Below are 86,384 nucleotides of genomic sequence, written 5' to 3'. Positions count from 1 at the left end.
GGCACCGGGCCGCCCTGGCGCCCCGGCTCGGCCCGGTGGTGCAGTCGGCCGTGCACCACGCCCGGTGTCCGGTCGCCGTGATCCCCCACGAATAAGGCGCGTGCACGAAGAGGCCGTGTCACGGACAAGCCGCGTGCAGGGATAACCCGTCCGCTCCTTGTGGCAGGGGCAGCAGGCAGGTCTCGCCCGGGGGCACGGAGGCCGTACGGCCGGCCAGGGCCACATCGATCGGTCCGCGGTCGGAGGCCGGTACGGTGATGCGCAACTGCCCGGCGCTCAGCCGCAGCCGCACTCCCCAGTGGCCCCGGTAGCGGATGGACAGCCCGAACCGGGACAGCTCGGGCAGCGGCGCGGGATCCAGCCGCAGCACCCCGTCCCGGGGCTCGAGTCCGGTCAGGGCGCGCTGTACGAGGTCGAGGGTGCCGGCCATGGCGCCGAGGTGGATGCCCTCCCCGGTGGTGCCGCCCTGCAGATCGGCGATGTCGCTCTGCCACGGGTACATCGCGCCCGCCCGCCCGGCGTCCCGGGCCACGAAACACGCCCGCTCCAGCCGTCGGTGGCGGTAGTCGAGCAGCGCCCGGGAGACCTCGGGGAGGTGCAGGTTCAGATAGGGCAGGACGAACAGCTCGTCCCAGAACACGTGCCCCCGGTACGCCTCGCCGTGCAGTCCGCGCGCGGGCACGCCGACGTCCAGGTCCGCGGTGTGCGGGGAGAGCGTCTGCAGCAGATGGAACAGATGCGGCCGCAGGATCCGCCCCGCTTGGCCGGGTACGTCCATCTCGCCCGCCCGCCACAGCTGCTCCCACGCCGCACGGTGGGCGTCGGCGAGCGCTTCGAAGTCCGGCGCACGGCCCACGCGGTCCACGGTGGCGTGCAGGGGTCGCTGATGGCCGGGTCGCGGGAGGTGTGCAGGGCGACGCATTTGTCGACGGTCACCGTCCGGCCCGGCTCCATGAGCGGCCGCAGCAGGAGGCCGGCGCGTTCCTGCCGGTGGATGGTGGTCGCGTCGGTGTCGCCGTCGGTGGTGGTGCGGGCGGCTATGCCGACGCGGATGTCGGAGGTGGTGGTGCGGCAGCGCAGCCAGACCACATCACGGCTGGGCGCGGTGCCCGTGTGCACATGCGTCAGATGCCGGTTGGCCAGCTGGCGGTACCGGGTGACGCCGGTGTTGGCCACCGCGCCGTCCAGCGCCGACTCCACCTCCAGCCGCCCCGACCAGTCCTCCGCCGTGAACTCGGTCCGCAGCGCCGCCAGATGCGGGTCGCCCATATGGACGAGGCGCAGCTGCCGCACGGCCAGATGCCGACCGGTGTCGTCGACGTATCGCGTGGTGCGTTCCAGGATGCCCGCGCGCAGGTCGAGGGTCAGCCGGTGGTCGAGCGGGGGGTGGGTGTCCGGTGAGAGCCACGGTGTCGGGGAGTTGTCGGCGGTGTCCTCGCCACCGGCCCGGAAACGCAACGGCAGCCAATTGGGCAGGTTGACCAGGTCCTCGTTCTCCACCCGCCGGCCCGCCACCCGTGACTCCAGCCGGTTGTAACACCCGGCCACATAGGTGCCGGGGCTGTGCACCGCATCCGCGCCGCACTCCGGGAGGGCGCCCCGGGTGGCGAAGTAGCCGTTGCCGAGGGCGCACAGGGACTCCCTCAGCCGCTCCTCGGCCGGGTCGTAGCCCTCGTACGCCCAGGTCCACCCGGGCGGTGTCCAGCTCATCCACCGCCCTTCCCGCGTGCTGCCATGTCTCCACCCTGCCCCCGCCTTCGCGCGGTGTCAGCTCGGGACGCGGTGGCGGCGGAGCGGCGGAGCGGTGTGTCCGGTGCGACACTGACCACATGGGACGGCCCCGGGTCACGGAGGGGGTGTCAGGGGAGGAGGCGGCGCGGCGGCTGGGGGAGTACGGGGCCAACGTCGTGGCCCAGGAGCGGCGCACCCCCGTGTGGCGCCGCGTGCTGCAGCAACTGCGCGATCCGCTGATCGTGGTGCTGCTCGTGGCCGCCGTGCTGACCCTCGCCACCGGAGACCTTCCCGACGCCGCGGTGATCCTGCTCGTGATCACGGTGAACACCACGGTCGGCGTCGTCCAAGAGGTACGGGCGGAACGGGCCGTGGCCGCACTCTCCGCGTTGAGCGCTCCCGCCGCCCGCGTGGTACGCGACGGTGAGGAGTGTTCCGTACCGGCCGCCGACGTGGTGCCCGGGGACCTGGTCCTCCTGGGCGAAGGCGACATCGTGCCCGCGGACGGCACGGTGCTCGACGCGGCTCTGCTCCTGGTCGACGAGTCGGCGCTGACCGGCGAGTCCGTCCCGGTGGAGAAGACCGCGGCCGGGGACGGAGCGCTCGGCACCGTGGCGGCGGGCACGGTCGTCGTCCGCGGCCGCGGACGTGTCCAGATCACCGGCACCGGGGCGCACAGCGCGCTCGGCCGGATCGCCGCCCTGATGGGAACCGCGCCCGGCCTGACCCCGCTGCAGCGCCGACTGGCCCGGTTCGGCCGGGTGCTGGCGGCCGTCACCGTCGCGCTGTGCGCGGTGGTGCTCGCGCTGGGGCTGGTCCGCGGACAGCCGGTGGAGCTGATGGTCGTGGCCGCGATCAGCCTCGCCGTCGCGGCCGTACCCGAGTCCCTGCCCGCCGTGATCACCCTGGCCCTCGCGCTGGGGGCCCGGCGGATGGCGGACCGGCACGCCATCGTCCGCCGGCTGCCCGCGGTGGAGACCCTGGGGTCGGTCACGGTGCTCGCCACCGACAAGACCGGTACCCTGACCGAAGGCCGGATGGCCGCCGAAAAACTGTGGACGCCACAGGGCGAGGCCACGGTCACCGGCACCGGCTACGCCCCCAAGGGCCGTGTCACCCGCGACGGCCGGACGGTGACCGCGAGCGACGCCCCCGACCTGGCCGCTCTGCTGCACGCCACGATGCTGTGCAACGACGCCGCGCTCGAACCCCCGCCGGATGACGACACCCCGTGGCGCGCGATGGGCGACCCCACCGAGGCCGCCCTGCTGACGGCCGGAGCGAGACTGGGTCTGGACCGGAGCGCGCTGGAGAGCGAACTGCCACGCGTTTCCGAGATCCCGTTCGACAGCGCGCGCAAGCGCATGACGACCGTGCACCGCACACCGGGCGGCGGGCTGCGCATCGTCTGCAAGGGAGCGCCCGAGGCCGTCCTCCGGCCCACGGTCCTCACCGACACCCCGGACCTGCTCTCCCAGGCCGCCGCCCGGGCCGAGGAACTGGCCCGCGGCGGATACCGGGTCCTCGCCGTCGCCTCACGTGACCGCCAGGGACCACAGCTCCAGGGCCCCGACACCTGGGAGACCGGCCTGTCGCTGCTCGGGCTCGTCGGCATCCTCGACCCGCCCCGCGACACCTCCCGGACGACCGTCGCCGCCTGCGAACGCGCCGGCATCACCCCCGTCCTCATCACCGGCGATCACCCTCTCACCGCACGCGCGGTGGCGGCGCGTTCCGGCATTGTGGCCCGGGCGGACGAAGTCACCACGGGCGAGCGCATCCGCCAGGGCACCGCGGGCGAGCTCACCGCCCTGCGCGTCTACGCCCGGACCACGCCCGAGCAGAAGCTGGACATCGTCCAGGCGTGGCGCACCGCGGGCCAGGTGGTGGCGATGACCGGCGACGGCGTCAACGACGGTCCGGCCCTGCGCCGGGCTGACATCGGCGTGGCCATGGGACAGCGCGGCACCGAAGTGGCCCGCCAGGCGGCCGACCTCGTGCTCGCCGACGACAACCTGGCCACCGTCGTCGCCGCTGTCGAGGAGGGCCGCCGCGTCTACGCCAACGTGCGGCGATTTCTGCTCTACGCCCTCTCCGGAGGCACTGCGGAAATCCTGGTCATGCTCTTCGGCCCCTTCTTCGGTATGCCCCTGCCCCTGCTCCCCGCGCAGATTCTGTGGATCAACCTGCTCACCCACGGTCTCCCCGGAGTGGCCCTCGGAGCCGAACCCGTGGCCCCGGGCGTGATGCGCCACCCGCCGAGACCTCCCGAGGAGAGCGTGCTGGGCGCGGGGCTCTGGCCCCGGATCCTCGCCATGGGGGCCTTCGTCGGCGGCGTCACCCTGGTGACCGGGGTGTGGGCGCTGGAGACCGACCGCCCCTGGCAGTCCCTGATGTTCCTGGTGCTCGGTGCCACCCAACTGGGCGTCGCCCTGGGCTCCCGCGCCCGCCCGGGCAGCCTCGCCAATCCGTTTCTGCTGGTCGCCGTGGTCACGGCGCTGGCCCTCCAGGTGGCGGGCGTCTATCTGCCGCCCCTGCGCGCCCTGTTGGGCACCGAACCGCTGCCACCCGCCGACCTTGTGATCGCCTTCGCGCTCTCGGGCCTGGGACACGTCGTCATGTGGGCACAGCGGCGTCTCACCGACACCTCGAGCTCGGCCGCGGGCCTCACATGTGTACGACGGGTGCCGCGTCGGCGCCCTGGGTGGGTGCGCCGCGTCGGAAGAGGAGGGCGCTGACGACCACACCGGCGGCGAAGAAGACGGCCGACCACCAGTAGGCCGTGGAGTAGCCCTCCAGACCGGCGTGGGCGAGGACAGCGGGGTCCTTGGGGTTCCTGCCGTCCAGGTAGTTGGTGACGGCGCTGGTGGAGAGGGTGTTGAGCAGGGCGGTGCCGAGGGAGCCGCCGACCTGCTGCATGGTGTTGACGGCGGCCGAGGCGACGCCGGAGTCCTCGGCGGCCACCCCGGAGGTGGCCAGGCTCATCGCGGGGGCCATCACCAGGCCGAGGCCGAGGCCGGCCACGATCAGCGGGGGCAGGATGTCGGCCGCGTAGCCGCTGTCCAGGTCGAGGGCGGTCAGCCAGGCCATGCCGGCGGCGGCCAGACCCATGCCGAGGGGCACCACGGGCTTGGGGCCCAGGCGCGGGATGAGCGTGGTGGTGGCGAGGGTGGAGGTGAGCATGAGGGCGGCCACCATGGGCAGGAAGGCCAGGCCGGTCCTGATGGGGGTGTAGCCGAGGCTCTGCTGCAGGTAGTAGGTGAGGAAGAGGAAGACCCCGAACATCCCGGCGCCGCTGATCAGGACGGAGACGAAGGAGGCGCCGCGGTTGCGGTCGAGCAGGATGCGCAGCGGCAGCAGGGGGTGCGGGGAGCGGGTCTGCCACCAGGTGAAGGCGGCGAGCAGAACGGCTCCGGCGGCCAGGAAACCGAAGGTGGCGGGCGAGTCCCAGTCGTGGCTCTCGGCGTTGGAGAAGCCGTAGACCAGGCAGAACAGGCCGCCGCCGACGAGCACGGCGCCGGGGATGTCGATGGTGACGCTGGTGTCGCGGGTGGAGCGCCGCAACAGGACCGCACCGCCGATGACGGCGACGACGGCGAAGGCGAGGTTGACGTAGAGGGTCCAGCGCCAGTCGAGGTGTTCGGTCAGCACACCGCCCAGGAGCAGGCCGATGGCGCCGCCGGAGCCGGCGATGGCGCCGTACACGCCGAAGGCCTTGGCGCGCTCCCTGGCGTCGGTGAAGGTGACGGTGAGCAGGGAGAGGGCCGCCGGGGCGAGCAGCGCGCCGAACACGCCCTGGAGGGCGCGGGCGGCTACGAGCATGTCGAAGCTGGTGGCGGCGCCGCCGAAGGCGGAGGCGCCGGCGAAGCCGACCAGGCCGACGAGGAAGGTCATCTTGCGGCCGAAGAGATCGGCGATACGGCCGCCGAGCAGCAACAGACTGCCGAAGGCGAGGGCGTACGCGGTGACGATCCACTGCCGGTCGCCGTCGGAGAAGCCCAGGTCCTGCTGGGCCGACGGCAGGGCGATGTTCACGATGGTGGCGTCCAGGACGACCATGAGCTGGGCCACGCCGATGACGGCGAGGATCCACCAGCGATGCCGGGGCCGTGCGTCGGCGGACGGAAGGGGTGTGACGGCCGCGCCGGCAGGCGGCGCTTCGGCCGGGGTTCGAGGCATGACGAAACTCCGGAGGAGGGGTGGGACAGGGGGAAGTGAGGGGTGGGACAGGGGGAAGTGAAGGGTGTGCTCGTCGACGTCGACGTCGGGCGTCGGGCGTCGGGGCGACGTCAGCGCTTGACGGCCTTGGCGATCTTGACGCCGACCGGGCTGGAGATCGCGCGGATGGCGGTACGGCGGGCGAGGTGTCCGAACCGGTTGACGGGCATGAACATGTGCTGCATGAACAGCGCCTGCTTCTGGTAGCGGGTGGTCAGCGGGCGCAGCCGCTGCTCCCAGGCGCCGAGGGCGGCGGGGATGGCGGGGATTTCACCGTGTTCGCCCAGCAGCCGGCCCAGCAGCTCGGCGCCTGCGATGCCCATCCCGGAGCCCTGTCCTGAGTAGAGGGTCATGCACCAGGCGGAGTCGCCGAGCAGGACCACCCGGCCCTGGCTCCAGCGGTTGATGTGGATCTGGCTGACCTGGTCGAAGAGCACGGACTCGGAGCGGTCCAGCGCGTCCAGCACGGCCGGCACGATGGCGCCGCCGAAGTCGCCGAACGCCTCGCGCAGCGCCTCGGAGGGATTCCTGCGGACCTCCGCGGCGGGCCAGGGGGTGCGGTAGAGCAGGAAGGCCACCGGGGGATGGTCGACGTAGGTGTTGATCCAGGCCGAGCGGCCGGGGGCGGTGGCGACCAGGGTGTCGCCGTCGCGTACGCCGGGCAGCTCGCCGTCGATGACGCAGGCGGCCACGGCGTGGTCGAAGTCCTTGCGGTAGAGGTCTTCCGGGCCGAAGACCAGGGAGCGGACGGTGGAGTGGATGCCGTCGGCGCCGATGAGCAGGTCCGCGGTCTCCACCGATCGGTCGGTCAGGGTGACGGTCACCTGGTGGCGGTCCTGGGTGATGGCCGCGGGCCCGACCCCGTAGCGGATCTCGACCAGGTTGTGGACCTCGTCGTACAGGACGCGTTCCAGGTCGCTGCGGAGCAGGATCCGCAGCGGGGTGCCGTCGACCTGGCTCGGAAAGGTGATACCGGGGGTGACGCGCCCGCTGCGGGCGATCTCGTACATGCGCCCGTCGGGGAGGGTGCGCTGGGGGAGCGCGTCCAGGATGCCCAGGCGTTCGGCGGCGGCGTAGCCGGGGCCGAAGAAACGGACGAAGTAGCCGCCGGTACGGCGCCGGGGCGCGCGTTCGACGATCAGCGGTTGCCAGCCGGCCCGGTGCAGGGTCAGGGCCGCGGCGAGTCCGGATATGCCGGAGCCGACGATCACGGCACGCCGCGCGGGGCGTGGGGGAAGTGACTGAGTTGCCATGGGGGCCTTTGAGGTCGGTCACGACGATCTCCCTGTGCCGGAGATCCTTCTGACACTTGTCAGGTTATAGAGAATCTGACAGGTGTCAAATAACATGTTCGTGGGCTCTAAAATTGCGGAGCACAGGCCACACAGGCGCCGGCAAACAGCCATGGAGGCCGGCGAGCAGTCATGGAGGTAAAGGTGGGAGCAAGAGCCGAGTCCGCGCGACGGCCGGGGCGCCCCGGCGCGGACACTCCCGCGGTGCCGCAGGAGGAGAGCATTCTGCTGCGCGGTCTCGAAGCCTTCGCGGAGCTGGGTTACGACCGCGCTTCCGCGCGTGAGCTGGCCCGTCGGCTGGGCGTCAGCCATAACTTCATCAACGACCGGTACGGGTCCAAGGCGGCGTTCTGGCGCGCGGTGGTGGACTCGGCCATGGGCGCACAGCTGGCGCGGCTGCCGGAGGTGGACCCCTCGGTCGACGATGCCGAGCGGCTGCGGCGCATCATCGGCGCCTTCTACCGGACGGCGGCGGACACGCCGCTGATGGCGCGGCTCTTCGTCGAGGAACTCAGCCAGGACACGGAGCGGTTGGACTATCTCTACGAGAACTACATCGAGCCGACCCTGCAGACCCTGGTGCCCAGCATCGAGCGGCTGGTGGCCGCCGGGCGGATGGCGCCCCTCCCGATGCATGTGCTGTTCTTCGCCATCATCGGCCCGATCTCCGGAATGGTGGAGGTGCCTTTGGCGCGGCGCCTGGGCAGGCCCGATGCCACCTCGCCGCACCAGCTGGATGCCACGGCGGACATGCTGGCCGGCTTGGTGGTCAACGGACTGCTCGCGACGTCAGGATGAGGCGGGCGTGAGCGCGGCGGCCTGCTCGGGGGTGAGGGGGCGGGTGGCGTGTCCCCGGAGGAGAAGGTGCAGCTTGGCGGTCTGCTCGAGCTCCTCGATCGCGTCGGCGGCCTTCTCCAGGGTGGCTTCGGCGACGACGGGTCCGTGGTTGGCCAGGAGGAGAGCATGGTGGCCGCGGGCCGTCCGCTCGGCGAGCGGTTCCAGGCTGCTGTCGCCGGGGGCGTGGTAGGGCAGCAGCGGCAGGGTGCCCACGCGCATGGCGTAGTACGCGGTCAGCGGGGGCAGGGCGGCGGCGGGGTCGACGCCGGCGAGGCAGGAGACCGCGGTGGCGTGGGTGGAGTGCAGATGAACCACCGCGTGGGCGGCGGGGCGGGCCCGGTAGAAGGCGGCGTGCAGAAAGGCCTCCTTGGTCGGCCGGGGCCCGTCGAGGTGTCGGCCGGTGAGGTCGGTGCGGGACAGCTCGGCCGCTTCGACGGTGCCGAGGCTGGACCCGGTGGGGGTGAGCAGAAGGCTGCCGTCGGCGAGACGGACCGACAGGTTGCCGGTGGAGCCGTGGGTCAGACCGCGGGTGAACAGCGAGCGGGCGGTGCGTACGACCAGCGCGTGGGCGGCCTTCTCATCGGTGTAGGCGGTCATGTCTGCTCCTTGCCAGTGGTGCTGAGGGCGCGGGTGAACAGGTCCGGGGCGCCGAAGTTGCCGGACTTGAGCACGAGGGCGAGCTCACCGGCCTCGGTCTCGGCGTACGTCCACGGCACTCCGGGATCGGCTTCCTCGCCGACCAGCACCGCGCGGATGCCCAGGGCGGTGGTGACGGCGCCGGAGGTCTCCCCGCCCGCGACGAGAAGGCGTCGTACGCCGCGTTCGACGAGGTGGGCGGCGAGCGTGCCGAGCAGTTCCTCGGCCTGGGCGGCGGCTGCGACGACGCCCAACTCGGCCTGGACGGTGGCGAGTTCTTCGGGGGAGGCGGAGGCGTGGATCAGGACGGGCAGCTCGGGGTCCTGGGCGTCGTGCCAGTCGAGGGCTTCGCCCGTGATGTCGCGGCCGGCCGCGGCGGCCAGGACGTCGAGGTGGCGGGAGGGCAGACCGGCGGCGCGGAACCGGGCGATCTGCTCCAGGGTGCGGGCGGAGCAGCTGCCCGCCAGTACCGCGGCGCGGCCCTGGTACGGCGCGGGGGCGCTGGCGGCAGTGCCGGTGGCCGGGTAGGCGCGGCCGAGCCCTTCGGCCAGCCCGGCGGCGCCCGCGACGACGGGGAGTTCGAGGGCGGCGGCGCCGAGGAGGGCGAGGTCGTCGTCGGTGAGGGCGTCGGCGACGATGTGCCGGGCACCGGCCTGCTGATGCGCGGTGAGCGCGTCGCGGACGGCGCCGACCCCGAGGCGTACGGTCGGCCAGTCGATCAGGGCGACGGGGTGCGGGGTCTGCGCGGACAGCAGGCGCACCAGGGCGGAGTCCGTCATGGGGCTGAGGGGGTGGTGGCGCAGGGGCGAGTCGGACAGCAGTTGGTCATGGACGAAGAGGTGGCCCTGGTAGACCGTCCGGCCACCCAGCGGGAAGGCCGGGCAGTGGAGGGTGGCGCCGGCTCCGCCGACGTGCATGAGGGCGTCGGTGACCGGGCCGATGTTGCCCTGGGCGGTGGAGTCGAAGGTGGAGCAGTACTTGAAGTAGATCTGTGCCGCGTCCATGGCCCACAGCCAGCGCTGGGCGGTGATGGAGCCGGCGACAGCCTCGTCGGTGGGGACGGAGCGGGGCTTGAGGGCGACGACGGCGGCGTCGCAGTCGGCGGGCAGCGCGGTGGTGACGCCCGGGACGCCGAAGACGGCGCGGTCCGGGACGCCGCCGCCCTGGCCCGCGTGTCCGTCGGTGTGCAGGCCCTCGGCACCAACCCGCGCAAGAGCGGGAAGGCCGGGCAGGGCGAGGTCGACGTTCCGGTGTCCTTCGGCGGTGTCACCTTCACCACCGGCGACATCCTGCACGCCGACGAGGACGGGGTGGTGCTGCTTCCGGCAACCACGTCGATCGGGTAGCTGTGGATCTACGCCTGCGTGGACGCACCCCGTACCCTCGTGGCGACCGGGATCACCGACTGAAGACGGAGAAGAGTATGATCACGGAGATCGCCCAGATCGAGGTCCGCCCCGGCAGCGAGGAGGAGTTCGAGAAGGCCGTGGCCGAGGCCGTCCCGCTCTTCCTCGCCGCGGACGGCTGCGAGGGAGTCGACCTCACCCGCAGCGTCGAGGAGCCGTCCCGCTACCGGCTCATGGTGCGGTGGGAAACCGTCGAACACCACACCGTGACCTTCCGCCAGTCCGACGCCTTCACCCGGTGGCGGGCCCTCGCCGGCCCGTACTTCGCCGCTGCGCCGCAGGTCGAGCACGTACGCTCCGTCCTTGCCCCATGACCGGCGGCCGGGACCGAACCGGTCCCGGCCACCACCGTCAGCGGGGAGCAGACGGACGTGGCGCGTGGGCATGCTGCTTGACGAGTTCGTACGACCGCAGCCGGGCCGCCAACGCATGGACCGGTGTCACCAGCATCAGTTCGTCCCCGCCGGTCGCGTCCGCCAGTTCCGCCAGTCGCCGCACGACGGTCTCGGGTGTGCCGTACGCCTGCTGGGCCCCGAAGGCCGCCAGCGCCTGCCGCTCCTCCGCGGTGAACGGGTGCGCGGACGCCTCGGCGGGCGTGGGGAACGGTATCTCGCTATGTCCCTTGAGGAGCCCGGCCTTGACGACGTTCATCGGGCCGGCCAGCCGTATCGCCTCCTCCTGAGTCTCGGCGCACACCGTCTCCACGCACACCAGCACGCGGGGGCGTTCACACCACGGGGAGGGGGAGAAGTGCGCGCGGTAATGGTCGAGCGCGGCCAGGGTGTTGTCGGGACGGATGTGATGGGCGAAGGCGATGGGCAGGCCGAGTTCCGCGGCGAGCGCGGCACCGGCGGTACTGGAGGACAGCAGCCACGGCTCCGGAAGCGGGCCGAGCGCGACCTCGTCGACCAGGAACCGCAGTGTCGACGCCACATCGTCCCGGTACTCGTCGTCCGTCATCGGCCCGGCGCCGCGCCGCAGTGCCCGGGCGGTGGACTCGTCGAAGGTGCCGGGACCGCGGCCGATGCCCAGATCGATCCGGTCGGGGTGCAGTGCGGCGAGTGTGCCGAACTGTTCCGCCAGCATGATGGGGGCGTGGTTGGGCGCGAGGACACCTCCCGAGCCCAGGCGGATGGCCGAAGTCGACGCGGCCGCATGGGCGGTGAGCACGACGGGTGGGAACGCGCCGATGGCGGGGGAGTGGTGGTGCTCGGCGTACCAGAGCCGGCGGTAGCCGAGGGCGTCGAGACGCTGGGCGAAGGCCGTGGTGTCGCGCAGCGTGTCCACGGCCCGCGTGCCGGCCTGGACCATGGCGACTTCCAGCGCGGAGAGCGGCAGGTCGATCATGCAGCGAGCATAGGGAGTACCGGCCGCCTCGGGCGGCTGTTCGCCCCAGGACGGTCCCGAAATCGGGCCTGGGACAAGGCGGTTGGTGCGTGTCTCAGGGCGTACCGGAATCCGCTGGCAGCACGAGCCGGAAGACGCTGCCGCGGCCCATGACCGTCTCGAGTTCCAGCCGGCCGCCGTGGCCCTGGGCGATCGCGCTCGCGATGGCCAGGCCGAGGCCGGAGCCGCCGTGGTCGTGGGCGCGGGACGGGTCGACCCGGTAGAAGCGTTCGAAGACCCGCTCGGCGGCTTCCGGGGACAGCCCGGGGCCATGGTCCGCCACCTCCAGCACACAGATCCGCGCCCCTTCCCGTAGCGGTGGCGACGGGCTCGTCCGGCCGGGGCGGTCCGTGCCGCCGGTGGCGGGGCCGGCCCGTCCGGTGCCCACGCGTACGTCCACCCGCGTGCCGGGCGGAGTGTGGGTCAGCGCGTTGGACAGCAGATTGCCCACGACCTGCCGCAGCCGGTGGGGATCGCCGGTCGTCTCGACCAGCTCCAGATCCTCCTCCTCGGAGGCTGCCCCGGTGCCAAGGGCGCCCAGCCTGATCGGGTGCCCATGGCTCTGGTGTGCCGCCGCGCTCACGGAGTCGGCGGCGACCGACAGCAGGTCGACCCGCTCGCTGCGGTAGTCGGGTTCCTTGTCCAGCTTGGCCAGCAGCAGGAGATCGTCGACCAGCAGGCTGATCCGCTCGGCGTTCTGGGCGATCAGCCGGTCGGCCTCGCGCCGTTCGGCGCTCGGCCGTCCCTCATGGCGCAGGGCCAGTTCGGCAAAGCCCTGGATGGACGTCAGCGGTGTGCGCAGTTCGTGTCCGGCATCGGCGACGAACCGGCGCAGCCGGGCCTCGGAGGACTCGCGTTCACGGAGGGCTTGTTCCAACCGGTCGAGCATCGTGTTCAGCACGGTGCCGAGGCGGCCCGTCTCGGTACGGGGGTCGGTGTCCGGCAGCCGCAGGCTCAGATCGCTGACCGTGATGTCCTGTGCCGAGCGCTCCATACGGGTCAGCGGCAGCAGCCCGAGCCGGACCACCCACCGGCTGAGCGCGATCAGACCGGTGAGGGTGGCGGCCAGCACGATGGCATTGAGCCACAGCAACTTGGAGGTCGCACCGTCGAATGTGTCCAGGGGCAGCGCGACGACATACGAGGTGTGATCGGGTGCGGCCTTCTTCTGGATCCGCCAGTGGCCGTCACCGGAGACCGCGGCAACGGTGGCCGGGCGGCCGTCGGCAAGATGCAACCGGCCGACGGAACCCGGCAGATCCGGCCCCGGAGCCTTGCCACCGCCGAGAATGCCGCGCTTGTGGCCCGCCGCGTCGAAGAAGGTGAGGCGGAAGTCGGAGGGCAGGGTCACCGAGCCGGGGTTCGGCGGCCGGGGCACCCGCTCGGGATCGACGTCACGGGCGAAGGCCTGCTGCGGCAGGACGAAGTCGTCGAGCTGCTGATCGACGCGGTTGAGCAGCCATGAGCGCAGCACCAGGAATCCGATGGTCTGAGCGGCGAGCACCGCCACGGCGGCCAGCAGCGCCGCACCCCACACCAGGCGGCTGCGCAACGACCCGGGCCGTTTGGCGGCGCCCAGCCGGATCCGGCGGATCATCCCTCGGTCCACGGGGTGTGGTCGCGCGGCAGGCGCAGGCAGTACCCCACGCCCCGCTGGGTGTGGATCAGTGGCGGATCGAGGCGGTCGATCTTGCGCCGCAGGTATCTCACATACGTTTCGACGATGCGGCCGTCGCCGGAGAAGTCGTAGCCCCAGACGCGGTCCAGGATCTGGGACTTGCTCAACACCCGGTTGGGGTTCTCCATCAGGAAGGCGAGCAGCTTGAACTCGGTCGGGGACAGCGGGATGTACTGCCCCGCCCGATGGACCTCGTGTGCCCGCTCGTCCAGTTCGAGGTCCGCGTAGCGCAGCACCTCGGCCTCGTCCTCGCCCATCTCGTACGGGACATCGTGCCCCGTACGGCGCAGGATGGCGCGGATGCGCAGCAGCACCTCCTCGATGCTGAACGGCTTGCCGACGTAGTCGTCGCCGCCCGCACCGAGGCCGGCGATGCGGTCGCCGACCTCGGTGCGGGCCGTCAGGAACAGGACCGGGGTGCGCACGCCGACCGCGCGCAGGCTTCGGGTGACCTCGAAGCCGTCGAGGTCCGGCAGCATCACATCGAGCAACAGGAGGTCGGGGCGGAAACGCTCGACCCCCAGCAGGGCGTCGCGCCCCGTGGCGGCGCTGCTCACCTGGTATCCGGACAGGCCCAGGGCCGACTCCAGCAGCAGGCGGATGCCGGGGTCGTCCTCGACGACGAGGATGCGGTGGGTGAGCTGGGTGGCGGGCTGCTCGGCCATAGCGTGTGGCGGTCCGTTCTGCCGTCGCTCATATCGTGACGGCTACTTCTCGGCGGCGCAGTCGTACAACGTGGTGGCCATTCCCATCATGCCGGTCGGTCCGGAAGCCTTGCTGCCGGAGCTGCCGGAGCTGCCACCGTAGGCGGAGGCCGGGACCTTGGCGCAGCGGTCGCTGATCCACTCGGAGCGCTGGGAAGCAGCGTTGTCGCCGCCCGCCATCGCGCCGAAGGGAGTGCCGCCCGAGCGTGAGTCGGAGCCCAGGACGTAGCGCAGCTCACCCTTGCTGGTCCAGGTCTCCAGCTGGTGGACCGACGGCGCGTCGTCGGTGCCGATGAAGCCGCCCATGCCGATGACCGTCGCGTCGCTGTTCAGGATGAACGTGGACGCGCCGTTGGCGCCTCCCTCGACGGCGAGGCTGATCCGGGCGGAGCCGGAGTGCTCGACGGCGTAGTCGAGGATCTTGCGCTGATCGGCGGTGAGGTCGGTGCCCCCCAAGAGTCGGCCCAGGCCACTCAGGCCACCCATGCCTCCCGCGCTGCCGTTGCCACCACTGCCACCACTGCCGAAGCCGGGCATTCCCGACGGCATCCCGGGCGGCATACCTCCTCGCCCGCCACTCGTACCGCCGCCGAAGCCCCCGGGAAGCTCGAGGCCGCCGGGTCCGGAGCCGCCGGGTCCGGAGCCGCCGGGTCCGGAGCCCCCACCGGGGAAGGAGCCCGAGCCGAACGGAATTCCCCCAGCCGGTCCGGCCATGGGATTGGCGCCGCCCATCGCGGAGGTGGACCCGGGAACACTGACCGCCCAGGCACCGGGCGCCAGCAGCACCGCCAGGACGGCGCCACCCAGCGCGGCCGGCAGCAGTCGGCGCCGCAGCCCCGAGAGCAGCAGGAGCGCGATCGCGACGAGGCCGACGACCACCACCAGCCACGCCAGCCAGCCGTGCCACGACGACTGCCGCTCGATCACGACGACCGCCCAGACCATCGAGACCAGGACCGCCCCGGTCCCCGTCGGCAGGGCCCAGCGGGCACCGGCCCGATGGGCGCGGACCAGCGTGGTCACCAGGCCCCCGGTGAGCGCGGCGACGGCGGGGGCCAGCTGCGTCGTGTAGTACGGGTGAAAGATCCCTTCTTGAGTGGAGAACACGAGCCCGCACACCACCAGCCAGGTCCCCCACAGGACCCACCCGGAGGCGGCCAGCGGCTCGCCCGTGGCCGTGCCGCCGCGTCGGCGCAGCACCGCCACGGCCACCGCCACGCCCAAGGCCACCCCGCAGAGCGGCAGCAACCAGCTGATCTGGCCGCCGACCTGGTCGTTGAAGAGCCGGCCGAGACCGGCGGCGCCACCGAAGGAGACCCCGCCGCCCATCGCGCCGCCGACACCGCTCTCGCCGAAGATCCGGCCGAGCCCGTTGTATCCGATCACCAGGTCCCAGGCCGAGCCGTCCTCGCTGCCGCCGATGTACGGGCGGTCGCCGGGCCACAGCGCCACCATGGCCACCCACCACAGCGAGGACACCGCCAGCACGGCTCCCGCGATCAGCAGCCGGCGCACGCGGACGAACCAGGTCCCGGCCGCGCCGATCAGCCAGGCAGCCGTGAGGGCCGGCAGCACCATCCAGGCGGCCAGCATCTTCGTCAGAAACCCGACGCCGATCAGGAAGCCACTGCCGCACAGCCACCACAGGGCCGTCCGGCCGGCCGGCGCCTGCAAGGCCCGGGTCAGCGCGTACGCAGCCGCGACCAGGGTCAACACCAGCAGCGTGTCCGGGTTGTTGTCGCGGTTGATCGCCACGGTGATCGGCGTCAGCGTCATGACCAGCGCGGCGAGCAGCCCGGCGCCTTCGCCCGCCCAGCGGCGTACCGTCCGGTGCAGGACGAACACCGCCGCGACACCTTCCAGCAGCTGGGGCAGGATCATCGCCCAGCCGTGCAGGCCGAAGATCTTGGTGCTGATCACCTGCGGCCACAGCGCCGCCGGTGGTTTGTCGACCGTGACCACCCCGGCCGGGTCGAACGCGCCGAAGAGGAAATTGGTCCAGTCGCGTCCCATCGACTTCACCGCGGCCGCGTAGTAGCTGTTGCCCCAGCCGAGGGAGCCGAGGGCCCAGCCGTAGAGCACCGCGGCCAGCAGCAGGATCGCGCCGAGCGCGGCCGGGGCGGCCCAGCGAGGCAGCGCGCGGCTTACCACGCGTGGTGGCGGCGCGCTCGCGGGCGTGGTCGACGGCTCTTGCGATATGTGGGTCACGGTGCGCTTCGCTTTCCTGTTCCGGACAGCTGTTCCGACAGAGGTATGGGTACGGGAGGCGGGGCTCATGAGCGCCGGAAGACGGCCAGCCGCAGCACGAGGAAACGCACGGCGGTGACCAGCACGGACGACGCGATCAGCACAAGCGTTTCGGTGCCAGGCGAGGCGTCCGTACTGCTCTCGCGGTACAGCAGTACGGCGGCGGAGGTGACCAGGTAGCCCAGGACGAACAGGGCACCCGCACCCAGATGTGCCCGCCCCACCCCGGTCTCCGACCAGCGGAACGTCAGGCGGCGGTTGGCCTCGGTGTTGAACACGGTGAGCACCAGCAGCGACACCAGGTTCGCCAGTGCGGGCGGCCACCAGCCGCGCAGCAGCCAGTACAGCAGCCCCTGCCCGATGGTCGAGGCCACCCCGATCGCGGCGAAGCAGCCGACCTCCCAGGTGAACCGGGAACGGCCGGTGTCGGGGGCCAGCACCGCGTCCGGGTGTTCGGCGGCCGGAGCGGGACGGCGCGGCAGCGCGACCCGGGCGGCGCCGGACGCCTTCAGCCGCGCCATCCGGTACAGCCCCCGCAGATCGTCGGTGGCGGTGCCGACCACGTCGACCCGGGTGTCCACGTCCTCCACCCAGTCGACCGGGACCTCGTGGATGCGCAGCCCATTGTGCTCGGCCAGCAGCAGGAGTTCGGTGTCGAAGAACCAGGCGTCGTCCCGTGTCTTCTCCAGCAGCGGTCGCAGCACCTCGGTACGGGCCGCCTTGAAGCCGCACTGCGCATCGCTGAACCGGGCCCCGTGGGTCAGCCGGATCAACCCGTTGTAGCAGCGGGAGATCAACTCGCGGCGGGGCCCCCGCACGGTCCGCGCGCCCGGCGCGAGCCGACTGCCGATGGCCAGATCGGAATGTCCGCTGGCCAGCGGCGCTATCAGCGGCAGCAGCCCGTCGAGCCCGGTGGACAGATCGACGTCCATGTACACGACGATGTCGGCGTCGCTCGCGCCCCACACCGTACGCAGCGCCAGGCCGCGGCCCTTGCGGTCCAGGTGGCGCACCCCCACCCCGGGCAGCTCGTCGGCCAGTGTCGTGGCCACCTCGAAGGTCCGGTCGACGCTGGCGTTGTCCGCCACCGTGATCCGCCACGGGAACGGCAACTGCTCACGCAGCCGGGTGTGCAGGGTGCGCAGACAACCGGGCAGCGCGCGCTCCTCGTTGTAGACGGGAACGACGATTTCGACGGTCGGGGTGTCCGTCTGGGCCGGGTCGGAGGGATCGGGGCGGGCCGCGGGCTGGAAGCCGGCTGCGACGCCCGGGCGGGTGGAGGTCTGGGGCATGGATTCCTCGTACGGAGAGGCGACGGTGGGGGTTGCACCCTCGCGGCCCAAGCCGGGAATCCCGCGACAGCAGGCTGGGAATTCGCCGAGAGTCCGCTGGGTCCTCGCTGAGAGCCGTCGTCCCGGGGTGTTCCAGTGGTACCGCGGTACCACTCGGGCGCCGAAGATTCCCCCGCGGTCCCAGGGTTGCCACCGGCCGCCCCCATAGCGTCGATCGCAGACGCCGCAGCGCTTGCGCGGCGGCCGGTTCGAGGCGAGAGAGGCCCACTCCCATGATCGAAGCCCGTGAGCTGACAAAGCGGTACGGCGACAAGACGGTCGTCGACACCTTGAGCTTCACCGTCAAGCCCGGAGAGGTGACCGGCTTCCTCGGCCCAACGGCGCGGGCAAGTCCACGACGATGCGCATGATCGTCGGCCTGGACGCCCCCACCAAGGGTTCGGTCACCGTGGGCGGCCGCTCCTATGCCAAACACGCCGCCCCGCTGCACGAGATCGGCACCCTGCTGGAGGCCAAGTCCGTCCATCCCGGGCGCAGTGCGTTCAACCACCTGATGGCGCTCGCGTACACCCATGGCATTCCGCGCCGCCGGGTGGAGGAGGTCATCGAGCTGGCCGGGCTGACCAGCGTGGCCGGCAAGCGCGTGGGCGCCTTCTCCCTCGGCATGGGCCGGCGGCTCGGTATCGCCTCGGCCCTGCTCGGCGACCCGGCGATCGTCATGCTCGACGAACCGGTCAACGGCCTCGACCCCGAGGGTGTGCTGTGGGTGCGCAACCTTCTGCGCGGGCTGGCCGACGAGGGCCGGGCCGTGAAGCTCTCCTCGCATCCGATGAGCGAGACCGCGCTGATCGCCGACCATCTGATGATCATCGGACGCGGCCGGCTGCTCGCGGACACACGGCCTGTTCACCCGCGAGGCCGACGGCGGCGGTGTGAAGGTCGCCACCACCGAGGCCATGAGGCTGCGCCCGCTGCTGGCCGGCCCCGACGTCACGATCAGCTCGTCCTCCGCTGAGGACTTGCCGGTCACCGGGCGTGACGCCCATGAGATCGGGGCGATCGCCGCTCAGCACGGGGTGCCGCTGTACGAACTCACCCCCCAAGGCCGTGTCCCTGGAGGCGGCCTTCATGGACCTCACCCGCGACGCCGTCGAATACCAGAGCGCCCCCGCCGACACCGAACGAAAGGCCGCCTGATGCCCACCACCGCACTCCACCGCAGCCCGCGCCCGGGCCCGGGCAAGGGCCGGAACCTCTCCGCGGCGCCCGAGCCCAAGGCCCCCGCAACCTCCAGGACCCCCTACAAGGTGACCGGCATCCGGGTGCTGCGCTCGGAGTGGGCCAATTTCTGGTCGCTGCGCTCCACCTGGATCACCCTGGGTGTCGCCGTCGTGCTGCTGATCCTCTTCGGGGCGATCGCCTCGTACACCTACAGCCCCGACGCCGTGGCGACCGGCGGACCGCCCGGCCCGGGGGGTTCCGGTGGCGACAGCGACGCGGTCAGCCTGGCCCTGACCGGTGTGTCCTTCGCACAGCTGGCCATCGGTGGGCTCGGGGTGCTGCTGTCCGAGGGCGAGTACAGCACCGGCATGATCCGCTCCACCCTCGCCGCGGTTCCGCGGCGGCTGCCGGTTGGTGCTGATCGTCGTCTGGGTCACCCTGCCCGACCTGCTGTGGGGCAGCGGCAGTTCGCCCTTCGGCGACACGGACTCCCGTGACAAGAAGTCACCGTGGCCGCCGAAGTCGGCACGGTGCGCATACGGATCGCCGACAGCGGAGCACCGCCGGGGGCGCCCGCGCGAGCGGTGTCGAGGCCGGGGCCACGGACCGGCTCGGGCGACGCCGGACACGGTCTGGTCGGCATCCGGCAGCGGGCCGCGATGTACGGCGGCTCCGTCACCATCGGCCCGCGCGAGACCGGGCACGGCTGGCTCATGGACGTCGTCCTCGATGTGCCCACCCCACGCTCCACCGATTTCTCGGCCCCGTTCGACCGGCAACGACCCCGTCCGTCGGCATCAGGAGAACAACTGCCATGACCACCGTGCTGATCGCCGACGACCAGCCCCTCCAGCGCATGGGCTTCCGCATGCTCATGGAGGGCACCCCCGGCCTCAGCCCGATCGGCGAGGCGGAGCACGGTGCCGAGGCCGTCTGCCTGGCCGAGCAACTGCGGCCCGACGTCGTCCTCATGGACATCCGTATGCCCGGCATGGACGGCCTTGAGGCCACGCGCCGGATCGTCGCCGCCGGCGGCCGCACCCGTGTGCTCATCGTCACCACCTTCGACCTGGACGAATACGCCTACGAAGGGCTACGGGCCGGAGCCAGCGGCTTTCTGCTCAAGGACGCCCCGCCCCGAGGAACTTGTGGCCGGTATCCGCGCGGTCGCCACCGGCGACGCCGTCGTGGCGCCCAGCCTGACCCGGCGTCTGCTGGACGCCTACGCCCACCGGGTACTCGCCCCGGCCGAGGCTCACGCGCCGGAGGACCCCGGCTGCGCACCCTCAGCGACCGCGAACGCGAAGTCCTGGTCGCCATCGGCCAGGGCTGGACGAATAGGAAGATCGCCGAACGGCTCGTCCTCACGAGTCCACGGTGAAGAAGCACGTCGGACGGGTCCTCGCCAAGATCGGGGCGCGGGACCGTATCCAGACCGTCATCATGGCGTACGACGCCGGGCTGGTCAGGGCCCAAGTCATAGCCGAGCCGGGCGGATACGGCCCTCTGCCGCAAATCGCGGAATGGCGCAGCGAGTTGTCCGCACGACAAAGGGTAAAAGCTTCACTGCGGCGAATATGCCGGTGAGAAAACCTTGACTTCGTATCAGCCCCGCGGGTTAGGGTGGCGAGGTCTCTGATGGGTTTTTCTCGGAGGTTCCGGAACGCGGGGGCCGTCTTCCGATGGGAGAAGGCGCCGGCGGGCGCAATGTCCACTTTTCGCGCGGGGCGGGGGAATTTCTGCGTGTTGTCGAGCATGTCCTTGCTGCCGGTTGGCTGCATTGCGGTCAATGGAATTCCCTGTCGATTCTCGGGGTGTCTTCCCGGGCCAGGTTGACGAATTCGACCCCCGGCTTCTTCCTGATTTCCCCGCGTGAGGCTGCCGCGGTTCCCGCTGTTCATCGCGGACCACGCGCGTGTCGAGGTGGCCGTACGAGACCCATGGAACTATCAGAAGGGGGAACGGTCATATGACCGACCAGCGAACCGATATGAGACAGACCGCCGTCGTGACCACGATGGCCTCGGACTCCCACACCTGGAATCTGGTGTTCCTTCAGTTACTCATCGAGGAACTGGGTTTTTCCGTGGTGAACCTGGGCCCCTGCGTCCCCGACGATCTGCTGGTGGCCCGATGCGCCGAAATCGCCCCCGCGTTCATCGCGGTGAGCAGCGTCAACGGCCATGGCTACCAGGACGGACTGCGGGTCATCAAGAAACTGCGGGCCGACCACCGGCTCACCGCCACCGCGGTGGTGATCGGCGGAAAGCTCGGCGTCAAGGGCGCGGACGGCGTCCGCGCACAGGAGCTTCGGGCGGCCGGATTCGACGAGGTCGTCGAGGAGGGCAGCGACCCGGCCGCCACCCTGCGGGCCTTCGCCGCCGCGCTGCCGGTCACGGTCACCCACAGCCCGGGCCGGCCCCTCGCCCAAGCCCACGGCGCGCGATGAGCGAGCGGTAGGCCGTGGTGGACTTCGGGGCATTCGTCCGGGCCGGTGCGGCGCATGGCCGACTCGTCGTACAACCCCGCATGGGGTTCAGCGATCCGGCCACCATGCGCGCCGGGCTCGCCGCGACCCGCGGGGCCGCCGCCCGTACCGTCGGCACCATCACCGTCGACGCCCACACCCGGGTGGGACGCCTGGACGCCGTCGCCACCGCCCTGCGCGAGGGAATCGACCTCAACGGCTACCCGTTGGTCAGCCACCCCGCCGCCACCACCGCACAGGTGCTGTCCGGCATCCAGGGCGAGGACTTCCCCGTCCAGGTGCGGCACGGCTCGGCGAACCCGGTGGACATCTTCCGCGCACTGCCCCCCGTACGCCTGGGCGCCACCGAGGGTGGCCCCGTCTCCTACTGCCTGCCCTACGGCCGCACACCGCTGTCCGAGTCCGTGCGCAACTGGGAGGTGAGCTGCGAACTCTTCGCGCAGCTCCGTGACACCGGTGTGGAGCCCCACCTGGAGACGTTCGGCGGCTGCATGCTCGGACAGCTGTGCCCGCCCAGCCAGCTGGTGGCCATCAGCGTGCTCGAGGCCCTGTTCTTCGTCCAGCACGGCCTCCGCAGCGTGTCCGTCAGCTACGCCCAGCAGACCGACCCGACGCAGGACCGGGAGGCCATCGCGGCGCTGCGGCGGCTGTGCGGCGAACTGCTGTCGGCCGTCGACTGGCATGTCGTCGTCTACACCTACATGGGCCTCTACCCCGAAACACTCGACGGCGCCTACCGCCTGCTCGGGCAGGCGGCGGAGCTCGCGGTCGTCGGCGGCGCACAGCGGCTGATCGTCAAGACGGCTTCCGAATCACGGCGCATCCCCACCATCGACGAGAATGTGCGCGCTCTGGAATACGCGGCCTGGGCGGCCGGACGCGTCCCGCCGGCTCGCGCCCGCGCCGCCGACGACGCCGACTCCCGTACGTACGAGGAGGCGGCGGCGCTGGTCGGCGCGGTGCTGAACCTCGCCCCCGATGTGGGCCGCGCGCTGCTGCTGGCCTTCAAACGAGGGTATTTGGACATCCCCTACTGCTTACACCCGGACAACAGAGGAGACACGCGCAGCTTCATCGACGACGACGGCCGGTTGCGCTGGGAGTCCACCGGCGCCCTGCCGCTCGGCGGCTCCCCGCGGCGGGGTGGTGGCGGGCGGTTCACTTCGGCAGACCTTCTCAAGGATCTCTCTTATATGCGCCGGAAGTTCGATAATCCCATGGCTGTCGATTTGGTGTGAACTCCCCGCACGGCGCCAGGTTCAGCCTCGGCTGACGTTCGCTCCCTCGGCGGGAGGGGCGGTGCTCTGCCGTACGACGAGCTGGGGAGTGGGGGCCTGGACGGGGCGGGGTTGGGGTCGTTCGGCCATGACGCGGAGCAGTTCGGTGGCCGTGAGCGTGCCGAGTGCGAAGGTGTCGCGGGTGAGCGCGGTGAGGGTGGGGCGCGCCATGGTGGTGAGGACGGAGTCGTCGAAGGACACGACGGACACCTCGTCGGGCACGGGGATGCCCATCTCGGTGGCCACGCCGAGTCCGGCGACCGCCATCACGTCGTTGTCGTAGACGACCGCCGTGTAGCGCGGCTGCGCTTCGAGCAGTCGACGGGTCGCCGACGCGCCCTGGGCGTCGGAGTAGTCGGTGGCGATGGACGTCACGTCGATGCCGGCCGAGTCGCGTACTTCGTCGATCGCCCGCAGCCGGCGCTGGGTGTGCTGATAGGACGTGGTGCCGCTGACGTGGCCGATGCGCCGGTGTCCGAGGCCGACCAGATGGTCCAGGATGCTGACCGTCGCGGCGTGGTCGTCCACCCAGACGCTGGTCAGCGGCATGGGGTTGCCATGGCTTCCCAGCACCACCGCGGGGATGCCGAGATCGGCGACGAGCTGTGGCCGTACGTCGTCGACCGCGAGGTCGAGCAGGACGAGCCCGTCGACGCGGTTCTCGGCCGCCCAGCGCCGATAGACCGCGATCTGGGTCGCGGTGTCCTCGACGATGAGCAACTGGGTGGCGATCCCTCGGTTGGACAGACAGGACTGGAGCCCGGAGAGGAACTGGGCGAAGAACGGCTCGACGCCGAGGGTGCGCGCGGGACGGGCGATGACGATGCCGACCACGTCGTTGGTCGCGCCCTTGAGTGCCCGAGCGGCCAGGTGCGGGCGCCAGTTGAGTTCATCCGCGACATCGAGGATGCGCTTGCGGGTCGCATCGCTCAGACCGGGGCGCCCGTTGACCGCGATGGACACGGCCGCGACGGAGACGCCCGCGAGCCGTGCGATGTCGGTGCTGCGCAGCCGGGGCGGCGGCTCCCCGGCGGGCGTGCGTCCGGGGGAGCCCGAGTCCGCCTCCGCTCCTGACGAGGCGTTCTTCTTCGGTGACATCGACCCTCCATCGTGGCGCACATGGACTTTACACAAACGTGACAACGCGCTGCGGTGACCGCCGAACTGAAACGTATTAATCTGCGGCCACTCGCGCTACTACTAAAACGTATTAGATGGCCTGTCGCTCCTCCTCCGCGGAGAGAACCACGCATGCACAATCACTTCAGCAGGACACTCGAGCGGCTCGACCGCGTGCGTCGGGAACGCATCCTTCCCCACGTCCACCGCCGTCTGGGGGGCGTTGAGGTCGAGGCCTGGGCGGTCGGGGACGACGGTGAGCCGGTGAGCCCCCGTCATGCGCTCGGGCTGACGCCGGAACCCCATCGCGGCCGTCCCGACTACCGCCCCTTCGCCCTGGGCGACGCCTGGGGGCCCGCGTGGTCCACGACCTGGTTCCGTATCCGCGGCAAGGTCGAGCCCCAAACCCCCGGAGCGATCGACCTCCTGCTCGACCTGGGCTGGTTCGACCACTCCGTCGGCGGTCACTGCGAGGGCCTGGTCTTCACGCCGGACGGCACCATCGTCAAGGGGCTGCACCCGCGGCAGACGGCGATCCGGCTCAGCGAAGGTCCCGCCGGCAGCGGATTGCTCGACTCCGACGGCCACTTCGAGCTGTACGTGGAGGCCGCGGCCAACCCGCTCCTGTTGGGGCTGCCGCCCTTCGTCGTCACCGAGCACGGTGAGAAGGGCGCGCAGGAGCCGTTCGAGCAGTTCCGGCTACGGCGCGCGGAGACCGCCGTGTTCTCGCCGGAGGTGTATGCGCTCCTGTCCGACCTGGACGTGCTCGGCGGTCTGGCCGCCGAACTCACCGAGGACGAGCCGCGCCACTGGCGGCTGCTCCGCGGAATCGAGCACGCTCTGGACGTTTACGACGAGGCGGACGCAGAAGGCAGCGCCCACCGGGCACGCGCCGTCCTCGCCCCGCTCCTGGCCGCGCCCGCGCACTCCTCCGCCCACCGCATCACCGCGGTGGGGCATGCGCATATGGACTCGGCGTGGCTGTGGCCGCTGCGCGAGACCGTGCGCAAACTCGCCAGGACCGTCTCCAACGCCCTTACCCTGCTGGACGCCCATCCCGATCTCGTCTACACCATGTCGGCGGCACAGCACTTCGCCTGGCTCGAAGAGCACTACCCCGAACTCTTCGCACGGGTACGGGACCATGTCGAGCGCGGGCAACTGGTGCCGGTCGGCGGCATGTGGGTGGAGCCGGACGGCGTCATACCCACCGGCGAGTCCCTGGTGCGCCAGCTCAGCTACGGCAAGCGCTACTTCCTCGACCGCTTCGGCATCGAGGCGCGGGAGGTGTGGCTGCCGGACTCCTTCGGCTACTCGGGCGCGCTGCCGCAGTTGGCGCGCCGGGCCGGGGCCCGTTGGTTCCTGACCCAGAAGATCTCCTGGAACGACACCACGACCTTCCCGCACCACTCCTTCTGGTGGGAGGGCATCGACGGCACCCGGATCTTCACCCACTTCCCACCCGCCGAGACCTACGCCGCCGAGGTCACCGCCCGCGAACTGCGCCACGCGGTCACCACCTTCAAGGACAAGGCGATCGCCTCCCACTCGCTGTTGCCCTACGGCTATGGCGACGGCGGGGGCGGGCCCACCCGGGAGATGGCCGAACGGCTGCGCCGCTTCGCCGACCTGGAAGGCGCGCCACGCGTGGTGTCCCGGACTCCGGCGGAGTTCTTCGAGGACGCCGAGGCGGAGCTGCGCGAGGTCGAGTCGGTCGCGCCGCCGCTGGCACCCGTCCACCGCGGCGAGCTGTACCTCGAGCTGCACCGGGGCACCCTGACCTCCCAGGTGGCGATGAAGCGGCACAACCGGGCCTGCGAATCGCTGCTCAGGGCGGCCGAGTATCTGAGCGCGGCGGCCACGGTCCTGCGCGGGGCGCCCTATCCGAAGGATCGCCTCGACGAGATCTGGCGCGGCGTGCTTCTGCACCAGTTCCACGACATCCTGCCGGGGACCTCGATCAGCTGGGTGCACCGCGAGGCACGCGACACCTACCGGGCGACCGAGGCCCGCCTGCGGGAGCTCATCGACGAGGCGGCCAAGGCCCTGGACACTGCGACAGACGGAAGGACGTACGGGCAGACGGCAGAGTTGCTTCCTCCGTTCGTATCGGCACGCACCGCCGACGCCGAGAGCGAGCCGGACCCCGTCCGGATCGCCGACGGGGAAGCCGGTGCGACTGTCCTGGACGACGGCCTGCTGCGGGTCGTCATCGACGCCGACGGCCACATCACCTCGCTCGTCGACCTGCGCGGCGGCCGGGAGGTGGTGCCGCCCGGCGGGCGCGCGGGCGTACTGCAGCTGTTCCGCGACGAGCCGGTGCGGTGGGACGCATGGGACGTGGACCGGCACGCCCTGCGGCACTTCCAGGTGGTCGACGACGTCACCAGCCGGACGGTGGTCCGGGACGGACCCGACGCCGGCGTCGAGGTCATCCGGCGGTTCGGCGCGTCGACCGTCACGCTGACGATGTGGCTGCGGGCGGGCACCGGACAGTTCGAGACGGAGTGCGAGGTCGACTGGCAGGAGCGTGAGCGCCTGCTCAAGGTCGCTCTGCCGGTCCACGTCATGGCGCGCACGGCCCGGTACGAGACGCAGTACGGCTACGTCGAGCGGCCACTCCTGGTGAACACCGGGGCGGAGGACGCGATGTTCGAGGCCGCCATGCACCGGTACATCCAGGTGGCCGACGGCGCCTTTGGGCTGGCGATCCTCAACGACACCATGTACGGCGCCGACGCACGCGCCGACCGCGACTCCACCGTCGTCCGGCTGTCGCTGCTGCGCGGCAGCCGCTTCCCCGATCCGGACGCCGATCTGGGCCGCCACCACTTCCGCTGGGCGCTGCTGCCCGGCGCGGATGTGCCCGCCGCGGTGGAGGCCGCGTCCTTGTTCAACGCGCCCGACATCGCCGCGATCCCACCACGGGAACCCCTGGTGGCCATCGAGCCGCTGACGGGTCACGCCATCGTCGACTGGGTCAAACTCGCCGACGACGGCTCCGGCGACCTCGTCGTGCGGGTCTACGAGACGCAGGGCGCCCGGGCGCGAGCCCTGCTCCGTCCCTGTGCTGGACTCGCCGCGGACGCCGTCGTATGGGAGACCGACCTGCTGGAACGCGAACTCCCGGCCGAAGAAGCCGCCGAGGACACCGCCAAGGACCACCTGTCCACGGCCCTGCCCCGGACCTCGGCCGGCGCGCGCCGTCCCGCCGACGGCGCGGCCCTGGAACTCGGCCCCTTCCAGGTGGCGACCCTGCGCATCGCCCCCTGACCCGAAGGCGCCATCACACACCCCATGTGAGGAGAAGACGAATGAAGTCAGCGGGAAGACGGGCCGCGCTCACCGCGGGACTGGCCCTCGGTTCGTTGCTGCTGTCCGCCTGTGTCACCGGCGGCGGTGGCGGCGGCGACACCTCGGCGAAGGCACCGGACGGAAAGGTGTCCGGCAAGATCACCTTCCAGACCTGGAATCTGAAGAACGACAAGTTCACCTCGTACTTCAACGGCCTCATCGCCGCGTTCGAGAAGGCCCATCCGGGCACCGACATCAAGTGGGTGGACCAGCCCGCCGAGGGCTACCAGGACAAGCTGTCGGCCGATGCCGCGGCCAACTCCCTCCCCGACGTGGTCGACATGGGGCCGGAGGCCGCCTACACCCTGGCGCAGGCGGGTGTCCTGCTCGACCTGGGCAAGGCCGATCCGAAGGCCAAGGGCAAGTATCTGGACAAGGCGTGGGAGGCCATGACGTTCGACGGCCTGGGCGGTGGCACGTACGGCTATCCGTGGTACCTGAACACCGGTCCGTCCTTCTTCAACAAGGCCCTGTTCAAGAAGTGCGGGCTGAACCCCGACAAGCTGCCCGCCACCTACGACGAGCTGTTCGACCAGGCGGAGACCATGGCCGAGAAGTGCTCGGACACGATGATGATCGCCAGGATGCCCGCCATCGAGACCTTCGGCGAGTACGGCGTGCCGCTCATGGACGAGCGCGGCGAGAAGTTCACCTACGACGACGCCAAGGGCGTGGAGTACGTCCAGCGGTTCCGCAAGCTGTACGCCAAGAAGGGGATGGACGAGGAGGCGCTGAACAACCTGCAGACCAAGGAAGTCGAGGAGTTCAAGGCGGGCCGCCTGGCCTACCTGCCCGGCAGCTCGTACACGCTGGACGATCTGAAGGCCACCGCGCCCGAGGTCTACAAGAACCTGGGCATCGGGCCCCGGATCAACAACAGCGCGCCCAACATGTACATTGAGTCCCTGGTCGTCAACGCCAACAGCAAGAACCAGTCCCTGGCGCTCGCCTTCGCCAAGTATGTGACGGACTCGACCAACCAGCTCGCCTTCGCCAAGAAGGCGTCGGTCTTCCCCTCGTCGGCCGGGACGCTGGACGACGCGTACTTCACCAAGGACGACGGGGACCCGGCCACCAAGGTGCGGCTGGAGAGCACCGCCCAGGTGAAGAAGGCCGTCGTGTGGTGGCCGCCGGCGTTCTCCGGGTCGGCCGACAGCCAGACGCTGCGCGAGCAGATAGCGCAGGCGCTGCTGGGCAAGAAGTCGGTGAAGAAGGCGCTGGACGACTCCGTCCGGTACTCCAACGAGCGCCTGGACGCGAACAAGTGACCATGGAAGCCCGGCCTGGGACCTCCCTCAAGCGAGGCGGCGGCCGCCCGTCTCGCCGAGGGGGGACCGTCCTGGCCACGCACCGCTGGTTCCTGACCCCGTGGCTGTTTCTGCTGCCCGGGCTGACCGTCATCGTGCTCATGGTCATGGTGCCGTTCGCGAACACCCTGGGGCTTGCCTTCACGGACTCGACCCTGCTGCGGCAGGGGCAGTACGTCGGCTGGGAGAACTTCCACCGGATGTTCGCCGACGAGCGCTTCACCACCGCCCTGCTGAACTCCACGCTCTACACCGTGTGCGTGGTGCCCTGCATGGTGGTCCTCCCGCTCATCCTCGCCACGCTGGTGAGCGGCGCGGGACGGCTTTCGGGTTTCTTCCGCACCACCATGTATCTGCCCGTCGTCATGTCGCCCGTGGTCGTCGGGCTGATCTGGACGAACATGCTCGACAAGCGGGGTCTGGTCAACGCGCTGTTCGACACGCTCCACCTGGTCGCCGAGCCCGTACCCTTCCTCAGCGACCGGTGGCTGCTGCTCTTCAGCGCGATGTTCGTCACCGTATGGACCGGCCTGGGCTACTACATGGTCATCTACCTCGCGGCCCTGGCCAATATCGACCAGAGCCTGTACGACGCGGCGGCGATGGACGGCGCCGGTGTGGTGCGCACCTTCCTCAACGTCACGGTCCCCGGGGTGCGTTCGACGATGACGCTCATCGCCGTGCTGTCCTCCGTGGCGGCCTTCCGGGTGTTCGGCGAGATCTACGTCCTCACCGGAGGCACCGGGGGAGTGGGCGGCGGCGATCTGACCATGACCATGCTGATCCAGCGGGAAGGCACCGGGCTGCAGGCGCGCACCGGGTACGCGGGCGCGATCAGTCTCTTCATGTTCGTGGTCCTCGGCGCGCTGCTGCTCGTACAACTCGCCGTGCAGCGCAGGCAGAGGAGTTCCTGATGGCTCAGCTCTCTTCCCGATCGCGCACCACGGCCACCCGGCGGCGCAGGGCCCGGCCGGGCTCCGTGGCGCGCTATCTCATCCTCGTACTCATGGCCGTGCTCCTGGCCGGACCGCTGGTGTGGCAGCTCTCGCTGTCCCTCAAAGGCTCCGGTGAACCGCTGTACACCCGGCCGCCCGCGGTGATCCCCGAACACCCCACGCTCGACCACTTCGCCACGGTCCTCGACCGCGTACCCGTGCCGCGCTATCTGCTGAACTCGCTGGCGGTGGCGGCCATGGCCGTGGCTGGCAACGTTGTCGGCGCCACCTGCGCCGGCTACGCCCTGGGCAAGCTGCGGTTCCGCGGCAGGGGCCTGGCGACCGCGGTCGTCGTGGCCGCCCTGCTCGTCCCGTCCGAGACCGTGCTGATCGCCCAGTTCCTCACGGTCAGGACCGCCGGTCTGGTGAACACGCTGTTCGGGGTCGCCCTGCCGACCCTGGTGGCGGCGCTGAACGTGCTGCTCATGCGCAACGCGTTCCGCAACCTCCCCGCGGAGTTCGAAGAGGCCGCCATCGTCGATGGCGCCAACGCCTGGCAGCGGTTCATCCGGGTATCCGTGCCGCAGGTCAAGGGCGTGATCACGGTGGTGGCGATCTTCGCCTTCGTCGGCTCGTGGAACGACTTCCTCTGGCCCCTGATCGTCCTGTCGGACGAACAGAACTACACCCTCACCGTCGGCCTGAACCGGCTGCGCGGCACCTTCTACGACGACCCGCGCCTGATCGCGGCCGGCACCATCATCGCCCTGCTTCCCATCGTGGCGTTCTTCGCCGCCTTGCAGCGCTACTTCTTCCGCGGGCTGGAAGCCGGCGGCCTGAAAGGTTGACATGCTGAGGTTTGGAGTCAACTACACGCCTTCCCAGGACTGGTTCTACTCCTGGCTGGCCCCGGACCGGGAGGCTACCCGCCGCGATATGAAGGCCCTGGCCGGCCTGGGCATCGACCATGTACGCATCCTGCCGCTGTGGCCCGTGGTGCAGCCGAACCGGACCCTGATCCGCCGCCGCGCCCTCCAGGACATCCGCGAGGTCGTGGAGATCGCCGGCGACGCCGGACTCGACGCCAGTGTCGATGTCCTCCAAGGACATCTGTCCGGCTTCGACTTCGTGCCGAGCTGGCTGGCGAACTGGCACCGGTGCAGCATGTTCAGCGACCCCGACGCCATCGCCGCCCAGGCCCTGCTGGTCGAGGCGTTCGACGAGCAGCTGCACGATCTGCCCAACTTCCTCGGGCTGACCCTGGGCAACGAGGTCAACCAGTTCACCTCGGCGGTGCACCCCAACCGGATGCCCGCCACCACCCCCCAGGTGACGTCCTGGCTCGACGCCCTGCACGGCACCGGGCCGCGCGACCCCCGCCACTTTCGGCTCAACGCCGAATACGACGCCGTCTGGTACGCCGACGGCCACCCCTTCGTCCCGGCCCACTCCAGCCGGTACGGCCAGATGAGCGTGGTGCACTCGTGGATCTTCAACGGAACGGCGCAGGGCTACGGCGCCATGTCCCATGAGAGCGTCCACCACGCCGCCTACCTCATCGAGCTCTCCCGCGCCTTCGCCACCGACCCCGCCCGCCCGGTGTGGCTCCAGGAGGTCGGAGCCCCGCTGAACCACCTCACCGAGGACCAGGCGCCCGATTTCTGCGAACGGACGGTACGGACCGCGGCCGACAGCGAGGCGCTGTGGGGCATCACCTGGTGGTGCTCGCACGATGTGTCACGCCGACTCGGGGACTTCCCCGATCTCGAGCACAGCCTCGGTCTGATCGACGCCGACGGCGCGGTGAAGCCGATCGGACAGCGCTTCGCCGCACTCGCCGCCGAGCTCCGCGACCGCCCCCGCCCCTCGCCTCGGCGGGAGGCCGTCGTAATTCCGGTCGACGACGAGGACGTCCCCGTCTCCAGAGCCGAACTGGCCCCGGGCGGCGGAGTGTTCGAGACCTGGATGGACCGTGCCCGCGCCGGAGCGCGCCCCGCCCTGGCCACATCCACATCCGCCGCCGACCCCGGTGCGCTGAGCGCCCGCGGCATCGAATCCCTCATCCCTGCCAAGCCGACCGGGCGCACCTTCTACAGCTCGGTCAGCGACGCGGAAGTACTCAACCGAGCACACACGCAGGCCGGACGCCCCCTTTGACGACAGACCCTAGGGAAAGCGAAGGAAAGCGAGGAAGCGATATGGCACGACAAGGCAACGCCAGAAGACGGGCCTCGGTCCGTGCACGCACCGGTGCCCTGGCAGCGGCACTGGCCCTGACCCTGGGCGCGGGCACCGCCGTGGCCGGCGACACCCTCCCCTGGCCGGGAGAGAGCGCCGTCGGCGCCAACCAGCCCTACCAGCACGGCTACTCCTCCACCGACCTGCTGCGCTGGAACCCCGCCGACGACACCGACGCCGAGCTGCTGCGCGCCAAGGTGCCGCTGCAGACCCGGATAGCCCCCGATGCCACCACCCAGCGCAACCCGGCGCTGCCCGCCGACACCCAACAGCTGACCCTCGCGGGCGACTACGGCAACGCGTTCTTCGAGAGCCACCCGTACACCAACGAGTTCAGCCAGTACCTCTTCAACTACTGGCAGTACTCCGATGTGTACGCCTCCTGGCACGGCATGCCCACCGAGGGCGTGCCCGTGAACTACTACGACCCCAACCTCGACTGGAAGGAGAAGTGGTTCGAGTTCGGGGCGGTCAACCTGCCCAACCCCGGTTACACCAACGCCGCCCACGCGAACGGCGTGCGGTCGCTGGGCTGCATCTTCTTCTCGCCGAACGACCGGGGCGACCAGACGTACTCCGAACTGCTCGTCCGGGACGCCGCCGGCAACTTCCCCGCCGCCGCGAAGCTCGTCGAGGTCGCCAAGTACTACGGCTTCGACGGCTACTTCTTCAACCAGGAGGACGCGGTCGCCGCGGCCGACATCCCCACCTTCAAGCGCTTCCTCAAGCAGCTGCGCGACGGCGGCCTGTATGTGCAGTGGTACGACTCCATCGACAACACCACGGGCCGGGTTTCATACCAGAACGAGTTCAACGCGGTCAACGCCCCGTTCGTCCGGGACAAGGCCGAGGGCGATGTGTCCGACTCGGTCTTCCTCAACTACTGGTGGGACAAGTCCAAGCTCACCCGGTCGAAGAGCTATGCCGAGAGCCTGGGCCTCAACCCCCGCAAGAGCGTCTTCGCCGGCGTAGAGGCGGGCATGTACCAGTTCGACCAGCCGTACGACCTCGACAACAACCTCGGCACCGACGGCGCGCCCATGAACGCCATCGCCACGCTGGGCGCCGACTTCGTCTCCTCCGACTACGCGAACAAGACCGACGACAAGGCCCAGTCGGCGGTCTTCGACCGGGAACGCCGCTGGTGGACCGGCTCGTCCCAGGGGTCCACCACGCCTGAGGGCAGCTGGAAGGGCATCTCGAAGTACGTCGCCGAGCGCTCGGTCATCAAGGGCAGCACCTTCGCGACGTCCTTCAACACCGGACACGGCCTGTCGACCTGGAGCGACGGCAAGCTCTCCAACGGCGCCGAGTGGGGCAACATCAACCTCCAGGACATCCCGGTGACCTGGCAGTGGTGGATCGACGCCGCGAGTTCGCCGCTCAAGGCCGACTTCGACTACGGCCCCAAGTACACGCCGGCCGACCGATTCTCTTACCAGAAGATCGGGGCCTACAACGGGGGCAGCTCGCTGGTGCTCAGTGGCAGGCTCGACAGCGACAACACCGTACGCCTCTACAAGACCGACTTGAGCGTCAAGGCGGGGTCGTCCCTCTCCCTGACGTACAACAAGCCCTCGGCGGACGACGACTCGCAGCTCCGGCTCGCGCTGGTGCTGGCCTCCGATCCGAGCAAGGTGGTGCAGGTGCCGCTGTCCGGCTCCGGAAAGCGTACCGAGGGCTGGACCACCGTGTCCGCCGACCTGTCGAAGTACGCCGGTGAGCACATCGCGTCCCTTGGCCTCGTCGTCGCCGCGGGGGCACAGCCGATCGAGAACTACCAGGTCAACCTGGGCGCCCTGGCCCTGCACGACGGCGTCGACCGCACCCCGGCCAAGCCCGAGAAGCTGCGCATCGACCAGCTGCTGCCGGACAGCGACGAGCTGTTCCTGTCCTGGCAGCGAAGCGACTACGACACGGTCCGCCGCTACGACGTCTATCTCGACGACACCTACCTCGGTGGCATCTACGACGACGTCTACTACGTCAAGCGGTTCACCGCCACATCAGGGACGATCAAGCTCGTCGCGGTCGGCCCCGACGGATCCCGGAGCAAGCCCGCGACCGTGTCCTTCGATCTGTCCTCGGCCCCGGCCGACCTGACCGCCAAGGCAGGCTCCGACGGGACGCTGAAGGCGACATGGTCCCCGGGGCAGACCGGCCGGCCGCTCACGCTGGAGGTCCGCAGCCTCGACACCGCCAACCCGTTCACCAAGAAGGTCACGGTGACCGGTCAGCAGACGAGCGCGACCCTGACCGGCGTACCCGTCAACGGGGACGAATACCTCCTCACCGCAAAGACCGACAACGGAACGGCCGGCACGGCCACAGGCCTACGTGGCACCTTCGCCGACACCGAGATCAGCCCCTACCCCGCCACCGCCGTCAAGATCTCCGGCAACACCTTCACGTTCTCCCGCCCGACACTTGCCGACTGGCACACGCTGACCGTCCTGGAGGACGGGCAGCCGAAGTCGTTCGCCACAACGTACGGGTCGGGCAACAAGCCGTATATCGTCCGCGGCCGCACCACCCGCCCGGCGATGACGGTGACCATGGCCGGCTCCACCAGCAAGGTCGTCGCCGTGCTGGAGGACTACGCCGGGAACAAGGTCACGACGGTGCTGCGCGGCAACTAGAGCGCGTAGCGGGGGAAAGGCGGCCTGCCCGCGCTTGGACGATCGGGCTCGCGCGGGCAGGCCGAGGACGCCGCGCCCGGTACGACATGTGCCGGGCGCTCCCTCATTCCTGGTGGCCGGCCGTCGCGAGGCGTCCTTCGGCGAGCTGCGGTCCGCCATCCTGGGCGACGCGCTGTTCGGCGCGGGCAGCTGGGCCCTGGTCCGAGGCCAGGAGCGGCGGGCCTGGAGCTGATCCGTCGCGGCGCGGTCGGTTACGCCGGCCGGTTGGTCGGGAGGTCGGCGATCGGCGCGCTCACGGCCGTCGGGACGGCGGCCATGAGATCCGCCGTATCGATCTCGATGCTGCTGTCGGGCCGGCCGCTGCCGCAGTGCACACGCCCCAGGCCCCTTATGGTCTCGTCGAACACCACCGCCGCGGCCCGGTCCGCGGACACGGGGCAGACCCCGCCGGGCCGCATCCCCGCCCGCGCCAGCCGGTCGGCCCCGGCCGGGGACAGATCGGCGCGGCGGATCCCGGCCGCGCGGGCCAGCGCGCCGTACCGCAGCCGTGCGTGGCCGGGCAGCGCCGCCAGCAGGAGTTGGTCCTCGGGGGTGACGAAGGCGAGGGTCTTGACGGTCTGCTCCAGCGGAACGCCCAGCTCGGCGCACGCCTCCAGGGAGCCGAGAGCGTCGGGGTGCTCATGCAGCCGGAAGGGCGCGCCGAGCGCCGTAAGGATGTCCAAGGGGCCGATGGGCGAGGGGTTGTTCATCTCGCCGAGATTACCGTGCGTGGAAAGTCGCGGGTTCTCCTAGCGGGACGTCATTGCGGGAGGTTCAGCCGCTGACGACCGGCTCACCTGTACGTATACTCCCTGGACTTCCCGACTCCTTCGCCCCGGAGCTGACAGCGTGACGAACGTGCACCACCCCTCGCCGGTCGACGGCCCATCGTCTCTCACCGGCTGCCCGGCGCACCCCGGCGCCGTACGGATGCACACCGAGGAGCTTCAGGCCGACCCGGCTGAGCTCTACCGGCGGTTGCGCCGGGACCATGGCGCGGTGGCGCCGATCCTGCTCGACGGCGACATCCCCGCCTGGCTTGTGCTCGGCTACCGGGAGCTGCACCGTGTCACCTCCGATCCCACGCTCTTCGCCCGTGACTCGCGCCGCTGGCACGCATGGGAGTACATCCCGGCCGACTGGCCGCTGATGCCGTTCGTCGGCTACCGGCCGACCATGCTGTTCGCCGAGGGCGCCGAGCACGAGCGGCGGGCCGAGGCGATGTTCGACGCGCTGGCGTCGGTGGACCAGTTCGAGTTGCGTGCCGAGTCCGAGCGCGTGGCCGACGAGCTGATCGACGCCTTCGCGGGCAGTGGCCGCGCCGAGCTGGTGGCCGACTACGCCAGCCAGGTGCCGATCCGGGTGGTGACCCGGCTGTTCGGCCTGGCCCCGGACACGGCGGTGGCCATCCAGCGCGACACGGTCGAGATGGTCAGCGCCAACGAGGGCAGCGTCGCCGCGTACCAGCGGGTGCACAACCGCATGGTGACGCTGATGGCCGAGGTGCGGAGCAACCCCGGTATGCCGGGGATCCCGGCGCAGATGGCGGCACACCGGGCGGCGCTCACCGACGAGGAGATCGTCAACGATCTGATCGGCACGGTGTACGCCAGCCATCAGAGCACGACCGACTGGATCGGCAACGCGCTGGGGCTGATGCTGACGGACGAGCGGTTCGCGGTCACCATGGCCGGCGGGCGGCGCAGCATCGGCCAGGCGCTGAACGAGGTGCTGTGGGAGAACACCCCGGTTCCCGCCTTCATCGGGCGCTGGGCCGCCGAGGACACCATCCTCGGCGGACAGCGCATCAAGAAGGGCGACTGCCTGGTTCTGGGCCTCGCGGCGGCCAACGCGGATCCGAGCGTACGTCCGGATTTCCGGGCCGACGCGACGGGCAACCAGGCCCATATGTCGTTCAGCCACGGAGAGCACAGCTGCCCGGTGCCGGCCCGGGAGCTGGCCGAGGTGATCGCCATGACGGCGATCGAGGTGCTGCTCGACCGGCTGCCGGATGTGGTGCTGGCCGTGTCGCCCGAGGAGCTTGTGTGGCGGTCCTCCATCTGGTTGCGGGGCATCGCGGCCCTCCCGGTGGAGTACACCCCCGCTCTGGGCTGACCCGCGCTCTGGGCTGACCTCCGCTCCGGGTCGGCGGGGCTTCGGGCACACCTTCTTCGAAGGTGTCCGTTAGGCCCCGCCGTCCAGGCGTTTTCGATATTTCGAACGTTATTCGCAATACCGCAAGTTGGTGCTAGCTTTCGTCTTGTCATGTACTGGTTCATCGAGGAGGTGTTCGGTGGATAGTCGCAAGATGACGCGCCGCGCGGTGCTGACCGCGACGGCGGGGGTGGCAGCGTTGGGCTCCGGGGTGTTGACGGGGGTCGCCGAGGCGGCGACGGGGGCGACGGCGCGTACGGCCGCCGCCCCGCCGTCCAAGACCGTGCGAGTGTTCTGGCTCAAGCCCACGGATGTGGCACTCGACCAGCGGTACCCCGATGGCATCACCAATGTGATGAAGGAGGCGCAGCGCTACTACCGCCAGGAACTCGGCAAGACCTTCACACTGAACAACCCGGCGGTCGAGGTGGTGGGCGGCGACCACAACCGGGCCTGGTACGAGAACACGCGGAACGGCGACGACCCGTACTGGTGGGTGGTCTTCAACATGCAGCAGGAGCTGATGCGCAAGCTGGCTCTCAACGCCCCGGACTCGCGCTGGCTGTGTGTCGGCGAGATCAGCGCCGAGGCCCAGGGCGTCTCCGGTGGCGGCGGTGGCGGTGGCTGGGTGATCCTCAGCGGTCACGACGCCGACGGTGCCGCCGGTACCAACGGCAATATGAACCGGTGGTACGGCGGCATGGTGCACGAGCTGGGCCACGCCTTCGGGCTGCCCGACTCCACGTCCACCGACGGGACACCGATGTCCGCGTCGTTCTACGACTACCCGAACTGCCACTTCAGCCAGTCCCAGAAGAACGGGATCCTGAACGGCCCGTACGGCAGTTTCCTGTCCTGAGCCACCGCTGACCGGGAGCCGCTCACGCCGGCCGGCGGTCAGCCGGCCGGCGTCTGCTCCCGCTCCTTCCGCGGCTGCGGCGGGTTCGCCTCCTCCCGCAGGCCGAGGCGGGAGTGCAGCTGCCGAAGCCGTGGCGGCGCCCACCAGGTGGCCCCGCCGCCCAGCCGCATCGCGGCGGGGAGCAGCACACCGCGGATGAGCGTCGCGTCCATCAGGACCGCGAGCGGCAGCCCGACACCGTACGCCTTCACCAAGGAGATGTCCGACGCCGTGAACGCGAGGAAGACGATCGAAATGGCCACCGCGGCGGCGGTCACGATCCGACCCGTGTGCTCCAGAGCGTGGGTCACGGCCTTCGTCGGGGAACCCGTCAGCTCGTACTCCTCCCGCATACGGGACAGCAGAAACACCTGGTAGTCCATGGCCAGACCGAAGGCGAGGCCGAAGAGGATCACCGGGATCGTCGCCGCGATATTGCCGGTCCCGGTGAAACCGCCGAACAGCCCCGCCAGATGGCCGTCCTGGAACACCCACACCAGCGCTCCGAACGTCGCCGTCAGACTGAGCAGGCTGAGCACCACGGCCAGGAAGGGCAACAGAACGCTCCCGGTGACCAGGAACAGCAGCACCAGCATCGCGAGCAGCAGCGTGCCCAGCGCGTACGGCAGCCACTCCACCAGAGCGGACGCCGCGTCCTCGTTGGTGGCCGCCATGCCGCCCACCAGGACCTCGAACGGCGCCTCGCTGTCCCTGATCTCGCCGACGATCCGCCCGGCCTCGTCCGGGCTGTCCGACGCCGGCATCACCGAGAAGTAGACGGCGCCCTTGCCGGCGAAGCCCCGTGACTGCTGGTCAGCGGGGGTGACGAGGTCGCCTTCCGCGTAGCTTCCGGTGGAGGTGCGCACCGCGGCGACACCGGGCAGCGATGACAACCGCTTCGCGTACCCCGCGACGGCCTTCTCGTCCGATCCGCCCTCGGGCGCGATCACCACCAGCGCGTTCTGCCCGCTGCCGACGAAGTCCTCCTTGACGGCGGTCGCGACCCGGCGCGCGGACGACGACTCCGGCATCACGCGCTCGTCCGGCATGCCGATGTTGATGCCGAGGAACGGTGCGCCGAGCAGCAGCAGAAAGAGCGTGACCGCCGTGGCGATCGGCAGGGGACGCCGCATCACCAGCGTCGCCAGACGGTGCCAGAACCCGTTCGCGGCGGCACCCTCACCGTCCGCGGCCCCGGCGGCGCGCTTCTTGCGGCCGATGACCCGGCCGCGCTCGATCCGGTCACCCAGCATGGCGAGCACCGAGGGGAGCACGAGCAGCGCGGCCGCACCGGACAGCACCGCGGTCAGCGCGCCCGCGTAGCCCATGGACCGTACGGCCAGAAGCGGAAACCACACCATGGAGCTGGAGGCCACCGCGACCGTGAGCGTCGAGAAGAGCACTGTCCGTCCGGCCGAGGTCATCGTCGCCCGCAGCGCCTCCTCGGTCTGCTTCCCGGAGGCCAGTTCTTCCCGGTAGCGGTTGACGAAGAGCAGGCTGTAGTCGATCGCGAGCCCCAGACCCAGCAGGGTCACGACGCTCGCGGAGAGGGATCCGACGGCCGTCACCTCCGCCAGGAGCCACATCAGCCCCATGGAGAGCATCATCGCGACGACGGCGACGATCAGCGGAAGGGCGGCGGCCATCAGACTTCCGAAGACGAAGACCAGCACGACCAGGGTGAGCGGGATGGCGATGATCTCGCCGGTCTGGGCGTCCTTCTGGCCCTGCTCCAGAAACTCGGCTTGGAACTTCGTATTGCCGCCGAACGTCACGTCGAGACCGGCTCGTTCGCCTTCGTAGGCATCCGCCAGTTCGGCCACGCGCTTCTGCGCCGTGGAGTCGTCGCCGGTCACCGTGCCGGTGATCAGGGCCGCATCGCCGTTTCTGCTCTTCATCCGGGGCGGTTTGCCCGCCGTCCAATAAGAGGTGACGTTCTCCACCCCGGGCTCCTTGCTCAGCTCCCGGGTGAGCTCGCCGGCCGCGGTCCGGGCGGCGGGATCGTCCACGCTGCCGTCGACGGTGACGAGCACGGTGAGGTTGGGCCGGCCTTGGCCGAACGTGTCGGAGAGCATCTTGACGGCGCGTCCGGACTCCGAGTGCGGGTCGTCGAACCCGCCCGCGGCCAATTTGCTGAAGAGGGTCGTACTCGCGATTCCTCCGGCCACGGCGAGTACGAGACTCACCACAAGAACCGCCACTCGGCGCCGGATGACCAGTCTGGCCAGCCTGTCAAGCATTTTCCTGTCCCTTCCGAAGTGCGGCATCTGATGCATCACCGACGTCTGGACGGACCGGGAGGCCCCGGATGTGACATCGCGGGTGGGTCCTGGGGGCCTTCGGCCGTACCTCAAAAGCCCGTCCGGCGGGGGCTGCCGGGGTAGAGTGCCGTGCCCCTGAGGCTGGTTTGACCGGCATCGAGGAAGGGGCCGAGCGGCAGACCGGCCGCGGCGACCGATGCCGGGGTCGCGCTTTCTCGCATTTTCAGCCGTATCTGACGCCGTTTAAAGTTGACCCGGAAATCCATGTATGGCAGAACTATGTCAGTTTGAAGTGACGGGGACTGAAAACGGACTATGGGCCACCGTTCATCGGAGGAATAAAGTGGTGCACGTCACAGTGACTGCTTTCTCTGGTGCAGGCTAAGCTTCCTCCGTCGAGGCATCCCTTTCCATGTGAGTCCGTCGACTGTCGACGAGAAGAAATTCAAGGAACAGTGCGATTCCTGTTTTCCTTCCCCGAGCCGGGACCGCCATGCGCGCTGCCTGGCCATCGACGAACTGGATTTCCCCATGCCCACAGGGATCATCAGCATCGGATCTCATATACCCGATCGCGTGGTCGGAAACGATCAGATAGCCGAATGGGCCGGCGTATCGGAGGAATGGATCCACAAACGCACGGGAATTCTCGAGAGACGTTATGCGAGCACCGGAACGGCCACCTCGGATCTCGCGGTCCACGCGGTGCGGCAGATCTTCTCCGAATGCGACGGCGCCGCGGAGCTGATCGACGCTCTGATACTGGCCACCTGTACGCCCGATGTGCCCCAGCCGGCAACGGCAGCCATTGTGCAGCACAAGCTCGGGCTGCGCGTCATGCCGGCCTTCGATGTCAACGCGGTATGCAGTGGCTTCCTGTACGGCATGGCCGTCGCCGACGGTCTGCGGTCGGCGACGCCGGATACCGAGCATGTGCTGGTGGTGGGCGCCGATATGTTCTCCACCATCATGGACCGCACCGACCGGAGCACCGTGAGCCTCTTCGGGGACGGCGCCGGAGCCGTGCTGCTCGGCCCCGTACCGGAGGGCTACGGACTGCTGGCCATGCGGACCATCAGCGATGGCGCCCTCCACCACCTCGTCGGGGTGCCGGCCGGCGGCACGGCCCTGCCGCTCGATCGGGCCGCGCTCCAATCCGGGCAGAATTTCCTGAAGATGGACGGGCGTGCGATCCGGCAGTATGTGCACACGACTCTGCCCAAGATCGTGGACCAGGTCCTGGACGACGCCGGTCTTGGCCTGGGAGGAATTGACCGGTTCATCTTCCATCAGGCGAACCCCCGCCTGTTGGAGTCCTTCGCCGATATGACGGGAATCGACCGTAAGCGTATGCCGCTCACCGCTCCCCACCTGGGGAACACTGCGGGCGCCTCCATTCCCGTCACCCTGTGTGCGGCGGACCGGGACCGACCCCTGGAGCGAGGGGAAAACCTCCTGCTGGCCTCCATCGGCGGCGGTATGAACGCCGCCGCGGCACTGGTGCGCTGGTACTAGTCCGCCCGCCCTGCCGGTCCTTCGCGTTCTTTGTTCCGCCGTCCTTGCCATTCCTTCGTTCGACCGGTAGCCGGCCCCCCAACGTCTCACCCGGAGATCGTGACAATGAATTCACCCGAGCCGCCCTTCCCTTTGACGCGATATCAGCTCGACATCTGGGTCTCCGCCGCACAGTCCGAGGACTCACCGCAGTACAATGTCTCATTTCACGAGAAGCTCACCGGGGATGTGAATCTCGGTGTCCTCCGCCAGTGTGCCGAGCAGGCCCTGCGGCGCCATGACGCTCTGCGCCTGCGATTCGACGACCGGGATGGGACACCCCGTCAGTGGGTCGAACCCCAGCCGCCCGCTGTAGAAACGACCGACCTGTCACGGGAAAGCGATCCGGCGGCGGCCTGCCGCCGCTGGGTGCGCGCATTCCAGCAGCGCCCGATGCCGCTGCGCGATCAGCCCATGGTCCGGGTGGCGATCCTGGTGGAGGGCCCCCGCGTGGCGCACCTCCAACTGGTCGCGCACCACCTGGTGATGGACGGCTGGTCGCTCGCCCTGACGAGCGGCCGGATTCTCGACGATTACGCGTCGATGGTGGCGGGCGGAGCCGCCGCGGAGAGCGGCGCGCCGCCGTACCGCTCGTTCTCCGCACGGGATGCCGCCTACCAGGGATCCGGAGAGAACACCGCGGACCTGGAGGCCCACCGCTCCGGCCTCGTCGGCGCGGTCCCCGCGCTGTTCCCCAGGAAGCCGGCGAGCGCCCCCCGCGCAGGCGCGCGCCACTCCTTCACCCTGGACCGTTCATGGGCGGAACGCGTCCGTAGGGCCCAACTGCCGCTGTTTCCCTATATCGCCACCATGCTGGGCGCGTATCTGACGCGGGTGCATCGCACCGAGGAGGTGATCCTGGGCGTTCCGGTCCTGAACCGGCCGGGTGAATTCATGGACACCGTCGGGCATTTCGCGAACACGCTGCCCCTGCTTCTGCCCGCGCACGACGGGAAGCCGCTGCGCGACATCGTCAACCGGACGCGGAGCGCCACCCGTGCACTGCGCCGACACGAGCGGGCCGCGCTGGGGGACGTCGTACGCGCGTTACCCGGACTCCACGGCGGTAACCGGCAGTTGTTCGATGTGACATTGTCCTACCTCCGGGCCGGACGCCCGGACCCCGGCCCGGGCATCGACCTCGAGACGTGGATGGAATCGCCCTGCCATGAGCAGGATGCCCTCTCGGTGGTGGTGCTGGACTTCGGCAACGCGCAGGAGATCCGCTTCGACCTGGACTACGCCACGGATGTCTTCGACGACGACTACCCCATCGAGGCGATGGCCGGGCACCTGAAGTATCTGCTGGAAGAGGGCGTGGACCTGGCGGACGGGCCGGTGTCCGCGGTGCCGATGCTCCCGGCCTCGGATCGGGAGGAGCTGATCCGGCGCGGCCGGGGAGACCGCGTCGCGTATCCACGGGACGCCACCCTGTGCGGGCTCTTCGAGCGCCAGGTCGCCCGCGGTCCGGAGCGGATCGCCGTGGTGGGTCCCGGCCCGGACGACGCCCTGACCTACGCCGAACTCGACGCACGGGCCAACCAGGTCGCCCGGGCGCTGCGAGCGGACGGCGTGGGCCCGGGCGACCGGGTCGCCGTCTCCCTGGAGCGCGGCCCAGACCTGCTCATCGCGCTGATGGGCGTGGGCAAGGCGGGCGGCGCCTATGTCCCGGTGGACCCCGGATATCCACGCGAGCGCATCCGCTTCCTGCTCGACGACAGCCGTCCGGCCGCCGTGCTGACGTCGGACGGGCGCATGCCGGAGAGCGCGGTGGCGGCGGGCGTGCCCGTGCACCGTGTCGCGGATCTGCTGCACGGCGACGACTCCCCGCTTGAGCGGGCGGCCGACGGCTCGGACCTCGCGTATGTGATCTACACCTCCGGCTCCACCGGCAAGCCCAAGGGCGTCCAGGTCCGGCACCACTCGGTGGTCAACCGGCTGGCCTGGATGCAGCGCGCGTACCCGATCGGCGAGGGCGACGTACTGCTCCAGAAGACACCCGTGTCCTTCGATGTGTCCGTATGGGAGCTGTTCTGGTGGGCGGTTGAGGGAGCGAGCGTGGCCCTTCTGCCGCCCGGCGGTGAGAAGGACCCTCGGGTGCTCGGCCGGACCATCCGCGACCGGCGCGTCACCGTCGCGCACTTCGTACCGTCCATGCTCGGTGCCTTCCTCGACGCCGCGGAGCAGACCCCGGACATGCGCGACCGGACGGAGACGCTGCGCCGTGTCTTCTGCAGCGGAGAGGCGCTGTCGACTGCCCATGTCGACCGGTTCAACCGGCTCTTCCACGACGGCGAGCGTGTTACGCCGGACCTGGTGAACCTGTACGGACCGACCGAGGCGACCGTCGATGTGACCTTCCACGACTGCCCCGGGGACCCCAGCCGCCCCGTCGGCCGCGTGCCCATCGGACGGCCGATCGACAACACCTGTCTGTACGTGGTCGGGGAGGACGGGCAGCCGCAGCCCACAGGTGTCCCGGGCGAGCTGTGGATCGGCGGCGCCGGGGTGGCCGCGGGATATCTGAACCGGCCCGACCTGACGGCGGAGCGGTTCATCGCAGATCCGTTCACCGGCGAAGGCAGTCTGTACCGTACCGGTGACCTCGTACGGTGGCTCGCCGACGGCTCCCTCGAATACCTCGGCCGCCTCGACGACCAGGTGAAGATCCGCGGGAACCGGGTGGAGCCGGGCGAGGTCGGCCGGGCCCTGATCGCCATGCCCGGTATCCGGGACGCGCTGGTCGTGGACCGCACCGATGACGAACGGGGCGTCCACCTGGTCGGCTACTACGTCGCCGACGACGAGATCGACGCCGCCGATGTGCGCCGCCAACTCGCCGACGACCTACCGGCTTTCATGATCCCGGCACTGCTGATGCGGCTCGACCGCATTCCGCTGACCCCCAACGGCAAGGCGGACCGCCGGACGCTGCCGGAACCGGTGGCCCGCGGCGGCACACCGGCCACACGCCCGCTCACCCCTGCGGAACAGATCCTGGCGGACGTATGGTCCGAGGTCCTGCGGTGCGGTCCGGTGGGCGCCGAGGACGACTACTACGCGCTCGGCGGCGACTCGCTGCAGATGCTGCGGGTCCGCGCCCTGGCCGAGCAGCGTGGTCTGCGCTTCCCCCTGGCCGATCTCGTACGGCACTCCACCGTCGCCCGCCTGGCCGCGCGGGCCGTCCTCGACGCATCCCCCTCCGACCCCTTGGAGGAACCGAGCCCCTTCGACACCGTCTCCGGTATCGACCGGGCGCGGCTCGGCTCGGTCTCGGACGCCTATCCGCTCACCCGGATGCAACTCGGCCTGATCTACCACAGCCGTCAGCGCCGGGGATCGTCCCTGTACAAGGACGTGTTCCGCTATACGCTGCGCTGCGACTGGGACGAGGGACGCTTCCGCGCGGCCTTCGGCGGGCTCGTACGGCGCCATCCGGCGCTGCGCACCAGCTTCGGCCTGGCCGGGTTCACCGAACCGCTGCAGCTGGTGCACCCGGCCACGGACGATGGCTTCGACGGCCTCGACGTCGTCGATCTGCGGTCCCGTGAGGTCGACGACGCGGAAGCGGAGGTGGCGCGGCATATCGAAGAGCGCCGCCACCACGAGTACACCTTCGACACTGCCTCCGCCCCGCTGTACGCGCTGCGCGTCCACGTCCGCCGCAGCGCGATCGACCTGGTCCTGAGCTTCCACCACGCCCTGTTCGACGGGGCGAGCGTCGCCAACCTCATGGGCGAACTACTGCGTGACTACGGGCATGCCCTGGGCCTGCATCCGACCCCGGCGCCCGAGGTCCGCCTGCCCTCGCCCGCCGCACACCTGCTGGCCGAACGCCGGGCCCTGGCGTCGGAGGAAGACTGCCGGTACTGGCGCAAGGAGCTCGACGGTGGCGAACCCACCGCACTCGGCTCGTACCGCCCGCACCAGCCGCCGTCGGCCGCGGGCGGGCGCGGATCACACCGCTTCGATCTGCCGACCCGGCTGGTCGACGACGTACGGGCCTTCGCCCGAGCTCAGGCGCTGCCGGTGAAGTCGGTGCTGTTCGCCGCCCACTGCATGACCCTGCGGCTGCTGTCAGGGCGCGACGACATCATGACCGGTCTCATCGCACACGGCCGCCCGGAACACCCGCATGCCGAGCGCATGGTCGGACTGTTCCTCAACACCCTGCCCATGAGGGTGAACACGGCCCAGGACAGCTGGCTGGACGCGGTGCGGGAGGCGTTCGGGCGCGAGCAGGGCGCGTATCCTCACCGCCACTACCCGATCAGCGCCATCCAGGAGGAGCACGGCGGCGGTCCGCTGTTCGAGACGGTGTTCAACTACGTACGGTTCGAGCAGCTCACGGACGCGCTCCGGGAGCCGGGGCTGGAGCTGACGGATCTGCGCACCGTCGAGGAGACCAACTTCTCGCTGCTGGTCAACGCCGTGACGGACCCCGTCGACCAGAGCATCTGGCTGCGTATCGACAACGACGGCCAGACGGTCACCCGGGACCAGGTCCGTGTGTTCGCCGACTACTACATCCGCGTCCTGGACCGTATGGTCCACCACCCCCTGGAGCTGCCCGGCTGGGACTTCCTCACCTCCGTGTCACAGCCGCTGTCCGCTGGCACAAACGCGCCACTGAGCGTGGTGGACCGCTTCGCGGACCAGGTCGTACGTACCCCGGAGGCCCTCGCCCTGGCAACCGAGGACGAACAGTGGACCTACGCGCGGCTGGACCGGACGACCGAGGCCGTGGCCCGCAACCTGCTCGCCCTGGGGGTGTGCTCCGGCGATGTCGTCGGTGTCGCGGCCGACCGGTCTCCCGAGGTGATCGCGGTCATCCTGGGCATCATGCGGGCCGGAGCGGCGGTCATGCCGCTGGACACCGGATACCCCGCCACCCGGCTCTCCTACATGATCGAAGCGGCGGATCCCCGTCATATCGTCACCACCGGCCGGTACGACGCCCTCCTCGGTCGCGCCTCGCGGATCGTACGGTTCGAGGAGATCGCCGAACCGCCCACCGAGGACACCTCCGCCTCGCCGCTCCCGGCGATCGCCCTGGACGGCACCGCGTGTGTCCTGTTCACCTCGGGCTCCACCGGGCGGCCCAAGGGGGTCGACATCCCCCATCGCACCCTGGCCGCCCTCGTCTCCTGGCAGAACCGCGCCCCCAGCGCCGCGAAGGGCATCACCCTGCAGTACGCGCCGCTGAGCTTCGACGTCTCCCTCCAGGAGATCTTCTCCACTCTGTGCGCGGGCGGCGCCCTCCGGCTGGTGCCGGAGGAGATCCGCAGGGACATGCCGGCCCTGGTGCGCCTGTTGCACCGGGAACGGGTCGAGCGCGTCTTCGTTCCCTCCATCGCCCTCCAGCAACTGGCCCTGGCCGCCGAAGCGTTGGGCCTCACCCCGGCCGCGCTGCGCGTCATCGTCTCCAGCGGCGAACAGCTGAGGATCACCGACGAGGTCCGCCGGCTGTGCTCGGCCCTGCCCGGGATGGTGCTGGAGAACCAGTACGGCCCCACCGAGACCCATGTGGTCACCCGCCACACCCTGACCGGACCGCCGGCCGACTTCCCGGACCTCCCCCCGGTGGGGACCGCCGTCGACGGTGCCCAGGTGGCCGTGGTGGACCCGCGACTGCGCGCCGTGCCGCCCGGGGTGACGGGCGAGCTGTATCTCGGCGGCGCCACAGTCGCACGGGGATATCTGGGCCGCGACGATCTGACCAAGGAACGCTTTGTCACGCTGCCCGGCAGGTCCGGCCGCTTCTACCGCTCCGGCGACCTCGGCTTCGCCCTGCCGGGCGGCGACATCGTATGCACCGGCCGCGCCGACACCCAGGTCAAGGTCCGCGGATTCCGGGTCGAGACGGCCGAGGTGGAACTGGCGATCCGCGACCTCGTCCCCCGCCACCCCGGTATCGCGGAGGTCGCCGTCGTCGCCCACAACCGCCCCGGTACGGACACGGTCCTGGTGGCGTTTCTCACCGGCGACTCATCGACGGTGGACACCGGTGCGCTCCGCAGCCTGTTGCGCGAAACGCTCCCCGACTACATGGTCCCGTCCTACGTCCAGTGGCTCCCCGCCATGCCGTCCACCCCCAGCGGGAAACGCGACGACGCCGCCCTGCGGGCCATCCCCCTCGAAGCGCCGGCCGACCACGACACCACCCCGCCCCGCACCCCGCTCGAGAAGGCCCTCGCCGAAATCCTCGCTGACCTGCTGCATCTGCCCGAAGTCGGCATCCACGACTCCATGTTCGACCTGGGTGGCACCTCACTGACCGCTATGCGGCTGATCGCCACCCTGGAACAGCGCTTCGGCACCGTCATCCCGCTGTCGGAGTTCATCGCCGCGCCCACCGTGGCCGCCATGGCCGACCGGCTGGGATCCGGCGCGGCGACACCGGCCCGCTTCGACCCGATCGTGCCGCTCAACCCGTCGGGTGGCCGGACCCCGCTCTTCATGGTCCACCCCATGGGCGGCAATGTGCTGTGCTTCCTGCCCTTCGCCAAACACCTCGACGCCGACCAGCCGCTGTACGCCCTCCAGGCGGCCGGCGCAGACCCCGGCACCGAACCGCTGGACACCATTCCGGACATGGCCCGCAGCTACCTCGCCGCGGTCAAACGGATCCAGCCCGAAGGCCCGTACAAGATCAGCGGCTACTCCTTCGGCGGGTTCGTCGCCTTCGAAATGGCCCTGCAACTCCGCGCGCAGGGCGAGCAGGCCGAGGTGCTGATCCTGGACACGGTCATCCTCAACCCCCGACTGCGCGAGCTGTACACCGATGACGCGCTGCTCGGCTGGTTCTTCTGGGAACTGCTCTGGCCCGTACGCGGCGGAGCCTCGCCCCTGGAGGAGATACCCGAGCACGCCACCTCGCTGGACGAGAAGTTCGCACATATCGCACGGTGCGCCGTCGACCTGGGTGTGCTGCCCGCCGACAGCTCGGGGACCGTCATCCGGCGCCTCTTCCGCCTCTACCGGGCGAACTGGCTGGCCACGCTGGACTACCGGCCGGGCACCAACGACCAGGACGTCATCCTGCTGCGGGCCGACGAACCGCTCCCCGCGATCCTCGAAGCCATGCACGGCGCCGCGGGCAGCCTGCACTACGAACCCACCAACGGCTGGCAGCGGGTGACCACCGGCCGTATCCAGGTCATCGGCATACCCGGCGATCACCTCTCCATCATGGAGGAGCCCGGCGTCGCCCATGTGGCCAAGACCATGGCCGACATCCTGCACCGCTCAACCCATCTCCGAAGGGAAAACCGAGTTCTATGACATCCCACCGGCCCAAAGCAGTGGTCATCGGGGCAGGGATCGGCGGTCTCACGCTGGCCGCCGCGCTGCGCCAGGTCGACTTCGACGTCGAGGTGTACGAGCGCGCCACCGAACTGAAAGCCGCCGGCTCCGGCCTCGGCGTGCTGAGCAACGGCGGCGCCGCGCTGGAAGCCCTCGGCCTCGACATCGGCCTCGAAAAGCGCGGGCAGATACTCCAGCGCTTCGGCATCAACGACGCCGAAGGCAACCACATCACCTGGTTTCCCATCCCGGAGCTGAGCGACGAACTGGGGCTGCCGCCCACCGTGGTCATCAGCCGCAGCGCCTTGCAGCAGGGCCTGCTGGAAGCGGTGGGGGACACCCCCATCACCCTCGGCGCCGCCGCCCTCGGCTACGAGACCCGGCCGGACGGGGCGACCGTGCGCTTCGCCGACGGCAGCGAGGCCCACGGCGACATCGTCATCGGGGCCGACGGGATCAACTCCGCCATCCGCCGCCAGATCACCGGTCCGGAACCGGTGCGGGAGGCCGGATATGTGTGCTGGCTCGCCATCGTCCCGTTCAGCCACCCGAACTTCGAGACCGGATCGGTCCTCCACTACTGGGGAAGCGGGCAGCGCTTCGGCCTGCTGGACGTGGGACACGGACAGACCTACTGGTTCGGCACCAAGAACATGTCCGTCGAACGGGCCGCGGACTGGCAGGGCACGAAGGAGGAGATCGTCCAGGCGTACGCCGGCTGGGCGGACGAGGTCCAGGCGGCCATCCGCGTGACCCCCGAAAAGGACATCATCGCCATCCCGGCCCGTGACCGCGACTTCCTGGAGCAGTGGGGCGACGGCCGGGTCACCCTCCTCGGAGACGCCGCGCACCCCATGCTCACCAGCCTCGCCCAGGGCGCCGGGATGGCCATCGAGGACGCCGTCGTCCTGGCCGGGACACTGGCCCGGGCCGGCGATCTGACCGCCGGACTGCGCAGCTACGAGGACCAGCGCCGCGAGCGCAACCGGGCCATGGTCCTCGGCTCCCGCGCGCTGAGCGAACAGGAGCAACTGGAGGACCCGGGGCAGCGGCACGAACGGGACGAGCAACTGCGCGCGACGACCTACGCGGCCTTCGTGGAGCAGCAGCGGGACGTCTTCACGTTCCCCGGGATCCACGTCTGACAGCGCGACCGTCGTGACGGGGCCACAGCGCACACCGCTGTGGCCCCGTGGTCCTCGGCCGGTACCGTGACCGGCATGGACTTCTCTCTGCAACAGCTCCGTGGTTTCGTCGCCGTCGCAGAGGAACAGCACTTCGGCCGTGCCGCGGCACGGCTCAACATGACCCAGCCGCCGCTGACCCGCCAGATCCAGGCGCTGGAGCGAAGCCTGGGCGTCGTGCTCTTCGAGCGCACCGGCCGGGGCACCCGTCTCACCGCGGCGGGCCAGGCCCTTCTCGACCACTGCCGCCGGGTCCTGGCCCTGCTGGACGCCGCCCCGGTCGCCGCCCGCCACGCCGCCGAGGGCCGTACCGGGACCCTGCGGCTGGCCTTCACCGCGATCGGGGCGTACGCGATACTCGCCGACGTCCTCGATCTGGTGAACCGCCACCTCCCCGATGTCTCCGTGGAACTGACGGAACTCGTCAGCCCGGACCAGTTCGCGGCGCTGGCCGATTTGGAGATCGACATGGGCCTCGTCCGGCCGCCGATCCCCGATCAGTACCAGTCGGTCCTGGTGCACTCCGAGGACCTGGTGCTCGCCGTCCCCGCCGACCATGCGCTGGCCCGCGCCGAGGACCCCGTCGCCCTCGCGGACGTCGCCGACGACTACATCGGCTACACCCCCGAGGGCTCCCGGTATCTGCACGACATCTGCGCCGCCATGATCGGCGTGGACCGCTACGCGGTCAGTCAGCTGACCTCACAGGTGCCGACCATGCTGGCGCTGGTGCGGGCGGGGCTCGGCTGTGCGCTGATACCGCGCTCCATCATGACGATGGGGGTGCACGGCGTCCGGTACCGGGAGCTTGCCCCGGCCGACGCCCACTCCGTGACCCTGCACGCCTGTTGGAGCCCGGACAGCCCGAACCCCGCCCTGCACCGACTGGCCGCCGCCCTCACCCGCGAGCCACGGCTCGGGGTGTCCTGAACTCACAGACCGTCGGCCACCATGGCGACGACGATCTGGACATGGCGGTCGGCGGCCGTGTTCGAGAACTCGTTCTCGTAGTTCAGACCGTAGGGCCAGAAGTGTCCGCCACCGGTGGACAGCGTGGCACCCGAACCGTCGAACCGCTTGACGAGCGCCGTGGCCTGCGCACCGCGCCAGGTGCCACTGCCGCCGAGAGAGGACCAGCCCGAGCTGGTGCCCACGCCGATGGTGTGGGCGATCTCGTGCAGGGCGGTCCGCTCCGTCATATAGGCGCGTTGGCCGAAGCGGATGGTTCCGTTGATGTTTCCGTCGGCGGTGGGCACACCGGGGTCGTAGCGCACGGTGATGTTCTTGCCCAGGTCGCTGAGGTTGTTGTACCGGGCCACCGCGGCGTTCATGGCCGCCGTGATGAGGTTGTAGGCCGTCTGCTGGTCCGGGGTGGGGTTGCCGGCCCGTTCGAGCGTCCAGGTGATGGTGGCCGCTGCCGCCTGCTCCTGGGCCGCTGCCGGGGCCGCCGGTGCGGCCTGCGCGACACCCGGCCCGGCCAGCGCGGCGGCCACCAGCGCGGCGATGGCCGCCTTGTTGCGCCAGGTACTCATGAGGGTCCCTCCTGTGGGGGGTTGATGTGGGGGGTTGGGGGTGGGGTACGTCAGTGCCTCAGGTCCGCCCCGACCGCGGCCGCGACGACGCCGTCCCGTTCGGCGCGGCTGAACAGCCCCTCGGACAGCCAGGTGTCGGCGAGGGTGCGTACCGCCTGGACAAAGCTGCCGGAGGTGGCGAAGGGGGCCTGCGCCCAGAGCACGTCCAGGAAGGTGAGACCGTTGCCGCGGGCGCGGTTCGGCACGCGCGAGTCGGTCGCGCCGAACACGACGGTGGGTTCCGAGCGCTTGAAGTAGGCGTGGTAGGGCGCCACGTCCCCGACATAGAACGGTGCGAGGGTCAGGCCGTGCGTGGTGAAGTACATCGGCCGGCCCCCGGGCTTGATCGCATCGGCCAGATCGCCCCGGAGCGTGAAGTCCTTGTAGAACGAGAACACGCGGAACTGCGTCTCCTGGCTCTGGGCGGTCAGCAGCACCGGACCGTAGAACACCGACTGGACGGCGGGGTCGTCCAGGGCCCGCTCGATGCGCAGGCTGTAGGGGGCGGAGATCCGGACCCGGTCGCCGGGCCGCCAGTCCCTGCTCAGGGGGAGATAGCTGCCGGGCTCCGCCGCGACCCGCTGCCGGACCCCGTTGACCGTGACGGTGAAGCCCGCCGTGGCCCAGGCCGGAACGCGGAGCCTCAGATCGAGCCGCCCGCTGCCCCCGCGGAACGTCAGGGTACGGACGCCCTCGGCCGGGAAGTCGCTGGTCTGCTCGATGACGAAGCCCCGCTCCGGCCACCGCAGTGTCGAGGCGAGATAGAGGTTGACATACAGCGCGTTGCCGTCGGCTGAGCGGAAGTACACCGAGTCCTGGTACTTGGTGTGGTTCTCCATCCCGGTGCCACCGCAGCAGGTGCCGGTGTTGTCGAACTCACGCCGCACCCCCGGGCCCATCCCGACGAAGTAGGTGACCTCCGGGCTGTCCGTGGCGGCGGCGTCCCGGCGGGAGGCGAGGATGTGGTTGGTCAGGCCCCGCTCGTAGTAGTCCATATAGGCGGGGTCCGGCTGGTGGAAGAACAACTGCCGGGTGAGTTTCAGCATGTTGTACGTCGCGCAGGTTTCGGCGTTCTTGTCGTCCAGAGTGGCCGCGATGGCGCCACGGGCGCGGAACATCTCGCCCTGCCCCGTGCCGCCGAGGCTGTACATCCGGGAGCCGGTGACCATGCCCCAGAAGTTGCCGGCCGCGCTGGAGTACTCCTGCTTCGCCGTGTGGTCGAACAGCCGCAGATAGCCGGTGAACTGCGGGATGTGCTGGTTGGCGTGTCTGCCCTCCAGAATGTCGCGGTTCTCGGCGCAGGCCTTCAGCAGCGCGGTGTTGTCGAAGCAGCGGGCGGCGGCGAGGTGTTCCGCCCGGCCGGTGAGGGCGTACAGGTCGGCCAGCACCTCGTTCATCCCGCCGTACTCACCGGCGATATAGATGGACCACATGCGCTCCAGCTGGGCCGCCGGCAGATGGCCGAGCCGGCTGTGCACCCAGTCGCCCATCCCCGAGGCGATCTCCAGGGCCTGCTGGTTCCCGCCCAGGGTGTGCGCGTCGAGCAGACCGCGCATGATCTTGTGGCAGGTGTAGTACGGCGCCCAGATGGTCGGGTACGTCGTATAGCTCTCCAGCAGGATGAACTGGGTCTCCGGGTACGCCGCCAGATAGCCGGGGTGGCTGGGGATCGGCGAGCCGTGGTCGGCCAGGGCCTTCTGACACTCGCCGAGCGCGCCGACCAGATAGTCCAGCTTGGTCTTCAGCGCGGCCTCTCCGGTGTCGGCGTACGCCTGGGCGATGAGGGTGAGGAAGTGGCCGCCGTAGTGGCCGCGCAGATTGCCGTCGGAGGTCTCCCAGCCGCCGGGCGGCCGGGCGCCGCGGGTGTCGAGCCCGGCGTTGGCCCGGAACACGGCCAGGATGCGGTCGGCCGGATAGGACCTGGCGTAGCCGAGCATCAGATCGCGCTTACGGCGGAAGACACCGTCGCCGAGCGTCACCCCGTCCAGCGGGAAGGGGCGGACCGACCAGGTGTCCGGGACGGGCACCGGCCCGGCTGTGACCTGGGAGGACGCCGCGGCGGTGGTGGCGGCGTGCGCCGACGGAACGGCGGTCGCGAGCGGAGCGGCGGCCGCGGCCCCCGCGGCGAGTCTCAGCGCGTGGCGGCGGGATGGAGGGTGGGACATGCTGGTGACTCCGATCGTCGGTCGTCGGCGGGCAGGGCAGAGGGGTTACGAAGGGGCGGTGGTGTTCGGTTCCGCCGTCGGCAGCCACACCCGCATCGTCGAGGGCCCGCGGTTGGCCCAGGAGCGGTAGGGCACCAGGACGATCTCCGCGCGCTCGGGCGCGGGCGGGGGAGTGGCGGCGGGGCGGTCGAGCGGTGCGTACGGCCATGGCGTGTCGCTGTCTTCGGCGTGTCCGGTCAGCTCTCCGGCCACGATGACGGTGCCGTCTGTGCCGGCCGTGCCGTCTGTGCCGTCTGTGCCGTCGGGGTCTCGCCCGTCCTTCGGCTCGACGGACGGATCCACGCGTACCGCGTCGGCCTCGTGCCCGTCCGGCAGGTCCACCGACTCGGCGCAGTACACCAGCGGCCCCCGCTGGACGGCCACCGTGCCGCGCACCGCGTCGATGCGCGGATCGGCGCCGATCCAGCGCGGCGCCACGGGCAGTTCGAGCCGTACCTCGTCGCCGGGCCGGAAATGGCGGCTGACCGTGGCGGTGCCCGTGGGGACGGAGCGGCGTGTCCCGTCCGGCTCGACCAGCCACGCGGCGGCGCCCCGCGCCCACCCTGGGACGCGCAGCGACAGGGTCCACGGGCGGTCCGGGGAACGGTCGATCCGCACGGTCACGGCCCCGCCGGACGGGTAGTCGGTACGCACCCGCAGCGCGACGCCATGGCCTCCGGTGAGCGATGTGGCGATCTCGGCGTCGGCGTACTGGTGCAGCTGCACGCCGTCGTCGTCCGCCGTCGCGAGGTAGGCGGGCAGTTGGGCCAGGGTCCGTGCCACGTTGGTCGGGCAGCAGGACACCGCGAACCAGGGCGCGCGCAGACTCGACTCGGCACGCGGGCTGTCCACGTCCGCGGCGGGCACGCTGCCCCGGCGGCGCCGGTGCAGGGTGTTGGCGTAGAAGAAGGCGCGGCCGTCCTCGGACGGGGAGGTGGCGACCACGTTGAACAGGGTCCGCTCCGCCAGATCGGCGAACCGCGGCTCGCCGGTGGCCAGCAGCAGCCGCCAGCTGAGCATCACGGAGGCGACACCGGCGCAGGTCTCCGAGTAGGCGCGGTCGGGCGGCAGCACGAAGTCGTCGCCGAAGGACTCGTCCCGGTGGTGCGAGCCCATGCCGCCCGTCAGATAGGTACGCCGGGCGACCGTGGCCTCCCACTGCCGTACGACCGCGGCCAGCAGCGCGTCGTCCCCGGTCTCCACGGCCACGTCGACGGCGCCGGCCGCGAGGTAGAGCGCGCGGACGGCGTGGCCGCGCAGCACCGTGGCCTGACGGATGGGCAGGTCGTCCTGGTAGTAGGCGCGGCCGAACTCGGTGTCGGCGAGGGTGTGGTGGCCGCGGCGGTCGACGAACAGGGCGGCCTGGTCGAGGTAGCGCTGCTCTCCCGTGAGCCTGGCCAGTTCCACCAGGGCCGGCTCGATCTCCGGATGGCCGCAGACGCGCTCGATGCTCCCCGGCCCGAAGGTGGCGCAGACATGGTCGGCGGCCCGCCGGGCGATCTTCGTCAGCTCGCCCTCACCCCGGGCCCTGGCCTGGGCCACCCCGGCCTGGATCAAGTGGCCGTAGCAGTACAGCTCGTGACCCCATTCGAGATCGCTGTACCGGGGCTGCTGCCCGGGGCGGCCGAAGGCGGTGTTCAGATAGCCGTCCGGTTCCTGGGCGGGCGCGATGGACTCGGTGAGCTCGGCGATCTGTGCATCGAGCGAGCTGTCGGTGCCGTGACCGGCGGCCTCCCAGGCCATGGCTTCGAGCAGTTTGTAGACGTCGGAGTCGGCGAATTCACGGCCGCGCCGGTCCCGTTCGATCCGGCCCTCGACGGCGGCCCGGAAGTTGCCGATCCAGCCGACGCGGGCCATCCAGTCGCGGCAGTGGCCGAGTGTGGCGGTCGCGTTGATCTCCCGGCGCCGGGCCCAGAAGCCTCCGGTGATCCTGACCTCGTCGAGCCCGAGCGGCCGCAGCCGGCCCCGGGTCGGCGCCACCGGCAGGACGAGTGACCGCGCCATGTTCTCCCTCACCAGTTCATGCCTTCGGTTCGTCCTTTCGGTTGTCCGTCTCCGCACAGTCAAGGTGGTCCTTCTCCGTGGTCCGGCGCCTCAGCCCTTGAGCGCGCCCGACATGAACCCCCGTACGTAGTGCCGTTGCAGCAGCAGGAAGAGGAGGAGGCAGGGCACCGCGAGGACCACCACACCCGCCTCGGTGGCGCCGTAGTCGACGGCGCCCATGCTCTGCTGCCGCAGATTCGCGACGGCCAGCGGCAGGGGCGCCTTCTCGCTGTCCGAGATGAGGATCAGCGGGGCGATGAAGTCGTTCCAGGCCGCGAGGAAGGCGAAGAGCCCCACGGTGATCAGCCCCGGTCGCACCGCCGGGAGCAGCACCCGGCGCAGCGCGCCCGCCGTGCCGCAGCCGTCGACGAGCGCCGACTCCTCCAGTTCGCGGGGCACCGCCTCGAAGGAGATCCGCATCATGAAGGTGGCGAAGGGCAGTTGGAACATGGCAAGCACCAGGCTCAGCCCGAGCAGCGAGTTCTGCAGTTCGAGCCTGCCGAGCAGTACGTAGAGCGGGATGAGGAGCGTGGCGTACGGGACCATGAGAATGGCCAGCGTCAGCAGGAACAGCAGGTTCTTGCCCGGGAAGTCGAAGCGGGCGAAGGCGTAGCCGCCGAGCAGCGACACCGCGAGGGTCAGGGCGACGGTGAGCGCCGAGACGATCGTGCTGTTGAGGAGGTACCGCCACAGGCCCGCGTCGTAGTCGAGCAGCGTCCGGTAGTTGCCGAGGCCGTAGCCGGACTCCTGCGCGGTGCCGGGCTGTCCGCTGACCGACGCCCAGGCGTTCCACAGCAGGGGGAAGAGGAAGATGACGGCCAGTCCTCCGGCGAGGACGTAATGGGGCGTCCGGCCGAGGGCGCGGGTGAGCACCGTGGTGTCCCTTCTCATGAGGTGGGTGTCATGACTCGTCGGCGCGGCGCAGACCGCGGAACTGGGCGACGTTGAGCAGGAGCAGCGCGGCCAGCACGATGATCGAGAGGGCCGCCGCGGTGCCGAGGTTCATCCGCTGGAAGGCCTCGCGGTAGATCAGCTGCACCACGGTGACGGTGCTGTTGTCCGGTCCGCCCTTGGTGAGGATGAAGAACTGGTCGAACGCGAGCAGCGAACCGGTGACGCAGAGCAGCAGGGACAGCGCGAGGGACGGCCGCAGCAGCGGCAAGGTGATACCGCGGAAGATCTGGCCGCGGCTCGCACCGTCCATCCGCGCCGCCTCGTACACCTCGTGGGGGATGCGCTGGAGGCCCACGAGGAGGATCAGCATGTAGAAACCGGCGAACTTCCAGACGATGAGGAAGACCGTCGACAGCAGGGCGGAGGTCGGCGAGCCGAGGAAGGACACCGGTCCGTCGGCGATGCCGAAGGTTTCCAGGATGTCGCTCAGCGGTCCGGTGGTGGGGCTGTACAGGCCCCAGAACAGCAGGGACGCGGAGGCCAGGCCCAGGGCGCTGGGCAGGAAGTAGACGGTGCGGAAGAAGCCCGCCCCGGGGCGGGACTCCTGCACCAGCAGGGCGAGGAGGAGGGCCAGTCCGAGGAGGACGACCGTGACGATCACGGTGTAGAGGAGGGTGAAGCGGACCGCGGGCCAGAACAGGGTGGAGTCGGTGACGTCGGTGTAGTTCTCGGGGGCGTTGCCGCCCCGGTCGCCGGCGAGCAGCGGCCAGTCGTGGAGCGACATCTGCCCGACGAGCAGCAGGGGCAGTACGAAGAAGACCGCGACGAACACGGCCGTGGGGGCCGCGTAGCCGAGCCCCTGGACCTTCCGGGACCGCCACCACCGGGGTGCGGACGGTCGGGGGCGGCGGGCCGGGCGGGCCGGGCGCGCCGACCGGGCCCGGTGCTCGGCGGCCGTGCGGTCGGGCGCCTTCACCTGCATGGCTCTCCTCTGCCGGGTGACGTGGGAGGGGTGATGCCGCGGACGCGGGATGCGGGGATGCGAGGGTGCGGGGTTCACGGGCCCCGGAAGGCTGCGTGGCTCAGTCGGTCAGCGAGGCGTTGACCGCCTTGTTGTCCTCCTCCACGGACCCTCCGTCGCCGAAGACGGCATGGCGCATCAGGGTGAGCCACGGCCCGTTGGGGTCGTTGAAGGTCTGGCCGAACTTGAGCGCGTACGGGGTGCGGCCGTCCGCCACCAGCCGGTTGATGGTCACCAGCCGCGGGTCCGCGGCGGAGAACTTGTTGGAGGCGAGGTCGGTGCGCGCCACCACGTCCTTGTGCGCGGCGACCACGTCGACCTGAGCCTTGTCGCCGAGCGACCAGGCGAGGAAGTTCCATGCCTGATCCGCCGACTTGCTGGTGGCGGAGATGCCGATGGCGTCACCGCCGACGAAGGTGGACTTGCCGCCGTCGGGTCCGGGGATGGGCGCGACCCCGAGGTCGAGGTCCCCCGGCATCAGCCCCAGGGTGGTCGACGGCATGGGCATCACGCCGACCTTGCCCTTGGGGAAGACGCCGGTCCAGGTCGTGCCCGTCTCCTCGCGCGCACCGGGGGCCACGATGTCGTCCTTCACCCAGCCGCGGTAGGTCTGGTAGACCTTCTTCGCGGTGTCGGAGGACAGTTGTGCCTCGGTCCCGTCCTTGTTCAGCACGTCTTCCCCCGCGGCCCAGATGGACGGCCACCAGGTGAACACGCCGCAGCCACCGCAGTTTCCGCCGAAGAAGGTGCCGTTGACGTCTCCGCCGAGCGCGTCCACGGCCCGCGCCTGCCGGTCCCATTCGCGCAGGCTGGTGGGCGGCTTCTCGGGGTCCAGCTTGGCCCGCCGGTAGAGCTCCTTGTTGTAGAAGAGCACCGACAGGTCGAGCGTATGCGGTACGACGTACTTCTTGCCCTCGTACGTACCGGCCTTGATATGCGACTGGGCCAGGTTCTTGGCGTAGGGCAGGGCGTCGATGCGCCCGGTGAGGTCGGCGAAGAGCCCGCTGGAGGTGTAGTTGGGAACGAACACCACGTCCGAGGCGAACAGATCGGGCAGATCGCGGGAGCCGGCGGCCGCCCCGACCTTGGCCTGGTAGTCGTCGGTGGGGATGACGGTGAGCTCGATCTTGTTCTTGTGGCTCGCGTTGTACGCCTTGACCAGCGCCTCGCTCTGCGGCCGGGTCGCCGCGCGCGTCCACAGCGTCAGCTTGGTGCCGTCGTCGAGACCCTTGACGCCGCCCGCTCCGCTCCCTCCGCCGCCCGAGCCCCCGTCCGATCCGCAGGCCGTGACCATGCTCGCGGCGGCGAGCAGTGCGAGGGCAGCGGTGGCGAGTCGGCGTATGCGTCCACGTGGTCCGGCCGTGCTCCCCATGACGATCTCCCTTGTGTGACGGCGGGCCGTGGGCAGGCCGAACCGGAGGGGACGATGGCTGTGGTGGCACTGAACTCTGCGACGGAAACGAACCGAAAAGGCTTTCCGAGAAAGTAGGACCGAGCTCATGACTCGTCAATCCCCTTGTAGAGAATGGCCGTGGGAGAGTCATCGAAACCTCGGAAACGCCGCGAGTACACCCCGACCTGAACAAGTCACGTACGGTTTTTACGCGCGATGTGCCACGCTCGACGGCCCGGCACGCGACGCGAGACAGGAGTACAACCCATGACCCAGGCCACCGGCCCCTCTCGTTCGCATCCCGTCACCCTCAGCGACGTCGCCCGGCTGGCCGGGGTGTCCATCGCCACCGCGTCCAAGGCCCTCAACGGCCGCAGCCAGGTACGCGCGGAGACCAGGCAGCGGGTGATCGAAGCGGCCGAGCGGCTGTCGTTCCGGCCCAATCAGCTGGCCCGCGGCCTGCTCGCCGGGCGTACGGGCACCGTCGGTCTGCTCACCAGCGACCTGGAGGGCCGCTTTTCCATCCCGATCCTCATGGGCGCCGAGGACGCCTTCGGAGCCGGCGAGGTCGCGGTGTTCCTCTGCGACGCCCGCGGTGACGCGATCCGTGAGCAGCACCATGTCCGCGCGCTGCTCGGCCGCCGGGTCGACGGACTCATCGTGGTGGGCAGCCGGACCGACCCCCGTCCGTCCCTGGGCCGTGAACTGCCGGTCCCCGTCGTCTACGCGTATGCCCCGTCGGAGGATCCGGAGGATCTGTCCATCGTGCCCGACAGCGTCGGCGCCGGCCGGATCGCCGTCGACCATCTGCTCGCCTGCGGGCGTACCCGGATCGCGCATATCACCGGCGACCCCGGCTATCTCGCGGCACAGGAGCGGGCCGAGGGGGCCCGAGCGGCGCTCGCCGACGCCGGTCTCGGCCTCGTCGGCGAGGTGCGGTTCGGGGCGTGGTCGGAGGGGTGGGGGCGGGCGGCCACCGCGATGCTGCTCGACCGGAACCCGGATGTGGACGCCGTGCTGTGCGGCAGCGATCAGATCGCCCGCGGCGTCATGGACGTACTGCGCGAGCGCGGCCACCGGATGCCCGAGGACGTGGCGGTCATGGGCTTCGACAACTGGCAGGTCCTGACCTCCGCTTCCCGTCCGCCGCTGACCAGTGTCGACCTGAATCTGGAGCAGGTCGGGCGCGCGGCGGCGCGCGCGTTGTTCAGCGCGATCGCCGGGGCAAGGCGTTCGGGGGTCGAGACGCTGCCCTGCCGCTTGGTGATCAGGGGGTCCACGGCACCGCTGTCCTGAGGCGTGACGCTACTTCTGTTGACAGTGGCGTGGCACGCGCTTACCTTGCGACTTTGCGAAAACCTTTTAGGTCTGTTTCACGCACGACCCCGGTACGCCTGATCGAACCCCGTCCGCCGGGGCTCCCGGGAGTCCTCGTCGGAGAACGTCAGCACCATCGCGAGCAAACGCCTGCTGTCAACCGGACAGGGAGCCCCCGATGAGAAGACGCACGATGACGGCTCCGCACGGGGCCGCCGCCATGGACCACACGCAGCACCACCACACCGCACTGGCCTTGCCATGAAGCGCCTCCTCGTCGCCCTGGGGCTGATCATCGCCAGTGTCTGTTCCGCGACCACCCCGGCCGCCGCGGACCAGACCATCGGGTTTCCGACCTTCAGCGGACCCGCCGTCCCGGCTCCGCCCGTCGCCTACACAACAGGCGACATGATGCGGTCCATCTACGACGCGGAGAGCTCGGGAACCGACTTCTGGATGGACCGCCTGCTGGCCCGCACCGGCAACGACCCGGCCGGATCCTGGCTGATGAGCCGTGGCCGTGCGGTCTTCATGAAGACCCACGACCCCGCGGTGCTCGGTTTCGGCGGCCATGTCGCCTACTGGGAGAGCATCAGCGACAAGAACGCCTACAGCATCGCGATCTCTCCGGGCACGTTCACCGAACAGGTCTCCCAGCGCAAGCAGATGCCCAGCCACTGGAAGAGCGTGCACACCAGCGGCTCGATCACGGTCGATCAGACGAAGTTCATCACCGACAACAACGTCGCCGTGACCAATCTGTCGATCAAGAACAACGGCTCCAGCTCCACCACGCTGCAACTGCGGGCGACCTCCCCGTACGCCACCTCGGGCACCGGCAGCGAGCTGACCGGCCAGGTCAACGCCTACAACAACCTCACCACCATCCGCCCGCGGCTGACCGGCGACGGTTTCACGGCCAACAGTGGCGGCCTGAACCGGTCCGTGACCATCGCGGCCGGGGCCACCGTGACCGCCAAGGTGGTGATGGGCTTCATCACCGATGAGATCCCCGACTCCCTCACGGAGTACAACGCGTACGCCGGCTACTCCAACGCCACCGCCTTCGCCACCCACGTCAAGGCGTACAACCTGTGGTGGGCGCAGAACGTGCCGTACATCGACGTACCCGAACCCGCGATCAAGAAGAACATCTACTACCGCTGGTGGCTGATGCGCTTCAACAGCCTCGACGCCAACATCCCCGGGCAGACCTTCCAGTTCCCGAGCTCGACCGAAGGCGTCCTCGGCTACAACAACGCGATCGCGCTCACCCAGCCCATGCACATCGACGACCTCAAGTATCTGCGCAACCCGATGTACGCCTACGGGGACTGGCTCAACGTCGGCCAGGTGTCCAAGGGCGCCCGCTTCCTCGACAACCCGGGCGACCCGGAGAACTGGTCCAACAGCTACACCCAGTACATCGCCGAGGCGGCGTGGAAGAGCTACCAGATCCACGGCGGCCAGCCGGCCATCGCCGGCAACCTCGCGCACTACGCGGAGGGCGACGTCAAGGGCCAGCTCGCCTACTACGACCACGACAACAACAAGCTCATCGAGTACGACTGGGGCGCCCTGACCGGCAATGACGCGGACGCGGTCTCCTTCCACTGGAAGCCCGGCAACATGGACCGCGCCGAATCCGCGTACCAGTACAGCGGTGCGATGGCCGCGGCACAGGCGTATGACGCGATCGGCAACACGGCCAAGGCCGCCGAGATGCGTACGCTGGCGAACCAGATCAAGGACGCCATCGTCAACGTGTTGTGGAACCCGAGCCGGCAGCTGTTCGAGCACCGGCTCAAGTCGACCAACGAATGGGTGCCCTGGAAGGAAATCAACAACTACTACCCGTTCTCGGTCGGAGCCGTCCCCAACACCTCGACGTACAAGCAGGCACTGCGGCTGTTCAACGACCCGGCCCAGTACCCCGTCTTCCCCTTCTACACGGCCAACCAGGTCGACAAGAAGGCGGCCGCCGACGCCGGGAACCCGGGCTCCAACAACTTCTCCACCATCAACTCCACCGTGCAGTTCCGGCTCTACTCCTCGGTGTTGCGCAACTACTCCAACTCCTGGATGACCGCCACCGACTACAAGAAGCTGCTCTACTGGAACACCTGGGCGCAGTACGTCGGCGGCAACACCCAGTGGCCCGACGCCAACGAGTTCTGGGCCGACTGGAACGGCAGCGGGATCGACTACCGCTCCTGGATCCACCACAACATCCTGGGCAGCAGCAACTGGACGGTGATCGAGGACGTCGCCGGGCTGCGGCCGCGCAACGACGCCAAGGTCGAGGTGTCCCCGATCAACATCGGCTGGGACCACTTCACCGTCAACAACCTCCGCTACCGCAACGCCGATCTGTCCATCGTCTGGGACGACCCGGCCGACGGCGTGGCGCGCTACCCGGGTGTCCCCGAGGGCTACTCGATCTTCATCAACGGCAACCGGGTCGCCACCGTCAGCACGCTGACGCCCTTCACCTGGGACCCGGCCACCGGCGAGGTGACGACGAGCGGCACGGTCACGTACCACACCGCCGTCCCCGGACTGCAGGCCCCCAACCAGGTCGTGCAGAACAGCCCCCGGCTCGTCGACATGTTCGCCAAGGCCGGTGTCGACCTGACCGCCGACTCCACCAACCTGGCCTCCGGGGCGACCGTGTCCGCCTCCTACACCGGGTCCGGCAGCAATGTCTCCGGCGCGGTCGACGGCTACCCCACCAATGAGCCGTTCTGGGGCGCCGGTGGCTCGCCCAACAGCCAGGACTGGTACGAGCTGAACTTCGGCACCACCCGAACACTCAACGAGGTGCGCCTGCACTTCAAGGACAGCCGCCCGGCCAGCGCCACCTACCGGGCCCCGTCCGCGTACACCATCCAGTACTACAACGGCAGTTCCTGGGTGGACGCGCCCGGCCAGACCAAGACGCCGGCCGCGCCGCAGGCCAACTACAACGTGGTGCGGTTCCCGTCGCTCAGCGCCCAGCGCATCCGGGTCCTGGCCACCAACGCCTCCGGAGCCAAGACCGGCCTCACCGAGGTCAAGGTCTACAACCGGAGTGGCGGACCAGGGGCCCGCCCACCGATGAAGGATGTGCACCATTGAACCCTCCCCCAGCTGAAGCAGGGGATTCCTGGCTCACGTCGCCTGCAACCCAGCGGGACAACAGGACTCACACGACCAGCACCAGCCGGGTTGGAACCAGCCCGGTTTGGTACGGCAAAGCAGAGGAGTTGCTGTGCTGGCTTGGTTCTCGCTCAGCACGTCAGAAATCCCACCAGCCGTCTCGTGGGCGGCCCTTCGCCCTGGGGGCGAAACCCCGTTTCCTGTCCTGATCCGCAGAAGTCCGATTCCTCCCCGGCCTGACGGCCGGGGCATCCTCGGAGGTACACGGTGACTCGAGCCAGATGTCTGTCCGCGCTCACCGCTGTTCTCACCATGGTGGTCGCGTTCCTGGTGGCGCCGTCCGCATCCAGCGTCGGCACTGCCGCTGCCGTCGGGTATCGGGACGGCGGCAATTGCCTGGACGTCCCCGACACCGCGTCGACCAGCGAGACCCAGCTGCGGGCCACGTGCAACGCCGGCGGTGGCACGAGCGCGGGCACCTTCACCAACCCGCTCTCCCAGCGTGGCCCCGACCCGTGGCTCACCTACCACGACGGGTACTACTACCTCGCCACCACCACCTGGAACTCCACGATCACCATGCGCAAGGCCAAGACCCTGGGGGGCCTTGCCACCGCCGCCGACCAGGTGATCTTCAACCTCACCCGGCCCAACGGGGCCGGCACCATGTGGGCCCCGGAGTTCCATCTGCTGGACGGCCCGAACGGAAAGCGCTGGTACTTCTACTACACAGCTGGACGGGAGCCGTACGACCTGGGCACCCAGCGGATCCATGTGCTCGAAAGCGCCGGTACGGACCCGATGGGGCCGTACACCTTCAAGGCCGATCTGCTCGACCCGACCCAGGACAACACCTGGGAGCTGGACCCGAGCATCCTGCAGCTGAACGGCAAGCTCTACCTCCTCGGCACGTACTACAACGGTTCGCAGCCGATGTTCATCCGGCCGCTGTCGAACCCGTGGACCGCGAGCGGCACCCGCCATCTGCTGTCCACCCCCACCTACAGCTGGGAGACGGTGGGCGGCGCGGTCAACGAGGGTGGCGAGGTCCTTCAGCGCAACGGCAAGACCTTCATCATCTACTCCGCCAGCCACTGTTCCACGCCCGACTACAAGCTGGGGATGCTCACCTACAACGGTGGCGACCCGCTCAACTCCTCCTCCTGGGTCAAGTCACCGAACCCGGTCTTCCAGCGGTCCAACGCCAACGGCGTATACGGCCCCGGCCACAACGGCTTCTTCAAGTCGCCCGACGGGACCGAGGACTGGATGGTCTACCACGCCAACAGCTCCGCCGGCGGTGGCTGTGACATGAACCGCAGCACCAGAGCGCAGAAGTTCACCTGGAACGCGGACGGCACACCGAACTTCGGCACCCCGGTGGCCACCGGCGTTCCGCTGACCGCACCGTCAGGGGAGTAGCCGGACGAGACGCGCCATCAGCGTCAGCGGGCCATCGCTGCGATGGCCCGCTGACCCGCGGTGACAGGTCGATCAAGAGGGAACGGCCGCGAGCGGGGCGCCCGGGGTGAAGGTGACGGGCAGCCGCTCGGGACCGCGCAGACCGGTGGGCCGCCACGGCAGCTCGTCGGGTGCCACGCTCAGGGCGAGCTGGGGGAGGCGGCGCAGGACGGTGCCGATGGCGACCTCCCCCTCCATCCGGGCCAGCGACGCCCCGAGGCAGTAGTGAATGCCGTGGCCGAACGCGAGGTGGGCGCTGTCCCCGCGCGTGATGTCCAGCCGATCGGGGTCGGGGAAGCGCTCCGGATCGCGATCGGCCAAGGCCGAGCCGACCAGCACGGTCGCGCCCCGCGGGATGTCCACACCCGCGATGGAGACGTCCTCGCTCGCGAACCGGGCGATCCCGGGGTTGAGCGGCCCGTCGTAACGCAGCAGCTCCTCGATCGCGTCCGGCAGCAGCGCCGGGTCCTCCCGCAGCATCCGGAGCTGATCGGGATGGGCCAGCAGCGCGGCGATGCCGCCGCCGATCAGATTGACCGTGGTGATGTAACCGGCCGCCAGCAGCAGGAACGCCATGGAGACCAGCTCGTCCTCGGTCAGCCGATGCTGCTCGTCCCGCGCCTCGATCAGCGCGCTGAGCAGGTCATCTCCGGGCCGGACCCGCTTGGTCGCCAGCAGCCCGGTCAGATACGCGCGCATCTGCCGCCATGCGCGCTCGACGACCGATGGATCCTGCGGTTCCGCCCCCCACGGGAGCAGGTCGTCGACCCACCGCTGGAACGCGCGCCGGTCATCGGTGGGCACTCCGAGGAGCTCGCTGATCACGGTGACCGGAAGCGGCAGCGCGAAGTCCTCGATCAGATCCGCTCGACCGGTCGGCACGACCGCGTCCAGCAGCCGGTCGGCGATCTCCTGGACATGGGGCCGCAGTTCGGCGACCCGGCGCGCGGTGAACGCCCGTGAGACCAGCCGGCGCAGCCGGGTGTGGTCGGGCGGATCGGCCCGCAGCATATTGCCCAGCATGGACTCACGCTCCGCCACGGGCAGCTGCCGCATCAGACGGGGGTCCGACGCCAGGCGGACATCGCTGCTCAGCCGCGGGTCGGACAGGGCGGCCAGGCATTCCTCGAAGGTCGTGACCAGCCACACCTCCAGGCCGCCTGCGATAACCGCGCGCCGCACCGGACCGCCCTCGCCCGGCCGCCCCTGGCACAGCTGCCGGTAGAAGGGGAAGGGGTCCGCCACGAAGGCGGGGTCGCCATAGGGCAGAGCAATCGGCTGCTGGGTCATTGCGGCCTCCCGAAGCACACCACAGACACATGAAGCGCACTTATCGTCTGCAAGGGTATATCCATGAACATAAACAGGCGGCACAGGGCGCGACACGGGAGATGCTGATGGACTATTTCGACCTCGGGACCCTCACCCGGCCCGTCTCGACACGTTCACCCGAGGCGCAGCTCTGGTTCGACCGGGGGCTGGTGTGGACGTACGCGTTCAACCACGAGGAGGCCGTGGCCTGCTTCGAGGCCGCAGCGGACGCCGATCCTGACTGCGCCATGGCCCACTGGGGCGTCGCGTACGCGCTGGGACCCAACTACAACAAGCCCTGGGACTTCTTCGACGGCGCGGATCTGGAGCGGACGGTCCACAGGACGCACGAGGCGGTGGAGCGGGCTCATGCGACGTCGGCGGGCGCGACGCCGACCGAGCGGGCGCTGATCGAAGCGCTGCGCGCCCGCTATCCGCAGTCGCACGCTGCGGAGGACTGCTCGATCTGGAACGCGCCGTACGCCGAGGCCATGCGCGCGGTGTACGAACGGGCGTCCGACGACCTCGACGTCGCCACCCTCTACGCCGACGCGCTGATGAACCTGACTCCGTGGAAGCTGTGGGACCTGCGCACCGGCGAGCCCGCCGCGGACGCCCGGACGGTCGAGGCCGGGGCCGTCCTCGACCGGGCGCTGCGGAGCGAGGCCGGCGCCCGCCATCCCGGCGTGCTGCATATGTACATCCATCTGATGGAGATGTCACCGACGCCCGAGAAGGCGCTCGTCGTCGCCGACCGGCTGCGCGGGCTGGTCCCCGACGCCGGCCATCTGCATCACATGCCGTCACATCTCGATGTGCTGTGCGGCGACTACCGGCATGTCGTGGAGGTCAACACCGACGCCATCGTGGCCGACGAGAAGTATCTGCGGCATGCGGGCGCGATGAACTTCTATACGCTGTACCGCTCCCACAACTACCACTTCAAGATCTACGGTGCGATGTTCCTGGGGCAGTGCGGGACGGCGCTCGACACCGCGGCCCGACTGGAGGCATCGATCCCCGAGGAACTGCTGCGGGCCGACAGCCCGCCCATGGCCGACTGGCTCGAAGGCTTCCTCGCCATGCGCGTGCACGTCCTCATCCGCTTCGGCCGCTGGGAGGACATCCTCGCCCTGTCGTTGCCGGCCGATCCCCAGCTCTACTGCGTCACCACGGCGATGCTGCACTACGCCCGCGGAGTGGCGTACTCCGCCATGGGGATGATCCACCAGGCCGAGGCCGCACGTGACTCCTTCCGCTCCGCGCGCGAGCGTGTCCCCGCGAGTCGCATGCTGTTCAACAACACCTGCCGGGACATTCTCGACATCGCCTCGGCGATGCTCGACGGTGAGCTCCACTACCGGAAGGGCGAGTACGGACTGGCCTTCGCGTCGCTCGCCCGGTCCATCGACCTCGACGACAATCTCCCCTACGACGAGCCCTGGGGCTGGATGCAACCGACCCGTCACGCGTACGGGGCGCTGCTTCTCGAGCAAGGGCGGGTCGAAGAGGCGGAGGCCGTGTACCGGGCGGACCTCGGGATCGACGACACGCTCCCCAGGGCCTCACAGCACCCCGCGAACGTATGGGCGCTGCATGGCTACCACGAGTGCCTGGTGCGGCTCGGCAAGGCGGCGGAGGCGCGGATCGTGGCCAAGCAACTGACCGTCGCCGCCGCGCTCGCGGACGTCCCGATCACGGCGTCCTGCTTCTGCCGCCTCGATTCCGGGAGCCCGGCGGACACGCCGTGCTGCCAGCCGGTCATCCGATGACGAGCGGGAGTTTGGAGGCCAGTTCGCCCAGTTCGGCCTTCTCCGCGCCGGTCGGGGCGCGCCGTCCGGTGCCGACCAGCAGCGTGTCCTTGTCGGACCACGACGCGGGAAACGCCGCCCCGGCGATCTTCTCCAGCATCTCGCGTGACCGGGCCAGGCCCTCGGCGGGCGGTTCCGCCACCTGCGGGAGATGCGCGATCAGGTCGAGGTGGTGCAGGGTCCACTCCAGGACGTACGCCCTGAGGTAGTCGCCCGAGGTCAGCACCATGTCCTGGGTGCTGACCCGCAGGGCCGGGTCGGCGAGTTCGGCCGCGCGCCCGGCGGCCGAGCCGACGTCGTCGAGGTGGAACTTGAGCAGCCCCGGCTCCTCGTACGCAGCGGCCAGCCGGACGGTCAGCGCGTCCAGCGGATCGTCACCGGTCGGCGGCGTGTCGCTGACCGCCCAGTAGGTCACCGCGTCGCGTGTCGGCTCCGCTTCGGTGGGCGTCACCAGGGTGATCAGGACGTCCTGAGCGTCGATCACCAGATGGCACACCAGATCCCGCACGAGCCAGCCGGCACAGCCGGACGGCTGTGCGAAGTCCTCGTCCGCGAGTTCCGCGACCGCTGTGCGTAACGCTGTCCAAGAACGTGAGAAGAGGTCCACGGCCGCAAGCTAGCAGCGCCCGGCCCGCCCCGCGACCGATTTCTACCAGCGCAGCGGGAGGGCGGTGAGGTAGTTGTCGAGCTGACCGGAGATGATCCGGTGGTCATGGGCCGAGGGGTGCCAGTCGCAGCCGAGGCGGTCCAGGGCGGGGTCGTCGTAGTACCAGGAGCGGACCCGGGTGTCGCCCCGCCGGTTGCGCTCCTGGACGATCCGCAGGGCGGTCTCGGCGAACGCGGTGGTGTTGGCGAGGTAGGTGGCGCTGACCACGAGGAATGTCTCGGGGCCGTAGCGGGCGCGCAGCTTGTCGAGGAAGCCGTGGTAGGCGCTCTCGTAGGCCGCGATCAGCTGGTCCTGGGTGGTCCAGCGCTCGCCCGGGTTGAGCGGGGTCGAGAAGTCGTTGATGCCCAGGCCGAGCACGACGACCCGCGGCCGCCAGGTGTGCGGTTTCCGCCAGACGTCGCCGTCGACGTTCAGCAGGGCCCGGTCGTAGTACGTGCGGAAGTCGGTGTCGGGGCTGCTGCCGTTGTAGTTGCGGACCATGCCGAGGCCGGAGTACGCGTTGAGCTGGTAGTCGGCGTCGAGGCGTTGGGCGGTCAGGGCGCCGAAGGCGAGGTCGGCGTTGGTGTTCCGGTTGACTCCGCCGTTGCTCGAACAGTCGCGTGTACCGGAGACATTGCCGTAACCAGCGGTGAAGGAGTCACCGATGAACTCGATCTGTCTGCTCCGGGCCCGGGGTGCGGCCAGGACCGCGCCCCCGGGAGCGGCGACGAATCCGCCGAACCGGCCCACGGCCCAAGGGCTTTCCGTGCGTTTGACGAGGCGTACGCGGTGCTCGGTGTCGGGGAGGCCGCCGATCCACGAGGTGGTCCGGCCCGGGGTCACCAGGGTGGCGGCGGTCGTTCCGTCGATCTGCACGTCGTAGTCGTTGTCGGAGTCGTCGAGGACGACGCCGACACCCGTGCCGCGGAACCGGCCCTCGAAGTAGATGCCGGGCCAGGTGTACCGCACCGACCCGTCGGCGGTGTTCTTGACCCGGCCCGCCGTGTGGAACCGGGCCCGGGTTCCGGCCGCCTGCGCGGGGGAGGTGGCGGCGGTGACGAGGCCCGCGGCGGCGGCCGTGACCAGCGTTCTTCGGGGGATGTGACGGGGCGTCCGCATGTGGCCATCCTTTGACGGTGGGGCGAGCACATGATGGTGGGACACAGCACAGAGCCGCACCACTGTATGCGTGGGGCGGGGAATGCGACAGGTCGCCGAGGGTTCATCCGCCCCCGTGCTCGGGGCCCGGGTCCCCGGGCGGCATGTTGTACGGCGTGACCACCTGGATCGCCGAGGGCAGCAAGGGCCCGTCGCCCGGCGGCAGCGCCTGGTGGGCCCGCATGATGGTCTGGCAGGCGCGGCGCATGTCCTGGCGCAGATCGTGGTGGAGGACCGCGGACAGCCGACGCTCGCGCAGCAGCCCGGTGTTGTCGTGGTCCAGGTCGTGGGCGATGAACACGGCGCACTTCCGGCCCAGGGCGTCGAAGGCGTCGAGGGTGGCGAGGTTGCCGCCCCCCATGGAGTAGACCGCGACGATGTCCTCGTCGCGTTCGAGCGCCGCGAGGGCGAGTTCGCGCTGAGTGACGTCCAGACCGTCGCTGTCGGTGACCTCCACCAGGGACCGGGTGGGCTGGGTGAGGCGCATGGCGCTGCGGAAGCCCATCTCGCGCTCCTCCTCGCCGCGGAAGGAGCCCCGGCTGATGGTGGTGAGCACATGGCCGGGGCGGTCGCCGAGCCACTGCCCGATCAGGTACGCGGCGGTGGCCCCGGCCGCGCGGTTGTCGATGCCGACGTACGCCATGCGGGCGCTGTGGGGCAGATCGGTGACCAGGGTGACGACGGGAATGCCGGCCGCGGCCAGCCGGCCGACGGCGGCGCCGATCTCCGGGACGTCCGGGGCCTTGAGGAGCACGCCTTGGGACCCCCGCTTGGCGACCTTGTCCAGGGTTCCGATCAGCTCGGCGGGGGGACAGGTCTCGCGGAAGTGGAAGCGCGAGCGGACGACCGCGGGGTGCAGGGAGGGCAGCTCCGCTTCGAGCGCGTCGCGTACGGCGCTGGAGAACCGCTCCGGCGCCTGCATCACGATGTCGATCATGAAGGTGCGGCCCCCGATACGGATCTGGCCGCGCTGCCGGTCCAGGTCCTTGATCGCCTCATGCACCTCCCTGACTGTGCTCTCCCGCACACCGCCGCGGCCGTTGAGGACCCGGTCGACCGTGGCCGTGCTCAGCCCGGCCTGACGGGCGATTTCCCTGATCGGATAGGGGTGCCCCATGAGTGTTCCCTCAAGTGGATGATGGTTTTTTGATGTACTGCTGAGGATTGAATGATGGGTTGGGATTCACCAGACTGACAGAAGGGCACGGACTGCGAAAGGACCCGGGATGTCCCCTGTACCTGCGGGATCACGGACTTGGCTGACCGAGGAAGACTGCGATCCGAGCACCTTCCGGTCGCTCGTCGAGCAGCGGACCGATGCGGGCGACTACCCTTCGGCCGAGCGGGTCGAACGGAACGTTCTGCTCTACGACAGCGGTCGGCTGCGCGCCCTCGCGGACACGCCGGAAGGGCGTCGGGCCGTCCAGAGCGAGCTGGTGCGGGCCCTGCTGGACGGCCCCGGCATCGTGGTCCTCAAGGGCGCGTTCCCCGACGCGGCCGTCGTGGACCGGGCGTCCGAGACATTCCATTCGCTGATCGAGGAGGAACGCGCCACGGGCGGGGCCCGCGGCGACCACTTCGCCAAGCCGGGCGCCAACGACCGGGTGTGGAACGCCCTTGACAAGGTGGCGGTGCGCGCACCGGAGGCGTTCGCCGACTACTACGCCAACGACATGCTGGAGCTGGTCTCCGAAGCCTGGCTCGGCCCTGCCTACCAGGTGACCTCACAGGTCAACGTGGTCAACCCGGGCGGCGCCGCGCAGCGCGTGCACCGCGACTACCACCTGGGCTTCCTCGGCCAGGAGCGGGCCGCCGGCTACCCGGCGCACGTCCACCGGCTGTCGCCCGTGCTGACCCTCCAGGGCGCGGTGGCCCACTGCGATATGCCCGTCGAGTCCGGCCCGACGATGTATCTGCCGCATTCACAGAAGTACGAGCCCGGCTATCTCGCCTGGCGGCTCCCGTGGTTCGCCGAATACTTCGAGGCCCACTACGTCCAACTCCCGCTGGACAAGGGGGACGCCGTCTTCTTCAACCCCGCGCTCTTCCACGCCGCCGGGCACAACCGCTCCGCCGACATCAGGCGCATGGCCAATCTGCTGCAGGTGTCCTCCGCCTTCGGCCGCGCCATGGAGACGGTCGACCGCGAGGCGATGGCCAACGCGCTCTTCCCGGTGCTGCTGCGCCGCAAGGCCGAGGGCGCCTCCGAGGACTGGCTGCGCCGGGTGGTCGCCGCCACCGCCGAGGGCTACCCGTTCCCCACCAACCTCGACCTCGACCCGCCGGTCGACGGTCTCGCACCGTCCTCGCAGGCGGACACCGTCTGGCAGGCCGTCACCGAGGGCTGGGCCCCCGACCGGCTGCGCCAGGAACTGCACGCGGGCGCCGAGCGCCGCCAGGGCTGAAGGGGACACCACACTCATGGGACTGCTCGACGACAAGGTCGTCCTCGTCAACGGCGGCAGCCAGGGCGTCGGCGCCGGCATCGTACGGGCCGCCGTACGGGAAGGCGCGACCGTCGCCTTCACCGGGCGCCGGGCCGAGGTCGGCGACGAGCTCGCGGCGGAGACGGGCGCGCACTTCCTCCGCGCGGACCTCGCGGATCCGGCGCAGGCGCATGGCAGCGTCACGCGGACCGTGGCCGCGCACGGGCGCGTGGACTGCCTGGTCAACGCGGCCGGGCTGACCTCGCGTGGCTCGCTGCTGGACACCACACCGGAGCTGTTCGACGCCCATATTGCGATCAATCTGCGGGCGCCGTTCTTCGCGATGCAGGCCGCCGTCGCCGACATGGTCGGGCGCAAGGCGCCCGGTACGGTGGTCAACATCATCACCACCTCGGCGCACGGCGGACAGCCCTATCTGGCCCCGTACGTCGCGGCCAAGTCCGGGCTCGTCGGCCTGACCCGCAACGCCGCGCATGCCCACCGCTTCGACCGCGTCCGGATCAACGGCCTGAACATCGGCTGGACGGACACCGAGGGCGAGGACGCCACCCAGCGCGCCTTCCACGGCGCGGGTGACGACTGGCTCGAGAAGGCCGCCGAGCAACAGCCGATGGGCAAGCTCGGCCAGGTCGACGAGATCGCCGACTTCGTCGTCTTCCTGCTCTCCGACCGCAGCGGTGTGGTGACCGGCTCGGTCATCGACTGGGACCAGATCGTCATCGGCGGCCTCGACTGAGCCGCCCCTCGGGCTGAAGGAACGAGAATTTTCATGCGCATTGGCATCATGGGTCTTGGCCGGATCGGCGCCTTCCACGCGGCAACCCTCGCCGGGCTCGACGCGGTGGACTCCCTCGTGGTCACCGACCCGGTGGCCGCGGCCACCGCCACCGCGGCGGAGCGGTTCGGGGCCACCGCCGTCGGCTCCCCGGAGGCCGTGTTCGCCGCCGGTGTGGACGGCGTGGTCATCGCCGCCGCGACCGACGCCCACCCGGAGCTGATCCTGGCCGCCGTCAAGGCGGGCGTCCCCGTATTCTGCGAAAAGCCCGTGGCCCGCGGCGTCACGGAGAGCCTGGAGGTGCTGCGCGCCGTGGCGGACGGCGGCGTCGAGGTGCACATCGGCTACAACCGGCGCTTCGACAAGGGATGCGTCGCCGCCCGCGCGGCCGTCGTCAGCGGCGAACTCGGACCACTGCACACCGTACGGTCCACCACCCTGGACCCCGCGCCGCCGCCGGCCGCATATGTGGCCACCTCAGGCGGCATCTTCCGCGACTGCGCCGTGCACGACTTCGACATCGTGCGCTGGGTGACCGGCCGCGAGGTCACCGAGGTGTACGCCACCGGCGGCAACCGGGGCGCGGACTACATCCGAGCGGCGGGCGACGTCGACACGGCCTCGGCCCTGCTCACCCTCGACGACGGCACCATCGCTGTCATCTCCAACTCCCGCCACAACGCGCGTGGTTACGATGTCCGTCTGGAGTTGCACGGTATGAAGGACAGCATCGCGGTGGGCCTGGAGGACCGGCTGCCGCTGCGCTCCGTCGAACCCGGCGCCACCTTCCCGGCCGGACCGCCACACGACTTCTTCATGGACCGCTTCGCCGACGCCTACCGCGCCGAGCTCACCGCGTTCACCGAGGTCGTGGCGGGCACCCGCCGCTCACCGTGCACGGTGGCGGACGCCATCGAGGCCGGCTGGATCGCCGAGGCGTGCACCCTGTCCCTGCGCGAGCGGCGGCCCGTACGGCTGGAGGAGGTGCGTACGGCGGTGTGAGGGAGGCAGCCGGGGCCCGGCCGCGGATCGCGCGGTCGGGCCCCGTGCCTCTTCCGGAGGGTGGTCCGGGTACTCCCTGAGAGTGGCTGCCTATGCGGCGAGCTCCTTGGTGATGCGGTCCAGCATGAACGCCGAGGACTCGCGCGCCCGCTCCTCCCAGGCGAAGACGCATGCCGTGGCGACGCCGTCGAAGTTCAGCTCGAGCAGGGTGCCGAAGAAGGCGCCCCAGTCGACCTCGCCCTGCCCGATGTCCAGGTGCTGGTGGATACGGGCCGCGGTGCCGGGCGGGTTGAGGATATAGCGCAGGCCCGAGGACCCCTTGTGGTTGAAGGAGTCGGCGATGTGCACGTGCTGGAGCTTGTCGCCCGCGTAGCGCATCATCGCCGCGATGTCCGCCGTGGGGTCGGCGCCGGAGAGATGGAACGAGTGCGGGGCGCAGTAGAGGTAGTTCACCCAGGGTTTGTTGATCGCGCGGACGAGGTCGACCGCGGGGGTGTTCTCCTCGCAGAAGTCGTCCGGATGCGCCTCCAGGTTCAGGGCGATGCCCTCCCGCTCGAACAGCGGAAGCAGTTCCTCCAGCGAGCGCCAGAAGGCCGCCTCGCTCTCCGCGGCCCGCTCCGGGCGTCCGTTGAACTCCGAGTTCATCAGCGGGCATTCGAGTTCCGCGGTGATCTCGATCATCCGCTTCCAGTAGCGGACGGCGGCCTGCCGTTCGGCCTCGTCGGGCGAGGACCACTTGTACAGGGGGAGTACGGAGGACAGCCGCACACCGTGGGTGCGCAGGGATGTCCTCAGAGCGGCGATCCGCTCGTCGTCCGCCCGCGGATGCAGGAAGAACGGCATGAAGTCGTCGCGTGGCGACAGCTCGATGTAGCCGTAGCCGAGTTCGGCGACCGTGCGCACCATGTCGTCGATCGGCAGGGCGCGGAACATATACGGGTCGAGGGCGATTTTCATGCGGTGCCTCCGTAGAAGGCCGGGCGGGGCTTCATGTCGACGGTGATGACGTGGCTGTCGGACTCCAGCGAGCGGACGGCGGCGTCGGTGATGACGGTGGCGGCGTAGCCGTCCCACGCGGAGGGACCGGTGGGCTCGACGCCGGCCGCGATGCCGTTGATCCACTCGCGGAATTCGGTGTCGAAGGCGTCCGCGAACCGGCCCTTCCAGTCCTGCGGGACCGCAGTGCCGTGCGCTCCGGCGGTGCGGACCCCGACGGCGGCCGGGTCGGGCAGCCGGACCAGGCCCTTCTCGCCGACGGTCTCGCACTGGATGTCGTAGCCGTACTGGCAGTTGACGAACACCTCCAGCTCGATACGGACGCCGTTGGCCGTCTCGAAGTACATGAGCTGGGGGTCCTTCAGATGCTCGAACCGCATGCTGGTGGCGCGCGGTGTGATCACCTGGGCGGAGACGATCTCGTCGTCGAGCAGCCAGCGCAGCACGTCGATCTCGTGCACGGCCGTGTCCTGGGCGGCCATCGCCGAGGTGTACGACTCGGGCGCCGTCGGGTTGCGGTGGGCGCAGTGCACGATCAGCGGTGTGCCCAGCGAGCCGGCGGCGATGACCTCCTTCATCTGGCGGTATCCGGCGTCGAACCGGCGCATGAAGCCGACCTGGACGAGGCGGCGGCCGTGGGCGCGTTCGGCGTCGACGATGCGCAGACAGTCCTCGGCGGTGGTGGCGAGGGGTTTCTCGCAGAACACCGGCTTGCCGGCCGCGATCGCGCCCAGCACATGCTCGGCGTGGGTGGGGCCCCAGGAGGTGACGAGGACGGCGTCCACCTCGGGAGAGGCGATCAGCTCGGCACCAGTGGGCAGCGCCACCGCGCCCACCGTGGCCGCGACCTCGGCGGCACGGGCCTGGTCGATGTCCGTCACGGCGGTGACGGTGGCTCCGGTGACGACATCGGTGAGGCGCCTGATGTGGTCCTGGCCGATCATTCCGGCGCCGATGACGCCTACACGTACGGTCATGGTCGTTTCCTTAAGAACGGGAGGGTCAGGAGAAGCGCGCCCGGAGTTCGGCTTCGAGGGTTTCGAGGGAGTGGCCCCTGGTCTCGGGGACATAGCGCTTGACGAAGGCGAAGGAGAAGACCCCGGCCACCACGAAGAGGAAGAAGGTGTTGGAGACCCCGATCCCGGAGACCAGGGACGGGAAGACCAGGCCGATCACGAAGTTGGTCAGCCACAGCACCACGGCCGCCACGCCCATGCCGAAGCCGCGCATCCGCATCGGGAAGATCTCCGAGAGCATCAGCCAGGTCACCGGCGAGATCGCGCCCTGCTGGAAGGCGAGGAAGGTCACCGTCATGGCGAGCACGGCGTACGCCCTTCCGTCCCCGGCGGGCAGCACCAGGGAGAAGACGCCGATGAGCAGCAGGGCGGCCGTCGTGCCGATCTGCCCCGTCATCAGCATGGGGCGGCGGTCGACCCGGCCCAGCAGCCAGATGCCGACGAAGGTGGCCAGCACCGAGATCACACCGTTGGCGATGTTCGCGGTCAGCGCGCTGTCGGAGGCGAAACCGGCGTCGGTGAGGATCTGGGTGCCGTAGTACATGATCGTGTTGACGCCGGTGATCTGCTGCACGATGGCGATGCCGAAGCCGATGAACATCAGCCTGCGCACCCACGGCACCGACTTCATGTCCTTCCAGCCGCCGAGCTTTTCCTGCTCGTCCTTGACGGCGAGCGCGGACACCTCGGCGAGCTCGGCCTCGGCCCGCTGTTGCGAGCGTACCTGCTTGAGGACGCCGAGGGCGTCATTGAAGCGGCTCTGGGAGGCCAGCCAGCGGGGGCTCTCCGGCATCACCAGCATGCCGAACCAGAGGACGACGGCGGGGATGGTGGCGATCACCAGCATCCAGCGCCAGACACCGCCGCTCTCGCCACCGATGTTCGCGATGATCGCGTTGGAGGTGAAGGCCAGCAGCTGACCACTGACGATCATGAGTTCATTGCGGGTGACCAGCGCACCGCGCCGTTCCGAGGGGGAGACCTCGGCGAGATAGACGGGCACGGTCACCGACGCGCCGCCGACGGCGAGGCCGAGGACGAACCGCGCCACGATCATCACCGCGGTGGTCGGCGCGAGAGTGGCGCCCAGCGCGCCGACGAAGAACAGCACGGCGAGGGTGAGGATCGTACGGCGTCTGCCGCGCGCGTCCGACAGCCGCCCGCCGGCGACCGCGCCGAGCGCCGCGCCGAGGAGAAGAGAGCTGGTGACCATGCCCTCGGTGAACGGGGTGAGGCCCAGGTCGTCGGTCATATACGGCAGGGCGCCGTTGATGACGCCGGTGTCGTAGCCGAAGAGGAGTCCGCCGAAGGTGGCGATGACGGTGATGATCCGCAGCCGCCGGGAGACCGCCTGGGGCGCGTCGTCGATGGTGGCGGCGGGTGCGGGGGCCTTTGTCGCGTCGTCCCTGACGTCCATGGCCGCCTCCTAGCGGTGGTGATTCGGGCGTCGGATTCCGGTCAGGCCGCAGCCGGCCAGATGCTCACGGGTGCGTACGGCGATGGGGAGCGGTACCTCGGGAGCGCACGGGTACAGATCCTGCTCGACGATCACGAACAACTCGGCGTCCAACTGGGAGAGTTCGACGACCACATCGGCCGGGTTCGGCACCCCGGCCGGCGGCGAGACGCACACCCCGCGCCTGACGGCCTCGCCGAAGGACAGGTCCTCGGCGGCCACCTGGGCCAGGATCTCGGGGTCCATCTGCTTGATGTGGACATAGCCGACGCGCTCGCCGAACCGGCGGATCAGGTCGAGATTGTCCCCGCCGCCGTAGGCGACATGCCCGGTGTCCAGGCACAGATTCGTGTACCGGCCGTCCGACTCGTTGAGCAGCCGCTCGATCTCCGGCTGTGTCTGGATATGGCTGTCGGCGTGCGGGTGGATGACGAGGCGGACGTCGTACTCGTCGAGGAGCAGCTTGCCCAGCCGGTCGGCGGCGCGGCCGCAGCCGGCCCACTGCTCGGCGGTCAGTTCGGGGGACTCGGTGAACGCGCCGGTCTTCTCGTCCCGGTACATGGGCGGGATCAGGACCAGGTGGTGGGCGCCCGCGGCGGCCGTCAGGGTGGCGACCTGGCGGACGTGGGCGAGCATGTCGTCCCATGCCTCGGGGCGGTGCAGCGCGCCGAAGGCCGTACCGCCGGAGACCTGGAGCCCACGGGCGTCGAGCTCCCGCTTGAGGCGTTCCGGGTCGGTGGGGAGGTAGCCGTAGGGACCGAGCTCCAGCCAGGTGTAGCCGGCCTGGGCGAGTTCGTCGAGGAAGCGGGTGTACGACACCTGGTGCTCGTCCTCGGGGAACCAGACGCCCCAGGAGTCGGGGGCGGAGCCGAGGCACAGATTGCCTGCGGTGGTCCGGAGGGGGGATGGCGCCGTTGCCATGACGTGTCCTTCCTTTCAAGTCCTGTGGGGAGAGGGACGGGGGACTTGTCCGCGGTGTTCCTTGCGTGCTCCTTGCGGGGGGTGTGCGGCGGTCAGCTGGAGGTAGGGAAGGTGAACCCGGCGGCGACCTGCTGCTTGGGCTGGGGCCAGCGGGTGGTGACGACCTTGGGGCGGGTGCAGAAGCGGATGCCCTCGGGGCCGTGGATGGGGGAGTCGCCGATGAGGGAGTCCTTCCAGCCGCCGAAGGAGTAGTACGACATCGGCACCGGCACCGGCACGTTGATGCCGATCATGCCGACCCTGACCTTGCGCTGGAAGCGGCGGGCGGCCTCACCGGAGCCGGTGAACAGGGCGGTGCCGTTGCCGTACGGGTTGGCGTTGATCAGCTCGATCGCGTCGTCCAGGGTGTCCACCCGGACGATCGCCAGGACCGGGCCGAACAGCTCTTCCTGATAGGCATCCATCTCGGCGGTGACGTGGTCGAGGAGGGACGGGCCGGTGAAGAATCCCTCCTCGTGCCCGTCGACCTTCAGCCCGCGGCCGTCCACGACGACGGTGGCGCCCTGTGTGGCGGCGGTGCCGACGGCGTTCTCGATGCGCTCCTGGGCGGCCTTGGTGACCAGCGGCCCCATCTCGGTGCCCGGGGCGTCGCCGGGGCCGACCTTCACCTCCCCGGCCTTGCGCTCCAACACCTCCACCAGCCCGGCGGCCGCGGAGCCGACCGCGACCGCCACGGACAGGGCCATGCAGCGCTCGCCGGCCGAGCCGTAGGCGCCCGCGGTGATGTGGTTGGCGGCGAACTCCAGGTCGGCGTCGGGGAGGACGACAGCGTGGTTCTTGGCGCCGCCGAGGGCCTGGACACGCTTGCCGTGTGCGGTGGCCTGCTCGTGGACGTACTTGGCGATCGGCGTGGAGCCGACGAAGGACACAGCGTGGATGCCGGGGTGGGTGAGGATCGCGTCGACCGCGTCCTTGCCACCGTGCACGACGTTGAACACACCGTCCGGCAGCCCCGCCCGCTGGTACAGCTCGGCCACGAAGACGGCGGCCGACGGGTCGCGCTCGCTGGGCTTGAGGATGAAGGTGTTGCCGGTCGCGATGGCGATCGGGTGCATCCACAGCGGCACCATGGCCGGGAAGTTGAAGGGCGTGATGCCCGCGACCACGCCGAGTGGCTGACGGAAGTTGTGCACGTCCACGCCGCGGGAGACCTGGTCGGAGAAGCCGCCCTTGAGTATGTCGCCGAGGCCGCAGGCGAACTCCACGACCTCCCGGCCACGCACGATCTCGCCGCGCGCGTCGTCGACGGTCTTGCCGTGCTCGGCCGAGATGATCCGGCCCAGCTCCTCCTCGTGCTCGACGAGGAGTTGCCGGAAGGCGAACATCACCTGGGTGCGCTGGGTGAGCGACGACTCCGACCAGGTCTCGAAGGCGGCGGTGGCGGCCTGGACGGCGGCGTCCACATCGGCGGCCCCGCCGAGGACGACCCGGGCCTGCTCGGCGCCGGTGGCCGGGTTGTACACCGGCTGGGTGGCGGTGGCGGAGTTCCGGGTGGCGGAGTTCTGGGTGGGGGAGCCGCCGATCCAGTGCTCGATGGTCTTCACGGTGCGGGTTTCCTTTGCGGGGGACGGGAGGGGACGGGATCACAGGTAGTGGCGCTGCGCCCGCTTATGGGCGGCGTACGTCTCGTACGCGGTGCGCGTGGTGTCCAGGGCGGAGGTCTGGCCGACCGGTACGTCCCACCAGCCGTGGCCGGGCGGGTTGGGCCCGTACAGATCGGTCTCGACGTGCACGACGGTGGTGCGGCCTGCGGCCTTCGCCTTCTCCATCGCCGTACGGAACTCGTCGACCGAGGCGGCGTGCAGGACGTCCGCGCCCAGGGACGCGGCGTTGGCGGCCAGGTCGACGGGCAGGACATCCCCGTCGAGGAGGCCGGAGCCGCCGTCGCGGAAGCGGTACTTGGTGCCGAACCGCTGTGAGCCCAGGGCTTCCGACAGCGAGCCGATGGAGGCGAAGCCGTGGTTCTGGACCAGGACGACGATGACCTTCAAACCCTCGGACACCATGGTCGCGATCTCCTGGGCCATCATCAGATACGAGCCGTCCCCGACCAGGACCACGACCTCACGCGACGGATCGGCCATCTTCGCGCCGAGGCCCGCGGCGACCTCGTAGCCCATGCAGGAGTACGCGTACTCGACGTAGTAGGCCTTGGGATCCCGGGCCCGCCACAGCTGCTGCAGATCGCCGGGCATGGAGCCGGCCGCGTTGATGACCACGTCCCGTGGCCAGCACACCGGTCACACCCGGCCGCTAGCGCGGTGCACAGCCGGTCCAGCAGCTCGAAGCGGTCGGCCATGGCGGTGGGGTCGCCCGCGACGCCGTTGGCGCCGCGCGCGGGATGGTCGGCGGCGATGATCATCGCCTTGCCGTGCTCGCCCAGCAGCGAGGTGGCTTTCACCCGCCGCTCGGCCGCCGCCGCGATGGCGCCGGGGTCGCTGACCCGGGCCTCCACGATACGGCTCACCTTGTCGGACAGCACGTCCTCACACCTCTCGCTGAAATTCGTCATCGGTCGCATCGGTCGCATCGGTCGCATCGGTCGTCTCGCGCAGCGCCGCCGCCACCTCGGCCTCGGTCGGCATCGCCTCCGAGCAGGCCAGGCGGCCGGCCACGAGCGCGCCGGCGGCGTTGGCGAAGGACACCGTGCGCCGGGTGTCCCAGCCGGACAGCAGCCCGTGGCACAGCGCGCCACCGAAGGAGTCGCCGGCGCCCAGACCGTTCACCACCTCCACCCGCACCGGCGGGACCTCGACGGCGAAGCCGTCCCTGTCCATGGCCAGCACACCCTTCGGGCCCTGCTTGACCACGGCCAGCTCCACCCCGGCGGCCAGCAGCGCCTTCGCGGCGGCGTACGGCTCGCGCTCGCCGGTCGCCACCTCGCATTCGTCGAGATTGCCGACGGCGACGGTGGTGTGGCGCAGGGCCTTCGCGTAGTACGCACGGGCCTCGGCGGGGTCACCCCCGGGCTCTTCCGGGCTGTGCTCTTCCAGAACGTGGGCCGCCAGTCGAGGTCGAACACCGTCGTGCCCGCCTTCGCTCGGTGCTCGAGCGCGGCAAGGGTGGCCGTACGGCTCGGCTCCTCGCTCAGCCCGGTGCCGGTCATCCAGAAGATCCGGGCGTCGCGCACTGCTGCCAGGTCCAGCTCCTCGGGCCGGATGTCCAGGTCGGGTGCCTTGGGCAGCCGGTAGAAGTAGAGCGGGAAGTCGTCCGGCGGGAAGATCTCGCAGAAGGTCACGGGGGTCGGCGCGATATCCGACGTGCCGACGAAGCGGGTGTTGACGCCGTATCCGTCCAGGGCCGTGCGGACGAAGTCCCCGAACGGGTCCGCGCCCGTCTTGGTGATCACGGCCGAGGTGCGCCCGTACCGGGCGGCGGCCACCGCGACATTGGTCGGGCTGCCGCCGAGGTACTTGCCGAACGAGGTGACCTCGGCCAGCCCCACGCCCGTTTGGAGCGGATACACATCCACTCCGACGCGGCCCATGGTCAGCACTTCGAACGGCATAACACGGTTTCCCTTCGCTCCGGAGACCCGGGGAAATGGTCAGGAGAGGGGTTGCTGTCGCGCTCTACTAGCGCGCTCTAGTGCGAGTACGATGACCTCTGTCCGAATGTCATGTCAATAGCTTGTTGCCGGAGGATTTCGATGCTGTCCTAGGGTGGGCTCCGTCGAGGGTGGTGGGAGATCAGGTGGGATCAGTGGTGGATACGGCGGGCAGACAGCGGCCCACGATGGCCGATGTCGCCGACAGGGCGGGGGTGTCCCGTGCGCTGGTCTCGATCGTGTTCCGCAATCAGCCGGGGGCGAGCCAGGAGACCCGCGAGCGGGTGCTACGGGTGGCCGATGAGATCGGCTACCGCCCCGACAGTGCGGCCCGGCTCTTGGCCCGTGGCCGCAGCCGCACGCTCGGCGTGATGTTCACGGTGCAGCAGACCTTCCACAGCGACCTCATCGAGGGGATCTACCCCGAGGCCGAGCGCCTTGGCTATGACGTGCTGCTCTCCGCGGCGGCCGGGGGGCGGAGCGAGGCCAAGGCGGTCGAGGCGTTGCTCGGCCACCGCTGCGAGGCGCTGATCCTGCTCGGCCCCGATGTGGTCCCCGGCTACCTCGATGAGCTCCGGCAGCGCGCCGTCACCGTGTCGGTCGGCCACCGGGTGCCGCGCGCCCGCGTGGACTTCGTGCACAGCGCCGAGGCCAAGGGGGTCCGGCAGGCCATGGACCACCTGGTCGAACTGGGCCATCGAGCGATCGTGCACATCGACGGCGGCCGGGGGCCCGGGTCGGCCGAGCGGCGGCGCTCCTACCGGGCGGCGATGCGCCGGCACGGACTGGAGCCGGAGATCCGGGTGATCCCCGGTGAGCACACCGAGCAGTCCGGTATCGAGACCGGCCAACTGCTCCTGGCGGAGCGCGACCGGGGCCTGCCCCTTCCGACGGCGGTCCTCGCGGGCAACGACCGGTGTGCCATGGGGGTGTGGATGGCCCTGGCGCGGGGTGGTGTCGAGGTCCCGCGGGACATCTCGGTCGTCGGCTACGACGACAGCCACCTCTCCCATCTCATGCCGATAGGGCTGACGACTGTCCGTCAGGACGCGGTGCTGATGGCCGAGTACGCGGTCCGGTTCGCCGTGGAGCGGCTGGAGAACCCGGAACTGGAGCCGCGGGAGGCGGTGTTGGATCCCAAGCTCGTGGTGCGGGGGACCAGCGGGCCGCCGCCGGGGGCGGCCTGAGCGCTCAGCCATCGGCCTGGGCGCTCACTCCTCGGCCTGAGCGCTCACTCCTCGGCGTGATCGTGGCCGAAGAGCAGCCGTACGAAGTCGGTGACGGGCCCGACGATATCGAGGTCCTGGTCGAGTACCCACTGCAGTTGGAGCCCGTTGAGCACGGCGTGGAAGAGGATCGCGGCGCTCTCGGGGCTCAGGTCCTCGCGCAGCCGGCCGCGGGCCGCTCCGTCCTGCAACCCCTCGGTGAACTGCGCCCGCCCGCGCTCATAGCGCTCGACGAAGTAGTCGTGGGCGGGGTGGTCCGAGCGTGAGGCCGCGGCGGCGAGCTCGATCCACAGGCGCATCAGCTCGGGTGCCTTCTGGTGGTGGCGGATGAGCTCGCCGAGGTAGGGCGCGAGCCGGTCCGCGCTGTCGACCTGGGACGCGCCGTGGTGCCACTCCTCGGAGTCGCGCTCGGCAAGCACCTCGGCAAGGAGCTCGTCCTTGTTGCGGAAGTGGTGGAGGAGGCCGGCGTGGGTGATCCCGGCCCGTTCCGCGATATCGCGCAGGGATGCCTTGGCGTAGCCGTTCTCGGCGAAACTGTCGCGCGCCGCCCGTACGATCTCCGCTCTGCGGGCCGGTGTCTTGGCGTACGGGCCGCGTGCTTTTGCCTGACTCACGGTGCGCTCACTCTCCTCGACGAAGCCGGGCGCCAAAACTTACCAGACGGTAGATATTCATGGAGCCGCATCGCGGGCGGTCGCTGGATAACGCTCTGATTACGAACGCCGATCGTACTCTTTCCGGCGCTTGCGACGCGGGCTTAACTTCCCAGCGAAAACCAACCAGCTGGTAAAGGTTGACGCCATCGCTCCCCGTGGAGCCGACAGGGAGGCAGCCGTGCCCATGGAGGAAGGAATCCACCCCATGCGCATACGACACCCGCACTCGCGGTCCCACACTCGCGCCCTGGCCGCCTTGGGCGTCGCCGCGCTGATGTTCACATCGTCGGCGTGCGACAGCGAGTCGACAGGAGCGTCCTCGTCCTCGGGGACGACGCTGGCACTCTCGATCTTCGGTACGCCCAACTCGCTCGCCCCCACCCAACTCCTGGAAGGGCAGCAGACCTACGTCTGGGACTCGATCTACGACACGCTGCTGATCCAGGACAACAAGGGCGAGCTGCGGCCCGGCGCGGCAAAGAGCTGGCGCTACTCCGGTGATGCGCGCACCCTGACCCTCACACTGCGCACCGGCATGAAGTTCAGCACGGGCACCCCCGTCGACGCGGCCGCCGTACGGACGACGCTGGAGCGGATCAGGACCACGCCGGGGCCGAGCCAGGGCGTGCTCGCCTCCGTCACCTCGGTCGAGGCACCCGACGCCACCACCGTCGTGATCAAGCTCAAACAGCCGGACGGCTCGCTGCTGACCTCGCTCACCACGGCCGCCGGCGTCATCGGCGACCCCAAGACGATGAACGCCAAGAGCGCCGCGCTGAATCCGGTCGGCTCGGGCCCCTACACCCTCGACAAGGGGGCGACGGTGAACGGGTCCGTCTATGTGCTCAAGCGGCGCGACGACTACTGGAACAAGAAGGCATACCCCTTCCGGACCGTCAAGGTCCGGGTGATCTCCGACCAGACCGCGATGGCCAACGCCCTCAAGGCGGGCGAGACCAATGCCGGCACCGTCGATGTCGCACAGGTCTCCACCTTCAAGTCGACGGGCTTTGAGACCAAGCACGTCCAGGCGACCGCGGTGGCGACGCTGGTCCTGGGCGACCGCTCGGGGGACGTCCTCAAGCCGCTCGGTGATCTGCGGGTCCGCAAGGCGATCAACATGGCCTTCGACCGCACCAAGATGGTCAAGCGGCTGCTGCGCGGCTCTGGCCGGCCGACCGAGCAGATCTTCAACCCCAAGGGACCGGGGCACGACCCCGCGCTGGACCAGACATACGCGTACGACCCGGCGGCCGCCAAGCGGCTGTTGGCCGAGGCCGGCTACCCCAACGGCTTCTCCGTGACCATGCCGAGCCTCGTCGTCAGCAAGCCGTTCGAGCCGACGTTCACCCAGGCGCTCGCCGACATCGGGATCAAGGTGATGTGGCAGCCCGTGCCCGCACAGCAGAGCGTCTCCGCCCTCGCCTCCAAGAAGTACCCGATGTTCCTGATCGTCGACGGGCTGAACACCACCCCGATCGAGGCGCGCAACTTCTACAGTCCCACCGGCTACCGCAACGTGTTCAACTCCACCGACCCCGAGCTCACCAAGCTGCTGGACCAGGCGAACCGGGAGCTGGACCCGGCAAAGGCCGCGGACAGCTACAAGGCGATCAACAAGTTCGGGGTCGAGAACGCGTGGTACGGCCCGGTGTTCTACATCGGCAGCGACTGGGCGACCAGGAAGGGCATCACCTACCTCGGAGACGGCTCCTCGACGATGGCCACCATCCGGCAGTTCGGCGCCGCCGACCAGGCCCGCGGTTGAACCGCGTCATGACCCTCTACGTGTTGCGCCGCCTCACCGCGGGCCTGGTGCTCGCGGTCCTGGTGACCATGATCACGTTCCTGTTGCTGAGCACGTCGTTCGACGACATCGCGAGCAGCATCGTAGGAAACGGGGCGACACCCGCCCGCGTCCAGGCCCAGAAGGCCCAGCTGGGACTCGACCGCCCGCTGTTCACCCAGTACCTGGACTGGCTGTCCCACGCCATCCGCGGCGACCTCGGCCTCTCCTACTTCACCAGCGAGCCCGTACGGTCGGCCCTCGCGGCCCGCCTCGGGGTCACGCTGTCGATCGTGCTCGCCGCCCTGCTCGTCACCACGGTGATCAGCGTGGTGCTCGGCGTGCTCGCCGCCACCCGCGGCGGCGCCGTCGACCGGATCGCACAGGGCGTGTCGATGGTCGGCTATCTGGTGCCGAATCTGCTGATCGCGATCGCCCTCGTCTACGTACTGGCCGTCAAGCTGCACTGGTTCCCGGCCACCGGCTACACCCCGCTGGCGGAGAACCCGGCAGGCTGGGCCTCCACCATCGCCATCCCCGTCGTCGCTCTGATGATGAGCGGCGTCGCGGGCCTCACCTCCCAGATCCGCGGCGCCATGATCGGCGAACTGCGCAAGGACTACATCCGCACCCTGCGCACCCGGGGGATACCGACCCGGTCGATCGTGCTGCGCCACGCCCTGCGCGGCGCGGCCGGGCCGGCGCTCACCGTGCTGTCGCTGGAGTTCATCCAGATGCTCGGCGGCGCCCTCATCATCGAGCAGGTCTTCGCGCTGCCGGGCTTCGGCCAGTACGCCTTCAACGCGTCCCTGCAGGGCGACATCCCCATCATCATGGGCATCAGCCTCTTCGGTGTGCTGCTCGTGGTGTGCGTCAACCTCGTCGTCGACCTGGTGAACGGCTGGCTCAACCCGAAGGCGAGGGTCCTCCAGTGACCGCCGAACACCGCACCGCCGAACACCGCACCGCCGAACACCACACCGCCGAACACCACACTGCCGAACACCGCACCGCAGCCCCCGGCCGCAGATCGCCGCTGCGCCGGCTCCTGACGGACCCGCAGGCCGTCATCAGCGCCGGCCTCCTCCTCGCCGTGGTCCTCTTCGGCCAACTCTCCCCGCTGTTCAC

Annotated in this window: 59 protein-coding genes and 7 pseudogenes (1 of these 66 only partly in view); 34 read left to right on the top strand and 32 right to left on the bottom strand. The window is 70.0% G+C overall.

Annotated elements, in window-relative coordinates; translation table 11 throughout:
• Positions 1–118: 118 nt before the first annotated feature.
• Positions 119–1,710 (bottom strand): annotated as a pseudogene (locus ACH4U7_RS47270) (glycosyl hydrolase family 65 protein).
• A gap of 119 nt (positions 1,711–1,829) precedes the next feature.
• Between ACH4U7_RS47270 and ACH4U7_RS47265 the strand changes: the two are divergent.
• Entirely contained in the window at positions 1,830–4,469 is a 2,640-nt protein-coding gene (locus ACH4U7_RS47265) for a cation-translocating P-type ATPase (protein ID WP_398533955.1), read from the top strand.
• On the opposite strand, the gene ACH4U7_RS47260 is transcribed toward ACH4U7_RS47265, so the two are convergent.
• Positions 4,399–5,910 (bottom strand): MFS transporter, encoded by a 1,512-nt coding sequence (locus ACH4U7_RS47260; protein WP_398533954.1) that lies wholly within the window; start codon positions 5,908–5,910, stop codon positions 4,399–4,401. The genes ACH4U7_RS47265 and ACH4U7_RS47260 overlap by 71 nt on opposite strands.
• A gap of 110 nt (positions 5,911–6,020) precedes the next feature.
• Positions 6,021–7,202 (bottom strand): FAD-dependent monooxygenase, encoded by a 1,182-nt coding sequence (locus ACH4U7_RS47255; RefSeq protein ID WP_398533953.1) that lies wholly within the window; start codon positions 7,200–7,202, stop codon positions 6,021–6,023.
• Between the two features lie 243 nt (positions 7,203–7,445).
• On the opposite strand from ACH4U7_RS47255, the gene ACH4U7_RS47250 reads away from it, so the two are divergent.
• Complete coding sequence (locus tag ACH4U7_RS47250; protein WP_398533959.1) at positions 7,446–8,039, top strand: TetR/AcrR family transcriptional regulator; 594 nt, start codon at positions 7,446–7,448, stop codon at positions 8,037–8,039.
• Here ACH4U7_RS47250 and otnC read toward each other — a convergent pair.
• Entirely contained in the window at positions 8,031–8,675 is a 645-nt protein-coding gene (gene otnC / locus ACH4U7_RS47245) for a 3-oxo-tetronate 4-phosphate decarboxylase (protein WP_398533952.1), read from the bottom strand. The two genes, ACH4U7_RS47250 and otnC, sit on opposite strands and share 9 nt — an antisense overlap.
• On the bottom strand, positions 8,672–9,904 hold the full coding sequence (gene otnK / locus ACH4U7_RS47240) for a 3-oxo-tetronate kinase (protein ID WP_398533958.1): 1,233 nt from the start codon (positions 9,902–9,904) through the stop codon (positions 8,672–8,674). The genes otnC and otnK overlap by 4 nt, the downstream gene beginning before the upstream one ends.
• On the opposite strand from otnK, the gene ACH4U7_RS47235 reads away from it, so the two are divergent.
• Positions 9,887–10,060: a hypothetical protein gene (locus ACH4U7_RS47235; RefSeq protein WP_398533951.1), complete on the top strand. Its 174-nt coding sequence runs from the start codon at positions 9,887–9,889 to the stop codon at positions 10,058–10,060. The two genes, otnK and ACH4U7_RS47235, sit on opposite strands and share 18 nt — an antisense overlap.
• Before the next feature lie 77 nt (positions 10,061–10,137).
• Entirely contained in the window at positions 10,138–10,434 is a 297-nt protein-coding gene (locus ACH4U7_RS47230) for an antibiotic biosynthesis monooxygenase family protein (protein WP_398533950.1), read from the top strand.
• 37 nt (positions 10,435–10,471) lie between these two features.
• Here the strand turns inward: ACH4U7_RS47230 and ACH4U7_RS47225 are convergent, their stop codons facing one another.
• From ACH4U7_RS47225 to ACH4U7_RS47205, 5 genes are all read right to left on the bottom strand, one after another.
• Entirely contained in the window at positions 10,472–11,467 is a 996-nt protein-coding gene (locus ACH4U7_RS47225) for an MsnO8 family LLM class oxidoreductase (protein WP_398533949.1), read from the bottom strand.
• Between the two features lie 94 nt (positions 11,468–11,561).
• Entirely contained in the window at positions 11,562–13,103 is a 1,542-nt protein-coding gene (locus ACH4U7_RS47220; protein WP_398533948.1) for a sensor histidine kinase, read from the bottom strand.
• Positions 13,100–13,849: a response regulator transcription factor gene (locus tag ACH4U7_RS47215; protein ID WP_398533947.1), complete on the bottom strand. Its 750-nt coding sequence runs from the start codon at positions 13,847–13,849 to the stop codon at positions 13,100–13,102. Before ACH4U7_RS47215 ends, ACH4U7_RS47220 begins: the two co-directional genes overlap by 4 nt.
• 42 nt (positions 13,850–13,891) lie before the next feature.
• On the bottom strand, positions 13,892–16,096 hold the full coding sequence (locus ACH4U7_RS47210; protein ID WP_398533946.1) for an ArnT family glycosyltransferase: 2,205 nt from the start codon (positions 16,094–16,096) through the stop codon (positions 13,892–13,894).
• Positions 16,097–16,161: 65 nt separating this feature from the next.
• Positions 16,162–17,427, bottom strand: a complete 1,266-nt coding sequence (locus ACH4U7_RS47205) for a glycosyltransferase (protein ID WP_398533945.1) — start codon at positions 17,425–17,427, stop codon at positions 16,162–16,164.
• 272 nt (positions 17,428–17,699) lie between these two features.
• Between ACH4U7_RS47205 and ACH4U7_RS47200 the strand changes: the two are divergent.
• The 6 genes and pseudogenes from ACH4U7_RS47200 to ACH4U7_RS47175 all read left to right on the top strand — a co-directional run bounded on the left by ACH4U7_RS47200 (position 17,700) and on the right by ACH4U7_RS47175 (position 22,374).
• Positions 17,700–18,624 (top strand): annotated as a pseudogene (locus ACH4U7_RS47200) (ATP-binding cassette domain-containing protein).
• Positions 18,624–19,061, top strand: a pseudogene (locus tag ACH4U7_RS47195) (ABC transporter permease); the annotation flags it as partial. The pseudogenes ACH4U7_RS47200 and ACH4U7_RS47195, both read left to right, overlap by 1 nt.
• Before the next feature lie 96 nt (positions 19,062–19,157).
• On the top strand, positions 19,158–19,466 hold the full coding sequence (locus ACH4U7_RS47190; protein ID WP_398533944.1) for a hypothetical protein: 309 nt from the start codon (positions 19,158–19,160) through the stop codon (positions 19,464–19,466).
• Positions 19,463–20,118, top strand: a pseudogene (locus ACH4U7_RS47185) (response regulator); the annotation flags it as partial. The gene ACH4U7_RS47190 and the pseudogene ACH4U7_RS47185, both read left to right, overlap by 4 nt.
• Positions 20,119–20,617: 499 nt before the next feature.
• Positions 20,618–21,097 carry a cobalamin B12-binding domain-containing protein gene (locus ACH4U7_RS47180; protein WP_398533943.1) on the top strand — a complete coding sequence of 160 codons (480 nt, stop codon included), beginning with the start codon at positions 20,618–20,620 and terminating at the stop codon, positions 21,095–21,097.
• Positions 21,098–21,177: 80 nt separating this feature from the next.
• Entirely contained in the window at positions 21,178–22,374 is a 1,197-nt protein-coding gene (locus ACH4U7_RS47175) for a methylaspartate mutase (protein WP_398533942.1), read from the top strand.
• Between the two features lie 21 nt (positions 22,375–22,395).
• Here ACH4U7_RS47175 and ACH4U7_RS47170 read toward each other — a convergent pair whose 3' ends face one another.
• Complete coding sequence (locus ACH4U7_RS47170) at positions 22,396–23,511, bottom strand: LacI family DNA-binding transcriptional regulator (protein WP_398533941.1); 1,116 nt, start codon at positions 23,509–23,511, stop codon at positions 22,396–22,398.
• 153 nt (positions 23,512–23,664) lie between these two features.
• Between ACH4U7_RS47170 and ACH4U7_RS47165 the strand changes: the two genes are divergently transcribed.
• From ACH4U7_RS47165 to ACH4U7_RS47140, 6 genes are read left to right on the top strand one after another with little or no spacing between them, the layout of a single operon-like run.
• Positions 23,665–26,805, top strand: coding sequence for an alpha-mannosidase (locus ACH4U7_RS47165; protein WP_398533940.1), 3,141 nt, complete (start codon positions 23,665–23,667; stop codon positions 26,803–26,805).
• 41 nt (positions 26,806–26,846) lie between these two features.
• On the top strand, positions 26,847–28,154 hold the full coding sequence (locus ACH4U7_RS47160) for an extracellular solute-binding protein (RefSeq protein WP_398533939.1): 1,308 nt from the start codon (positions 26,847–26,849) through the stop codon (positions 28,152–28,154).
• Positions 28,155–28,156: 2 nt separating this feature from the next.
• The gene (locus tag ACH4U7_RS47155) at positions 28,157–29,107 is read left to right on the top strand and encodes a carbohydrate ABC transporter permease (protein WP_398533938.1); all 951 of its coding nucleotides are present in this window, start codon (positions 28,157–28,159) and stop codon (positions 29,105–29,107) included.
• Positions 29,107–29,976 carry a carbohydrate ABC transporter permease gene (locus tag ACH4U7_RS47150; protein ID WP_398533937.1) on the top strand — a complete coding sequence of 290 codons (870 nt, stop codon included), beginning with the start codon at positions 29,107–29,109 and terminating at the stop codon, positions 29,974–29,976. Before ACH4U7_RS47155 ends, ACH4U7_RS47150 begins: the two co-directional genes overlap by 1 nt.
• 1 nt (position 29,977) lies before the next feature.
• Positions 29,978–31,285, top strand: coding sequence for a glycosyl hydrolase (locus tag ACH4U7_RS47145; RefSeq protein WP_398533936.1), 1,308 nt, complete (start codon positions 29,978–29,980; stop codon positions 31,283–31,285).
• A 41-nt stretch (positions 31,286–31,326) separates the two neighbouring features.
• Complete coding sequence (locus ACH4U7_RS47140; RefSeq protein WP_398533935.1) at positions 31,327–34,005, top strand: endo-beta-N-acetylglucosaminidase; 2,679 nt, start codon at positions 31,327–31,329, stop codon at positions 34,003–34,005.
• Between the two features lie 251 nt (positions 34,006–34,256).
• Here the strand turns inward: ACH4U7_RS47140 and ACH4U7_RS47135 are convergent, their stop codons facing one another.
• Positions 34,257–34,754, bottom strand: coding sequence for an aminoacyl-tRNA deacylase (locus ACH4U7_RS47135; protein ID WP_398533934.1), 498 nt, complete (start codon positions 34,752–34,754; stop codon positions 34,257–34,259).
• Between the two features lie 139 nt (positions 34,755–34,893).
• Here ACH4U7_RS47135 and ACH4U7_RS47130 point away from each other — a divergent pair, with 139 nt between their 5' ends.
• Together ACH4U7_RS47130 and ACH4U7_RS47125 are read left to right on the top strand one after the other, a co-directional pair.
• The gene (locus tag ACH4U7_RS47130; RefSeq protein WP_398533933.1) at positions 34,894–36,159 is read left to right on the top strand and encodes a cytochrome P450; all 1,266 of its coding nucleotides are present in this window, start codon (positions 34,894–34,896) and stop codon (positions 36,157–36,159) included.
• 178 nt (positions 36,160–36,337) lie between these two features.
• Entirely contained in the window at positions 36,338–37,057 is a 720-nt protein-coding gene (locus tag ACH4U7_RS47125; protein ID WP_398533932.1) for a hypothetical protein, read from the top strand.
• A gap of 38 nt (positions 37,058–37,095) precedes the next feature.
• Here the strand turns inward: ACH4U7_RS47125 and ACH4U7_RS47120 are convergent, their stop codons facing one another.
• Positions 37,096–39,336, bottom strand: a complete 2,241-nt coding sequence (locus ACH4U7_RS47120) for an MMPL family transporter (protein ID WP_398533931.1) — start codon at positions 39,334–39,336, stop codon at positions 37,096–37,098.
• A gap of 167 nt (positions 39,337–39,503) precedes the next feature.
• Here ACH4U7_RS47120 and ACH4U7_RS47115 point away from each other — a divergent pair, with 167 nt between their 5' ends.
• From ACH4U7_RS47115 to ACH4U7_RS47095, 5 genes are all read left to right on the top strand, one after another.
• Entirely contained in the window at positions 39,504–39,653 is a 150-nt protein-coding gene (locus tag ACH4U7_RS47115; protein ID WP_398533930.1) for a hypothetical protein, read from the top strand.
• A 235-nt stretch (positions 39,654–39,888) separates the two neighbouring features.
• Positions 39,889–40,872, top strand: a complete 984-nt coding sequence (locus ACH4U7_RS47110; protein ID WP_398533929.1) for a 3-oxoacyl-ACP synthase III family protein — start codon at positions 39,889–39,891, stop codon at positions 40,870–40,872.
• A gap of 105 nt (positions 40,873–40,977) precedes the next feature.
• Entirely contained in the window at positions 40,978–48,195 is a 7,218-nt protein-coding gene (locus tag ACH4U7_RS47105; protein ID WP_398533928.1) for an amino acid adenylation domain-containing protein, read from the top strand.
• Positions 48,192–49,361: an FAD-dependent monooxygenase gene (locus ACH4U7_RS47100; protein ID WP_398533927.1), complete on the top strand. Its 1,170-nt coding sequence runs from the start codon at positions 48,192–48,194 to the stop codon at positions 49,359–49,361. The genes ACH4U7_RS47105 and ACH4U7_RS47100 overlap by 4 nt, the downstream gene beginning before the upstream one ends.
• Before the next feature lie 75 nt (positions 49,362–49,436).
• A complete protein-coding gene (locus ACH4U7_RS47095) occupies positions 49,437–50,330 on the top strand; it encodes a LysR family transcriptional regulator (protein ID WP_398533926.1) in 894 nt (297 codons plus the stop codon).
• Between the two features lie 2 nt (positions 50,331–50,332).
• Here ACH4U7_RS47095 and ACH4U7_RS47090 read toward each other — a convergent pair whose 3' ends face one another.
• The 6 genes from ACH4U7_RS47090 to ACH4U7_RS47065 all read right to left on the bottom strand — a co-directional run bounded on the left by ACH4U7_RS47090 (position 50,333) and on the right by ACH4U7_RS47065 (position 58,505).
• The gene (locus ACH4U7_RS47090) at positions 50,333–50,932 is read right to left on the bottom strand and encodes a hypothetical protein (RefSeq protein ID WP_398533925.1); all 600 of its coding nucleotides are present in this window, start codon (positions 50,930–50,932) and stop codon (positions 50,333–50,335) included.
• Positions 50,933–50,982: 50 nt separating this feature from the next.
• Entirely contained in the window at positions 50,983–53,136 is a 2,154-nt protein-coding gene (locus ACH4U7_RS47085; protein WP_398533924.1) for a glycoside hydrolase family 127 protein, read from the bottom strand.
• Positions 53,137–53,181: 45 nt separating this feature from the next.
• Positions 53,182–55,179 carry a glycoside hydrolase family 127 protein gene (locus tag ACH4U7_RS47080; RefSeq protein WP_398533923.1) on the bottom strand — a complete coding sequence of 666 codons (1,998 nt, stop codon included), beginning with the start codon at positions 55,177–55,179 and terminating at the stop codon, positions 53,182–53,184.
• A gap of 90 nt (positions 55,180–55,269) precedes the next feature.
• On the bottom strand, positions 55,270–56,091 hold the full coding sequence (locus ACH4U7_RS47075; RefSeq protein WP_089511951.1) for a carbohydrate ABC transporter permease: 822 nt from the start codon (positions 56,089–56,091) through the stop codon (positions 55,270–55,272).
• Between the two features lie 28 nt (positions 56,092–56,119).
• Positions 56,120–57,094: a carbohydrate ABC transporter permease gene (locus ACH4U7_RS47070; protein ID WP_089511908.1), complete on the bottom strand. Its 975-nt coding sequence runs from the start codon at positions 57,092–57,094 to the stop codon at positions 56,120–56,122.
• 100 nt (positions 57,095–57,194) lie between these two features.
• Positions 57,195–58,505 carry an ABC transporter substrate-binding protein gene (locus ACH4U7_RS47065; protein WP_398533922.1) on the bottom strand — a complete coding sequence of 437 codons (1,311 nt, stop codon included), beginning with the start codon at positions 58,503–58,505 and terminating at the stop codon, positions 57,195–57,197.
• 288 nt (positions 58,506–58,793) lie between these two features.
• On the opposite strand from ACH4U7_RS47065, the gene ACH4U7_RS47060 reads away from it, so the two are divergent.
• The 3 genes from ACH4U7_RS47060 (at position 58,794) to ACH4U7_RS47050 (ending at position 64,403) form a co-directional block, all read left to right on the top strand.
• Positions 58,794–59,822: a LacI family DNA-binding transcriptional regulator gene (locus tag ACH4U7_RS47060; protein WP_398533921.1), complete on the top strand. Its 1,029-nt coding sequence runs from the start codon at positions 58,794–58,796 to the stop codon at positions 59,820–59,822.
• A gap of 282 nt (positions 59,823–60,104) precedes the next feature.
• The gene (locus ACH4U7_RS47055) at positions 60,105–62,960 is read left to right on the top strand and encodes a discoidin domain-containing protein (protein ID WP_398533920.1); all 2,856 of its coding nucleotides are present in this window, start codon (positions 60,105–60,107) and stop codon (positions 62,958–62,960) included.
• A 288-nt stretch (positions 62,961–63,248) separates the two neighbouring features.
• Positions 63,249–64,403, top strand: coding sequence for a family 43 glycosylhydrolase (locus ACH4U7_RS47050; protein ID WP_398533919.1), 1,155 nt, complete (start codon positions 63,249–63,251; stop codon positions 64,401–64,403).
• Between the two features lie 72 nt (positions 64,404–64,475).
• On the opposite strand, the gene ACH4U7_RS47045 is transcribed toward ACH4U7_RS47050, so the two are convergent.
• Positions 64,476–65,732, bottom strand: a complete 1,257-nt coding sequence (locus ACH4U7_RS47045) for a cytochrome P450 (protein ID WP_398533918.1) — start codon at positions 65,730–65,732, stop codon at positions 64,476–64,478.
• 107 nt (positions 65,733–65,839) lie between these two features.
• On the opposite strand from ACH4U7_RS47045, the gene ACH4U7_RS47040 reads away from it, so the two are divergent.
• A complete protein-coding gene (locus ACH4U7_RS47040; RefSeq protein ID WP_398533917.1) occupies positions 65,840–67,525 on the top strand; it encodes a tetratricopeptide repeat protein in 1,686 nt (561 codons plus the stop codon).
• Here the strand turns inward: ACH4U7_RS47040 and ACH4U7_RS47035 are convergent.
• The 3 genes from ACH4U7_RS47035 to ACH4U7_RS47025 all read right to left on the bottom strand — a co-directional run bounded on the left by ACH4U7_RS47035 (position 67,515) and on the right by ACH4U7_RS47025 (position 70,485).
• Entirely contained in the window at positions 67,515–68,171 is a 657-nt protein-coding gene (locus ACH4U7_RS47035) for a maleylpyruvate isomerase N-terminal domain-containing protein (protein WP_398533916.1), read from the bottom strand. The two genes, ACH4U7_RS47040 and ACH4U7_RS47035, sit on opposite strands and share 11 nt — an antisense overlap.
• Before the next feature lie 42 nt (positions 68,172–68,213).
• On the bottom strand, positions 68,214–69,329 hold the full coding sequence (locus tag ACH4U7_RS47030; protein WP_398533915.1) for an SGNH/GDSL hydrolase family protein: 1,116 nt from the start codon (positions 69,327–69,329) through the stop codon (positions 68,214–68,216).
• A gap of 103 nt (positions 69,330–69,432) precedes the next feature.
• Positions 69,433–70,485 (bottom strand): LacI family DNA-binding transcriptional regulator, encoded by a 1,053-nt coding sequence (locus ACH4U7_RS47025; protein ID WP_398533914.1) that lies wholly within the window; start codon positions 70,483–70,485, stop codon positions 69,433–69,435.
• Between the two features lie 109 nt (positions 70,486–70,594).
• Between ACH4U7_RS47025 and ACH4U7_RS47020 the strand changes: the two genes are divergently transcribed.
• From ACH4U7_RS47020 to ACH4U7_RS47010, 3 genes are read left to right on the top strand one after another with little or no spacing between them, the layout of a single operon-like run.
• On the top strand, positions 70,595–71,773 hold the full coding sequence (locus tag ACH4U7_RS47020; protein ID WP_398533913.1) for a phytanoyl-CoA dioxygenase family protein: 1,179 nt from the start codon (positions 70,595–70,597) through the stop codon (positions 71,771–71,773).
• A gap of 16 nt (positions 71,774–71,789) precedes the next feature.
• Entirely contained in the window at positions 71,790–72,551 is a 762-nt protein-coding gene (locus ACH4U7_RS47015; RefSeq protein ID WP_398533912.1) for an SDR family oxidoreductase, read from the top strand.
• A 33-nt stretch (positions 72,552–72,584) separates the two neighbouring features.
• Positions 72,585–73,592, top strand: a complete 1,008-nt coding sequence (locus ACH4U7_RS47010; RefSeq protein WP_398533911.1) for a Gfo/Idh/MocA family oxidoreductase — start codon at positions 72,585–72,587, stop codon at positions 73,590–73,592.
• A gap of 90 nt (positions 73,593–73,682) precedes the next feature.
• On the opposite strand, the gene ACH4U7_RS47005 is transcribed toward ACH4U7_RS47010, so the two are convergent.
• From ACH4U7_RS47005 to iolC, 8 genes and pseudogenes are all read right to left on the bottom strand, one after another.
• Positions 73,683–74,549, bottom strand: coding sequence for a sugar phosphate isomerase/epimerase family protein (locus ACH4U7_RS47005; protein ID WP_398533910.1), 867 nt, complete (start codon positions 74,547–74,549; stop codon positions 73,683–73,685).
• Positions 74,546–75,565 carry a Gfo/Idh/MocA family oxidoreductase gene (locus ACH4U7_RS47000; RefSeq protein ID WP_398533909.1) on the bottom strand — a complete coding sequence of 340 codons (1,020 nt, stop codon included), beginning with the start codon at positions 75,563–75,565 and terminating at the stop codon, positions 74,546–74,548. Before ACH4U7_RS47000 ends, ACH4U7_RS47005 begins: the two co-directional genes overlap by 4 nt.
• Positions 75,566–75,590: 25 nt before the next feature.
• Entirely contained in the window at positions 75,591–77,021 is a 1,431-nt protein-coding gene (locus ACH4U7_RS46995) for a sugar porter family MFS transporter (RefSeq protein ID WP_398533908.1), read from the bottom strand.
• Positions 77,022–77,030: 9 nt separating this feature from the next.
• Positions 77,031–77,981 (bottom strand): TIM barrel protein, encoded by a 951-nt coding sequence (locus ACH4U7_RS46990; RefSeq protein ID WP_398533907.1) that lies wholly within the window; start codon positions 77,979–77,981, stop codon positions 77,031–77,033.
• Between the two features lie 92 nt (positions 77,982–78,073).
• Positions 78,074–79,585, bottom strand: a complete 1,512-nt coding sequence (locus ACH4U7_RS46985) for a CoA-acylating methylmalonate-semialdehyde dehydrogenase (protein ID WP_398533906.1) — start codon at positions 79,583–79,585, stop codon at positions 78,074–78,076.
• A 39-nt stretch (positions 79,586–79,624) separates the two neighbouring features.
• Positions 79,625–80,266: pseudogene (locus tag ACH4U7_RS46980) on the bottom strand (thiamine pyrophosphate-dependent enzyme); the annotation flags it as partial.
• Positions 80,265–80,523, bottom strand: a pseudogene (locus tag ACH4U7_RS46975) (aldolase); the annotation flags it as partial. The pseudogenes ACH4U7_RS46980 and ACH4U7_RS46975, both read right to left, overlap by 2 nt.
• A gap of 4 nt (positions 80,524–80,527) precedes the next feature.
• Positions 80,528–81,549: pseudogene (gene iolC, locus ACH4U7_RS46970) on the bottom strand (5-dehydro-2-deoxygluconokinase).
• Between the two features lie 227 nt (positions 81,550–81,776).
• On the opposite strand from iolC, the gene ACH4U7_RS46965 reads away from it, so the two are divergent.
• On the top strand, positions 81,777–82,775 hold the full coding sequence (locus ACH4U7_RS46965; RefSeq protein ID WP_398533957.1) for a LacI family DNA-binding transcriptional regulator: 999 nt from the start codon (positions 81,777–81,779) through the stop codon (positions 82,773–82,775).
• Between the two features lie 44 nt (positions 82,776–82,819).
• Here ACH4U7_RS46965 and ACH4U7_RS46960 read toward each other — a convergent pair whose 3' ends face one another.
• Entirely contained in the window at positions 82,820–83,428 is a 609-nt protein-coding gene (locus ACH4U7_RS46960; protein ID WP_398533905.1) for a TetR/AcrR family transcriptional regulator, read from the bottom strand.
• 247 nt (positions 83,429–83,675) lie between these two features.
• On the opposite strand from ACH4U7_RS46960, the gene ACH4U7_RS46955 reads away from it, so the two are divergent.
• The 3 genes in view from ACH4U7_RS46955 to ACH4U7_RS46945 are tightly spaced (at most 8 nt apart) and all read left to right on the top strand, a layout consistent with a single transcriptional unit that may run on beyond the window.
• The gene (locus ACH4U7_RS46955) at positions 83,676–85,238 is read left to right on the top strand and encodes an ABC transporter substrate-binding protein (protein WP_398533904.1); all 1,563 of its coding nucleotides are present in this window, start codon (positions 83,676–83,678) and stop codon (positions 85,236–85,238) included.
• 8 nt (positions 85,239–85,246) lie between these two features.
• Complete coding sequence (locus tag ACH4U7_RS46950; protein ID WP_398533903.1) at positions 85,247–86,191, top strand: ABC transporter permease; 945 nt, start codon at positions 85,247–85,249, stop codon at positions 86,189–86,191.
• Positions 86,188–86,384 carry the start of an ATP-binding cassette domain-containing protein gene (locus tag ACH4U7_RS46945; protein ID WP_398533902.1) on the top strand. It continues 1,675 nt past the right edge of the window, so only the first 197 of its 1,872 coding nucleotides appear in the window; the start codon lies at positions 86,188–86,190; its stop codon lies beyond the right edge, outside the window. The genes ACH4U7_RS46950 and ACH4U7_RS46945 overlap by 4 nt, the downstream gene beginning before the upstream one ends.

Origin of the sequence: Streptomyces sp. NPDC020845, assembly GCF_044334165.1 — a bacterium.
Taxonomy (GTDB): Bacteria; Actinomycetota; Actinomycetes; order Streptomycetales; family Streptomycetaceae; genus Streptomyces.
The sequence above is the reverse complement of the archived record's forward strand: the minus strand, read 5'-3'. Positions and strand labels throughout refer to the sequence as shown.

Coding starts and splice junctions, on each gene's coding strand:
- ACH4U7_RS47265 (WP_398533955.1), top strand. CDS start 1,830: ATGGGACGGCCCCGGGTCACGGAGGGGGTGTCAGGGGAGGAGGCGGCG.
- ACH4U7_RS47260 (WP_398533954.1), bottom strand. CDS start 5,910: ATGCCTCGAACCCCGGCCGAAGCGCCGCCTGCCGGCGCGGCCGTCACA.
- ACH4U7_RS47255 (WP_398533953.1), bottom strand. CDS start 7,202: ATGGCAACTCAGTCACTTCCCCCACGCCCCGCGCGGCGTGCCGTGATC.
- otnC (WP_398533952.1), bottom strand. CDS start 8,675: ATGACCGCCTACACCGATGAGAAGGCCGCCCACGCGCTGGTCGTACGC.
- ACH4U7_RS47230 (WP_398533950.1), top strand. CDS start 10,138: ATGATCACGGAGATCGCCCAGATCGAGGTCCGCCCCGGCAGCGAGGAG.
- ACH4U7_RS47225 (WP_398533949.1), bottom strand. CDS start 11,467: ATGATCGACCTGCCGCTCTCCGCGCTGGAAGTCGCCATGGTCCAGGCC.
- ACH4U7_RS47220 (WP_398533948.1), bottom strand. CDS start 13,103: ATGATCCGCCGGATCCGGCTGGGCGCCGCCAAACGGCCCGGGTCGTTG.
- ACH4U7_RS47215 (WP_398533947.1), bottom strand. CDS start 13,849: ATGGCCGAGCAGCCCGCCACCCAGCTCACCCACCGCATCCTCGTCGTC.
- ACH4U7_RS47205 (WP_398533945.1), bottom strand. CDS start 17,427: ATGCCCCAGACCTCCACCCGCCCGGGCGTCGCAGCCGGCTTCCAGCCC.
- ACH4U7_RS47180 (WP_398533943.1), top strand. CDS start 20,618: ATGACCGACCAGCGAACCGATATGAGACAGACCGCCGTCGTGACCACG.
- ACH4U7_RS47175 (WP_398533942.1), top strand. CDS start 21,178: ATGGGGTTCAGCGATCCGGCCACCATGCGCGCCGGGCTCGCCGCGACC.
- ACH4U7_RS47170 (WP_398533941.1), bottom strand. CDS start 23,511: ATGTCACCGAAGAAGAACGCCTCGTCAGGAGCGGAGGCGGACTCGGGC.
- ACH4U7_RS47165 (WP_398533940.1), top strand. CDS start 23,665: ATGCACAATCACTTCAGCAGGACACTCGAGCGGCTCGACCGCGTGCGT.
- ACH4U7_RS47160 (WP_398533939.1), top strand. CDS start 26,847: ATGAAGTCAGCGGGAAGACGGGCCGCGCTCACCGCGGGACTGGCCCTC.
- ACH4U7_RS47155 (WP_398533938.1), top strand. CDS start 28,157: ATGGAAGCCCGGCCTGGGACCTCCCTCAAGCGAGGCGGCGGCCGCCCG.
- ACH4U7_RS47150 (WP_398533937.1), top strand. CDS start 29,107: ATGGCTCAGCTCTCTTCCCGATCGCGCACCACGGCCACCCGGCGGCGC.
- ACH4U7_RS47145 (WP_398533936.1), top strand. CDS start 29,978: ATGCTGAGGTTTGGAGTCAACTACACGCCTTCCCAGGACTGGTTCTAC.
- ACH4U7_RS47140 (WP_398533935.1), top strand. CDS start 31,327: ATGGCACGACAAGGCAACGCCAGAAGACGGGCCTCGGTCCGTGCACGC.
- ACH4U7_RS47135 (WP_398533934.1), bottom strand. CDS start 34,754: ATGAACAACCCCTCGCCCATCGGCCCCTTGGACATCCTTACGGCGCTC.
- ACH4U7_RS47120 (WP_398533931.1), bottom strand. CDS start 39,336: ATGCTTGACAGGCTGGCCAGACTGGTCATCCGGCGCCGAGTGGCGGTT.
- ACH4U7_RS47110 (WP_398533929.1), top strand. CDS start 39,889: ATGCCCACAGGGATCATCAGCATCGGATCTCATATACCCGATCGCGTG.
- ACH4U7_RS47105 (WP_398533928.1), top strand. CDS start 40,978: ATGAATTCACCCGAGCCGCCCTTCCCTTTGACGCGATATCAGCTCGAC.
- ACH4U7_RS47100 (WP_398533927.1), top strand. CDS start 48,192: ATGACATCCCACCGGCCCAAAGCAGTGGTCATCGGGGCAGGGATCGGC.
- ACH4U7_RS47095 (WP_398533926.1), top strand. CDS start 49,437: ATGGACTTCTCTCTGCAACAGCTCCGTGGTTTCGTCGCCGTCGCAGAG.
- ACH4U7_RS47090 (WP_398533925.1), bottom strand. CDS start 50,932: ATGAGTACCTGGCGCAACAAGGCGGCCATCGCCGCGCTGGTGGCCGCC.
- ACH4U7_RS47085 (WP_398533924.1), bottom strand. CDS start 53,136: ATGTCCCACCCTCCATCCCGCCGCCACGCGCTGAGACTCGCCGCGGGG.
- ACH4U7_RS47080 (WP_398533923.1), bottom strand. CDS start 55,179: ATGGCGCGGTCACTCGTCCTGCCGGTGGCGCCGACCCGGGGCCGGCTG.
- ACH4U7_RS47070 (WP_089511908.1), bottom strand. CDS start 57,094: ATGCAGGTGAAGGCGCCCGACCGCACGGCCGCCGAGCACCGGGCCCGG.
- ACH4U7_RS47065 (WP_398533922.1), bottom strand. CDS start 58,505: ATGGGGAGCACGGCCGGACCACGTGGACGCATACGCCGACTCGCCACC.
- ACH4U7_RS47060 (WP_398533921.1), top strand. CDS start 58,794: ATGACCCAGGCCACCGGCCCCTCTCGTTCGCATCCCGTCACCCTCAGC.
- ACH4U7_RS47055 (WP_398533920.1), top strand. CDS start 60,105: ATGAAGCGCCTCCTCGTCGCCCTGGGGCTGATCATCGCCAGTGTCTGT.
- ACH4U7_RS47045 (WP_398533918.1), bottom strand. CDS start 65,732: ATGACCCAGCAGCCGATTGCTCTGCCCTATGGCGACCCCGCCTTCGTG.
- ACH4U7_RS47040 (WP_398533917.1), top strand. CDS start 65,840: ATGGACTATTTCGACCTCGGGACCCTCACCCGGCCCGTCTCGACACGT.
- ACH4U7_RS47030 (WP_398533915.1), bottom strand. CDS start 69,329: ATGCGGACGCCCCGTCACATCCCCCGAAGAACGCTGGTCACGGCCGCC.
- ACH4U7_RS47025 (WP_398533914.1), bottom strand. CDS start 70,485: ATGGGGCACCCCTATCCGATCAGGGAAATCGCCCGTCAGGCCGGGCTG.
- ACH4U7_RS47020 (WP_398533913.1), top strand. CDS start 70,595: ATGTCCCCTGTACCTGCGGGATCACGGACTTGGCTGACCGAGGAAGAC.
- ACH4U7_RS47015 (WP_398533912.1), top strand. CDS start 71,790: ATGGGACTGCTCGACGACAAGGTCGTCCTCGTCAACGGCGGCAGCCAG.
- ACH4U7_RS47010 (WP_398533911.1), top strand. CDS start 72,585: ATGCGCATTGGCATCATGGGTCTTGGCCGGATCGGCGCCTTCCACGCG.
- ACH4U7_RS47005 (WP_398533910.1), bottom strand. CDS start 74,549: ATGAAAATCGCCCTCGACCCGTATATGTTCCGCGCCCTGCCGATCGAC.
- ACH4U7_RS47000 (WP_398533909.1), bottom strand. CDS start 75,565: ATGACCGTACGTGTAGGCGTCATCGGCGCCGGAATGATCGGCCAGGAC.
- ACH4U7_RS46995 (WP_398533908.1), bottom strand. CDS start 77,021: ATGGACGTCAGGGACGACGCGACAAAGGCCCCCGCACCCGCCGCCACC.
- ACH4U7_RS46990 (WP_398533907.1), bottom strand. CDS start 77,981: ATGGCAACGGCGCCATCCCCCCTCCGGACCACCGCAGGCAATCTGTGC.
- ACH4U7_RS46965 (WP_398533957.1), top strand. CDS start 81,777: ATGGCCGATGTCGCCGACAGGGCGGGGGTGTCCCGTGCGCTGGTCTCG.
- ACH4U7_RS46955 (WP_398533904.1), top strand. CDS start 83,676: ATGCGCATACGACACCCGCACTCGCGGTCCCACACTCGCGCCCTGGCC.
- ACH4U7_RS46950 (WP_398533903.1), top strand. CDS start 85,247: ATGACCCTCTACGTGTTGCGCCGCCTCACCGCGGGCCTGGTGCTCGCG.